This window comes from Nocardia sp. NPDC001965, assembly GCF_053594175.1.
In genome coordinates this window covers 1-112135 of the sequence record NZ_JBSFDZ010000016.1, presented here as the reverse complement: position 1 = coordinate 112135, position 112135 = coordinate 1, and the positions used below count along the sequence as shown (strand labels likewise).

At 67.5% G+C, this 112135-nt stretch carries 113 protein-coding genes and 1 pseudogene; 51 read left to right on the top strand and 63 right to left on the bottom strand.

Annotated elements, in window-relative coordinates:
- Positions 1-189: 189 nt before the first annotated feature.
- Positions 190-915, bottom strand: a pseudogene (locus ACWCPQ_RS22280) (AraC family transcriptional regulator); the annotation flags it as partial.
- A 139-nt stretch (positions 916-1054) separates the two neighbouring features.
- Between ACWCPQ_RS22280 and ACWCPQ_RS22275 the strand changes: the two are divergent.
- Together ACWCPQ_RS22275 and ACWCPQ_RS22270 are read left to right on the top strand one after the other, a co-directional pair.
- A complete protein-coding gene (locus ACWCPQ_RS22275; protein ID WP_449901908.1) occupies positions 1055-2176 on the top strand; it encodes an MFS transporter in 1122 nt (373 codons plus the stop codon).
- Positions 2177-2229: 53 nt separating this feature from the next.
- Positions 2230-3024, top strand: a complete 795-nt coding sequence (locus ACWCPQ_RS22270; protein WP_449901837.1) for an alpha/beta fold hydrolase — start codon at positions 2230-2232, stop codon at positions 3022-3024.
- A gap of 274 nt (positions 3025-3298) precedes the next feature.
- Here the strand turns inward: ACWCPQ_RS22270 and ACWCPQ_RS22265 are convergent, their stop codons facing one another.
- On the bottom strand, positions 3299-4255 hold the full coding sequence (locus ACWCPQ_RS22265) for an electron transfer flavoprotein subunit alpha/FixB family protein (RefSeq protein ID WP_449901835.1): 957 nt from the start codon (positions 4253-4255) through the stop codon (positions 3299-3301).
- A gap of 37 nt (positions 4256-4292) precedes the next feature.
- Positions 4293-5078 (bottom strand): electron transfer flavoprotein subunit beta/FixA family protein, encoded by a 786-nt coding sequence (locus ACWCPQ_RS22260; RefSeq protein WP_449901833.1) that lies wholly within the window; start codon positions 5076-5078, stop codon positions 4293-4295.
- A 194-nt stretch (positions 5079-5272) separates the two neighbouring features.
- Between ACWCPQ_RS22260 and ACWCPQ_RS22255 the strand changes: the two genes are divergently transcribed.
- The 3 genes from ACWCPQ_RS22255 to ACWCPQ_RS22245 are packed head-to-tail and all read left to right on the top strand — an operon-like array spanning position 5273 to position 8843.
- Entirely contained in the window at positions 5273-6058 is a 786-nt protein-coding gene (locus ACWCPQ_RS22255; protein ID WP_449901831.1) for a class I SAM-dependent methyltransferase, read from the top strand.
- Positions 6055-7593, top strand: a complete 1539-nt coding sequence (locus ACWCPQ_RS22250) for a 1,4-alpha-glucan branching protein domain-containing protein (RefSeq protein WP_449901829.1) — start codon at positions 6055-6057, stop codon at positions 7591-7593. Before ACWCPQ_RS22255 ends, ACWCPQ_RS22250 begins: the two co-directional genes overlap by 4 nt.
- Complete coding sequence (locus ACWCPQ_RS22245; protein ID WP_449901827.1) at positions 7590-8843, top strand: glycosyltransferase family 4 protein; 1254 nt, start codon at positions 7590-7592, stop codon at positions 8841-8843. The genes ACWCPQ_RS22250 and ACWCPQ_RS22245 overlap by 4 nt, the downstream gene beginning before the upstream one ends.
- A gap of 10 nt (positions 8844-8853) precedes the next feature.
- On the opposite strand, the gene ACWCPQ_RS22240 is transcribed toward ACWCPQ_RS22245, so the two are convergent.
- Positions 8854-10164 (bottom strand): outer membrane protein assembly factor BamB family protein, encoded by a 1311-nt coding sequence (locus ACWCPQ_RS22240; protein WP_449901826.1) that lies wholly within the window; start codon positions 10162-10164, stop codon positions 8854-8856.
- Positions 10165-10304: 140 nt separating this feature from the next.
- Between ACWCPQ_RS22240 and ACWCPQ_RS22235 the strand changes: the two genes are divergently transcribed.
- On the top strand, positions 10305-11054 hold the full coding sequence (locus ACWCPQ_RS22235) for an acyltransferase (RefSeq protein ID WP_449901824.1): 750 nt from the start codon (positions 10305-10307) through the stop codon (positions 11052-11054).
- Between the two features lie 9 nt (positions 11055-11063).
- Here the strand turns inward: ACWCPQ_RS22235 and ACWCPQ_RS22230 are convergent, their stop codons facing one another.
- Complete coding sequence (locus tag ACWCPQ_RS22230; protein ID WP_449901822.1) at positions 11064-11612, bottom strand: DUF1697 domain-containing protein; 549 nt, start codon at positions 11610-11612, stop codon at positions 11064-11066.
- A 176-nt stretch (positions 11613-11788) separates the two neighbouring features.
- On the opposite strand from ACWCPQ_RS22230, the gene ACWCPQ_RS22225 reads away from it, so the two are divergent.
- The 4 genes from ACWCPQ_RS22225 (at position 11789) to ACWCPQ_RS22210 (ending at position 15416) form a co-directional block, all read left to right on the top strand.
- Positions 11789-12007 carry a hypothetical protein gene (locus ACWCPQ_RS22225; protein WP_449901820.1) on the top strand — a complete coding sequence of 73 codons (219 nt, stop codon included), beginning with the start codon at positions 11789-11791 and terminating at the stop codon, positions 12005-12007.
- Between the two features lie 149 nt (positions 12008-12156).
- The gene (locus ACWCPQ_RS22220; RefSeq protein ID WP_449901818.1) at positions 12157-13176 is read left to right on the top strand and encodes a hypothetical protein; all 1020 of its coding nucleotides are present in this window, start codon (positions 12157-12159) and stop codon (positions 13174-13176) included.
- Positions 13155-13394, top strand: coding sequence for a hypothetical protein (locus ACWCPQ_RS22215; RefSeq protein ID WP_449901815.1), 240 nt, complete (start codon positions 13155-13157; stop codon positions 13392-13394). Before ACWCPQ_RS22220 ends, ACWCPQ_RS22215 begins: the two co-directional genes overlap by 22 nt.
- A gap of 336 nt (positions 13395-13730) precedes the next feature.
- A complete protein-coding gene (locus ACWCPQ_RS22210; RefSeq protein WP_449901813.1) occupies positions 13731-15416 on the top strand; it encodes a hypothetical protein in 1686 nt (561 codons plus the stop codon).
- Positions 15417-15601: 185 nt separating this feature from the next.
- Here the strand turns inward: ACWCPQ_RS22210 and ACWCPQ_RS22205 are convergent, their stop codons facing one another.
- From ACWCPQ_RS22205 to ctaD, 9 genes are all read right to left on the bottom strand, one after another.
- Positions 15602-16207 carry a GNAT family N-acetyltransferase gene (locus tag ACWCPQ_RS22205; protein ID WP_449901811.1) on the bottom strand — a complete coding sequence of 202 codons (606 nt, stop codon included), beginning with the start codon at positions 16205-16207 and terminating at the stop codon, positions 15602-15604.
- A 145-nt stretch (positions 16208-16352) separates the two neighbouring features.
- Positions 16353-17798, bottom strand: coding sequence for a THUMP-like domain-containing protein (locus ACWCPQ_RS22200; RefSeq protein WP_449901809.1), 1446 nt, complete (start codon positions 17796-17798; stop codon positions 16353-16355).
- Positions 17798-18778: a class I SAM-dependent methyltransferase gene (locus tag ACWCPQ_RS22195; RefSeq protein WP_449901806.1), complete on the bottom strand. Its 981-nt coding sequence runs from the start codon at positions 18776-18778 to the stop codon at positions 17798-17800. The genes ACWCPQ_RS22200 and ACWCPQ_RS22195 overlap by 1 nt, the downstream gene beginning before the upstream one ends.
- A gap of 141 nt (positions 18779-18919) precedes the next feature.
- Positions 18920-19708 carry an enoyl-CoA hydratase-related protein gene (locus tag ACWCPQ_RS22190; RefSeq protein ID WP_449901804.1) on the bottom strand — a complete coding sequence of 263 codons (789 nt, stop codon included), beginning with the start codon at positions 19706-19708 and terminating at the stop codon, positions 18920-18922.
- Between the two features lie 11 nt (positions 19709-19719).
- Positions 19720-20553, bottom strand: a complete 834-nt coding sequence (locus tag ACWCPQ_RS22185) for an NUDIX hydrolase (RefSeq protein WP_449901906.1) — start codon at positions 20551-20553, stop codon at positions 19720-19722.
- Positions 20554-21127: 574 nt separating this feature from the next.
- Positions 21128-21961, bottom strand: coding sequence for an ABC transporter ATP-binding protein (locus tag ACWCPQ_RS22180; RefSeq protein WP_449901803.1), 834 nt, complete (start codon positions 21959-21961; stop codon positions 21128-21130).
- Between the two features lie 98 nt (positions 21962-22059).
- Positions 22060-22821, bottom strand: a complete 762-nt coding sequence (locus tag ACWCPQ_RS22175) for an aminoacyl-tRNA hydrolase (protein ID WP_449901904.1) — start codon at positions 22819-22821, stop codon at positions 22060-22062.
- 229 nt (positions 22822-23050) lie between these two features.
- A complete protein-coding gene (gene serB, locus ACWCPQ_RS22170; protein ID WP_449901801.1) occupies positions 23051-24268 on the bottom strand; it encodes a phosphoserine phosphatase SerB in 1218 nt (405 codons plus the stop codon).
- Between the two features lie 541 nt (positions 24269-24809).
- Positions 24810-26549, bottom strand: a complete 1740-nt coding sequence (gene ctaD / locus ACWCPQ_RS22165; protein ID WP_449901799.1) for an aa3-type cytochrome oxidase subunit I — start codon at positions 26547-26549, stop codon at positions 24810-24812.
- A 325-nt stretch (positions 26550-26874) separates the two neighbouring features.
- On the opposite strand from ctaD, the gene ACWCPQ_RS22160 reads away from it, so the two are divergent.
- From ACWCPQ_RS22160 to nrdF, 4 genes are all read left to right on the top strand, one after another.
- Positions 26875-27957 carry an ABC transporter substrate-binding protein gene (locus tag ACWCPQ_RS22160; protein WP_449901796.1) on the top strand — a complete coding sequence of 361 codons (1083 nt, stop codon included), beginning with the start codon at positions 26875-26877 and terminating at the stop codon, positions 27955-27957.
- Between the two features lie 233 nt (positions 27958-28190).
- Positions 28191-29066, top strand: coding sequence for a dioxygenase family protein (locus ACWCPQ_RS22155; RefSeq protein ID WP_449901901.1), 876 nt, complete (start codon positions 28191-28193; stop codon positions 29064-29066).
- Positions 29067-29201: 135 nt separating this feature from the next.
- Positions 29202-29423: a hypothetical protein gene (locus ACWCPQ_RS22150; RefSeq protein WP_449901795.1), complete on the top strand. Its 222-nt coding sequence runs from the start codon at positions 29202-29204 to the stop codon at positions 29421-29423.
- A gap of 170 nt (positions 29424-29593) precedes the next feature.
- A complete protein-coding gene (nrdF, locus tag ACWCPQ_RS22145) occupies positions 29594-30556 on the top strand; it encodes a class 1b ribonucleoside-diphosphate reductase subunit beta (protein WP_449901791.1) in 963 nt (320 codons plus the stop codon).
- Positions 30557-30658: 102 nt separating this feature from the next.
- Here the strand turns inward: nrdF and ACWCPQ_RS22140 are convergent, their stop codons facing one another.
- A complete protein-coding gene (locus tag ACWCPQ_RS22140; RefSeq protein ID WP_449901790.1) occupies positions 30659-31639 on the bottom strand; it encodes a helix-turn-helix transcriptional regulator in 981 nt (326 codons plus the stop codon).
- 62 nt (positions 31640-31701) lie between these two features.
- Between ACWCPQ_RS22140 and ACWCPQ_RS22135 the strand changes: the two genes are divergently transcribed.
- Together ACWCPQ_RS22135 and ACWCPQ_RS22130 are read left to right on the top strand one after the other, a co-directional pair.
- Complete coding sequence (locus ACWCPQ_RS22135) at positions 31702-32289, top strand: TIGR03086 family metal-binding protein (protein WP_449901788.1); 588 nt, start codon at positions 31702-31704, stop codon at positions 32287-32289.
- 478 nt (positions 32290-32767) lie between these two features.
- Positions 32768-33589: a mycofactocin-coupled SDR family oxidoreductase gene (locus ACWCPQ_RS22130; protein ID WP_449901786.1), complete on the top strand. Its 822-nt coding sequence runs from the start codon at positions 32768-32770 to the stop codon at positions 33587-33589.
- Positions 33590-33690: 101 nt separating this feature from the next.
- Here the strand turns inward: ACWCPQ_RS22130 and ACWCPQ_RS22125 are convergent, their stop codons facing one another.
- Positions 33691-33855: a DUF397 domain-containing protein gene (locus tag ACWCPQ_RS22125; protein WP_449901783.1), complete on the bottom strand. Its 165-nt coding sequence runs from the start codon at positions 33853-33855 to the stop codon at positions 33691-33693.
- 26 nt (positions 33856-33881) lie between these two features.
- Positions 33882-34757, bottom strand: coding sequence for a helix-turn-helix domain-containing protein (locus ACWCPQ_RS22120; protein ID WP_449901781.1), 876 nt, complete (start codon positions 34755-34757; stop codon positions 33882-33884).
- 463 nt (positions 34758-35220) lie between these two features.
- On the opposite strand from ACWCPQ_RS22120, the gene ACWCPQ_RS22115 reads away from it, so the two are divergent.
- The gene (locus ACWCPQ_RS22115) at positions 35221-35352 is read left to right on the top strand and encodes a hypothetical protein (RefSeq protein WP_449901778.1); all 132 of its coding nucleotides are present in this window, start codon (positions 35221-35223) and stop codon (positions 35350-35352) included.
- Positions 35349-35945: a hypothetical protein gene (locus tag ACWCPQ_RS22110; RefSeq protein ID WP_449901776.1), complete on the top strand. Its 597-nt coding sequence runs from the start codon at positions 35349-35351 to the stop codon at positions 35943-35945. The genes ACWCPQ_RS22115 and ACWCPQ_RS22110 overlap by 4 nt, the downstream gene beginning before the upstream one ends.
- A gap of 50 nt (positions 35946-35995) precedes the next feature.
- Here the strand turns inward: ACWCPQ_RS22110 and ACWCPQ_RS22105 are convergent, their stop codons facing one another.
- From ACWCPQ_RS22105 to ACWCPQ_RS22065, 9 genes are all read right to left on the bottom strand, one after another.
- The gene (locus tag ACWCPQ_RS22105) at positions 35996-36772 is read right to left on the bottom strand and encodes an ESX secretion-associated protein EspG (protein WP_449901773.1); all 777 of its coding nucleotides are present in this window, start codon (positions 36770-36772) and stop codon (positions 35996-35998) included.
- Positions 36773-36898: 126 nt separating this feature from the next.
- Positions 36899-38020, bottom strand: coding sequence for a WXG100 family type VII secretion target (locus tag ACWCPQ_RS22100; RefSeq protein ID WP_449901771.1), 1122 nt, complete (start codon positions 38018-38020; stop codon positions 36899-36901).
- Between the two features lie 5 nt (positions 38021-38025).
- Positions 38026-38499, bottom strand: a complete 474-nt coding sequence (locus tag ACWCPQ_RS22095; protein ID WP_449901769.1) for a hypothetical protein — start codon at positions 38497-38499, stop codon at positions 38026-38028.
- Positions 38500-38536: 37 nt separating this feature from the next.
- Positions 38537-39088, bottom strand: coding sequence for a DUF3558 domain-containing protein (locus tag ACWCPQ_RS22090; RefSeq protein ID WP_449901767.1), 552 nt, complete (start codon positions 39086-39088; stop codon positions 38537-38539).
- Positions 39089-39435: 347 nt separating this feature from the next.
- Positions 39436-40437 carry an AraC family transcriptional regulator gene (locus ACWCPQ_RS22085; protein WP_449901764.1) on the bottom strand — a complete coding sequence of 334 codons (1002 nt, stop codon included), beginning with the start codon at positions 40435-40437 and terminating at the stop codon, positions 39436-39438.
- Between the two features lie 292 nt (positions 40438-40729).
- A complete protein-coding gene (locus tag ACWCPQ_RS22080; RefSeq protein ID WP_449901762.1) occupies positions 40730-41119 on the bottom strand; it encodes a hypothetical protein in 390 nt (129 codons plus the stop codon).
- Positions 41116-41496 (bottom strand): hypothetical protein, encoded by a 381-nt coding sequence (locus tag ACWCPQ_RS22075; RefSeq protein ID WP_449901760.1) that lies wholly within the window; start codon positions 41494-41496, stop codon positions 41116-41118. The genes ACWCPQ_RS22080 and ACWCPQ_RS22075 overlap by 4 nt, the downstream gene beginning before the upstream one ends.
- A 758-nt stretch (positions 41497-42254) precedes the next feature.
- Positions 42255-43619, bottom strand: coding sequence for a magnesium transporter (mgtE, locus tag ACWCPQ_RS22070; protein ID WP_449901757.1), 1365 nt, complete (start codon positions 43617-43619; stop codon positions 42255-42257).
- Positions 43620-44039: 420 nt separating this feature from the next.
- Complete coding sequence (locus ACWCPQ_RS22065; RefSeq protein WP_449901754.1) at positions 44040-44537, bottom strand: hypothetical protein; 498 nt, start codon at positions 44535-44537, stop codon at positions 44040-44042.
- A gap of 211 nt (positions 44538-44748) precedes the next feature.
- Here ACWCPQ_RS22065 and ACWCPQ_RS22060 point away from each other — a divergent pair, with 211 nt between their 5' ends.
- Positions 44749-45747 (top strand): LLM class F420-dependent oxidoreductase, encoded by a 999-nt coding sequence (locus ACWCPQ_RS22060; RefSeq protein WP_449901751.1) that lies wholly within the window; start codon positions 44749-44751, stop codon positions 45745-45747.
- Between the two features lie 181 nt (positions 45748-45928).
- Here ACWCPQ_RS22060 and ACWCPQ_RS22055 read toward each other — a convergent pair whose 3' ends face one another.
- The 5 genes from ACWCPQ_RS22055 to ACWCPQ_RS22035 form a co-directional block, all read right to left on the bottom strand.
- Positions 45929-46231 (bottom strand): type II toxin-antitoxin system VapC family toxin, encoded by a 303-nt coding sequence (locus ACWCPQ_RS22055; RefSeq protein WP_449901749.1) that lies wholly within the window; start codon positions 46229-46231, stop codon positions 45929-45931.
- Between the two features lie 364 nt (positions 46232-46595).
- Positions 46596-48755, bottom strand: a complete 2160-nt coding sequence (nrdE, locus tag ACWCPQ_RS22050; protein WP_449901746.1) for a class 1b ribonucleoside-diphosphate reductase subunit alpha — start codon at positions 48753-48755, stop codon at positions 46596-46598.
- Positions 48752-49204 carry a class Ib ribonucleoside-diphosphate reductase assembly flavoprotein NrdI gene (gene nrdI / locus ACWCPQ_RS22045; RefSeq protein WP_449901745.1) on the bottom strand — a complete coding sequence of 151 codons (453 nt, stop codon included), beginning with the start codon at positions 49202-49204 and terminating at the stop codon, positions 48752-48754. The genes nrdE and nrdI overlap by 4 nt, the downstream gene beginning before the upstream one ends.
- Positions 49205-49397: 193 nt before the next feature.
- Complete coding sequence (gene nrdH, locus ACWCPQ_RS22040; RefSeq protein ID WP_449901743.1) at positions 49398-49628, bottom strand: glutaredoxin-like protein NrdH; 231 nt, start codon at positions 49626-49628, stop codon at positions 49398-49400.
- A gap of 538 nt (positions 49629-50166) precedes the next feature.
- Entirely contained in the window at positions 50167-50736 is a 570-nt protein-coding gene (locus ACWCPQ_RS22035) for an NAD(P)H-dependent oxidoreductase (protein ID WP_449901740.1), read from the bottom strand.
- A 190-nt stretch (positions 50737-50926) separates the two neighbouring features.
- Here ACWCPQ_RS22035 and ACWCPQ_RS22030 point away from each other — a divergent pair, with 190 nt between their 5' ends.
- The 3 genes from ACWCPQ_RS22030 (at position 50927) to sigJ (ending at position 53594) form a co-directional block, all read left to right on the top strand.
- Positions 50927-51562: a TetR/AcrR family transcriptional regulator gene (locus tag ACWCPQ_RS22030; RefSeq protein ID WP_449901899.1), complete on the top strand. Its 636-nt coding sequence runs from the start codon at positions 50927-50929 to the stop codon at positions 51560-51562.
- A gap of 11 nt (positions 51563-51573) precedes the next feature.
- The gene (gene nadE, locus ACWCPQ_RS22025) at positions 51574-52398 is read left to right on the top strand and encodes an ammonia-dependent NAD(+) synthetase (RefSeq protein WP_449901738.1); all 825 of its coding nucleotides are present in this window, start codon (positions 51574-51576) and stop codon (positions 52396-52398) included.
- A 254-nt stretch (positions 52399-52652) separates the two neighbouring features.
- The gene (gene sigJ, locus ACWCPQ_RS22020) at positions 52653-53594 is read left to right on the top strand and encodes an RNA polymerase sigma factor SigJ (RefSeq protein ID WP_449901736.1); all 942 of its coding nucleotides are present in this window, start codon (positions 52653-52655) and stop codon (positions 53592-53594) included.
- Positions 53595-53681: 87 nt separating this feature from the next.
- On the opposite strand, the gene ACWCPQ_RS22015 is transcribed toward sigJ, so the two are convergent.
- The gene (locus ACWCPQ_RS22015) at positions 53682-53924 is read right to left on the bottom strand and encodes a MoaD/ThiS family protein (protein ID WP_449901734.1); all 243 of its coding nucleotides are present in this window, start codon (positions 53922-53924) and stop codon (positions 53682-53684) included.
- The gene (moaA, locus tag ACWCPQ_RS22010) at positions 53917-54975 is read right to left on the bottom strand and encodes a GTP 3',8-cyclase MoaA (RefSeq protein ID WP_449901732.1); all 1059 of its coding nucleotides are present in this window, start codon (positions 54973-54975) and stop codon (positions 53917-53919) included. The genes ACWCPQ_RS22015 and moaA overlap by 8 nt, the downstream gene beginning before the upstream one ends.
- 135 nt (positions 54976-55110) lie before the next feature.
- On the opposite strand from moaA, the gene ACWCPQ_RS22005 reads away from it, so the two are divergent.
- From ACWCPQ_RS22005 to ACWCPQ_RS21995, 3 genes are read left to right on the top strand one after another with little or no spacing between them, the layout of a single operon-like run.
- Positions 55111-56334: a molybdopterin molybdotransferase MoeA gene (locus ACWCPQ_RS22005; RefSeq protein ID WP_449901730.1), complete on the top strand. Its 1224-nt coding sequence runs from the start codon at positions 55111-55113 to the stop codon at positions 56332-56334.
- Positions 56331-57410 (top strand): bifunctional molybdenum cofactor biosynthesis protein MoaC/MoaB, encoded by a 1080-nt coding sequence (gene moaCB, locus ACWCPQ_RS22000; RefSeq protein ID WP_449901728.1) that lies wholly within the window; start codon positions 56331-56333, stop codon positions 57408-57410. Before ACWCPQ_RS22005 ends, moaCB begins: the two co-directional genes overlap by 4 nt.
- On the top strand, positions 57403-57873 hold the full coding sequence (locus ACWCPQ_RS21995; protein WP_449901725.1) for a molybdenum cofactor biosynthesis protein MoaE: 471 nt from the start codon (positions 57403-57405) through the stop codon (positions 57871-57873). Before moaCB ends, ACWCPQ_RS21995 begins: the two co-directional genes overlap by 8 nt.
- Here ACWCPQ_RS21995 and ACWCPQ_RS21990 read toward each other — a convergent pair.
- Positions 57825-58919: a CobW family GTP-binding protein gene (locus ACWCPQ_RS21990; protein WP_449901723.1), complete on the bottom strand. Its 1095-nt coding sequence runs from the start codon at positions 58917-58919 to the stop codon at positions 57825-57827. The two genes, ACWCPQ_RS21995 and ACWCPQ_RS21990, sit on opposite strands and share 49 nt — an antisense overlap.
- A 521-nt stretch (positions 58920-59440) precedes the next feature.
- Here ACWCPQ_RS21990 and ACWCPQ_RS21985 point away from each other — a divergent pair.
- The gene (locus ACWCPQ_RS21985) at positions 59441-59809 is read left to right on the top strand and encodes a hypothetical protein (protein WP_449901720.1); all 369 of its coding nucleotides are present in this window, start codon (positions 59441-59443) and stop codon (positions 59807-59809) included.
- A gap of 77 nt (positions 59810-59886) precedes the next feature.
- Here ACWCPQ_RS21985 and ACWCPQ_RS21980 read toward each other — a convergent pair whose 3' ends face one another.
- From ACWCPQ_RS21980 to ACWCPQ_RS21955, 6 genes are all read right to left on the bottom strand, one after another.
- Positions 59887-60348, bottom strand: coding sequence for a PaaI family thioesterase (locus tag ACWCPQ_RS21980; RefSeq protein WP_449901718.1), 462 nt, complete (start codon positions 60346-60348; stop codon positions 59887-59889).
- Positions 60349-60373: 25 nt separating this feature from the next.
- Positions 60374-61651, bottom strand: coding sequence for an MFS transporter (locus ACWCPQ_RS21975; RefSeq protein ID WP_449901897.1), 1278 nt, complete (start codon positions 61649-61651; stop codon positions 60374-60376).
- Between the two features lie 337 nt (positions 61652-61988).
- Positions 61989-63770, bottom strand: a complete 1782-nt coding sequence (locus tag ACWCPQ_RS21970; protein ID WP_449901716.1) for a GMC family oxidoreductase N-terminal domain-containing protein — start codon at positions 63768-63770, stop codon at positions 61989-61991.
- Positions 63771-63868: 98 nt separating this feature from the next.
- Positions 63869-65524 (bottom strand): alkaline phosphatase D family protein, encoded by a 1656-nt coding sequence (locus ACWCPQ_RS21965; RefSeq protein ID WP_449901714.1) that lies wholly within the window; start codon positions 65522-65524, stop codon positions 63869-63871.
- 86 nt (positions 65525-65610) lie between these two features.
- Positions 65611-66336: an LppU/SCO3897 family protein gene (locus ACWCPQ_RS21960; protein ID WP_449901712.1), complete on the bottom strand. Its 726-nt coding sequence runs from the start codon at positions 66334-66336 to the stop codon at positions 65611-65613.
- A complete protein-coding gene (locus ACWCPQ_RS21955; protein WP_449901710.1) occupies positions 66333-66941 on the bottom strand; it encodes a hypothetical protein in 609 nt (202 codons plus the stop codon). The genes ACWCPQ_RS21960 and ACWCPQ_RS21955 overlap by 4 nt, the downstream gene beginning before the upstream one ends.
- 488 nt (positions 66942-67429) lie before the next feature.
- On the opposite strand from ACWCPQ_RS21955, the gene ACWCPQ_RS21950 reads away from it, so the two are divergent.
- On the top strand, positions 67430-67837 hold the full coding sequence (locus ACWCPQ_RS21950) for a hypothetical protein (RefSeq protein ID WP_449901708.1): 408 nt from the start codon (positions 67430-67432) through the stop codon (positions 67835-67837).
- Positions 67838-67977: 140 nt separating this feature from the next.
- Positions 67978-68841, top strand: coding sequence for an SDR family oxidoreductase (locus ACWCPQ_RS21945; RefSeq protein WP_449901705.1), 864 nt, complete (start codon positions 67978-67980; stop codon positions 68839-68841).
- 32 nt (positions 68842-68873) lie between these two features.
- Here ACWCPQ_RS21945 and ACWCPQ_RS21940 read toward each other — a convergent pair whose 3' ends face one another.
- The 3 genes from ACWCPQ_RS21940 to ACWCPQ_RS21930 all read right to left on the bottom strand — a co-directional run bounded on the left by ACWCPQ_RS21940 (position 68874) and on the right by ACWCPQ_RS21930 (position 71797).
- Positions 68874-69596 (bottom strand): TetR/AcrR family transcriptional regulator, encoded by a 723-nt coding sequence (locus ACWCPQ_RS21940; RefSeq protein ID WP_449901702.1) that lies wholly within the window; start codon positions 69594-69596, stop codon positions 68874-68876.
- A gap of 76 nt (positions 69597-69672) precedes the next feature.
- Positions 69673-70449, bottom strand: a complete 777-nt coding sequence (locus ACWCPQ_RS21935; RefSeq protein ID WP_449901700.1) for a PaaI family thioesterase — start codon at positions 70447-70449, stop codon at positions 69673-69675.
- A 100-nt stretch (positions 70450-70549) separates the two neighbouring features.
- Positions 70550-71797 carry an acyl-CoA dehydrogenase family protein gene (locus tag ACWCPQ_RS21930; protein ID WP_449901895.1) on the bottom strand — a complete coding sequence of 416 codons (1248 nt, stop codon included), beginning with the start codon at positions 71795-71797 and terminating at the stop codon, positions 70550-70552.
- A 702-nt stretch (positions 71798-72499) separates the two neighbouring features.
- Here ACWCPQ_RS21930 and ACWCPQ_RS21925 point away from each other — a divergent pair.
- The 8 genes from ACWCPQ_RS21925 (at position 72500) to ACWCPQ_RS21890 (ending at position 81446) form a co-directional block, all read left to right on the top strand.
- Positions 72500-72856, top strand: coding sequence for a hypothetical protein (locus tag ACWCPQ_RS21925; RefSeq protein WP_449901697.1), 357 nt, complete (start codon positions 72500-72502; stop codon positions 72854-72856).
- 176 nt (positions 72857-73032) lie between these two features.
- Positions 73033-74559, top strand: a complete 1527-nt coding sequence (locus ACWCPQ_RS21920; RefSeq protein ID WP_449901694.1) for a hypothetical protein — start codon at positions 73033-73035, stop codon at positions 74557-74559.
- 230 nt (positions 74560-74789) lie between these two features.
- Entirely contained in the window at positions 74790-77234 is a 2445-nt protein-coding gene (locus tag ACWCPQ_RS21915; protein ID WP_449901692.1) for a sensor histidine kinase, read from the top strand.
- Positions 77212-77628 carry a roadblock/LC7 domain-containing protein gene (locus ACWCPQ_RS21910; RefSeq protein ID WP_449901689.1) on the top strand — a complete coding sequence of 139 codons (417 nt, stop codon included), beginning with the start codon at positions 77212-77214 and terminating at the stop codon, positions 77626-77628. Before ACWCPQ_RS21915 ends, ACWCPQ_RS21910 begins: the two co-directional genes overlap by 23 nt.
- Positions 77625-78014: a DUF742 domain-containing protein gene (locus tag ACWCPQ_RS21905; protein ID WP_449901687.1), complete on the top strand. Its 390-nt coding sequence runs from the start codon at positions 77625-77627 to the stop codon at positions 78012-78014. The genes ACWCPQ_RS21910 and ACWCPQ_RS21905 overlap by 4 nt, the downstream gene beginning before the upstream one ends.
- Before the next feature lie 336 nt (positions 78015-78350).
- Entirely contained in the window at positions 78351-80681 is a 2331-nt protein-coding gene (locus ACWCPQ_RS21900; RefSeq protein WP_449901684.1) for a nitrate- and nitrite sensing domain-containing protein, read from the top strand.
- Complete coding sequence (locus ACWCPQ_RS21895) at positions 80659-81075, top strand: roadblock/LC7 domain-containing protein (RefSeq protein ID WP_449901682.1); 417 nt, start codon at positions 80659-80661, stop codon at positions 81073-81075. Before ACWCPQ_RS21900 ends, ACWCPQ_RS21895 begins: the two co-directional genes overlap by 23 nt.
- Positions 81072-81446 (top strand): DUF742 domain-containing protein, encoded by a 375-nt coding sequence (locus ACWCPQ_RS21890; protein ID WP_449901679.1) that lies wholly within the window; start codon positions 81072-81074, stop codon positions 81444-81446. Before ACWCPQ_RS21895 ends, ACWCPQ_RS21890 begins: the two co-directional genes overlap by 4 nt.
- Before the next feature lie 12 nt (positions 81447-81458).
- Here the strand turns inward: ACWCPQ_RS21890 and ACWCPQ_RS21885 are convergent, their stop codons facing one another.
- The 4 genes from ACWCPQ_RS21885 to ACWCPQ_RS21870 all read right to left on the bottom strand — a co-directional run bounded on the left by ACWCPQ_RS21885 (position 81459) and on the right by ACWCPQ_RS21870 (position 85958).
- The gene (locus tag ACWCPQ_RS21885; protein WP_449901677.1) at positions 81459-83414 is read right to left on the bottom strand and encodes a GMC family oxidoreductase; all 1956 of its coding nucleotides are present in this window, start codon (positions 83412-83414) and stop codon (positions 81459-81461) included.
- Positions 83415-83558: 144 nt separating this feature from the next.
- Entirely contained in the window at positions 83559-84392 is an 834-nt protein-coding gene (locus ACWCPQ_RS21880) for a DUF72 domain-containing protein (protein WP_449901674.1), read from the bottom strand.
- The gene (locus ACWCPQ_RS21875) at positions 84389-85192 is read right to left on the bottom strand and encodes an SDR family oxidoreductase (protein WP_449901672.1); all 804 of its coding nucleotides are present in this window, start codon (positions 85190-85192) and stop codon (positions 84389-84391) included. Before ACWCPQ_RS21875 ends, ACWCPQ_RS21880 begins: the two co-directional genes overlap by 4 nt.
- A 190-nt stretch (positions 85193-85382) precedes the next feature.
- On the bottom strand, positions 85383-85958 hold the full coding sequence (locus tag ACWCPQ_RS21870; protein WP_449901669.1) for a hypothetical protein: 576 nt from the start codon (positions 85956-85958) through the stop codon (positions 85383-85385).
- Between the two features lie 292 nt (positions 85959-86250).
- Between ACWCPQ_RS21870 and ACWCPQ_RS21865 the strand changes: the two genes are divergently transcribed.
- Positions 86251-86904: an AIM24 family protein gene (locus ACWCPQ_RS21865; protein ID WP_449901667.1), complete on the top strand. Its 654-nt coding sequence runs from the start codon at positions 86251-86253 to the stop codon at positions 86902-86904.
- 9 nt (positions 86905-86913) lie between these two features.
- On the opposite strand, the gene ACWCPQ_RS21860 is transcribed toward ACWCPQ_RS21865, so the two are convergent.
- Positions 86914-87486 (bottom strand): hypothetical protein, encoded by a 573-nt coding sequence (locus ACWCPQ_RS21860; RefSeq protein WP_449901665.1) that lies wholly within the window; start codon positions 87484-87486, stop codon positions 86914-86916.
- Positions 87483-87869: a hypothetical protein gene (locus ACWCPQ_RS21855; RefSeq protein WP_449901920.1), complete on the bottom strand. Its 387-nt coding sequence runs from the start codon at positions 87867-87869 to the stop codon at positions 87483-87485. The genes ACWCPQ_RS21860 and ACWCPQ_RS21855 overlap by 4 nt, the downstream gene beginning before the upstream one ends.
- On the opposite strand from ACWCPQ_RS21855, the gene ACWCPQ_RS21850 reads away from it, so the two are divergent.
- The 7 genes from ACWCPQ_RS21850 (at position 87868) to ACWCPQ_RS21820 (ending at position 92989) form a co-directional block, all read left to right on the top strand.
- Positions 87868-88911 (top strand): helix-turn-helix domain-containing protein, encoded by a 1044-nt coding sequence (locus ACWCPQ_RS21850; RefSeq protein WP_449901893.1) that lies wholly within the window; start codon positions 87868-87870, stop codon positions 88909-88911. The genes ACWCPQ_RS21855 and ACWCPQ_RS21850 overlap by 2 nt on opposite strands.
- A complete protein-coding gene (locus tag ACWCPQ_RS21845; RefSeq protein ID WP_449901663.1) occupies positions 88908-89168 on the top strand; it encodes a DUF397 domain-containing protein in 261 nt (86 codons plus the stop codon). Before ACWCPQ_RS21850 ends, ACWCPQ_RS21845 begins: the two co-directional genes overlap by 4 nt.
- Positions 89169-89312: 144 nt before the next feature.
- A complete protein-coding gene (locus tag ACWCPQ_RS21840; RefSeq protein ID WP_449901661.1) occupies positions 89313-89894 on the top strand; it encodes a DUF3558 domain-containing protein in 582 nt (193 codons plus the stop codon).
- A 62-nt stretch (positions 89895-89956) separates the two neighbouring features.
- Positions 89957-90337 (top strand): hypothetical protein, encoded by a 381-nt coding sequence (locus ACWCPQ_RS21835; protein ID WP_449901660.1) that lies wholly within the window; start codon positions 89957-89959, stop codon positions 90335-90337.
- A 2-nt stretch (positions 90338-90339) separates the two neighbouring features.
- On the top strand, positions 90340-91605 hold the full coding sequence (locus ACWCPQ_RS21830) for a hypothetical protein (protein WP_449901658.1): 1266 nt from the start codon (positions 90340-90342) through the stop codon (positions 91603-91605).
- Positions 91602-92465 carry an ESX secretion-associated protein EspG gene (locus ACWCPQ_RS21825; RefSeq protein WP_449901655.1) on the top strand — a complete coding sequence of 288 codons (864 nt, stop codon included), beginning with the start codon at positions 91602-91604 and terminating at the stop codon, positions 92463-92465. Before ACWCPQ_RS21830 ends, ACWCPQ_RS21825 begins: the two co-directional genes overlap by 4 nt.
- Positions 92466-92569: 104 nt before the next feature.
- The gene (locus ACWCPQ_RS21820) at positions 92570-92989 is read left to right on the top strand and encodes a hypothetical protein (protein ID WP_449901653.1); all 420 of its coding nucleotides are present in this window, start codon (positions 92570-92572) and stop codon (positions 92987-92989) included.
- A gap of 6 nt (positions 92990-92995) precedes the next feature.
- On the opposite strand, the gene ACWCPQ_RS21815 is transcribed toward ACWCPQ_RS21820, so the two are convergent.
- A complete protein-coding gene (locus ACWCPQ_RS21815; protein WP_449901651.1) occupies positions 92996-94204 on the bottom strand; it encodes a cytochrome P450 in 1209 nt (402 codons plus the stop codon).
- A gap of 101 nt (positions 94205-94305) precedes the next feature.
- Complete coding sequence (locus ACWCPQ_RS21810; RefSeq protein ID WP_449901649.1) at positions 94306-94902, bottom strand: TetR family transcriptional regulator; 597 nt, start codon at positions 94900-94902, stop codon at positions 94306-94308.
- 144 nt (positions 94903-95046) lie between these two features.
- Here ACWCPQ_RS21810 and ACWCPQ_RS21805 point away from each other — a divergent pair, with 144 nt between their 5' ends.
- Positions 95047-95439: a VOC family protein gene (locus ACWCPQ_RS21805; protein ID WP_449901648.1), complete on the top strand. Its 393-nt coding sequence runs from the start codon at positions 95047-95049 to the stop codon at positions 95437-95439.
- Positions 95440-95491: 52 nt separating this feature from the next.
- Here ACWCPQ_RS21805 and ACWCPQ_RS21800 read toward each other — a convergent pair whose 3' ends face one another.
- Entirely contained in the window at positions 95492-96067 is a 576-nt protein-coding gene (locus ACWCPQ_RS21800; protein ID WP_449901646.1) for an NADAR family protein, read from the bottom strand.
- Between the two features lie 236 nt (positions 96068-96303).
- Positions 96304-96849 (bottom strand): Rv3235 family protein, encoded by a 546-nt coding sequence (locus ACWCPQ_RS21795; protein WP_449901644.1) that lies wholly within the window; start codon positions 96847-96849, stop codon positions 96304-96306.
- Between the two features lie 494 nt (positions 96850-97343).
- Here ACWCPQ_RS21795 and ACWCPQ_RS21790 point away from each other — a divergent pair, with 494 nt between their 5' ends.
- The 3 genes from ACWCPQ_RS21790 (at position 97344) to ACWCPQ_RS21780 (ending at position 99715) form a co-directional block, all read left to right on the top strand.
- A complete protein-coding gene (locus ACWCPQ_RS21790) occupies positions 97344-98048 on the top strand; it encodes a metal-dependent hydrolase (RefSeq protein ID WP_449901642.1) in 705 nt (234 codons plus the stop codon).
- Between the two features lie 65 nt (positions 98049-98113).
- The gene (locus ACWCPQ_RS21785) at positions 98114-98827 is read left to right on the top strand and encodes a VIT1/CCC1 transporter family protein (protein ID WP_449901639.1); all 714 of its coding nucleotides are present in this window, start codon (positions 98114-98116) and stop codon (positions 98825-98827) included.
- An 81-nt stretch (positions 98828-98908) separates the two neighbouring features.
- Positions 98909-99715 carry a hypothetical protein gene (locus tag ACWCPQ_RS21780; RefSeq protein WP_449901637.1) on the top strand — a complete coding sequence of 269 codons (807 nt, stop codon included), beginning with the start codon at positions 98909-98911 and terminating at the stop codon, positions 99713-99715.
- A gap of 45 nt (positions 99716-99760) precedes the next feature.
- Here the strand turns inward: ACWCPQ_RS21780 and ACWCPQ_RS21775 are convergent, their stop codons facing one another.
- From ACWCPQ_RS21775 to ACWCPQ_RS21735, 9 genes are all read right to left on the bottom strand, one after another.
- Positions 99761-100717: an MlaD family protein gene (locus tag ACWCPQ_RS21775; RefSeq protein WP_449901634.1), complete on the bottom strand. Its 957-nt coding sequence runs from the start codon at positions 100715-100717 to the stop codon at positions 99761-99763.
- The gene (locus ACWCPQ_RS21770) at positions 100714-101781 is read right to left on the bottom strand and encodes an MlaD family protein (RefSeq protein ID WP_449901633.1); all 1068 of its coding nucleotides are present in this window, start codon (positions 101779-101781) and stop codon (positions 100714-100716) included. The genes ACWCPQ_RS21775 and ACWCPQ_RS21770 overlap by 4 nt, the downstream gene beginning before the upstream one ends.
- Positions 101778-102878, bottom strand: coding sequence for an MlaD family protein (locus ACWCPQ_RS21765; RefSeq protein WP_449901631.1), 1101 nt, complete (start codon positions 102876-102878; stop codon positions 101778-101780). The genes ACWCPQ_RS21770 and ACWCPQ_RS21765 overlap by 4 nt, the downstream gene beginning before the upstream one ends.
- The gene (locus ACWCPQ_RS21760) at positions 102878-103933 is read right to left on the bottom strand and encodes an MCE family protein (RefSeq protein WP_449901629.1); all 1056 of its coding nucleotides are present in this window, start codon (positions 103931-103933) and stop codon (positions 102878-102880) included. The genes ACWCPQ_RS21765 and ACWCPQ_RS21760 overlap by 1 nt, the downstream gene beginning before the upstream one ends.
- A complete protein-coding gene (locus ACWCPQ_RS21755; RefSeq protein ID WP_449901627.1) occupies positions 103921-104925 on the bottom strand; it encodes an MlaD family protein in 1005 nt (334 codons plus the stop codon). The genes ACWCPQ_RS21760 and ACWCPQ_RS21755 overlap by 13 nt, the downstream gene beginning before the upstream one ends.
- Positions 104922-105926, bottom strand: a complete 1005-nt coding sequence (locus ACWCPQ_RS21750) for an MlaD family protein (protein WP_449901624.1) — start codon at positions 105924-105926, stop codon at positions 104922-104924. Before ACWCPQ_RS21750 ends, ACWCPQ_RS21755 begins: the two co-directional genes overlap by 4 nt.
- A gap of 6 nt (positions 105927-105932) precedes the next feature.
- On the bottom strand, positions 105933-106799 hold the full coding sequence (locus ACWCPQ_RS21745) for an MlaE family ABC transporter permease (RefSeq protein WP_449901622.1): 867 nt from the start codon (positions 106797-106799) through the stop codon (positions 105933-105935).
- Positions 106799-107680: an MlaE family ABC transporter permease gene (locus tag ACWCPQ_RS21740; protein ID WP_449901619.1), complete on the bottom strand. Its 882-nt coding sequence runs from the start codon at positions 107678-107680 to the stop codon at positions 106799-106801. Before ACWCPQ_RS21740 ends, ACWCPQ_RS21745 begins: the two co-directional genes overlap by 1 nt.
- A 274-nt stretch (positions 107681-107954) precedes the next feature.
- Positions 107955-108350, bottom strand: a complete 396-nt coding sequence (locus ACWCPQ_RS21735) for a nitroreductase/quinone reductase family protein (protein ID WP_449901617.1) — start codon at positions 108348-108350, stop codon at positions 107955-107957.
- A 106-nt stretch (positions 108351-108456) separates the two neighbouring features.
- Between ACWCPQ_RS21735 and ACWCPQ_RS21730 the strand changes: the two genes are divergently transcribed.
- From ACWCPQ_RS21730 to ACWCPQ_RS21720, 3 genes are all read left to right on the top strand, one after another.
- A complete protein-coding gene (locus ACWCPQ_RS21730; protein WP_449901614.1) occupies positions 108457-109137 on the top strand; it encodes a phosphate signaling complex PhoU family protein in 681 nt (226 codons plus the stop codon).
- Positions 109138-109714: 577 nt separating this feature from the next.
- A complete protein-coding gene (locus ACWCPQ_RS21725) occupies positions 109715-110500 on the top strand; it encodes an HNH endonuclease family protein (protein ID WP_449901611.1) in 786 nt (261 codons plus the stop codon).
- A gap of 35 nt (positions 110501-110535) precedes the next feature.
- Complete coding sequence (locus ACWCPQ_RS21720; protein ID WP_449901609.1) at positions 110536-110760, top strand: hypothetical protein; 225 nt, start codon at positions 110536-110538, stop codon at positions 110758-110760.
- A gap of 51 nt (positions 110761-110811) precedes the next feature.
- Here the strand turns inward: ACWCPQ_RS21720 and ACWCPQ_RS21715 are convergent, their stop codons facing one another.
- The gene (locus ACWCPQ_RS21715; protein ID WP_449901608.1) at positions 110812-112020 is read right to left on the bottom strand and encodes an FAD-dependent monooxygenase; all 1209 of its coding nucleotides are present in this window, start codon (positions 112018-112020) and stop codon (positions 110812-110814) included.
- Between the last annotated feature and the right edge of the window lie 115 nt (positions 112021-112135).

The window sequence follows — 112135 nt, the reverse complement described above, 5'->3', positions numbered from 1 at the left end:
AATTCCCACATCGGCAACACTGATTCACGAAATCGATCAGTAACCCGGAAAGAGTTCTGAGACAAGCTATTTGGAATAGACCGAATGAGAAGCGCCGGCGTTCACCCGGCCGGGCGCCGAAGAAATTCCGAAATGCGGCAATTCGGCCTCGCCGACGGGCCGGAATCCCGGAAACCGCCCCCGCCGCGAGCTACCGGGTGTGCACCCGAGCGCATGCCGATAGACATCGATGAAGGCACTGGGCGAGGCCCAGCCGCAACGACCGGCCACGGTGGTCACCGAATACCCCTCGGCGAGCATCCGCACCGCCCGGTGCAGCCGGAGATTGGTCCGCCACTGGGGATAGGTCATGGCGAATTCGGTACGGAACAACCGGGTGAGGGTCCGCTCTCCCGCACCGACCCGGCGGCCCAGTGCCGCCAGCGTCCAGGTGACCGCCAGATCGGCTTCGACGAGTGCGCACGCCGCACGGAGGCGTTCGTCGCGGGCGACCGGCAGCGGCAGGTGCTCGCGCGGCATCCGCTCGAGCTGGTCGAGCAGGACCCGTCGTAGCCGGCCGAGCTCGGCCGCCGGCAGCTCGTCCGGCGCGGAGCAGGTGATGATCAGTTCACGGACCAGCGCGGAGGTCGCGAGAACGGCCGGCTTCGCTCGATCGTCGGACTTTTCGAGGGGAAACGCGATGCAGTGGAATCGGGTCGGACCGAAGAAACGATGTTCGTGGTGGTGGCCGGCGGGGATCCAGATCGCCCGGTCCGGCGGCGCGATCCAGATCCCGGTGTCGGTGCGGACTTCCGCGGCCCCGCCGCTGCAGTAGATCAGCTGATGGTCAGGATGACGATGTGCATCGATACGCGACCCGCCCGGCAGATCGCGCACCCGGGTGGGAGTGGGGATCGCGTGGCGGGATATCGACATATCTCGGCATTTTATCGGAAGAAGTTACCCACCGGCGCCTCCTACGCTGATCGTCGAACGATGATCAGGAGGTTCGGCTGTGGACGCCCCGACAACTACCACCGTTCCCGCCACGAACCCGGTCACGGCGTGGAATCGCATGCGGCACTGGGTTTTCGCGCATGCGGTGGACGATTTCTACCAGGGCCTGATCCCCGCGAGCATCCCGTTCTTCGTCCTGGAACGCGACTACAGCTATGTCGAGGCGTCGGGCCTCGCGCTGGCGGCCGCACTCGGCAGTTCGCTACCCCAGCCACTGCTCGGCGTTCTCGTGGACCGCCGGCCACTGCTGTGGCTCGCACCGGCCGGACTGCTCATCGCGGGAACCGGAGCCGGACTGGCGGGGATGGCACCGGCCTACCCGATGGTGTGGCTGCTGATCCTGATCTCCGGAATCGGTATCGCCGCCTTCCATCCCGCGGCCGGCCGGGATGCCCGCCGGGTAGCCGGGAACAGCACGATCGCCATGAGTTTCTTCGCCGCCGGCGGCAGTATCGGCTTCTTTCTCGCACCCGCCCTGGCCACTCCCCTGCTCGCGTCGGCGGGTGTCGGTGCCACCGCGGTTTTCCTCCCGCCCGCCGTACTCATGTCGGTCCTGCTGTGGCGGCATCAGTCACGACGGCCCGAGCGGGGCAGCGCGGGCGGCACCGGCGACGGCCGGGACCGGTGGGGACCGTTCCTACTGCTCACAGCGGTCGCGGTCATCCGGTCGATCCTGTTTCTCGGTATGAACACGTTCCTCGCGCTGTACTGGATCGGTTACCTGGAGTCCGGCGCCGCCATGGGCGGAGTGGCGCTCACCGTGTTCCTGGTCGGTGGTGTGGTGGGCACCCTGGCCGGTGGGCGCATCGCGGATCGGATCGGTATGCGGGCCACCATCCGGCTCGGCGGTCTCGTCGCGATTCCGGCCCTGATCGCACTACGGCTGACCGAGGACCCCCGGTTGGCCCTCGTACTCGTGGTACTGGCCGGCGTGGCCACCAATATCCCCTTCGCAGTGCTGGTGAAGCTGGGACAGGACTACCTCCCGGCCCGCCCCGGCACCGCCGCGGGAGTCACCCTCGGTATCGCGGTGAGCGCCGGCGGCCTGTTCATGCCACTGTTGGGCCGGCTCGCCGACCACCACGGTCCCCAGGCCGCACTCACCGCACTGTGCGTCGTCCCGGCAGCGGCCGCCGCACTCGCCTTCCTCTTACCCCCACCGGACAGCGCGCGCCGCTGACCGGGACGAACGCTCGCAGGCGGCGCATCGGAGAAGATCAAACGGAGGTACCCGTGTTCACCTATTCCGGCCGGGACGGCCATCGACTGCATGCCGAAACCCGAGGCGACGGACCGCTGGTGGTGCTCATGCACGGCGGTGGGCCGGACCATCGCAGTCTGCTCCCGCTCGCCGACCGGCTCGCCGATTCCTACCGCATCGTGCTCCCGGATATCCGCGGGTACGGGCAGTCGCGATGTCCGGACCCGGCCGCCCATACCTGGTCCCGATACGTCGAGGACGTCACGGCCCTGTTGGATCATCTCGACGTGGACCGAGCGGTGCTCGCCGGGATGGGGCTCGGGTCGACGATCGCCGCCCGGGCGGCGATCGCGCACCCCGAACGCGTCGCCGCCGCTATCCTGATCAGTCTGGAGGACATCGAGGACGATGCGGCGAAACAAGCCGAAACCGCCTTCCTGGAAACCTTCGCCGAGACCGTACGGACCCGGGGAATCGAAGCCGCCTGGGCACCGGTCCTGCCGGGGCTGGCACCGGTGATCGGGACGCTGGTCCGGGACGCGATCACCCGCAGCGACCCCGCCAGTATCGCGGCCGCGGCCGCCATCGACCGAGATCGCGCCTTCCGCAACCCCGATGAACTCGCCGGACTGACCGCACCCACCCTGGTGCTCCCCGGTATCGACCACCGCCACCCCACCCGGTTCGCCGAGGAGATCGTCGCTGTCCTGCCGAACGGGATTCTGCACACCGGCGCCTTCACCGCACAGGTGGACACCATCGATGCCCTGACCGCGGCGCTGGCGCCCGCGATCCGGAGATTCCTCGACGAGACGGCCGGCAGCTGAGCACACGGCTGCGCGCGGAACATGCCGCGAATGGTCAGACGTCCGATGTCAGGCCACCTCCGCTTTTCGAATCCGGCCACGAACCGGAGCTCCAGGGCGTAGGCCAACGCTCCAGCATTCCGATGGTCGAGGTACCACCGATCGCGATCCGAAAGCGATTCAGCCGATCGGCCACCTCTGGCTGATCGACATACGCGGCGGAAACAACTGTGCCCCGGCCGAGGAACCCGGCCGGGGCACAGTTACGACTGTCCGCGGAACATACCGCGAAGGGTCAGCCCTTGTGCTTTTTGACCTCGTCGGTCAGCTGCGGGGCGACATTGAACAGGTCGCCCACGATGCCGTAGTCGGCGATCTCGAAGATCGGGGCTTCCTCGTCCTTGTTGACCGCGATGATGGTCTTGGACGTCTGCATACCGGCCCGGTGCTGGATGGCACCGGAGATACCCAGGGCGACGTACAGCTGCGGCGAGACCGTCTTACCGGTCTGACCCACCTGGAACTGGCCCGGGTAGTAACCCGAGTCGACCGCGGCGCGGGAGGCACCGACGGCCGCGCCGAGCGAATCGGCGAGGGCCTCGACCACGGAGAAGTTGTCGGCCGAGCCGACACCGCGGCCACCGGAGACGACGATATTCGCCTCGGTGAGTTCGGGACGGTCACCGGCCACGACGGGCTCGCGGCTGGTGACCTTGACGACGCCCTCTTCCTGTGCGGGGACCTCGACGGTGACCTTCTCACCGGCACCTGCCGCGGGCTTGGCCTCGATCGAACCCGGGCGGATCGAGATGACCGGGACATCACCGGTGGCCTTGGCGTCGACGGTGAACGCGCCACCGAAGATGCTGTGCACGGCCGTGCCGTCGGATTTCACGTCGATGACGTCGACCAGCAGGCCCGATCCGATCCGGGCGGCGAGCCGGCCGGAGACCTCTTTGCCCTCCGCGGTCGCGGCGACCAGCACGGCGGCCGGCGACGCGGATTCGACGAGACCGGCCAGGATATCGACCTTCGGGGTCACCAGGTAGCCGTCCACATCATCGGATTCGGCGATGTAGATCTTGGCGGCACCGGCCGCGGCCAGCGCATCGGCCAGTTTGTCGCCGGTGCCGGCCGGGCCGGTCACCACGGCGGCCGGCTCGCCCAGCGCGGTGGCGGCGGTCAGCAGTTCGGTGCTGACCTTCTTGACCGCACCGTCGGCGTGCTCGACGAGCACAAGTACTTCTGCCATTTGTCTCTTCTCCTAGAAGTTGCTGCGGGTGCGGGTCTCAGATGATCTTCTGGCCGACCAGGTACTGGGCGATCTTGGTGCCGCCGTCGCCCTCGTCGGTGATCTTCTCGCCCGCGGTGCGCGGCGGCTTCGGGGTGGACGCGGTGACGGTGCTGCCCGCGTTCGCGACACCCACGGTCGACGGGTCGATGCCCAGATCTTCCAGGGTGAAGGTCTGCACTTCCTTCTTCTTCGCGGCCATGATGCCCTTGAAGGAGGGGAAGCGCGGCTCGTTGATCTTCTCGGTGACGCTCACGATGGCCGGCAGCGTGGCCTCCAGCTTGAAGACACCGTCGTCGGTCTCCCGCTCGCCGGTGATCTTCTCGCCGTCGACGGTGAGCTTGCGCAGGTGCGTGAGCTGCGGGATGCCCAGGTATTCGGCAATGATGGCGGGCACGGCGCCGGAGCGTCCGTCGGTGGCCTCGTTACCGGCGATGACGAGTTCGACGCCCTCGACCTGTCCCAGCGCACCGGCCAGCACCCACGCGGTCTGCACGGTGTCGGAGCCGTGGATGGCCGGATCGTTGATGTGGATGGCCTTGTCGGCGCCCATGGACAGCGCTTTGCGGATGGCCTCGGTCGCCCGGTCCGGTCCGGCGGCCAGCACGGTGACCTCGCCACCCTGGGCCTCCTTGATCAGGAGGGCTTCCTCGACGGCGCGCTCGTTGATCTCGTCGAGCACCGCGTCGGCGGCTTCACGGTCGAGGGTGAAGTCACCGTCGGTCAGCTTGCGCTCGGACCAGGTATCGGGCACCTGCTTGATGAGTACGACGATATTCGGCATCGGTCTTCGTCGACCTCCTGTTCTGGTTACCTGTGTGGCGGTCGCACGATCTCCAGCGGCCGTACGTCCATGTGAGTAGCTCAGGCCGAGACATTACCCTACGTTAAGTTACTCGTGGGTAACTTAACTCGCAAGGCCCTCCGAGAGCCCACCGGGCGTCTCCCGTACCGGGCCGTACCAGTAACCTCGTCGCAATGAGCGAGGCTGTGATTCCCGCCGCACCGGCCACCGAGGACGCACTGGAGCCGCTGCCGTTGACCGGTGAGCGGACGGTGCCGGGTATCGCGGAGGAGAACTACTGGTTCCGCCGGCACGAGATCGTCTACGACCGGCTGCTGTCGCGCTGCGCGGAAAAGGTCGTCCTCGAAGCCGGGTCGGGCGAGGGGTACGGCGCGAATATGATCGCCGGAGTCGCGAAGGCGGTCGTCGGCCTGGACTACGACCGTGGTGCCGCGGTCCACGTGCGTACCCGATATCCGGCGGTCCATATGATCCGCGGCAATCTCGCCGCACTGCCCCTCCCGGAGGCCGCGGTGGACACCGTGGTCAATTTCCAAGTGATCGAACACCTTTGGGATCAGGCAGAGTTTCTGCGCGAATGCCTGCGCGTACTGCGCCCCGGCGGGGAACTGCTCGTCAGCACCCCGAACCGGATCACCTTCTCCCCCGGCCGCGATACTCCGCTCAACCCGTTCCACACCCGCGAACTCGACGCGGCCGAACTCACCGAACTCCTCGAAGAGGCCGGGTTCCGGGTCGATCTCATGACGGGCGTGCATCACGGACCGACACTGCGCGCCCTCGACAGCAAGCACGGCGGCTCGTTCATCGACGCCCAGATCGAACGCGCGCTGGCCGGTGAGCCCTGGCCCGCCGAACTCACCGCCGATGTCGCCGCCGTGACCGTCGACGATTTCGCGCTCGCTCCCGAAGCCATCGACGCCAGTCTCGATCTCGTGGCACTCGCGGTGAAACCTTGAGCGGCAAGCAGACTCACGAGGTACCCGGGCAGTTCACACTCGTACTGCACTCCCACCTGCCCTGGCTCGCCCATCACGGCCGGTGGCCGGTCGGCGAGGAATGGCTCTACCAGTCGTGGGCCGCGTCGTATCTACCGGTCGTCGAAGTACTGCGCACCCTGGCAGCCGAGGGGCGTTCCCATCTGCTGACGCTCGGGATCACCCCTGTCCTGGCTGCCCAGCTCGACGATCCGCATTGCCTCGCGGGAATGCACCACTGGCTGGGCAACTGGCAGTTGCGGGCCGATGAGGCGGCCAAATCCGGAAACCGCGCGCTCGGCGCGCACGAACACCGGCTGGCGGCCGCCGCGCTGGCCGAATTCGAGCAGAACTGGCGGCACGGTGCCGCACCGGTGTGGCGGCAACTACTCGACGGCGATGTCATCGAACTACTCGGCGGCCCGCTGGCCCATCCGTTCCAGCCGCTGCTCGACGACCGGCTGCGCGAGTTCCAGCTCCGTGAGGGGCTCACCGACGCCCGCCTGCGCTGGGGGCACACCCCGGGCGGGATCTGGGCCCCGGAATGCGGGTTCACGCCCGGAATGGAACAGGGTTACGCGGACGCCGGTGTGACGCATTTCATGGTCGACGGACCCGCGCTACGGGGCGATACGACTCTCGGCCGCCCGGTGCACGATTCGCCGGTACTGGCGTTCGGCCGTGATCTCACGGTCAGCTACCGGGTGTGGTCACCGAAATCGGGCTACCCGGGCAACGCCGCGTACCGGGACTTCCACCACTACGACCACGCTACCGGCCTCAAACCCGCCCGGGTCACCGGTAAGACCGTGGCCGGGCCGGACAAAGCCCCCTACGATCCCGGTCTCGCCGCGGCGCAGATCGGCCGCGACGTCGACGATTTCGTGCAGACGGTGCGGGAACGGCTGATCGGCGAATCCGAGCGGATCGGGCGCCCGGCGCTCGTGGTCGCCGCGTTCGACACCGAACTGTACGGACACTGGTGGCACGAGGGACCGCAGTGGCTGGCGCAGGTGCTACGGGCGCTGCCGGAAGCCGGGATCACCGTGGGCACTCTCGCCGACGCACGCGACCGCGGTTTCGTCGGCGCGCCCGTGCCGCTCGCCGATTCGTCGTGGGGTTCGGGTAAGGATTGGCGGGTCTGGGCCGGTGACCAGGTCAGCGATCTGGTGGACCTGAATTCCGAGATCGTCCGGCTGGCGCTGGACACCACCGCCAAGATGCGCGCCGGCGCACCGACCGGCCGCGATCCGGTGGCCGACCAACTGCTGCGTGAAGCGATCCTGGCGGTGTCGAGCGACTGGGCGTTCATGGTCAGCAAGGACTCCGCGGCCGGTTACGCCCGCGACCGCGCCCATCAGCACGCGCACGCGGTCCGCGAGATCGCCGGTGCCGTCGAAGCGGGCCAACTCGGCAGAGCACGCGATCTGGCGGCAGGATGGGCGGTGGCCGACGGAGTGTTCCCGGCCCTGGACGCGCGTAGGCTACGCGCCACCCCTGCAGAAGGACCGCGATGAAAATCTTGATGGTGTCGTGGGAGTACCCACCGGTGGTCGTAGGCGGGCTGGGCAGGCATGTCCACCACCTGGCGACATCACTGGCCGCGGCCGGTCACGAGGTGGTGGTACTGGCCCGGCGGCCCACCGGAACCAGTCCGGCCACCCATCCCACCCATTCGTTCGTGGCCGAGGGGGTCCTGGTGGTGGCGGTCGCCGAGGATCCACCGATCTTCGATTTCGGCGAGGATATGCTCGCTTGGACCCTGGCCATGGGGCATGCGATGGTGCGCGCCGGAATCGCCCTGGACAAACCGGGTATCGGAGAGGGCTGGACCCCCGATGTGGTGCACGCGCACGACTGGCTGGTCGCCCACCCCGCGATCGCGCTGGCCGAGTACTACGACGTACCCCTGGTGTCGACGATTCACGCCACCGAGGCCGGCCGGCACAGCGGCTGGGTCGCGGGCCGGGTCAACCGGCAGGTGCATTCGGTGGAATGGTGGCTGGCCAACGAATCGGATGCGCTGATCACCTGTTCCACTTCGATGAAGGACGAGGTCGAGCGGCTGTACCGGCCCGACCGGGTCCCCGTACACGTGATCCGGAACGGAATAGATGTGGGGGCGTGGACATTCCGCACCCGCTCGCCGCGCAGCGGCCCGCCGCGCCTGCTCTACGTCGGACGGCTGGAATACGAGAAGGGCGTACAGGACGCGATCGCGGCGCTGCCCCGTATCCGCCGGGCCCATCCCGGCACCGTGCTCACCGTGGCCGGGGTCGGGACCCAGTTCGAATGGCTGCGTGAACGTACCCGGACGCACCGGGTGGCACGGGCGGTGCATTTCGCGGGGCAACTCGACCATGCCGAACTGCTCGGCTGGCTGCACGGCGCCGACGCGATCGTACTGCCGAGCCGCTACGAACCGTTCGGGATCGTCGCACTCGAGGCTGCCGCGGCCGGAACACCACTGGTCACGTCGACAGCCGGCGGCCTGGGCGAAGCCGTGATCGACGGCGTCACCGGGGCCTCGTTCGAGCCCGCCGATGTGCACGGACTGGTGGACGCGGTGATCTCGGTGCTCGACGATCCCGCCGCGGCCCAGGACCGGGCGTTCGCCGCGCGGGAACGCCTGACCGCCGATTTCGCCTGGGACGTGGTGGCGGCCGAAACCGCGGGGATCTACTCGGATGCGAAACGGCGGGTCCGTAACCCGCTGGGCCGTCCGGTGATCGTAGAACGCCCGCTGCCGGAGCGGGACCCGAAGTAGTCCACTGCCGTCAGTCGTTCTCGGCGAAGGCGAAGATCTCGCCGATCCGGGTGGCGACCACGACCTCGCCCTCGGCCCCGACCGCGGTACCGGTGGTCGTGCCCTGCGCGCCGGGCAGTACATCGGAGTCGAGAGTGGCCCCGGTCTGTGTATCGAAGGTGACCAGGTTCAGTCCCGTACCGATGGCGGCGGTGACGTAACCCGTCCCGCCCGCTGTCTGCACCGGAAGTCCGCGCAGCGCGAGATCCTTACGCTCCCAGACCCTTTCGAAGCTGGTTCCGGTGTCCTGCAGGGCGACCAGGTAGCCGTCGTCACCCGCCGGGATGATCAGGCCGTCCGCGGAGACCGAGATACCGCGGCGCGGCTCCCAGTCCAACTGTGCCTCCCACTTCGGCGTGCCGTCGGCCGTGTTGACCGCGATCAGGCGTTTGCTGTTGTCGCCGACGTAGAGCGTCGAACCGTCGGCGGACAGCGCCGGATCGGTGGCACTGCCGTCGGAGAGGATCTCCCGGCTCCACTCCTGCTCGACCTTGCCGTCCGCGTACCGCAACGCCACCAGGGCCGCCTTGGTCTCGCCCGGTTTGCGGACCGTCGCATAGATCCGGCCGCTGTCGATATCCATCGCCGCCACGGTCGCGACCGCGCAGTCCGGGCCGCCGGTACGGCAGTCGTCGAGACCGGCGCCGGCCGGTGGCCAGTCCAGGTTCGGTGACTGCAGGAAATCGGGCTGCGGCAGCAACTGCTGGGTGGGGACCATTCGCCTGCCGGTCTGCCGTTCCAGCACATCGACCTGGCCGGACTGGGTGATCACCAGCAGATGACCGTCCCCGGTGAACTGCATACCGACCGGGACGCCCGCCACCGGCGTACGCCACCGCGGCTGCCCGAGAAAATTGTCCGATTCGATTCCGCTGTCGAGACCGACGTACACATTGTTCGCGCCGTCGAGCAGCGTGGGCGAGTAGATGGCGTTGGGGCCCAGCGGATTACAGAAGCGCTTCCGTCCGGTGCGCATCTGGTAGGCGAAGATATCGCATTCCGCGTCCGTGCGGCTGGTGACGAAGATCTGCCCCTCCGAGCCCACCGTCGGTGGCTGCACGATCGGCCCGCCCACCGGCCGTGACCACTGCAGACTCAGCGCCCGCGACCCGGTCACCGGGGTGGTGCCACTGTTGCGACTCTCGTGGCCGGGAGCCGGCCAGCCCAGTCCCCGGCCGACCGTGATGTCGTCGACATCGGTCCCGCACGCGGTGAGCACCCCCATCGCGGCCACCGCCGCCGCAAGCCAGGACACGGTCCGTACGCCGCCGCCGATACGCACCTGCTGGTCTCCTCTGTCGTCCTGTCTCCCCGGACCCACGTGTGTGTGAGATTAACGGAAGGGTATAGGCCGGGGTCCCCGAGCACGAAAGTAGGCTGTTCGGCAGTACTGGGCAGCACAGGATACGAGGAGACACGTTCGTGACGAGCATGTGGGGCGCACCGTTGCGCTCACGTTGGCAGGGCTCCCGGCGGCGCGACCGGCGGCAGGCCCGATTCCTCACCCTCGATTCGCTGCGCTGGGTGCTGGCCAATCGTGCCTACACCCCCTGGTACCTGGTCCGCTACTACCGGCTGCTCAAATTCCGGCTCGCCAATCCGCACGTGATCCTGCGCGGCATGGTCTTCCTGGGCCGGAATGTGGAGATCCACGCGACCCCCGAACTGGGCCGGCTCGAGATCGGGCGCTGGGTCCACATCGGGGACGGGAACGCCATCCGCTGCCACGAGGGCTCGCTGCGGATCGGTGACAAGGTGGTGTTCGGCAAGGACAATGTGGTCAACACCTACCTCGATATCGAGATCGGTGAATCCACCCTGGTCGCCGACTGGTGCTACATCACCGACTTCGACCACCGGATGGACGACATCACCCTGCCCATCAAGGATCAGGGCATCGTGAAGAGCCCGGTCCGCATCGGTCCGGACACCTGGATCGCGGCCAAGGTCACGGTTCTGCGCGAGACCCGGGTCGGTCGTGGTTGCGTACTCGGCGCGCACGCGGTGGTCAAGGGCGACATCCCGGATTACAGCATCGCTGTCGGCGCACCGGCCCGGGTGGTGAAGAACCGGAAATCGACCTGGGAGGCCGGGGCCGCCGAGCGCGCGGCCCGCGAGGCGGCGCTGGCCGATATCGCGCGGAAGAAGAACGGCGTCGCCCAGGAGGCCTGAGCGCGCCGCCTACTTCACCGCGTCGATCTTCTTCACGACTCGCTGCACCGTGAGCCAGGTGCGGGTCGTGATGTCCTTGCCGTAGGCACGCTCGAGCCAGGCCATGAAATTCGGGGTCTTCGGCGTGCTGTTGTCGATGACCGCGAGGAAGACCCGGGCCGGGTCGTCGTAACCGATGACCGTGGTGAGCGGGTCATCGTCGGCCGGCGCGACGGGCGGGGCCTCGCCGGTTCGCTTGAAGAAAGTCGCGGTGAGGTAGGTGTCGCGGCCGTGGGTGTAACCGGCGAAGGGGTCGCGATCGAGCAGTTCCCGCAGCTCGGATTCGCTACGGATGATCGTGCCGCCCGGTATACCGAGTTCGGCGTTCAGCGCCTCCTGGATACGATCCTCGAGTTCGGCGTTGCCGGTATCCGCGGCGGCGAAGACGATATTGCCGCTGGACAGCACCGAGGCCACCGAGTCGAATCCGAGCCCGGTGAACACGCCGCGCAGTTTCTCGTTGCTCATATTCGGATTGCTGGGCATGATCCCCCGCAGCAGCGCGGCGTACATGGTCATGGAGCGACCGTACCCCGGCGTTCCGACACCGGCGGCCGGGCCGCTCCCACTGCCAGGGGGTGCCCCGGGCGAGCCACCCGGAGAACCATGGGCAGGGTAGATCGGGGCTGTGCCGCGCACGCGAAGGTCGCTAACGTGGCTTCCGATCGGCACCGGCCGATCGGAAGGTAGTGATCATGCGTCATGTTCTCCGAGCAGGTCTGCTCGTCGCGGCCCTGCTGACCGTCCCCGCCGCCACCGCGGCCACCTCGTCGGCCCTCCCGCTCGAACCACGGCCCCAGCCGGCCGTCGAACAGCAGGCAACCGGTCCGGTCGGCCTCGTGTGCACCATGCAGTACCCCCCGAGTCCGCTCTGCTGGCTGTCGTCGTTGTCGGGTTCGATATCGGAGCGCTGACGATCCTCCCCGGGCCGGTGTCCCGTCCGGGATGGCTGTACCGATCGATATCTTCGACCGGTTCGCCCAGCTCAGGCCGGGGTGGCCGGGGCGTCCACGAGGTGCCGGAAATCGATATGCCGGATATCGATACCGATCCGGGAGGGGCGATGCCTGTCGAAGGCCCGAAATTACATGGGCTGGAATCGATCACCGGGGTGTTGATCGAGCAGTTGGTCCAGCGGCCCGAGGGCCGGAGCCGATCGTTGCCGGTCGTGGTGGCGGTGGGGCCGCCCGGCAGCGGGAAAACCGTTCTGCTGCAAGAGCTCGCACAGCGTTGCGCGAAACTGCCGCTCGCCGAGGTCGATCTGCGCCAGGGCGAGCGCGCGCCGCGGGAAGTGTTCGGCGAAATCGCGTTCGAGCTGGGCCGGTATCGGCGCCAGTTCGGCCGGATCGCCTTTCCCCAACTGTGGCTGTGTCTGGTCGCGGTCGGTAGCACGCTGCACATGCACGAGGACAATCGCCGGACGGCGCTGCGGAATCTGCGCCAGGTCGTCTCCAGCGCCCAGCCGCTGGAGGCGCGCAGTCAGGGCGTCGCCGATATCCTCGAAGCCGCCGGACAGGTTCCCGAAGGTTTGTCCCCGTGGGTGGCCATGACGGTGGAAACCCTGCTGCAGAGCCTGAACCGGCTCGATATCAGGCGGCGGATCAGCCAGGGCCCGCGGCTGACCGGCGATCAGATCCGGCGCGAGGACATGCTCATCGATCTCGCCAAATGGGCGCACGGCGACGACGAGTCCCGCGCCGAGGCCGACGCGATCTTCGGGATGGCCTTCCTGCACGATCTGCGCCAGGCCTACGCCGGCGTACGCGGTGCGCGGCGAACACTCAGTTCCGTACTGCTGCTGGACAACGCGCACACACCCGCGGGACGGCTGTTCCTGCAGACGCTACGCGAGGCGCGCCGGCGCAACGGTACCGAACCCGATCCGTCGTCCGGTCGCTCACCGGCGGGAACGCCGCCGGGACCGCCGATGTCATCGCCGCACTGCCGGATCACCCGGAACGGTTCAACCGGTTCTCCGTCGAACAGTTCTCACCCGACTGCACCGGGCCTGTCTGCTATCGCGCGCTCTCCGACGACACCATGGAGGATTTCGCCGCTGTCATGGAACACGACGCGGTGGTGACGGCAGTCCAGGCGATTCGGCAGGCAGCCGGAAGTGCCGGGGCCATCGTACGCTCCGAGCAGGTACTGCTGGCGATGAAAAGCCTGCACGGCGCTACCGCGGTCCGCGGGGCCGGCGGGGTGCTCTCCTTCGACGAGAACGGGCTGCCGACCGATAAGCCCATTCCGATCCTGGAAGCTCTGGACGGGAAGCCGCCCCGCTACATCGAACTTCCGTAACCTTTCGACCCGTGGGTCCGAGAACCCGGTCCCGCGCTCGTGCTGCCGGGGTACTTCGGCCATCGGTCGACCGAGTGCCGCAAGTGGCGGCCCGGCCCGGCATTGTCGATACTGCAATGCGGTAGCGACTCGGGAACCGCCCGCGGCGGGCCGGAGACAGGCGGAGCCGATCCCGGGATCTGCTGCGCCACTGCGGGAACGGGTGTTGCGGCATCTGCTGCAGGCCCCCGGCGCGCCCCGAGGAGGTCCGATGCTGGAGCCGGAGGCACCCGGCCGCGATACGGCGAACACGCGCGGTGGTGACCGGCAGGACGGGGCCGGCGGCCGGCGGATCCGATGAGTCAATTGGGACGTGAGCTGCTCCAGAGCATGCGCGACGCCATGGTCAGGGTGCTCACGCACCGGGCCGGCCCCCATCTGCGGCACACTCTCGGTGATCTGGCGGAAGAGGTGCGTGAGGCACGAAGGATCACCGGCGCCGATCACCGGGGCCGCGACCGGGTCGAAACCGGCACACCGCGATCGGGTCGGCCGATGGCCCACGATGGCCGAAACGGCAATCAAGACCGGCTTCCCGACAATATGGCAGGGCTGCTGACCAGGATCCATGCGAGCGGGGTCGACCCGGAGACCGCGGCTCGGGTCGAGCGGGCGTTGCTGGACAGGTATCAGCGGCGACTAGAGGTAGAGCATCGGATCGAGCGGCAGAATTTCTTGCGGAACAGGTCCCGTGATCTTCGCGGACGCGGCGAGACCGCGGATGCCGCCGAAACCACCGCCAGAAGTCAGGTGGACGAGTACATGCGCAGTGAGCGTGCCCAGCACATGATCGACCGCGCCGCCGGAACTCACACCACCGAATGGGCGGACAGAATCGACCTCACCCGCGCCTTGCGCGAGGTCGCGATATCGCCACGCGTCGTCGGCGTGCAGTCGGCCGACAGAGCGCTCCGGCGTCTCGCGGCTCGGCGTAGACCGAATCAGCTGCCCAAGAGGTTGAATCAGATCGTCACCCGGATCGAGACGAGCGGCGCTGATCCGAGGGCCATCAGTGACGCCATGAAACTGCTGCGCGAGAAACTCAATGGGTATCGACTGCAACCGATGGCCGATTTCTACCACGAGCGACTGCTCGAACAACGCGCCGAGTTCACCCGGGAGGGTTTTCCACCCCGCGTCGCCGACGCGCTCGCTCAGCAGGGAACAGAAGCGCTCACCGGGTCAGCGAAGGCACAACGCACCATCGACGGTGCCGCCGCGAACACAACCCACCAGTGGTTCACCCAGACGGCGAGAACGGCCGACCACGACGGTGTCGGCATCGTCGACCGGCTCGCCGAGATCTACCGGCGTCCCCCGTCGGAATCGGATCTCCGCGCGGCCGGTGAACGGATCACCGCCATGCGTGACAACCTCGATACCACCCAGCGCGACCTCGACAGGCTGCTCGAAAGGTCACCCGAACTGGCCGAGAAAGGTGCTGAGCGCTGGCAGGAGCGACTCGACGCCATCCGTGCTCGGGTCACCCGATTGGCCGATTCGGCCGAGACCGGGATGGTCGCGGACCGGCCCATCATCCGGCGCGATATCGACCACGGTGTGCTGCGGCAGGAGGAAGGAAAGATCCGCGGAAGCGTCGGCGAAATCCGGATGGCCGAGAAACTCGACGATATCCATGAGCTGGGACCGGTGGTCGATGCCGGCACTCCGACCGGTGCTCGTATCGCCAGCGAGATCGATATCGTCACCGACGGCGGCCGCGTATGGCACGAAGTCAAGAACAATGATCCGGCGATCCAGCACAAACGCGAAGAAGAACTCGAGGCACAGGCGCGCAAACAGCTCGCCATCTCCCATATGAACCGCGAGTACTGGGTGGACGGCAAACCACCGCAACTGAAGATCCATTTCATGGAAGGCGTGGACCCGGCCGTCAGATCCCGGATCGAAGCCGTCCGCATCCAAGACGAGAACGGGCGCATCCTCGACGATCACCGTGTCGAAGTCATCGATGAGTCGTGAGCAGGGTTCGCACCTCGCCCGCGCTGCCGACCGACAAGCCCGATCCCGGCGGCCTCGACGCGGAACTGCCTCGCTACATCGAACTTCCGGAGTCTGCGACAGAGCGCGCTGTACAGGCGCGGACGAGACGCGTCCGCGCTGCGGCGAGCCGTTGCGCGGCAGCGGTTACGCGGTCGGCGCGGACCTCACGGTTCGGTGACGCTCGCGCGTCGAGCGAGGCGTTCGACCAACCGGATTCGCGCCGCCGGCCACTCGTCGGCCAGGATCGCGTACACCACGGTATCCCGGCGGGTGCCGTCACGGCGGAGCGCATGCCGCCGCAGGACACCCTCCTCGACCGCCCCGAGCGCGGTGACCGCGCTGCGGGACAACATATTCTGATCATCGACGGTGAATTCCGCCCGAACCGCACCGAGAGTGCCGAAGATATGGTCCAGCAGCAACAGTTTGCTCTCGGGATTGCACACGGTCCCGCGCACACTGCGCGAATACCAGGTGAAGCCGATCGTCACCCGGGCATGCCGTTCGTCCATGTTGTAGAGCGAGGTCGTCCCGACTATCCGGCCGCTGCGCAGATCCACCGGTACCAGCACCTGGCGGCCCGAGGACAGGGCGTGTGCCACGGTCTCCGGCGACGGCGGCCGCGATTCGATGCCGTAGGGGAAGTAGCGCAGCGTATCCGGATCGTCGTGTGCCTCGGCCAGTTCCGCGGTATCTCCGGACTGCAGTGGACGCAGGAGCACGTGGCTGCCGCGCAGGGTGGGCGGTTGCCGCCAGTGCTCGCTTCCCACGGGAATCCTCCTCAACTCTCGCCGACCATCTGTAGTCGAACGGGCACGGTCGGCGCCGGTCGATTTCCGGCGGCAGCGAACCGTCCACCCGACCGACGGCCGAAGACCGCACCACTCGGCTGCGGTGCGCCGGGATCCGCCTCGTTCAGGGCCTCGACGACTCGCACAGGAACACGGTGGCCGCACTGCCTATCCGGGTGATGACGAGCGTATAGGGCCGGGTTCCGGTGAGCTTCAACCGTCGCCGCAGCACATCGGGATCGATATCCACCCCGCGGACCAGGATCTCCAACCGGCCGCAATCGCGGCGGCGCAGTTCGGCCCGCAATGTCTTCTCCCGCAGGACACAGCGGTCGAGAATGCGGAAACCCCGCACCCCGTCGGGCAGACGGTCACCGGTGAGGTAGGCGATACGCCGATCCAGCTGCCACAGACCGTGGCGGGCCGCGTAGTGCCGGACCAGTCCGGCCCGCACGACGGCGCCGTCGGGGTCGACGATCCACTCCCCCGGCTCCCGCTCCGGGATCTCGTCCGGATCGGCATCGGTCAACGTGGTCACGGCGCCCGCCGAAGTGAGGACGGTCGCCCGGCGGCCGACACCCGCCTCGCACAGTCCCGCCGACCACAGGCAGGCTTCCCGGACGCCGCCGTCCAGCGACACGACCTCGACCTCGCCGTCCCAGTCCAGCCGGTCGAAATCCAGTCCGGGAGCACATTTCACGACCAGATCACGACCCGCGTACACCGAGAGCAGATCCGGTAGCGGCGGCTGCAACGCCGCCGGATCGTGCGTGCGTCTCCCGTCGGCCCGGCGCCCGGGATCGGCGACGACGACGGTGCCGGAGGTACACGGGACCAGCGCGTCCGCACGCACGAGCAGTGTTGTCTGCGGCGCCTCCGGCGCCGGGGGGCGGGGCCCTATTGACCCCGGTTCTGTATCCATGGCGTCGCCTCCGGCGCCGCGGGGCCGGGGCCCTCGTGACCCCGGTTCTTCACTCCTGCGCTCCTCCGCTTCGCTCCCCCGCTCCGTCGCTCCAGAACCGGGGCGGGCCCCGCCTTCGTGGTGAGCCTTTACTTCGTGGTGGGCCGCGGATCCCGGGGTGGGCTCGTGGGGGGCCGTGCCCGCTGACGGTGGCGCCGGGAGGGCGGCGGACGGTTCCGGGATCGGATGGGCGAGGTTGTACCGGGCCATGGCGAGTCTGATCGGATCCAGATCGCTGCCGACCACTCGGGGACATACGCGGGCCAGTTCGGCGAGCTCGGCACCGATCGAACAGGTCACGTCGTGGATATCGCGGCCCGCCAGCCGCTGGGCGCGATGACGCGCGACCAGCGTCGGCGTGGCCTGCTGGACCGCGTCATCGGTGAGCAGCCAGCCCTGCGCGCCGAGCAGTTTCGCCGCTGCCCGGCGCCGTAGACGCACGGTCTCGATGAGCGCGGGCGCGCGCTCACCGTGCGCCCGGCGCACCACCGCCACATCACGGAGTTGCGATGCGGCGGTGAGTTCCAGCTCGGCGACCTCGGCCAGCGCGGCCACGCCGGCGGGCGAACCCAGGTAGCCGATATCGGCCCTGCTGAAGCCGTACCCCACTATTTCCCGGCGGCGGCCGGTTTCACTCCGGTGATCATCGCGTTGTAGAAGAACTGCCGCGGCACCACCCGGCGCATCACGTTCTCGTCCACCCAGCTCAACCCGAGCCACGCACGGTACATCGCCATGCGATAACCGAAGGTGAGCTTCTCGTCGGGGACCGCGGCCTCGAAGGTCCGCACGGGCCAGCCCCACAGAGCGGCGGCGAATTCCTCGGTCTGCGCCGCGACATTCACCGCACCCGCGGACCGGGCCATATCCTCGAGCTGAGTCGGATCGAAGGTGTGCAGATCGACCACGGCCTCCAGCGCGGCGGCCCGCGAAGATTCGTCGAGCTCTTCCTGGGGGCGGCGCCAGTCCCGCAGGAACGGGAGCTTGGTGATGGCGGTGGTCGCCTTCCAGGTGATGTTGCCGAGGTTGCGGGCATACAGGTTGCCGATGGTGGTGGGTTCCCCGGCGAAGACGAAACGGCCACCCGGCTTGAGTACCCGCAGGCATTCCCGGAGCGACTGCTCCACATCCGGGATGTGGTGCAGAACCGCGTGCCCGACGACCAGATCGAAGGTGTCGTCGTCGTAGGGGATGGTCTCGGCGTCCGCGACCCGGCCGTCGACGTCCAGGCCCAGGTTCTCCGCATTGCGCAGGGCGACCTTCACCATCCCGGGCGAGAGGTCGGTGACCGAACCGCTCTTCGCGATCCCGGACTGCATGAGATTCAGCAGGAAGAAACCGGTACCGCAGCCCAGCTCCAGTGCCCGCTCGTACGGCAGCTCCGCATCGGTGCCGACAGCGAGGTCGAACCGGCCACGCGCGTAGTCGATACAGCGTTCGTCATAGGAAATCGACCATTTGTCGTCGTAGGTCTCGGCTTCCCAGTCGTGATAGAGCACCTGGGCGAGCTTGGTGTCCTCGAATGCTGCTTCGACCTCCGCGGCGGTGGCGTGCGGATGAGGTGCGGGGTCGTCGGGGCGTACCGTCATGGTCGGAGAGCCTAATAGGTGCTACCGCGCGTAGCGCATCCGCAGTCCGGACCCGCCCGCAGCGGCAGCGGTGATACGGCCGGTGCGTCGCCGCGGAATCACCCGGCAACATTGGACGGGTCCGGTCGACCCGCACCGTGTTCAGTGCCCGGTGAAAACGGCGGACCCCGGCCCGTCACGCAGGTAGGAGCGGGTTCCGATGCGCTGATCCTCCGTATCGAACAATCGAGCCCATTCGGTGCGGGCACGTTCGTGACCGTGCGGTCCCGCCTCGAACACCGCCTTGGCCGCGGCCAGCGCCCGCGCCGGACCGTCGACGAAGCGGCGTGCCCAGCCGATCGCCGCCCCCAGCACATCATCGGGTGCGACGACCTGATCGACCAGACCCAGCCGCGCGGCCTCGTCCGGTTCCACGAAACGTCCGCTGTACACCAGATCCTTCGCCGCCCCGGGACCGATCAACAGCGACAGCCGCCGGATCCCCGCCAGCGGGATCAGACCCGCATCGATCTGCGGAAAACCGAGTTTCACATTGTCACCGATGATCCGCCGGTCCGCGCCCAGTGCCAGTTCCAGCCCGGCCCCCAGGGCGTATCCGCTGATCGCGGCGACCGTGGGCTGCGGAACAGCGGCCAGACAGCCCAGCGCGGCCTGGAGGTCGGCGGCCATGGCGGCGGCCTGCGGGGCCGGGAGTTCGGCGAGCTCGGCCAGATCGTCACCCGCGCAGAAGACCCGCTCGTCCCCGTAGACCACCAGCGCGGCGATCCGCGGATCGGCACCGCACGCGGTGGCCGTCTCGGCGATCTCACGGATCAGCTGGGTATCGAACAGGTTCATCGGCGGGCGGGCGATACGCAGCACCGCCACACCACGCTCGGACCCGCCGTCGTCGTCGGATCCGAGCCGGGACAGGGATACGAATTCCGCCATGACCGGTTACGCTACCGGCCGTCCGCGGCGCCGCCCGCATTCCCCGAACCGCCCAGCAACGACGGATCGGTATCGCGCATCCCCTTCGACCCGACCAGCCGGGACGGATCCGGCAGATCCGCGAAGTACTGGCCGTTGTCCGGGAACTGCAACAGTTTCTTACCGTCGACCTCCCCGAACACCGGCTGGATCGGGTCGATACGCGGTTCGGCCGCCAGAATCCGCGCGGTATCCGGATAACCGGCCAGCGAGGTCAGCTGCGACCAGGTCGGCGGCAGGAGCACATGCTCACCGGCCTTCCAGGTCGTCAGCGCGGCGGCCGGCGTGGACCACTGCACCTTGTCCGTCTCGGTCGTGGCGCCATCAGCGAGCTGCCCTTCGGGCAGTACGGCGACGAAGAAATTGGTGTCGTACCGGCGACGTTCCACGATCGGAGTGATCCACCGCGACCAGGGACGCAGCAGATCGGCACGCAACACCAGCCGCTGCTCGGACAGGAACTGCGCCAGCGTCAGATCCCGCCCCTCGATGCGCTCCCGTTCCCGCCGGTATCCGGCGGTATCGGCAACCACCGAATCGGCGGTCGGACCGGCCAGCAGCACCCCGCACTCCTCGAAGGTCTCCCGCACGGCCGCGCACACCAGCGCCTTGGCCCGCGCCTCGGAGACCCCGAACCGCTGCGCCCACCACTGCGGAGCAGGCCCGGCCCAGTCGATCGCCACCTCGGCATCGACCGGATCCACGCGCCCACCCGGAAACGCGGTCATCCCGGCGGCGAAATCCATGGCCCCGGCCCGCCGCTGCAGGAACACCTCGGGGCCCTCGGCACCGTCCCGCACCAACATCACGGTCGAGGCATCCTTGGCTTCGGGCACCTCGGCAACCGAATCCGGCACAGTCGTCTCACTCACCCTTCGCACACTAGCTGTGTTGGTCGGCGCCGCCTCCGGCGGCGCGGGGTTGAGGCCCCCTCGGTCTCGCCGTTCAGGCCTCGGAGACTCGCGCTGCGCGCATGCGACGTGCGGTCGGCCGTCCGCGGAATGTGACCGTTGAGCACCTCCGGTCAAGGGCGAGACGGGCCTCAACCCTTCGAGGTGTCTCGTAAAACTCGACTCCGGGGGTGCGTGGGCGATCGAGGTCTCGGTTGTGCGTGGCCCGTCCCGGAATCGACGTCTCGGGTGGGGGCGGAGTGTTCTGTGAGATGTGGATTTTCGGGCGGGCCTGCGCTTCCGGGCCGGCAGACAGCTGCTCCGGTCCGGCAGATGACGCCGGGTTCACGCCGGTGCCGTCCGCGGACGGGTGCGGCGGTTCCGGAACTATCCGGCCGCTGGTCGGCAAACGTCCTCGCGGTCGGGCCACGTCCGGAGTTCCCGTGTGCAGGCCCGGGCCGCGCAGAGCAACCAGGGGAAGCAGAACGCGCTACCGCGAGCGGTGCCGTCCCAGCCGCCGCGCCCGCCGCGCGAAATACCGGCCGTCGATCCGGTCCAGGGCGATGGACTGGCGGAACGCCTCGCTCAGGTTTTCGGCCGTCAGCACATCGTCGACCAGGCCCTGTTTGACGATCTCGCCCTCGCTGATCAGCATGCAGTGGGTGAATCCCGGCGGGATCTCCTCGACATGATGGGTGACCAGCACCAGGGCCGGGGCGTCGGGGTCGGCGGCCAGGTCGCCGAGGCTCTCCACCAGTTCCTCGCGGCCACCGAGATCCACACCGGCGGCCGGTTCGTCCAGCAGGAGCAGTTCCGGATCGGTCATGAGGGCGCGGGCGATCAGAACCCGCTTGCGTTCGCCCTCCGACAGCGTCCCGTAGGTGCGGTCCAGAAGGTGTTCGGCGCCCAGGCTTTCCAACATGTCGATCGCACGATCGGTATCGACATCGTCGTACTTCTCCCGCCAGCGCCCGAGTACCGCGTATCCGGCGGAGACCACCAGATCGGCGACCCGCTCGTCCGGCGGGATACGCGCCGCCAGCGCCGCCGAGGACAGCCCGATCCGGGGCCGCAGTTCGCTGACGGCCGTTTTACCGAGCCGTTCACCGAGGACGTAGGCGGTGCCGTAGGACGGGTGCGTCTCGGCCGCCGCGATCTGCAACAGCGAGGTCTTCCCGGCACCGTTGGGGCCCAGCACGACCCAACGTTCGTCGAGCTCGACCTGCCAGGTCACCGGGCCCACGAGGTTGTGCCCGTTGCGGCGGATGGAAACATTGGTGAAGTCGATGAGCAGATCTGGATCGGGGTGCGCCACGGGCTCCATCTTGTCTCGAGGCGAACACGATCGCGGCACCGGGCACCCGTGATCTTTCGGAGTGCCGGACCGCGGCCGTGTCTCCCACCTCGGATCGGACTATTCGGTCACCACTGGTCCGGCCGCGCGGGCCGGGTGGCGATCACGGTGGTGGAACCGGGTGCGACCTCGGTGAAACCGGCGTCACGCACCGCGGTCGCCGCACTACGGGTGACGGCGGCACGCAGCATCTGCCACTGATCCGGCCCCGCCTCGCGCACCGCGCAGGCGAAACCACGCTGCGCCCAGGTGCGGGCCTGTTCGACCGGCAGCGCACCGGCGAACAGCATGCTGGCGTGCCCGACCTGCGCCGCGGCCTTACCGACGGTCATACCGAGTTCGGCGTTCACCCAGAACACCGGGACATCCAGCGGCACCGGTCCGGGATCGTCGGATTCGAGGTCGGTGCCACCGATCTGGAGCCGCCGGATCCGGGCATCGACCGACCCCACGGGCCCCGGCACCAGAGCTCGCACCAGCGCGCCGCCGCTTTCGACGGTCACGCCGGGGACCTCGTTCGCGGCCGCCCATTGCGCACCGCGCGCCCGCCGGGCGACCTTCCGGATCCGCGACCGCTTCCAGACCTGATACCGCTGCTCCCATTCGCCGTCGAAACCGACGCGCGGATCCAGGCAGAGCGCGACCGCGGCGGCGGCCGCCGCCGCGAGCACATCGCTGCGCGCGGGTGGGTCGGTCTTGGGCAGATGCAGCACCATCTGCATCGCCTGCACCTCGGCGGGATCCTCGGGATCGCCCAGACCCCCGTACCCCGCGGCGAGTTCGGCGTGGCGCTCGGAAAATCCCGGCTCCGTGAAGAACTCGGGATCCATCCCGTCGTCCAGGTCCGGATCCGCATCAATGTCGTGACCGTTGGCAGCCACGTCCGTCACGCCGCTATCCGGCATTTCACCAACCCTCCCAGCACCCGAACAACACCGGACGACAGCCTACCCACGAACCCGCACCACGAACCCCGCGGTGCCACACTCGAACCCGTCATCGGTACCGAGTCCGGGGCGGCCCGCCCGGATCGCCGGCAGCGGCAGGAATCGACTCGGTTCACCCGAGCGGAACTCGGCGCAGCAGGCCGTCTTCGGCATCGGCGGCCTCCACCTCGTCCCGGGTCACGCCCAGGATGAACAGCACGGCATCCAGGTAGGGGTGCGAGAGCGCGGTATCGGCGACCTCACGCAGCGCCGGTTTGGCATTGAAGGCCACACCCAGCCCGGCCGCGTTCAACATATCGATATCGTTCGCACCGTCGCCCACCGCGACCGTCTGTTCCATCGGCACCCCGGACTCCGCCGCGAACGCCCGCAGCGCCGTCGCCTTGTAGGCACGGTCCACGACCTGCCCGACCACCCGGCCGGTGAGTTTCCCGTCGACCACTTCCAGCACATTGGCCTGCACGAAATCCAGATCCAGTTCGCGCGCGAGCGGGTCGATCACCTGCCGGAACCCACCGGACACCACACCGCACCGGAAGCCCAGCCGTTTGAGCGTACGGATCGTGGTCCGGGCGCCGGGGGTGAGCGCGATGGTGGCCGCCACTTCGGCGATCACCGATTCGTCCAGCCCGGCCAGGGTCGCGACCCGCTGTCGCAGCGATTCCCCGAAATCGATCTCCCCGCGCATCGCTGCCTCGGTGACCTGCCGGACCTGTTCCTCGACCCCGGCGTGAGCGGCCAGCATCTCGATCACCTCACCCTGGATCAGGGTGGAATCCACATCGAAAACGATCAGTCGCTTGGCCCGGCGGGCCAGTCCGGCCCGCTCGACCGCGATATCGACACGTTCGACGACCGCCACATCGGCCAGCGCGGTCCGCAACCGTGAATCGGTATCCCCGCCGTGGTCGGGAGCCGACACCATCAATTCCATACCTGTCACCGGGTAGTCGGCGATACCCCGGATCGTATCGATATTCGCTCCGAGCCCCGCCAGTTCCCGGGACACGGCACTGAACGCCCGAGCCGTCACCGGGGAACCGAGCACCACCACGGCATGCGTGGACACCGGAGCCCGCGCGACCTCCGGATCGATATCGATGTCCACCTGCATGCCGACGGTGTTCATCGCCTCCTCGAGCTCGTCCTGCAGCGACTCGGGATCGGTCGGACAGCTGATCAACACCCCCAGGGTGAGCCGGCCGCGGATCACCACCTGCTCGATATCGAGCAGACTCACCTGGTGCCGCGACATGGCCGTCAGCAGAACCGACGTCACACCGGGACGGTCCGGCCCGGTAACGGTGACCAGCACGGTGGTCTCGGCCACGAAAACTCCTGTAATTTCGGCGGCGCCTTCGGCGCCGCGGGGTCGGGGCCCGATTAGCCCCGGCTCTTCACTCCGCCGCTCAGTCGCTGCGCTCCTTCACTCCGCCGCTCCAGAACCGGGGCGGGCCCCGACCACTGATGCCGACCATCAGGAAGGAGCGCCACACTGCGCACAGTTACAGAACCCGCGGATCCTGCCCACAACAATGTAAGTACACGACCCACCCAGCCCGCGGACCACCCCCTGCACATCGCCCGGCCCGCGAACCACCGCACGCACACCACCCGGCCCGCGAACCACCGCCCGCACAACCCCCGGCCCCGAACACCCCACCTGCAACCCCAGACCATCAAATACCGACGTAACCAAGTGCGTCGAGTTCTACGAGACACCTCGAAGGGTTGAGGCCCGTCTCGAACCCGCGCGCGCCAGCGCGCCGAAAACACAGCACCTTCACAAGCAACCCCCGAAAACAGGCCCCGAAACATCTGTGCACCCGCCGACCGAGGTCGACGGGTGCACAGCGACGAGGCAGGTCCCGCTAGGACTTGACCAGGGTCTCCTCGTGATGATGCTTGGCACCACCGGTGAATCCGACGTGCGCTTCCTTGCGCATCCGCTCGACCATATGCGGATAGTGCAGTTCGAAGGCGGGACGTTCGGAGCGGATCCGCGGCAGTTCGTAGAAGTTGTGCCGCGGCGGCGGGCAGCTGGTGGCCCATTCCAGCGAGTTGCCGTAGCCCCACGGATCGTCCACCGTGACCACCTCGCCGTAGCGGTAGCTCTTGAAGACGTTCCACAGGAACGGCAGCATCGAGGCGCCGAGGATGAACGCACCGATGGTGGAGACGGTGTTCAGCGTGGTGAACCCGTCACCGGCCTGGTAGTCGGCGTAGCGGCGGGGCATACCTTCGGCGCCCAGCCAGTGCTGCACCAGGAAGGTGAGGTGGAAGCCGAGGAACGTGGTCCAGAAGTGCCATTTCGCGAGGCGTTCGTCCAGCATGCGCCCGGTCATCTTCGGGAACCAGAAGTAGATTCCGGCGTAGGTGGCGAACACGATGGTGCCGAAGAGCACGTAGTGGAAGTGCGCGACCACGAAGTAGGAGTCGGTGACGTGGAAGTCCAGCGGCGGGCTGGCCAGGATGACACCGGACAGTCCACCGAAGAGGAAGGTGACGAGGAAGCCCACCGAGAACAACATCGGTGATTCGAACGTCAATTGCCCCTTCCACATGGTGCCGATCCAGTTGAAGAACTTCACGCCGGTCGGGACCGCGATCAGGAAGGTCATGAACGAGAAGTACGGCAGCAGCACCGCGCCGGTGGCGTACATGTGGTGCGCCCACACCGCGATGGACAGGGCCGCGATACCCAGGGTCGCATAGACCAGAGTCGTGTAGCCGAAGATCGGTTTACGGCTGAAGACCGGGAAGATCTCGGAGACGATGCCGAAGAACGGCAGCGCGATGATGTAGACCTCGGGGTGTCCGAAGAACCAGAACAGGTGCTGGTAGAGCAGGATGCCACCGGTGCCCGGATCGTAGATGTGGCCGCCCAGGTGCCGGTCGTAGGCCAGGCCCATCAGGGCGGCGGTGAGCAGCGGGAAGGCCAGCAGGACGAGCACGCTGGTGACGGCGATGTTCCAGGTGAAGATCGGCATCCGGAACATGGTCATACCCGGAGCGCGCAGGCAGACCACGGTCGTCAGCATGTTCACACCACCGAGGATGGTGCCCAGACCGGAGACGGCCAGACCCATGATCCACAGGTCGGTGCCCACACCCGGTGAGTGCAGGATGTCGGTGAGCGGCACGTAGGCCGTCCAGCCGAAGTCCGCGGCACCGCCCGGGGTGATGAAACCGGCGGTCGCCATGGTGGCGCCGAACGCGTACAGCCAGTAGCTGAAGGCGTTGAGGCGCGGGAAGGCGACGTCGGGGGCGCCGATCTGCAGCGGCAGGATGATGTTGGCGAAGCCGAACACGATCGCGGTCGCGTAGAACAGCAGCATGATCGTGCCGTGCATGGTGAACAGCTGGTTGAACTGCTCGGGCGAGAGGAACTGCAGGCCCGGGCGAGCGAGTTCACCGCGCATCATCAGGGCCATCAGGCCACCGATGAGGAAGAACGCCATCGAGGTGGTCAAGTACATGACACCCAGGACCTTCGGGTCCGTGGTGGTCACCATCTTGTAGATGAACGACCCCTTCGGCCCCGTTCTCGCCGGGAATGGCCGAGTCGCTTCCACCCCCTGTGGGATTGGCTTGGGCTCTACGGCAGTCACTGATCCTCCTGAAGGTGCCTTTAGGGTCGCTCCGCAGGCTCCACTGTTTTGCCCGCCGCCCGGTGCACGGGCGGCCAACGGTTAGCTTGCGCTTCTCGAATCGTAAACCTTCCGCCCAGCCCGGGTCGCCCGGGTCCTACTCTGTGTCGTACTCAGGAGCTCCGGGCACCTTCCCGGCACGCGCAACCGTCTCGACTCCTACGAGTCGAGTCCTGCCGGGCACCCGAAGCGTCGACGTCTGTCCTGCTGTTCCGGCCGTGGAAGCGGGTGAACAGAAGGCTGCGCCGAATAACACGAATCACGGTGGGCATGTACCCTTCCCGGCATGCCGGTGAGCCCCGCTGTCCCCACCCCCGCCGCGCGTGACCCCCGGATCTCGGTGCGGACCGGCCGGCTCCTGGGGGCCGTACTCGCCTGCGCGGCGTTGACCGTGTCCGCGTGCGCGAATCATCCCGACGATTCGGCATCGATCATCCGCACCACCACCAATATCGCCGGTGCGGGTGTGGTGGGTATCGAACGCGACACCACCCAGGCCTGTTCGCTGCCCACCGCACCGGATCCGGCGGAGGGCCCCACCCGCGAGATCCGGCACGCCTCGGGAGAGACGCGGGTACCGGCCGATCCGCAACGGATCGTGGTGCTGGGCACGTCGGCTCTCGACGCGACCTGCGCGGTCGGCCTGTGGGAGCGGGTGGTGGGCGCGACGACCGTCGCGGGTCCCGTATCGCAGCCCGGTTATCTGGGTTACGGAGTGCGGGAGATCCCGGGGGTCGGTCCGGTCACCGACCCCGATCCGGCGGCGATCGCCGAATTGGACCCGGACCTGATCATCGGTGAGGTCCCCGCGGGCCGCGGCGATTACGCCGCCTTGAGCGCGATCGCCCCGACGGTGCTGATCGGCGCGGAACCGGACTGGGAGAAGCAGTTCTCCGCCTTCGCGGGCGCGATGGGACGCGCGGGCGCGGGCGCGGCAGCGCTGGATGCCTATCACACCGAGGCCACCGATACCGGTGCCACGCTCAATGCCGGGTTCGTCCAGGCCTCGATCGTCCGTTTCACGCCGGGCGGCACCGAGTTCGCGGGCAGTGAGACCTTCGCTGCGCAGATCCTGGCCGATACCGGGGCCCAGCGTCCGACGCTGCAGCGCGACACCTCCGCACCGATCGACGAATCCGATCCGGTGGCCGCCGAAGGCGATCTGATCTATGTACTGTTCGCGGGCCCGGACGGGCAGGAGCACGGCGAATCCGTGATGCGTTCGGATCCGTGGGAGAAGCTCGGCGCGGTGGGCGACAACCGCAGTTTCGTCGTCGACGACGCGCTCTGGCACACCACCGGTCTCACGTCGGCGCGGGCGATTCTCACCGATATCCGCGACACCCTCAACGCCTACGTCATGGACTGACGCTCCCCCCATCGCGAATCCACCCACACCGCGAATCCACCGCACGCGTGTCTTGCGCTGCAGCGACCGCCGGGCAGCCCACAGAGGACTCACAGCGCGGCTCCAGCGATCCGCCAGACAGCGCTCCTACTGTCGGACTCACCATCGGTCGAGAAGAGGTGCGCAACGTGCGGAAACGACAGGTAGTGACGCAGGAGGAGCGGCACGAACACGATCTCGGGCTCGCCCACGATATGTCGGTGATGCTGTCCCGGCGGCGGGCGTTGTGGATCATGAGCGCGGTGGGTTCGGCGTCGGTGGTGGCCGCGGCCTGCTCCTCCGGCACCGACGCCACCGCGACCTCGTCCGCGGACACCACCTCCACCGCGGTCGCCGCGGCCCCGCAGGAGACCGCCGGGCCCTATCCCGGTGACGGATCGAACGGACCGAACGTCCTGGTGGAATCCGGTGTCGTCCGTTCCGATATCACCGGCAGCTTCGGTCCGTACTCCGGTACCGCCGAAGGTGTTCCGGTGACCATCCGGCTCACCCTGCAGGATCTTGCGCGCGACGCCGCGCCGGGTACGGGGATGGCCCTCTACCTGTGGCATTGCGACCGCGACGGCGAGTACTCGCTGTACGGCGAGGGCGTCACCGAGCAGAATTATCTGCGCGGTGTGCAGGTCGCCGACGAGTCCGGGCAGGTGAGTTTCACCTCGATCTTCCCGGCCTGCTATTCCGGCCGCTGGCCGCATATCCATTTCGAGGTCTACGACGATCTCGCGACCGCGGTGGCCGGGGAGAACGCCCGGCTGACCTCACAGATCGCGCTGCCGCAGGAGGTGTGCGAACAGGTGTACAACGCCGATTCCGGATACTCCCGCAGCCTGAACAACCTCTCGGAGGTCACTTTGGCGAGCGATAACGTATTCGGCGACGGATGGGACGCCGAACTCGCGACCGTGACGGGCGACCCGCAGACCGGGATGGAGATCGCATTGACCATCGGGGTGGCCGAGAAGTCCGCGAACCGGAATCAGGACGGTGCGGGGCCGGGCGGCGGCGCCCCGCCCGGCGGCGGTATGCCGCCCGGGGGTCGGCCACCGTCGGGACCGCCCTCGGCCAACTGACGGCGCGGGATCCGGTGAACGGCATATCGGAACCCCGGCACCATTCGGCGCGAACACCGGTCCGCAACCGGATGGGGACCGTTCCGAGACCCTGTTTCCGCAGGTGAAAAGCCATTTCGCGCGTACCGTCGAAGTATGGGCGGCAACGCTGAGGGGGATCGCTCACTAGCGACCCGGCTGGCCATCGGGATCGTCATCGGACTGGCGATCGGGATACCGCTGGGTCTGGTCGTGCTGAGCAATCTGGCGCTCGGGGTCGGACTCGGTATCGGCTTCGGTCTGGCGTTCGGCCTCGCGATGGCCCCGTCGGACGACGACCGGCCCGATGGCCACCGCAAACCCCCGACGGACGACTGAAGTACGCTCGGCGCCTGCCGTCGAAACGCGCCGAAAACCCTCGCTCCCCTAGCGCATTCGACGCGCGAAACACAAGTTGTGGTGTCGCTCGGTGATTCAACCCCCAAGGGGTAGTGTTACGGCACGCGCAGGGCAGTCGTCGGATTCGTCGGGAAGGGTGTGGAAGCAGTATGAAGCTCATCGATCGGGTTTCGGCCATCAACTGGAATCGGGTACCCGACGAGAAGGACGCCGAGGTCTGGGATCGGCTCACCGGTAACTTCTGGCTGCCGGAGAAGGTCCCGGTGTCCAACGACATCCCCTCCTGGAACACCCTCACCCCCGACGAGAAACAGCTCACCATGCGGGTGTTCACCGGTCTCACCCTGCTGGACACCATCCAGGGCACCGTCGGCGCGGTCAGCCTGATCCCCGACGCGCTGACCCCGCACGAAGAAGCGGTACTGACCAATATCGCGTTCATGGAGTCGGTGCACGCCAAGAGCTACAGCTCCATCTTCTCCACCCTGTGCTCCACCCGCGAGATCGACGATGCCTTCCGCTGGTCGGAGGAGAACCGCAACCTCCAGCGCAAGGCCGAGATCGTCCTCGAGTACTACCGGGGCGAGGATCCGCTCAAGCGCAAGGTCGCCTCCACGCTGCTGGAGAGTTTCCTGTTCTACTCCGGTTTCTACCTGCCGATGCACTGGTCGTCGCGGGCCAAGCTCACCAATACCGCCGATATGATCCGCCTGATCATCCGGGACGAAGCGGTACACGGTTACTACATCGGCTACAAGTACCAGCGCGGCCTCGAGCAGGTCACCCAGGCCGAACGCGACGAGCTGAAGAACTACACCTTCGAGTTGCTCTTCGAGCTCTACGACAACGAGGTCGACTACACCCAGGACCTCTACGACGAGGTCGGCCTCACCGAGGATGTCAAGAAGTTCCTCCGCTACAACGCCAACAAGGCTCTGATGAACCTCGGTTACGAGGGTCTGTTCCCCAAGGACGAGACCGAGGTGAACCCGGCCATCCTCTCGGCGCTGTCCCCCAATGCCGACGAGAACCACGACTTCTTCTCCGGTTCGGGTTCCAGCTATGTCATCGGCAAGGCGGTCAACACCGAAGACGACGACTGGGACTTCTGACCCGGCCGAGAACGCGCACGCGACGGCCGCACCGCACACCCCGGATGGCGTACAACGAATCGTCGGGTCCACGGCCGAATCGTGCGACCGACTCGACAGTGGTCATCGACGTTCTGGACAGGACGGCGCGGTTCGATGGTGTACCGCCGCCGCGTCCGCGATCGCGATGATTCCGGTGCGCAATTCCGCCGGGGCCAGCACATCCACCTCGGCACCGAAGCCGACCAGCATAGCCGCGGCCGCATCCACACTTCGCACCCGCAGCCGGTGCACATCGGTCTGTCCGGCAACGGGTTCGGGGGCGCCGAGCGCGGTCACCGCCAGCGACCGCAGCACCAGTGGAAATCGTGACCGGTGCACGCGTAGCACGATCTCGGTAGCCGGTGCCCCGCGGAAATCGTCGCGCATCCGCCGCCAGACCTGTAGCAGGTCCAGATCCGGCGGCCGGCGGCTCGGCTCACCCAGCCGCCGCACTCCGGTGATCCGGGAGACCCGGTAGCTGCGCGGACGACCACGGTGGGCCGCCACCAGGTACCAGGTCCCCCCGACCTGGAGCAATCCCCACGGATCCACCGTCCGGTCGCCCGGTGTTCGCGCCTGCTTCGACTGGTACCGGATCCGGATCCGCTCGTCGTCCAGGACCGCGGCCTGCACATCGGCCAGGGCGTCCAGCGCCGCCGGTTCACGATGCCATCCGCCGCCGTCGAGGACGATCCGATCCTGGACGTGGGTGACCAGCCGGTGCTGTTCGTCGGGAAGCGCGGTGGACAGTTTGTGCAGCGCGCTGCGGAACGGGTCGCCCAGTCCGAGCGCGTCCGCGGTGCCCGGGCCACCGGCGACGAACAGCGCGCGAGCCTCCTCGGCGGTGAGTTGTTCGGCATCCGGCTCGAAACCGGGGACGAGCGCGAATCCTCCGCCGCGGCCGCGTTCGGCGTACACCGGGATACCGGCGGCGGAAAGCGCCTCCATATCGCGCAGCACCGTCCGTTTGGTGACCTCCAGGCGGCGGGCCAACTCGGCGGCACTCATCCGCCGCTGCCGCCGCAGCAATTGAACGATCAGGAGCAACCGATCCGCGCGCATTTCTCCAGATTCGCACGAAAAGGTGACACCAGATGTCACCTTGTCCGGCGGAGACTGCTCTCATGACTCAGATTCCGGACTTCCGATCAGATCTCGCCGCCGCTCAGGAATGGGTGGCCGGACTCATGGCCGCCGTCCGCCCCGATCAGTGGAGCGCACCCACCCCCTGCACAGAATTCGACGTCCGCGCACTGCTCGAACACCTCTCCTGTCATCCGGCCAAACTGGTGGCGACCGCCACCGGCGCGGACCCCCGCCGCCTCCCCTCACGTGCGGAGATCGACAACGAGCAGCCCGGCGAGGACTATCGGAAACGGTCCGGCGCGGCCCTCGACCACTGGAGCGACGACGCGTTGCTGACCCGCACCGTCACCGCGCCCTGGGGTGCGGCCCCCGGTGGGCTCGCGGTCGGCGGGTACCTGATGGAAACCGTCGCGCACGGCTGGGACCTGGCCGTGGCCACCGGACAGCCCGCCGAGGCCGATCCGGTCCTGGTGGCCAAGGCGCAGGCCATTGCCGACCGTGCCCTGACCGATGCCTTCCGGGGCCCCGAATCACCGTTCGGGGTCCGCGTCGAGCCGCGACCTGACGCCGGACCGACCGAGCGCCTGGCCGCGTTCCTCGGACGAACGTGGGACGAGGGCCGCTGACCCGGCGACCCGCCGCACCGGTATTTTCCGTGCGGCGGTCCGCCACCTACAGATCGAGAACCATTTCGAGTTCGGGCCGGTGATCACCGGACCGACGGGTCCCGCGCACACCCGTCCGGCGGAATCCGTGACGGGCGTAGAGACGTTCGGCCACCGTATTCGGCGACCACAACGCCACCCTGCACACCATCTATCGCTCGTTCGGCGATGTGCGCCCCACCTCGGAGGTACTCGGCATGATCGACGCCGCGGGATAGGACTGCCCGGGACGCCGAGCCCGCGCGATCCGACCTCGGCACCCGAGCGGGCACGGCACAATCCCGCCGCCCGCCCCGCGCACGACCGCGAAACGACGCGATACGAGCCGGCGAACCGGTGAGAGCCGTCCGCCGACACGGCGAAGGCACCGGCCCGAACTCACCCGCACCGCATACCCACAGTGTGAGGATGGGAACCTCGGTCCGACGAGGGAGGAATCATGGGGAAGCTGGACGGACAGGTCGCGGTCGTCACCGGCGGCGCGCGGGGACAGGGCCGATCACACGCGGTGGCGCTGGCCCGCGCGGGCGCCGATATCGTGGTCTGCGATATCGGCGCGTCGATCGCCAGCGTGCCCTACGCGCTGGGAACGCGGGACGACCTCGCCGAAACGTCGAACCTGGTCGCCGAAACCGGCCGCCGGTGCCTGACCGTCACCGCGGACGTCCGCGATCAGCGCCAGCTGAACGCCGTCGCCGAACAGGCGATCGCCGAGTTCGGACATATCGACATCCTGCTGGCCAACGCGGGTATCGCCTCCAACGCCTTCATCGCCGAAATGCCCGAACAGACCTGGCGGGACATGATCGACGTGAACCTGACCGGCGTCTACCACAGCTTCCGCGCGGTGGTCCCGCATATGCTCGAGCGCGGCCGCGGGCGGATCGTCGCCACGTCCTCCATCGTCGCCCGCATGGGCTCCCGCAAATCCGGCCACTACGCCGCCGCGAAATGGGGGGTGATCGGCCTGGTGAAATCACTGGCGGAAGAGGTCGGCGGCCAGGGCATAACGGTGAACGCGGTCCTGCCCGCCGGCGTACAGACCGATATGATCATGAACCCCGCCATCTACCGGGAACTCATGCCCGATGTGGAGAACCCGACACGCGAAGACGCGCTGGCGATGTTCGAGGCCGGGGGCGGGCTCATCCAGCCGGAAGAGGTCTCGGAAATGATCCTGCTGCTGGTCGGCGACGCCGCCGGCCGCTACAACGGCGAAGCGATCACCATCTCCAACGGCCTCAGCACCAGCACGATCTGAGACCACCGCCGGAGCAGAACCGGTCCACCCCGGCGGTGTACGCATCTCCAGTGGCTCCGCGGCTCACGATCGGCAAAGCCATCGGCACAACGATCAGCGCTTCAGATATGTCCGTCCCGAAGAGCATCGGTGAAAGCCACCCAGTCTTCCGAGGTGAACAGCAGAGCAGGACCGACCGGATTCTTGGAGTCGCGGACGCCGACTCGTCCGCCACCGAACCAAGCCACTTCGACGCAGTCGTCGTTGCCGCTGCGTGAAGACTTCATCCACTGCACGTCTGATGACCCGGTATTCACTGTTCGTATCTCCTTGCTATCTTCCTGATCCGGTCGCGGGAAACCGTCTCGTCCAGGGCCGCGCCTCGCAGTACGTCATACAGCGAACGGTAGCGACCCACATCCTCGGCATCATCGAAAGTGATCGAACCCAGCGCGGCTTCGGCGTACACCGACGATGGTTCACGATCGGGAAATCCGAGAACGATGAACGGCGTTATGACACCACCGGTGGGCACCCCCGCCGAGAACGGCAGCAACCGCACTCCCAGGTTTTCGCGAGTACTCGCGTCGGCGATGTAGCGGCACTGAGCAGCCATGATCCGCGCTGATCCGACCACCGTGTGCAGCACACTTTCATGTATCACGAATTCCACCTCGGTATTCCGGTGCTTCTGCGTCAGCCGCGCACATCGCCGCATTCGCAATTCCACCCTTTCCGCCACGGTCTCAGGTGCCGCATCCGGGGAGTGCGCGGTGAAGATCTGCGTCGCGTACTGGGCCGTTTGCAGTAATCCGGGTACGACCAGCGGTTGGAAGACCTCTATCTTCGAGGCGTACGACTCGAGCTCCAGATAGGTAGCGAAGCCACCACCGAGCAGGTGACGATAACTCTGCCACCAGACCGTTGTATTGGACTGTTCAGCAACAGCTTTAAGATATCCCGCACGATCTTCCGGCAATCCGTAATAGCGGCAGAGGTAGTCGACTTCGCGAACCTTGATTCGCTCGTACTGCCCCAGCTCGATACGACTCAGCGTCGCCCGGCTGAACTCGGTATCCCGAGCGACCTGGTCGAGCGTGGCCCCACATGCATGGCGAGCGTCGCGCAACGCTCTCCCCAGTTGCCGCCGCGGCAGTGTGGTGCCGCTGAGATCCGCCTTGCTCGGCATCGTGCCTCCCCGTGTTTCTCGACGAAATCGCTCGGCGTTTCTCAGTTCGAGAATCATCGTAAGCAGGCCCTGAGAAACGTGCTGGGTCGTTGCACAGATCCCTGAAGACCGTCTCGTCGAAACACACCGAGTCTCTGACCTGCAGCAACATACTCATATGTCCGAGAAACACGGAAGTTGGTGGCGCAAAAGCGAATCACGCCGCCGCGGCGGAGGCGCGCCACCGAACCACGCTCGCCACGAACCGGTCTCGCCCTTGCGCGTCGGCGATGACCCTCGTGAGCACACACATCGGGAAGCCCGGCCCGACGCGACATGGGCACCACATCGGGATCGGTTCTCGCATAAGCACTCACCCACCCGGCGGACCGAGACCGACGGCTGGGTCGCGGTGTGGCGACCCGGACACGGCTGTATCCGAATCCTGGCTGTGCACAGCTCATCCAGCTCTCGGGTGGTACCGATGGCCGTATCCCGCAACGGTATCGCGGATCTCGCGGAGATGCGTGAGCGGTGTCCGGAACTCACCCCGCTGTGGGATGCGATACGGCACGAGTTCTGGGCGAGTGTCCTTCCCGAGGGGCGGACCGGATGAGTGCGATCCGGTACCCCGACGATGAATCGGTCGCGGAGATCACGGCCCACTACCTACTCGCCATGCCGGTACCGCTGCTGCCTCTGTTGTACGGCTTCCGCTACGACGGCACGGTCGTTCACACCGATTGCGTCGGTGTCGACCTGGACCGCGACCGAGCGGCCGGCGAACCGAATCCATTGCATGTCCAGGCAGCGAACCTGCGAACCCTGCTGGGCCCGGGCATGTTCGGATTCGGCTTCGCCTTCCCGGTCTTCGCGGATCAACTGGATTCGCGCGCTCGTAACCGGCACATTCCGGAGCCGGTGCGTATCGCCGCCGGGCGCCTTCCCGGGAGCAACGATCTCATCGTGGCCGCCACCATCGATGCCACCGGCCGCCAGTGGTGGGCAGCGATCCCGCAGCATATGCCCGAACTGGCGCCGGTACTCCTGCGCGTCCCCGCTGTCGCCCCCGCGGACTGGCGGCTACCCGAATCCCTCGACGCCTCTCTCTGGACCGCCGCCCTCGCGCTCGACGACGCGAACCATACCCATCTCCTGAGGTTACGGAGTACGAGTCCGCAACCCGATGGCGACTCGACGACGATATGAAGCCGACGCCCCACCGCCGTTCCCGCCTCGTGGATATCCCGGGAATCCGGTCACCACGCGTCCGCGCGCTCTTCTTCCAGCCGCCGCCACGCATTGTCCAGCCACGTGCTGAAATGCCGGGTCAATTCGGCGGAAGTGGCCGGGCGAACGGTGACGTGAGTGCCGCGTTGTTCGGTGTAGCGGCCGTCGCCGGTGATGTCGTACCACCGCAACACCCGGGTCGGGTCGGCCGCCGCGTCGAAACGACCCATGAGCAGGACCGCGACACCGCTACCGTCCTTGTCCCGGCCGACCAGCTTCCGGTATTCCTCGCGGGCCCGGCTGCGCCGGCGGTCCTCGAAATGGGCATCCTGCCGCGATTCGAGATCCTCGGGATGGAAGGTAGCCGTTTCCGCGGTGCCCGGCGCGCAGGGTGCGAGGCCGGACACCAGACGGGCCGCGAGATTCTCCGGGCGGAACAGACGCACCTGGATCGGACCGTAGCCACCTTCGGAACCTGCCTGGCTCAAGGTGACCGCGTACGCCTCGGTACGTGCCCCGACGATCCGATACTGGCGCCGGTCGTCGCGTCCGGTGCTGCGTTTGTGCACACAGGTGGCGCCGAGGATCTCGATCCGCATCTCGGAGGTACCCAATGTGTCGAGCGCGACCTGGATACCGGCTCGTTCCTCCCGCGAATACCGGTCGCGGACTGCGAGGCGATGTGCGCGGGCTTCGTCGTTGAAAGCGAAACGGCTGGTGTAGCGCAGCGGAGTCGGGAACCGGTCGTAGGCGTCGCTGTACCACAGCGCCGCGAAATCATCGGGTTCCCAGGTCCACTCGGGCATCGATCATTCCCCTTGTTGTGTGCGATACGGCGGTTCCGGCAGGTGAGAGACAGCAGGGTGGGCCCACGCCGGAGCGGGCCCACCCGATGGCCGGCCGTCCACCGGCCGATGCGAAAGCCGAATCGGTCAATCGGGGTTGGTACCGATAACCCCACCCGGAATGGTTCGTGGCGCCTCACCCAGAAGCTCGTCGGTGTTCTCCTGATTGATCAGGTAGTCCGGCGTCGAGCGCTTGGATTCCTCGTCCTTGCCGCCACCCCGGCCCGCGGCGCCCATCGGCATACCGCCCATACCGCGGTTTCCGGCCGCCGCGGACGCGGCAGTGGAACCGGCCGGTGCGCCCTGAGTGGTGTTCGGAGCACCGGAGACCGTCCGGCCGGGAGCCGGTGTTTCCGGCGACCCCGCGGGACTTCCCGGCGAGCCCGGACCGGTCGACACCCCCGACGGTGTGGTGCTCGCCGGCACGGTGGGGGCGGTGGAGCCCGGCAGATCCGTACCCGCGGGTGTGGTGGTGGTGTCACCGGGGTCGGCGGTGGTCGGCTCGCCCGTCTGATCATCCTCGGAAGTCTCGGGCGGCGTCTCGCTCTCCGGATCACCCGAGGTCTCGCCGGCGGGGGTATCACCAGGCGTGGCGCCGGTGGAGTCGTCCGTTTCCGAGGTGGTGGGATCGGGCGTACCGGTATATCCCCCGGGTGGGGGCGCGGGAATATCGGTCGTACCGGTCGGGCCGGTGGGCACGGGGATCACCGGAATCTGGTGGTCCAACTGACCGAACGGGGTCACGTAATGGGTGGTCATGGCCACCCGAGCCTCCTGCGTTCGCCGCGAGATCTCGTCGTCGTGGACCAATGGATTCCACCAGCTGTCGAAGACCCCGTCGGTGTCCATCGGCTCGCCCACGTGGTTCTTGGTGTTCACGATCGCCCCGGCCGCGTTACGAACACCCGCGGACAGCATTTCGAGGGCAGGCGTCACCGGACGTGCCTGCTTATCGATGTAGTCCTGGATGGCCTGCTTGGCCTGTTCGGCGGCCGGACCGGACCACGCCTGCGCGAGCGAAGCCTGGACGGACCGGACGAAGGTCTCGATGCCCTGTTCCCACGACTGCCGCATCTGCCAATATTTGTCGGCCTGATCCACCGCGTCCCTGACGAGGAGCGGATCGAACGCGTTCTTGATCTTCTGGTGATCCCAGCTGTCGGGGTTCTCCCCACCGTTCGGGATGATCGGGTCTTCCCATCCCGGCACTTTACTCATCGTGCCGACCCGTCGGGCAGGATGTACGGACCGAGCGTCGGACCGACAGGCGGACGATCGGGAAGGCTGGTACTCAACGAATTGAACGCCGCCGCCCACTCACTGTCGGCCTGCATCATCTGGTCACGCATCACACGGAAGACGTTCTGGATATCTTCGACAATTTTGAAGTGCTGCTCCATGATCAGATGGACGCTGTTGCCGTCCTCCGCTCCCTTGGCTTTCACTTTGTAGCGTCCGACCATCGCGCGCGCGGAATACAAATCGTCGTTCGCTTCTCCGAGACCCCAGTGATCCTGGTCGCCGATCTCGTCAGCGAGACGCTGTATCTGCCGGATCGCGATCTTGAAGGTCTCACAGTCGCGCTCGAGGTAGATGAACTCCTCCGGTGACATCTGAACCGAGATCTGTCCGTCGTTCGCCGCAGCGAGCATATTGGCCATCGGCCGTGGCGCCGATTCGTCACTCATGACGTTCCCTCCCAGTGTGCGTAACGCGCTGGATAAGCTACATATCCGCGGGGATCGAAGGCACGACCTTATCCGCCAACGCCTTGCCCAGTTCGCAAGTATCCAGATGCCCGGTGTCAGGAGCGGATGACGGGTTGGTCAACCCGAACTGCAAGCTGCCGCCGGTCATCTCCACATTGACGTAGCAGGACTCTTCCGGATTGTCGCCGGGACGCCTCGTGGACAGCGCCCGGCGACCGCCGATGGTGGACTCTGCGGCATCGGGAAAATTCTGGCTCCGGACCGAATCCAACGTGAGATTCGTCGTCTGGATGCTGACCGCATACCCATCCGGCTGCGCCCAGATACACCCTTTCCACTTGGCTCCGCTCGACAAGTCCGTATCGTCCGGAATCGGCATCTTCAGACCCTCCGCACTCAACACACTCTGCGGAACATCTGTGCACGGGTTGTACCCCGCAGGTACATCCGCCGCCATGGTCGGGGTGGCCGCCACATCGGTCGCTCCCTCACCTGCGGGTTCACACCCGGTGAGCGCCAGAACCCCACCGGCCAGCGCAATCAGTAGCTTGATCTTCCCCGTGACCACGATTCCCGACCTCCACGCCGATGACACCACTGGTCCGGAATGGGGAGGACCGGCGTCTCCGCCCCCTGCTGCCGGCTCGCTCAGACGTTACCGGCGCTAAAAAGCCGACGCAACCGCCCGGCCACTTCCGCGAGCGCAGCTGCCGGTCGGTGGACGCCTGGGCACGGGCCGGCCGTTCCCGCAGGTCCCGACCTCTACCGGTCACTGCTCACCGACTGGAGAACATCGCGTCGCACGGCTCTTCCTGCGCACCGATCACGAAGTCGGCAGGCGGAGTCGGTTGCTGTCGCGGTCTCACATCGGCGGTGGGAGCACACCGACCCGAACTACGGTGCCGGAATCGGCGGCTACCTCCGCGGGGATCTCCGCAGAGTCTCGCTGGGCCGTTCGCCGTAGGCGATCCGGTAGGACCTGGCGAAATCGCCGAAATGGGTGAACCCCCATCGGAATGCGATCGCCGAGACCGTCGCCTCGCGGGAGCAGGCCTTCTCCAGTTCGGTGCGGACGTGTTCGAGCCGGATCCGCCGGAGATAGGCCGTGGGTGTCGTGTCCAGGTGCCTGCGGAAACCTTCCTGCAGGGTACGCACACCGACACCGGCGGCGGCCGCCATTCGGGTGACGGTCATGGGTTCCGCCGCGTGTACCCGCATGAAGTCCACCGCCCGTTCGACTGTCGAGGCCACCGGCGTCGAGCTGTCGCCGTGCAGCCGCCCGGAATAAGAGTGGCGGGCGCCCAGCAGGAGGCCGGTGATCATCAGGTCGTGTAGATGGCGCAGTGCGAGCGGGTGGGTGGCGATCCGCTGCCCGTGGTCGATTTCGCGGACCACCAGCCGCACCTGGTCCAGCCAGGACCGCATCGCAGGCGTGGTGAGGTCTTGCCCCAGGTCGAACCGGAGGCGGCCGCGTAATTCGTCGCCGATCATCTGTTGCAGGGTCGATTGCACATACGATGCGTCGAACCACACCAGCAGCATCGGACTCTCGGCCGGCCAGTCCAGCACGAACGGTTCGCGAGGTTGCGCTATCGCCGCCGACCCCCGGGTCACGGTCGCTCGCTCCTTGCCGCAGACCGCGCCGACGGTGCCGGCCAACTGGATGTGCACCAGATAGAGATTGTCGGTGTGGCGCGGGGTCACCACCACCTCCGCGCCGTCGCCGTAGTCGAGCGCTGCCAGCGCGACCCGCCCCAGCGACACGGCGTTCTGCCGAGCCTCGAACTTGTGTGCCCCACCGGTGATCCGTACGTCGTGGGGCGCACGCAGCACCTGGCCGATCACATCACGGGCTTCGTCGATATCGGGAGTCCGCAGCACACTGTGACCGGCCAGCGGCAGCGGCCGCCGGTTCATATCCCGCCCTCACTGCGCGAGCCCGATATGTCACCCGGAACCTGCACCCTCGCCCCTTTCCTCCGCACCGTCCGAATACCCCACGCACAGTGCACGTACACGGCGGAGTCACTGCCGGTGATACCGCGGAGTGCGCAGGATACAGCGATAGGCGGTGGCTCGGCTCCGCACCGCACCCATTCGCTGGACGTGCGGCGCGGAGCCATGGGCTTCCAGCTTGTCGCGGATTCTCGGGGGACGACAAGGTGGTTCGGGTAGCCACTCGACCCGGGTCGGGCCGAACTTCGTTGCCCTACAGCGCCTGCCTCGGTGAGCAGCTCCAGCCAGGGGGCTTCGCGGAGAAGGTCTCCTGGAAGAACTCACTCGATCGCGCGACGCAAGCGCTCACCCCGGTAACCCTCCCGGGTACGACCGCTGTCGCGTCGAGGCCGATCGGGAAGTGAGCGTCCGCCCACCCGTACTGTTGCCGGCCGTTTCGGTCGATATAGGTGTAGCTCGCCTGCCCGTGCAGCCCGAACGGCGTCCGCACGTGGACCACCTCCGAATCCGCACCCGATACGGTGACCACGACCCCTCGCCATTCGACAACGTGGTCCGCCGCTGCGGCCGGCCCGGCCGATACCACCATCGCCGCGCCCGCGAATACCATCGCTGCGCAGATCTTCACCGGTTTCCCGGTCACTTCTGCAGATCCTTCCAGGCCGAGCATTCGGCATTCGCCGCCTCGCTCTTGCAGATCATGAATCCGGTGATCCAGGTGTCCACCTTCACGCTGTGCTGCAACGCCGGGTCGTTCTTCACATGCGCGAACAAGTAGTGATATCCGGTGAACGACTGGTTGTGGGTGGTGTATTTGAGAACCGCGTCCCGGTCGGCGGGCGCCCACACGGACGCCTCGGTCCAGCGGTTGGGCCCGTCGGCGGCGCTGAAAACCCGGGCGACGGCGCCGTTCCATGGCAGGGCGTACTCCGCGGCCGCGGCAGGCCCGGCCGCGCAGACGAGGGCGGCTCCCGTCACTGTGAGTATGCCGGCGATTCCGGCAGACAATCGATCGGTCATATCGAACTCCTCTGCTCTCGGCCCGTACTTCGCGTCGGGCGGGAGACTTCGCCGCTGTCCGTCACCGTGTTCCCCATTTCTGCGAGCCGCGCTCCGCATGGCTGTCGCCCTCGGATCACGTTCTGCCTCTTTGTATTCCGATATCTGTGGCGGCACCCGGTATTCAGGTGCCGTCCGAGGAGAAGGATGCAACGGGCGACCACTCACATGCGATCGATCTGCGCGTTTCCGGTAGCCCGACCGCGTTTATCCGATATCCGGATACGACCGCTGTCCGAGTACTTCGACGGCACCGTCCCCGTGCCGATCGGGCGGGGCGAGCGCGTCGATGTCCGCCCCGAAGCAACATGCGAGAGACGAACACCCGGAGGCCACAACCAGCAGATCGTCTTCGATCTCACTGGTCTCGACTCCATCCTGGGTCAGCACGGCCGGACTCGCTTCGTCCTGGACGTCGTCGGCAGACTCCGTCAGGCGCCCCCGGGAGACGTCCTTGCCGGTGCGCCGCCTCGGCCAGTGGTGTGACGAACCGGGCCGCGTCGTATTCGAACGCCGCCGTTCCGCTGCCAGATGTGTCAGCGGTATCCGGACAGCATGCGGTGATAACAGGCTCTGTTCACCGCATATTCTGCGTCGAATAGAGCGTTTCCCCTGATCGGGGGGTCGTCGTAGCTCGAGGGCAAATCGTCGGCCACACGGCCACAGGCGGTTGCCACCCAGCGGCGTGCGATCGCGGCCCAGGGGGAGGCGATCGCCGATCAGAGTCCCAAAACGATTTTCGCTGTCGTGAAGTAGATGATCAGACCGGTCGCGTCGACCAGCGTCGTGACCATGGGCGCCGACACCACCGCCGGGTCGATGCGCAGCCGCTTGGCCAGCAACGGCATCGTGCCGCCGATCGTGGCGGCCCAGGCACAGATGAGCACCAGCGTTACCCCGACCACCACCGCGACCCGGGGGCCGACGAACAGCCCGCCGATGACGACCCCGACCACCGCGAGCATCGTCCCCAGCACCAGCCCGACCCGGCACTCCCGCCAGATGACCTTGAACAGATCACTGCCGCGCACCTCACCCACCGCGACCGCGCGCACGCACGCCGTCGCCGCCTGGGCACCCGCGTTACCGCCCGCGCCGATGAGCAGCGGAATGAACAACGCGAGCTGCGCGGCCTGCTCGAGGGTGGCCTCGAAGAAACCGGTCACGCTCACCGTCAGCGTCGCCGCGACGAGCAGCAGCATCAGCCACAGCGCCCGGTAGCGGGCGAGCTGGAACACCCCGGCCGCCATGTAGTGGCCTTCCCAGGGCGCCGAACCGGCCTGTTTGGCGACGTCCTCGCTGTCGGCGGCCTCGATGACCTCGACCGCGTCATCGATGGTGAGCAGCCCGACCAACCGGTCCTCGCTGTCCACGACGGGCAGGTTGATGTCGTTGGTCTCGCGCATGAGGCGCGCGGCCTTCTCGGCCGAATCGGTGGCGCGGACGAACGCCGGTTCGGTGACGACCAGGTCGGCGACCATGGTGTCGGGGCCGGTGAGGACCAGTTCCCGCAGTTCGACGATGCCCTGCAACCGGCGGCCGGCATCCACCACGGGCAGCGTGTACACGGTTTCGGCGTTACCGCCCTTGAGCCGGACCGTGCGCAGGGCGTCGGCGACGGTGAGGGTCCCCGGGATGGCGACCACCTCGGGTGACATGTACCGCCCGACCGAACCCTCGGGGTAGCCGAGCAGGGCGGCGGTCATCCGGCGCTCGCGCGGGCTCAGCCCGGCGAGGGCTTTCTTCGCCACCTTCGCGGGCGCCTCGCGCAGCATGCGCGCGCGATCGTCGGGGGCCATCCCTTCGACCAGTTCGCGGAAGCTCTGATCGCGCAGGCCCTGCAGGATCTGCTGTTGGTCGACCGGTTCGAGTTCCTCGAACACCGCCAGCGCCAGATCCTTGTCCAGCAATCGGAACGCGACGCCGGCCTCGACCGCGTCCATCCGGGCGAGTTCGTCGGCGATGACGTGCGGCGGGTGATTGTCCAACCAGTGCAGCGCGGCATCCACGCGGTGGCTCTCGGCCACGTTCTGGAGGGATTCCGACAGCGTCGTCGGCACTTCGATGAGATCGATCTGCGACATGAGAAGTCCTCGGCACAGCAGTGAATAGCGAGTGATTTCGAAGGAAAGTCACACCGCGAGGCGCCGAGCCGGGCCGCTCCGCCGGCAGTCGCTGCTAGCGGAAGCGCGGGCGGACGACGCCGCGCGGCCTTCGACTGGGAGGTTCGCTGCGCATTGCAACACCACCTCCTCATCAGGTCGCCGCCGCGCGCGTGGATTCACGCCCGATCGGAAAAACTGTCTGTGAATGCGAACGCATTCTTGATCAGAATACATCCTGATCATGGGAAGTCCGCATCGACACGTTCGTCACACGGCGTTTCACATTCCCGGGCGTGTCCGGATACCGATCCCGGGACGGTGACCGGGCGACCGGCACCGGGCCGCGGGCGTCGCCCGGGGCGCGGCGCTCTCGGCACCGGCCGCACCCAGCTGCCCGGCTCACCGGACGTGGATCGCGTCCTCCACGTCCGGCCAGGTCCGGGTGTGCCGCACCCATTCGGGGACCGGGCCGTGCTGCACACCGAAGAGGTAGAGACAGGGCACCAGACCGTGCAGCGCTTCGTGCACCCCGAGGCGGTCGTCGATCATATGGGTGATGCCGAGTTCGGCGCAGTGCAGTGCCTTGTCGGCACGTGCGCGGCAGAACCGGATATTGGTGCGCGCGATACCTGTCCGGCGGTAGAAATCATGGTGGTCGAGCCAGCGCACGGTGCGTTCCTGCACCCGGGGGCCACATTTGGAGATAACCCAGGCGCGGCCGCCGAACCGGGCCACCAGGCGGGGCAGTACCTCGAACGCATGGTCGGTGGGCGGGGTGTTCATGGCTTCTTCGGCTCCGCCGGAGAGAAAAACGGTATCCGCCGCGCCGCCTTCGAGCTCGGCCCCCTGGATCACCCGGCCGAAATCGACGCCGAGTGTCGGTTGTCCTGTGTTCATATCGCACCCCAGTGTGACCTGTGCACCCTGGCTCGGACCACCGGTTTTCGCCACACCGCACCGGGGCGCAGGACAGCGGAGCGGACCTGCCGAGGCGCCCGCACTTCCGCGCGGGCAGCGCGCAACCGTTGCCCGCATCGTGAGTCCTCGACAGAGTGGAGGTCGAGATATCTCGCGACGGCCCCCGGGCCCGACATCTGAGGAGAGTGCTGTGCGCTTCGGAATCTTCATCCCGCAGGGGTGGCGTCTCGACCTGGTAGGTCTCGAACCCGGCACCCACTGGGAGGTGATGCGGGGTCTGGCGGCCCGCGCCGACGCGAACCCGGTGTGGGAGTCGCTGTGGGTGTACGACCATTTCCACACCGTCCCGGAGCCCACCGAAGACGCCACGCATGAGGCCTGGAGTCTGATGTCGGCCTTCGCCGCCACCACGTCCCGGGTGCGATTGGGCCAGATGTGTACTGCGATCAGTTACCGCAACCCGGCCTACCTGGCCAAGGTCGCGGCGACGGTGGATCTCATCTCCGGGGGCCGCACCGAAATGGGTATCGGCGGGGGCTGGTACGAACACGAATGGCGCGCCTACGGATACGGCTTCCCCGGCGCCGGGGAACGGCTCGGCCGTTTGGACGAGGGCGTTCAGATCTTCCGCCAGGCCTGGCAGACCGGCACCGCCACCCTGGATGGCCGGTACTACCAGGTGGACGGCGCGATCGTGCGCCCGCTACCCGCGCAGGACGGCGGCCTGCCGCTGTGGATCGCCGGGGGTGGCGAGAAGAAAACCCTGCGTATCGCCGCGAAATACGCGAACTACACCAACTTCGCCGGAAACAGCCCCGACGAGTTCACCCACAAATCGGAGATTCTGCGCGCACACTGCGCCGATGTCGGCACCGATTTCGACGCCATCGTGCGCAGCGCCAATTTCAATGTCGCGATCGGTGCCACCGAGGCCGAGGTCGAACAGCGCAAGTCTGCGAATGTCGCCCGGATCGCCCCGGTACTGGGCGAGGACAAGGCCCGCGCCTACGTCGAGAACCTGAACAACGGCGGCGCGGCGGTCGGCACGCCGGAACAGATCGTGGAGAAACTGTCCGCTGTCCGCGACCGCGGTCTGGGCTACGCCATCTTCAACTTCCCGGAGGCGGCCTACGACACCAGCGGTATCGAACTCTTCGAACGCGAGGTGCTCCCCGCGCTCGCCGACTGAGTCGCACCCATACCTTCGCTCCGGCCGTCTCACGACACGACCTGACACTGCCGTTCCGTCCGGCCCGACCGCCGGGCGGCACATTCGGCCCGGCCGGACCGTCGTCTGCGCTGCGGAAGACGGGCCGGCCGCTGGGCCGACAGTCTGGATCGACGGTCGATCGAACTCCGTGCTGGAACCTTCAGAGCGCGACGACGGTCAGCAACGGCTCCAGACCTTTGAAGTCGTCTGCATTACGTGTGAACAGCGGCATATCGTTGGACGAGGCGATCGCGGCGATCATCAGATCCATCCGGCGTGGCTTGGGGCTCCGGCCGGCCGTCTGCACCAGCTTCGCCATCGAGGTGAACCGCCGCGCCGCGGTGGAGGAGAAAGGCAGTGCGTCGAAAGCGTGCTCGATCTCCAGAAGTCGTTCGGTACGAAGAGCGAGCGTTTCCGCATTCGATGCCACTGCCACGCCCGAGCCCAATTCCGCGAGCGTCACCGTGCTGATCTTCGGCTGGATCGGAAGATCTACCTCAGCGATGGTGGCCAGGTCGATGAGTACACAGGTAGTCCAATAGACCGACCGGGTAGCGGAACTTGCCCCCCGGTTCGGTCATCCAGTCTGTCCTCTTCGAATGCGACATCGATTTCCGCGCGCTCATCCGAAGCGTTTGCAGTGCTCGCGAACCTGACGAGCCGCTTTTTCGATTCGGCGGTCGTCAGATGGTGACCTGCGACGATCGGGCGCAGTTCGCCGACAGGTCGCCCGTTGCGGGTATGGGGAAGGGCGATCGGCACCCGCTCCGATGACGACGGAAGCGATGCCGATCGCCGGTTACCGCGTCAGATGTGCGGCCGGGACCTCACAGCATGCAGCTCACGCAACCCTCGACCTCGGTGCCCTCCAGCGCCATCTGCCGCAGGCGGATGTAGTAGAGGGTTTTGATGCCCTTGCGCCAGGCGTAGATCTGGGCTTTGTTCAGATCGCGGGTGGTGGCGGTGTCCTTGAAGAAAAGTGTCAGCGACAGACCCTGGTCCACGTGCTGGGTGGCCGCGGCGTAGGTGTCGATGATCTTCTCGTAGCCGATCTCGTACGCGTCCTGGTAGTAGTCCAGGTTCTCGTTCGTCATGTAGGGGGCCGGATAGTAGACGCGGCCGATCTTGCCTTCCTTGCGGATCTCGATCTTCGACGCCACCGGGTGGATGGAGCTGGTGGAGTGGTTGATGTAGGAGATCGAACCGGTCGGCGGGACGGCCTGCAGGTTCTGGTTGTAGAGGCCGTGTTCCATGACCGCGGCCTTCAGTTCCCGCCAATCGTCCTGGGTGGGGATGTGGATATCGGCGTCGGCGAACAAGCGCGCGACCCGTTCGGTCTGCGGCTCCCACACCCGATCGGTGTACTTGTCGAAGTATTCGCCGCTGGCGTACTTCGACTCGGGGAACCCACCGAAGGACGTACCGCGTTCGCGCGCCAGCGCGTTCGAGGCGCGCAGAGCGTGGAAGACGACCGTGTAGAAGTAGATATTGGTGAAGTCCAGGCCTTCTTCGGACCCGTAGTGGATGTGTTCGCGGGCCAGGTAGCCGTGCAGGTTCATCTGGCCCAGGCCGATGGCGTGCGAGGAGTTGTTGCCCTGTTCGATCGAGGGCACCGAATGGATATGGGTCTGGTCGGAGACGGCCGTCAGCGCTCGGATGGAGACCTCGATGGTGCGCGCGAAATCCGGGGAATCCATCGCCTTGGCGATGTTCAGCGACCCCAGGTTGCAGGAGATGTCCTTGCCCACCTGCGCGTAGGTGAGGTCGTCGTTGTAGATCGACGGGGTGGAGACCTGCAGGATCTCCGAGCACAGGTTCGAGTGGGTGATCTTGCCGGCGATCGGGTTTGCCCGGTTCACCGTGTCCTCGAACATGATGTAGGGGTAACCGGATTCGAACTGCAGCTCGGCGATGGTCTGGAAGAACTCGCGCGCCTTGATCTTGGACTTGCGGATCCGCTTGTCGTCGACCATCTCGTAGTACTTCTCGGTGACGTCGACATCGGCGAACGGCTTGCCGTAGATACGTTCCACGTCGTACGGCGAGAACAGGTACATGTCCTCGTTCTTCTTGGCCAGTTCGAAGGTGATGTCGGGGATCACCACACCCAGCGACAGCGTTTTGATGCGGATCTTCTCGTCCGCGTTCTCCCGCTTGGTGTCGAGGAAACGGTAGATATCGGGGTGGTGGGCGTGCAGATACACCGCGCCCGCGCCCTGGCGCGCACCGAGCTGGTTGGCGTAGGAGAACGAATCCTCGAGCAGCTTCATGATCGGGATGACGCCGGAGGACTGGTTCTCGATCTTCTTGATCGGGGCGCCGTGCTCACGGATATTGCTGAGCAGCAGCGCGACCCCGCCGCCACGCTTGGACAACTGCAGCGCGGAGTTGATGGAGCGCCCGATGGACTCCATATTGTCCTCGATACGGAGCAGGAAGCAGGACACCGGTTCACCGCGCTGCTTCTTACCGGAATTGAGGAAGGTCGGGGTGGCCGGCTGGAACCGGCCGTCGATGATCTCCTCGACGAGCATGCCCGCGAGTACCTCGTCACCGGCGGCGAGGGTGAGCGCGACCATGCAGACCCGGTCCTCGAAACGCTCCAGGTAGCGCTTCCCGTCGAAAGTCTTGAGGGTGTAGGAGGTGTAGTACTTGAACGCGCCCAGGAAGGTGGGGAACCGGAACTTCTTGGCGTAGGCCTGCTGGAACAGCTTCTTCACGAAGGCCCGGCTGTACCGGTCGAGCACCTCGGGCTCGTAGTAGTTCTCCTCGACGAGGTAGTCGAGCTTCTCGTCCAGATTGTGGAAGAAGACGGTGTTCTGGTTGACGTGCTGCAAGAAGTACTGGTTGGCGGCTTCGCGATCCTTGTCGAACTGGATCTCGCCGTCCGGACCGTACAAGTTCAGCATCGCGTTGAGGGCGTGGTAGTCCAAGACCTCGCCGGATTCGCCGGTGCGCTGCGGGGGCTGCTCCAGCCGGGCGGTCATACCTGCTGGTGCTGTCGTTGTTGCTGCCAAAACAATCCCAATCCCTCACGGACGCGGGCGACGTCCTCGGCGGTTCCCATGAGTTCGAAGCGATACAGGTAGGGCACCCCGCATTTGCGGGAGATGACATCACCTGCGAAGCAGAAGGTGTCGCCGAAGTTCGTGTTCCCGGCCGCGATCACCCCGCGCAGCAGTGCGCGGTTGTGCGGATCGTTGAGGAACTTGGCGACCTGGCGCGGTACGAATTCCTTGTCCGGGCGGGCCGCTGAACCCAGGACGTGGCGACCGCCCCCGTAGGTGGGGACGATCAGCACGTAGGGTTCGTCGACGCGCAGGGACTCGGTGGTGTGCAGGGGTATCCGGAGCGCCGGGATATCCAGCTTCTCGACGAATCGGTGTGTGTTCTGCGAAGCGCTGGAGAAGTAGACCAGCGAATGCGATTCCGACATCTCACCTCCCCTGCTCCCGGAGCGGTTCGGGCCCGATATTCGCTCAGGCTGTGCTTATTGCGCCCGAGCTCGGGCCCTTCGTGGTGACACTGCGTTGCCGCCTCCGGGCCTGACGCGCTCAGGCTGTGCTTATTGCGCCCGAGCTCGGGCCCTTCGTGGTGACACTGCGTTGCCGCCTCCGGGCCTGACGCGCTCAGGCGGCGACGGTGGCCAGTGCCTTGATGCGATCCGGCCGGAAGCCCGACCAGTGCTCGTCGCCGGAGACGACGACCGGAGCCTGCAGGTAGCCGAGGGCCATCACGAAGTCGCGGGCATCGGCGTTCTCGGAGATATCGACGACCTCGTATTCCACCCCGGCCTTGTCGAGGGCCTTGTAGGTGGCGTTGCACTGGACGCACGCGGGCTTGGTGTACACGGTGATCATTCGAGTCCCTCTCTCCTGTGCCTATGTGCGGTGTTCGCGGTCCTTCGTGGTGACGGTCCGCCGCCCTCAGGTCCGAGCTCACCGCATGACTGATCCAGCCGGTGACCCGTCTGTGTTGTGCGGTGTATCGGCACGATCGGATGATCTGCGCAAACTCCGAGGACCGACCCTGAAACGCCACGTCCGGGCCGGTTCCACCCGGTGCCGGCGGGCCGATTGCACCGCCGTCTCCAGGCATCGATGACACTACACCTAGTGGCCGACAGAAAGAAACAACACGAGATGTTGCGAGTCACAACCATGTGATTTCACCGCTGTAAGCCGCAGGACAGCAACTCGACACGCCGGATTCACCGTGGTCCAGATCACAAATTTGCCGGGCCAGTTCTCTTTCAGCAAACGCAGGAGATTACGCCTGTCACACCAGTCGCTCCGCACCCCAGCAGGCCCTGGAGTCCCGTACGAAACCGACCGATCGGAAACGCGAGGGCCGCCCCGTCCGGTCGGACGGGGCGGCCCTCGCGTACCACTGTGGAGATCAGGCGGAGACGAGCTCCCCGCTGGCAGCGGTGACCAGAACCCGCACGGATTCGGTCAGCTCGCGCTGAGTGTCGGCATCCTCGCGCGGATGGCCGGCGGCGAAGCGCTCACCCCAGCCGGCGTAGTGCAGATGCGCCTCCTCGACGATCTTCCCGCCGGCGATACCGACGGACTTCACCGCGTCGGCATGCGCCCACTTGGCCGCATTGGGACTGATCGAACCGCTGAGCACGGCCACCGGCAGACCGCTGATCGCGCCCGCGCCGTAGGGCCGGGACAGCCAATCGATGGCGTTCTTCAGTACCGCGGGCAGGGTGCCGTTATATTCCGGGGTGACCAACAGCAGCCCGTCGCTCGCCGCGACCGCGTCGCGCAGCGCCTGGGCGGCAGCCGGAACCGAACCCGCGACGTCGATATCCTCGTTGTAGAACGGGATATCACCGATACCTTCGTAGATGGAGACCTCGGCGCCCGCGGGCGCGGTGGAGGCCGCCGCCTCGGCGATCTGCCGGCTGATCGAGGCGCCCCGAAGGCTGCCTACGAGGGCGACGATACGGGTCTGACTCATGTTCACTCCTGCGGTACTAGTTGTGTGACGATCCCACTGCCCAGACTAACCGGACCACGGTCCGCTACATTCCTCCGGAGGGACGCACAGCGCCGTGAACTACGACACACTCAGTCCGGATTCCACCGACTCCGGACCCCCGGCCGAACCGCGCCATACGCCCGAACCCGAACCGGCCTCGGCACAACCCCTGGCACTCCAGGTGCAACCGCCGCAGCGGGTGGGCCCCGCACTACCCGGTGCCGGCGAACCGGCCGAACGCGCCGACGCGGCCCGCAACCGGCGCCGACTGCTCGACGCCGCGCAGGAACTCGTCCGCGAACACGGAGTCGACGCGCTCACCATGGACGCACTCGCGAAGCGGGCCGGCGTCGGAAAGGGCACCGTATTCCGGCGGTTCGGCAATCGCACCGGTCTCATGTACGCCCTGCTGGACCATTCCGAAACACTGGCCCAGGAAGCGTTCATCTTCGGACCGCCGCCGCTGGGGCCCGGGGCTCCACCGGTGGAGCGACTCGTCGCCTTCGGCCGGGCGCGACTGCTCGATATCGAAGTGGAGGGCGAACTGCATCGGGCCGCCGAACTCGGCTCGTCCGAAAACCATTACAGCAGTCGGCCCTACCTGGTTCTGAAAACCCATGTGACGATGCTGCTGCGGGACGCGGGAGCCGCCGGCGATCCGGCACTGCTGGCCGACGCGCTGCTCGCCGCACTCGGCGCGGCCCTGGTCCTGCATCAGATCCGGACACTCGGCCACAGCCGCGAGCAGATCGGCGACAACTGGGAAGCCCTTGTTCGCCGCGTAGCCGATCCGGCCGCGCAGTAGAGTGATCCGGCATGGGAAACCTGCGTGAACAGATCATCTCCGAGTTGGGTGTGCTGCCGAACATCGAACCGAAGGACGAGGTTCGGCGCCGCGTCGATTTCCTGAAGGACTATCTGCGCGCTACACCGGCAAAGGGTTTCGTGCTCGGCATCAGTGGCGGCCAGGACAGCGCCCTCGCCGGGCGGCTCTGCCAGCTGGCCGCCGAGGAGTTACGCGCCGAAGGCCACGAGGCCCGGTTCGTCGCGGTACGACTGCCCTACGGTGTCCAGGCCGACGAGGCCGATGCCCGGATCTCCATGACATTCGTCGCGCCCGACGAATCGGTGGTGGTGAACGTCCGGCCCGGAGCCAATGCCGTGGCGGCCGAGGTGGCCTCGGCGCTCAAGGTCGGCAAACTACGAGATTTCGTGCGCGGCAATATCAAAGCCCGCGAACGGATGGTGATCCAGTACGCGCTGGCCGGCCAGGAGAACCTGCTGGTGGTCGGCACCGATCACGCCGCCGAGGCGGTGACCGGTTTCTTCACCAAATTCGGTGACGGCGGGGTGGACGTGACCCCGCTGACGGGTCTGTCGAAACGACAGGGTGCGGCACTGCTGGCAGAACTCGGCGCACCCGCGCGACTGTCGTCCAAAGTGCCCACCGCCGATCTGGAGGACGATCGCCCCGCTCTTCCCGACGAGGAAGCACTCGGCCTGCGATACAGCGAGATCGACGACTACCTCGAGGGCAAGGACGTCACCGACGAGGTGGCGAAGCGCATCGAAACGATCTTCCGCAACACCCGGCACAAGCGGGCCGTTCCGGTCACTCCGCTCGACGACTGGTGGCGCTGAACGAAGCCGGGCCACGGCGTGCGCCGACTCGGCTGAATCGAGGCGCGGCCGGCCGCACAGCCAACCGAGACCACCGACCCGATCGGTGTCGAGCGGGTGCGGCCACGTCGGCGCACCCGCCGATGGGCTGCCGTCTCGCCTCTGTCACTCACGCCTCGTAACGCACTCCGAACGGGCCGCATCGTCGGGTGAATTCCCAGGGTGTGCCAGGTGAGGAGTGGACGTGCCCGGTATCGGTGACCGACGATATCCGCATGTTGCTCACGCACGAGGCCGACCTGTTCGAAGGCTCCCGGGCCCGCCTGGAGGCGATCGCCTATCGTCTGCTGGGCTCGGCCGGCGATGCCGAGGACGCGGTGCAGGAGACCTACCTGCGCTGGCAAGACGCCGACCGTGCGCACATCGAGACGCCCGAGGCGTGGCTGACCAAGGTGCTCACCAACCTCTGCCTCAATCAGCTCACCTCCGCCCGCGCCCGCCGGGAGACCTACGTGGGGCAGTGGCTTCCGGAACCGGTGCTGGCCGGCGGCGCGATGCTGGGCCCGGCCGACACCGTGGAGCAGCGGGAATCGGTATCGATCGCCATGCTCACACTCATGGAGCGGCTCACCGCCAACGAGCGCGTCGTCTACGTGCTGCGCGAGGCCTTCGGCTACCCGCACCACGAGATCGCCGAACTGCTCGACATCACCGAAGCCAACTGCCAGCAGATCTACCGCCGCGCCAAACAACATCTCGCGACCGAACGTGCGCGCATCGAGGTCGACGAAGCCGCCGCCCGACGGATCGTGGAGGAATTCCTGGCCGCGGCGGTCAGCGGGCGGACCGAAACGCTGGTGACACTGCTCACCGATGATGCCTCCATCATCGGTGACGGCGGCGAATTCGTCGCGACGCTGAACCGGCCGCTCATCGGCGCGGAGCGCATCGCGCGGTTCGTGCGTCTGGCGATCAAGCCCTCGAACGGCACCTGGAACAAACTCGGCGGCAGGCCCCAGATGTTCTCGGCAATCGTCAACGGCATGCCCGCGCTGGTGCTGGTGTCCGAGGATCGGATCGTCGGCATCCTGGTCCTGCAGGTCACCATCGACGGTATCGCCGCTCTGCACGGCCTCGTCAACCCCGACAAGCTGGTCTATGCCAACCACCAGTGGACCACGTACGCGCACGGAGCACCCCTGGCCCAGCCGGCGTGACCCACGTCACCGCACGGAGCTGTCAGTGGCGCCGAGCCGGCGCCGTACCGCGTCGACGCGCGCCCGGCCCGCCGCCGCCGGGTCGGATCAGCCGCCGGCGAAGGGGGGCATGACGTCGACGCGCGGGGCCAGTGTCGCCGTAGTGTCCCGGGTCAGTTCGTCGCCCATCAGATACGCGCAGACGGCGAGCATCTTGTCCAGGCCGGGGCCGTAGGTCTCGGTGAGCCGGGAGCGGAGGTCGGCGATCGTGGCACCGGCCGGTAGGTCCAGGGTTTCGGTGTCCCGGCCGACCGCGTCGGCCACGGCGGCGAAGTAACGGACCTCAACCACCTATTGCTCCCATCGTGCGTTCGGGCGGGACGAAACCCTCGGCGTCGATCCCGTGGCCCGCCCATTTCTGCCACATGGCACCGCGCCACAGCTGCGCCAACTCCTCGTCGCTCGCCCCGGCGCGCAGACTCGCCCGCAGGTCGAACTCCTGATCGCTGAACAGGCAGGAGCGCAACATCCCGTCGGCGGTCAACCGGGTCCGGTCGCAGGTATCGCAGAATTTGCGGGTCACCGAGGCGATGATGCCGACGGTCTCGGGACCGTCGTCCACCAGCCAGGTCTCGGCGGGGGCGGACGGATCTTCGCGACCGGCCGCGGTGAGCCGGAAGCGGGTGCCGAGCACCTCGAGCAGTTCGGCGGCGGTCACCATATTCGCCCGCGCCCATTCGTGGTCGGCGTCCAGCGGCATCTCCTCGATGAACCGCAGTTCGCATCCTTCGTCCAGACACCAGCGCAGCAGGTCCGCGGCACCGTCCAGGGTCTGCCGCATGAGTACCGCGTTCACCTTCACCGGAGCCAGCCCGGCCGCCGCGGCGGCCCGGATACCCGACATCGCCGAATCCAGCCGGTCGCGCCTGGTCAGCCGGGCGAAACCGGCGCGATCCACGGTGTCCAGCGAGATATTGACCCGGCTCAGCCCGGCCGCCGCCAGATCGGCGGCGCGATGGCGCAGACCGATCCCGTTGGAGGTCATGGCCAGCGGTATCTGTGGCACGGCCGCATGACAGCCGGCCACGATCTCCTCGAGATCTCGGCGCATCAGCGGTTCCCCGCCGGTGAACCGCACCTCACCGATCCCCAGTTCGCGGACGGCGAGGGCGACCAGGCGGACGATCTCCGCCGCCGTGAGCAGTTCGTCGGCCGGGATCGCGGGCAGGCCTTCCTCGGGCATGCAGTAGGTGCAGCGCAGCGAGCACTTCTCCGTAATGGACACCCGCAGGTCCCGCGCGATCCGGCCGAACCGATCCACCAGCAGCGGCGTTTCCGGACGCCCATCGAGTGAGGGGCGCCCGGACCGCACGGTGGGGATCCCCATTTCGACCAGCGTCACGCCTCCATTATGTACGCCGGGTCCGCCGCCGTAGCGACGCTCGGCGGTATCGGCCGGTACAGAGGCCGCCCGCCCGCGCGTCGCCGCCGGTACCGAGGGCGGCGATCGACCAGTGCTCGCTACTAGTCTGGGCCTATGATCTCTCGGCCCGCCAGTCGTCCGGTCCGGTCGGCGGACGACTATCGCGACACCATCGAACAGCTGTTACGACCGCTGGCCGCCCGGCCGGTGGAGTACATCCCGGTGGCCGAGGCTCTCGGCCGGCAGCTGGCCGAGGATCAGCACGCGCCGATCGATCTGCCGGTCTTCCGCAACTCCGCCATGGACGGTTACGCCGTCCGGTCACAGGATGTCGCGGTCACCCCGGTGACCCTGCCGCTGACCGGGGTGGTCGCCGCGGGTGATCCCGGCCGCGAAGCGCTGGCCCCCGGTACCGCCCGCAAGGTGATGACCGGTGCGCCGCTGCCCGCGGGATCGGATTGTGTGGTGCCGGTGGAGGACACGACCGCCGATTCGAACTCGGTGCGGATCGAACGCGGCCGCTCGGCCGGTGAATTCGTCCGGGAGCCGGGCAGCGATATCCGGGCGGGTGCCGGACTGGTCACCGCCGCGACCATGCTCGCGCCACGCCATATCGCCGCACTGGCGGCGGCCGGGGTGGCCCGGGTCCCGGTCTTCGCACCGGTGCGCGCGGTCGTCATCAGTACCGGCAGCGAACTGGTGACGGCGGGCACCCTGCTGCGGCCGGGGCAGATCTACAACTCCAACGGGATCGCGCTGGCCGCGGCACTCACAGCCAACGGTGTCGAAGTCGCCGGCGTCGAGCACTGCGGTGACGAACCGGCGGATTTCCGGGGGCTGCTGGATGCCGCGACCGCCGCCGCCGATCTGGTGATCACCACCGGCGGGGTGTCCAAGGGCGATTTCGAGGTCGTGCGGGAGGTCCTGATCCCGCTCGGCGGCGAATTCGGTTCGGTGGCCATGCAACCGGGCGGGCCCCAGGGACTCACCGTCGTGGACGGGGTCCCGGTCCTCAGCTTCCCGGGCAACCCGGTGAGCGCGGTGGTGTCCTTCGAGGTCCTGGCCCGCCCGATCCTGCGCCACCTCTCCGGGCTGGCGCCCGTACCCGAATACGAACTGCCGCTGCTGGGCGCGGTGCGCCGGTCGCCGGAAGGCCGCCGCCAGTTCCTGCGCGGCCGGCTGGTCTGGAACGGTTCGCGCCCGCACGCGGTGGAGGTGGTGTCGGGTCCCGGTTCCCATCTCGTGGCGAGTATGGCGGCAGCCGACGTCCTCATCGATATTCCGGCGGCGATCACCGAACTCCCGCCCGGCGCGACTGTGCGAGTGTGGACACTATGAGCGAGTTGTCCCATGTGGATGCCGAAGGTCGCGCCCGCATGGTGGATGTGAGTGCCAAAGCCGATACCGCGCGGATCGCCGTCGCGGGCGGGGAACTGCGCACCACCGCCGAAGTGCTGGCGCTGGTGCGCGCCGACGATATGCCGAAGGCCGATGTACTCGCCACCGCCCGGCTCGCCGGGATCGCCGGTGCGAAGAAGACCTCCGAACTGATCCCGCTGTGCCATCAGCTCGCGCTGTCCTCGGTGAAAGTGGAGTTCGGTTTCACCGAATCCGGCATCACCATCGAGGCCACGGCAAAGACGACCGGTCCCACCGGCGTGGAGATGGAAGCGCTGACCGCGGTGGCCGTGGCCGGGCTCACCTTGCACGACATGGTGAAAGCGGTGGATCCGGCCGCGGAACTGACCGGGGTGCGCCTGCTCAGCAAAGAAGGCGGTAAACGCGGCCATTGGACTCGCGCGGAGCAGACCGCCGAGACCGGTGATACCACATCCGAGCATTCCGGACCCGGACCGCACGCGCTCTCACCCCGCAGCGATGTCGCCGGGACCGCGGTGGTGGTCGTGGCCTCCACCGGGGCGGCGGCCGGAACCCGGACCGATACCACCGGGCCGCGTCTGGTGTCGTGGCTGCGCGATCTCGGCTACACGGTGCGCGGGCCCCTCGTCTACGCCGACGCCGATATCGCCGACGGACTGACCGACGCGTTGCATACGAACCCCGATCTGGTGGTGACCACCGGCGGTACCGGAGCCTCCCCCACCGACCGCACGCCGGAGGCCACCGCCGCCCTCCTGGACCGGGAACTGCCCGGAGTGGCCGAGGCGATCCGGCAGCGCGGCACCGCGAAGTTCCCGTTGGCCGCGCTCAGTCGCGGCATCGCCGGACTCGCCGGTCGCTCGGTGGTGGTGAACCTGCCCGGTTCCCCGGGCGGGGTGAAAGACGGTATCGCGGTGCTGGAACCGCTGCTGGCGCACCTGCTCGCCCAGGTGGCGGGCCGCGGCGCGCACGAGAACGACCGCCCGGGACACCCGCCGGGTAGGAATGCCGGAAACGAGAGCGCACATGCCTGACCTGTCCACCGGAACACCCGGCGGCGAGCCCGTCCTCGCCGCGGCCGATGTCCGGCTCGCCGAGATCAGCGAACTCCCCTTGGACCCGGCGGCGGTCGACGCCGCCGTCCGCGGCACCCGCTACGGAGCGGTGGTGCTGTTCAGCGGTGTGGTCCGCGACCACGACGGTGGGCAGGCGGTATCGGCACTCGAATACTCCGCGCATCCGGCGGCCGCCCGGTTCCTGCGCGAATGCTGCGCCTCGGTCGCCGAATCCAGCGGTCTGCCCGTGGCGGCCGTGCACCGGATCGGCAACCTGGTGGTGGGTGATCTGGCGATCGTCGCGGCGGTGGCCGCACCGCATCGCGCCGAAGCCTTCGCGGCCTGCTCCACGCTGGTCGACCGGATCAAGCACGAGGTGCCGATCTGGAAACGTCAGCTGTTCGCCGACGGACTCTCCGAATGGGTCAACGCCTGCGGCTGACCGTCGTCGGCCCCTCCGATATCGGGCACGTAGCGCCAGACCGCCAGCATCTCCTGATCGTCGAGGACTCCTGGCCCGGTATGGACTGTCTCGCGCAACCGGTGCAGAACCGCGTCGATATCCAGGCCGGTACCGATGAGCACCAGCTCCGTACCCGCGCCCCGGGACCGGGGTGCCGGTTCCAGCGTGATCGCGCGGCCCACCAGATGCAGCAGGAACCGGCCTTGCCCGGGCACAGCGAAGGACACGAACCCCTTGGCCCGGAACAGTCCGGCGGGCGGGTCCTCCAGGAAATCGATCAGGCGGCGCGGATGCAGATCTGTGCTCTCGGCGAACACCGCACTCGTGTAATCGTCGTGCAGATGCCGGTGATCGTCGCCCGGCTCGGCGGGACAGGAATCGTCCAGCAGTTCGTCGAAACTCAACTGTTCGCCGATACGCGGTTCGCCGCGTCGCCGCGGATCGAACAGCAGGCCCGGATCGATACGCCCGCGCGTGGTCGCGTACACCGGTGCGCCCCCGGTCAGTTCGGTGATCTCGGCCCGCAACCCGGCCAGTCGCACCGGATCCACCCGATCGGCCTTGTTCACCACCACCAGATCCGCCAAGCGGAGATGGCTCGCCAGCTCCGGATGCCGCTCGCGGCTGGCCGCGAACTCGCCCGCGTCGACCACCTCGAGCAGCCCGCCGTACCGGATCCGGGTATTCTCGCTGCCCACCACCATCCGCACCAGATTGCGCGGTTCGGCCAGCCCGCTGGCCTCCACCACGATCACATCGATACCGGCACGCGGTTCGGTCAGCCGGGTGAACAGGTCGTCGAGTTCGGAGACATCCACCGCACAGCACACACATCCGTTGCCCAGCGACACCATCGCGTCGACCTGCCCGGCCACCAGCATGGCGTCTATGTTCACGGCCCCGAAATCGTTGACCACCACCCCGATCCTGGTGCCCCGGTTGTTGCGCAGCAGATCGTTGAGCAGGGTGGTCTTCCCGGCACCCAGGAACCCGGCCACGATCACCACAGGAATCCGCTCAGCCACCGGACGATAGTATCGGCGCCGCCTGCGGCGGCGCGGGTTGCGGGCCTCGTAAGCATCTCGGCGCAGGGGGCAGGCTCCGGAGGCATGGCCGGATGCGAGGTTTCGTGGTTCCGGGTTGTCGGTCGCGATTCCGGACTGTCGGTCGCGGTGCGGTTTCGTGCTCGTCCGGCACCACGCCGCTGCTGTGCGCGGGCTGTCATGGTGCGCCGTGGCCGGTGGATCACCGATGGGCCGCGTCGACCTGCCCGAAGTCGCGATATTCCGGTAGCGGCGTCTACGCGCATTACACAGAATCGACTACATTTCAGAATTGGAAATGCTTCAAAATTCATCGGCGCGGGCCCTCGAATTATGACCGGCTCGGGCAACCGGAATACTCACATCGATAGCCGATGATTTTCCGCATTTCTCCGGAATGATCGTGATTCTCCGAAATCGGTAGCGAGACTCTGGTAAACGTGCCGGGGAGATCGTGGGGGATCTCGTCGTAACGAGAACAGAGAAATACCGAGGAGAATCGAATGCGTGCAGGCACGTTCCTGATCGCCGGTGCGATGTTGTCGGTGGCGACCGTGCTGGGCAGCGGTATCGCGGCGGCCGAGCCCGCGGATGCCATACCGCACGACGGCGTCTACCGGGTCGGGGTCGATATCCGGCCCGGGACCTGGGAATCACCCGGACCCGCGGATCCCGCCGGAAACTGCGACTGGCGGCGACTCCGGCTGATCGAGGGCGACAACACGAATATGAGCTACATCATCGAGAACAACTACACGAAACTGGGCCCGATCCGGGTCACGATCAAACCGACCGACGCGGGCTTCAAAACCGAGAACTGCGGCCCCTGGCGGATGGTGCCGCCGACGCCCACCGGTTCGGCCGGACTCTGATTCCGGGCACACCGCGGCCCGGCCGCCCCGCGTGGGGGTAGCCGGGCCGTTCGTGCCGGAGCGGCGCTGCGCTCGATCTACCGGTGGGCGCGGAGCTGATAGAGCCCTTCGGTTTCGGCGACCACCACGCCGTCGGTATCGCTGAGTACCGCGCGCAGCGTGAAATCCGCTTTCCCGTTGGCTGCGGCTTCCGCGGCGATCCGGTCGATCTCGGCCTCGTCCAGAGTGGCCTGGGCGCGTACCGCTGTGGTCGCCGGTTTTCGGAATACGATCCGCAGATCTTTCACCAGCGGATAGAAGCGTGCGGTATCGAAACTCGCCACCGCGATGGCACCGCCGAGGATCTCCCCGACGGTGAACAGCACTCCCGCGTACATGACCCCGAAATGATTGCCGTTGCCCGCCACCGGAACTGTGGCGGCGGCATACCCCCGCCGCACCTCCTCGGCGTGCACACCCATCCGGTGCGCCACCGGAATGGTCTGCTCCAGGGCCGAGTTCACGACCTCGGCGATGGGCGGGTTACGGACATCACTCATAACAGGGTCGGCCCTTCCGGATGGGTCACGCTACGGATTGTTTCTCGGTGGAAGGCGGTTCGGGTTCGGCGTCGGCGTCGGGTACCTCGGTACCGCGCAACGACGTTCCCGCGGTCTCCCGAAGGAAATACCACGCAACCAGCCCGATCAGGGCGGCAATGGTCATATAGATGGCCGGGAACAGGGTCCAGTCGGTGCCCTCGATCACCGCCTCGTTCACCAGTGGGGCGGTACCGCCGAACGCGGCGGTGGACACGTTGTAGGCCAGCGCGAACCCGGCGTAGCGGACGTGGGTCGGGAAGATCGCGGGGAAGGTCGCGCTGATGGTGGACAACTGCGGCACGTAGAGCAGGCCCAGCACCACGAAGCCCACGATCGCCCAGCCGGTACCGACACCCATCAGCCAGTACATCGGCACGGACAGCACCGCGAGTCCGACCAGCGAGAAGAGCCACAGCGGCCGCCGTCCGGCCCGGTCGGACAACCGGCCGAAGAACGGGACGCAGGCCATCATGATCACCTGTCCGATGAGCATCATGGCGGTGGTCGTGGACTCGCCCAGACCGATCGTCTTCTGCAGGTAGGTCGGCTGGTAGGTGAGCAGCGTGTAGTTCGCCACGTTCAGGGCGATGACCAGACCACCGAGCACCAGCAATTCGCGGCGGTACTCGGTGAGCAGCACGCGGAGCCCGCCCTGGGGGTGCTCCTGTTCGTTGACCTCGGTGAACACCGGCGATTCGTCGAGCTTGGTCCGGAGATACCAGCCGATGGCGCCCAGCGGGACGGCGATCAGGAACGGGATACGCCAGCCCCAATCGTGCATGGCGTCCGTACCCAGGATCAGCTGGCACAGCAGCACTACCGCCGACCCGCCGACGAACCCGCCCAGCGTGCCGAATTCCAGGAAACTGCCGAAGAAACCGCGTTTGCGGTCGGTCGCGCATTCGGCGAGATAGGTGGCCGCGCCGCCGTATTCACCACCGGTCGAGAATCCCTGCACCACCCGGAGCAGGATCAGCAGGATGGGCGCGAGCACCCCGACCTGGCTGTGCGTCGGTAGCACGCCGATCAGGCCGGTGGCGGCCGCCATGAGCAGAATGGTGGTGGCCAGTACCACTTTGCGGCCCACCCGGTCGCCCAGCGGACCCCAGACCATGCCGCCGACCGGCCGCAGGACGAAGGAGATGGCGAAGCCGAGCATCGTGCCCAGGGTGCCGAGTTCCCCGGGGAAGAAGGCGTCGGTCAGATAGGTCGCGGTAGCGGCGTAGACACCGTAGTCGAACCATTCGGTGGCGTTGCCCATTGCCGAGGCCGCCACCGACCTCTTCAGTTGCGGTGCTTCGACCTGCGGTGGTTCCGGCTGCTGCTGGTCCGTCACGGTCAGTCCTCTCCGGCGCGTGCGTCCGTGTCGGCCCGGCCGACCCATGACGTCGCGCTCGCCGGCGACCGGGTTCCGGCGAGTATCGACCTTGAACCCGTACCCGGGATTTTCCCTGGGTAAACGCCGACACCTCCCCGGCCGGGTGGTCGCATACCTCTCATCAGCTACTTACCAGCGTATGTGAAGGCGGTCACACCTGCGGGAAAATGCCCTGTCCGGGTGCCCACGGCGCCCGGACAGGACCGGCGATCGCGACCGCTCAGCGCGGCTCCTCGCCGCCGACGGCGGCCGGCCGATGGTTCACTTCGATCAGCGGGAGCCGCAGCGCGGCGGGCGCGGATGCCGGGACCACCGGAGCCACCGGGGCGACCGGGACGACCCGCCGATAGGGCGACCCCAGCGGCGGCCGCGGATCGGCCTCGCCCTTGTTCGGCCACATGGCGACCGCGCGTTCGGACTGCGCGGTGATGGTGAGCGAGGGATTGACGCCCAGGTTGGCCGAAATGGTCGATCCGTCGATGACGTGCAGCCCCGGATAGCCGTAGAGCCGCTGGTAGGGGTCCACCACACCGGTGTCGGGACTCGTGCCGATCACGCAGCCGCCGATGAAATGACCGGTCATCGGGATATTGAACACGCTGCTGGTGGCGCCGCCGGCGATACCGTCGATCTTGTCGGCGACCCGGCGGCCCACCTCGTGCCCGGCCGGGATCCAGGTCGGATTGGGTGCGCCCTCGCCCTGCCGGGTGGTCATCGTGCGGCCGAACAACCCGCGTTTGGTGTAGGTGGTGATCGAATTGTCCACCGACTGCATCACCAGTAGGCCGATCATCTGTTCCGACCAGCCGCGGGGATTGTGCAGATGGGGCAGATCGCGGCGATTGCGCCAGATCTCGCGCAGCCACAATCGGCGTTTGGACACACCGGGTTCCTCGTCGACCATGACGCTGCCCATCAGCGAGATGACATTGCTGCCCTTGCCGTAACGCACCGGTTCGATATGGGTGTCGTGGTCGGGGTGGATCGAGGAGGTGATGGCCACCCCTTTGGTGAAATCGCTGTTCTTGTCCCGGCTGCGGATCGCGAGCAATTCCTCTGAGTTGGTCCGGGACAGGAAACCGAGGCGGCCGGAGATCTCGGGCAGCGAGCCGGAATCACGCAGTTTGTGCAGGAGGCGCTGGGTGCCCAGCGAGGCAGCGGAGAAGATCACCTGTTCGGCGGTGAACACGGCACGCTTCTTACGCAGCCAGCGCCCGGTCGTCACCGTCTGCACGGTGTAGCCGCCGCCGGGTAGCGGTTTCACATCGGTGACCGTACGCAGCGCGTGTACCGTCGCCCCGGCCTGCTCGGCCAGATAGAGATAGTTCTTCACCAGGGTGTTCTTGGCGTTGTGGCGGCAACCGGTCATACATTCGCCACAGTGGGTACAGGTGCGGCGCGCCGGCCCGACACCGCCGAAGTACGGGTCGGGCACATCCTCGCCGGGCCGGCTCCCGGGACCGCCGAAGAAGACCCCGACCGGGGTGCGCTGGTAGGAATCGGCCACCCCCAGTTCCTCGGCGACCTCCAGGAACACCCGGTCGGTCGGCGTGGTCGCCGGATTCGTCGCGACCCCCAGCATGCGCTTGGCCTGGTCGTAGTAGGGGGTGAGTTCGTCTTTCCAGTCCGTGATGCCCGCCCACTGCCCGTCCCGGAAGAATTTCTCCGGCGGTTCGTAGAGCGTGTTCGCATAGACCAGGGAACCACCGCCGACACCCGCACCGGCCATGATGAGGGTGTTCTTCAGCAGCGCGAGCCGCTGGATACCGAAGCAGCCGAGATACGGCGCCCACAGATACTGCCTGGCACGCCAGGAGGTCTTCGCGAATTCGTCGTCGGCGAAGCGGCGGCCGGCCTCGAGGACGCCGACCCGGTATCCCTTCTCGGTCAGCCGCAGGGCGCTGACGCTGCCCCCGAATCCGGAGCCGATGACGAGTACGTCGTAGTCGAAGGTCTGGCCGGGCTCGGCGCCGGTGCCGGTGCGCATTGCGGAACTGGACATCTTTCCGAGGCTATGGCCTGGATCACCTACAGGGGAACATACCCGCGGACACGAAATCGGTACTTTCGGCCAATCCGGTCATCACCCGGTCCCACCACTCATCGGCCGGCCCCCGCCACCGGATCCGAAACGGGGGCCGGGCCACCCGGATCGGCGCCGGAGCCGGGATCCCATGCCGCCTGCGCGCCCGGTCTGCCGTGCTCCACCACATAGGCGGCGCGGGTACCGATCGGCGCGCCCGGGCGTCCGACATAGGGCACCACCCGATAGTCGCTGCGCCACAATCGCTCGTCCACCTCGACCCGGACATAACCCCGCTGCCCGTTGAAGAACTTCATATCGGGATTGGCGGCCAGCAGTGTCCGGCCGCGCGCCGGCAGATCGGCGCCGTCACGTCCGGTCGTGATCGAAGTCCCGGTGAACTCGGTGGCCACGACCGGCGACTCCGGGTCACGATAGTCGCCGCGCAGATCGACCACGTAGTTCTCGTGCCGGTCGCCGGTGAGCACCACCAGATTCCCGCGCCCGCGCGCCGCGGCGGCGGCCAGCACCGCGTCCCGGTCGGCGACGTACCCGTCCCAGGCGTCGGTACCCACGGCGACCGCGGGCCCGGGATCGTAATCGGATTGCGCCATCGCGACCTGATTACCGAGGATCTGCCAGCGGGCCCGGGACCCGGTGAGCCCGTCGATCAGCCAGTCACGCTGCGGCGCACCCAGAATCGTGCGATCGGCGGCGAAACGGTCCGGGCAGTCGACCACGAGATTGCCACCGTCACCGCATACCAGCGGCGATCGGTACTGCCGGGTGTCGAGCATGGTGAGATCGGCCAGACCGCCGAAGGAATAGCGGCGGTGCATGCGGATATCGGGCCCGGCCGGAAGCTGATCGATCCGCAACGGCAGATGTTCGTACATGGCCCGGAAGGCGGCCGTCCGGCGCCGCCGGAACAGCGCGGGCAGCAGATGGATATCGATCCCGGCGCCCGGATCTGCACCGGCCCAGTTGTTGTCGATCTCGTGATCGTCGAAGGTGCAGATCCACGGGAACGCGGCATGCGCCGCTTGTAGTTCGGGCTCGGCCTTGTACTGCGCGTATCGCAGCCGATACCCGGTGAGATCGGTCGCCTCGGCGCGCAGCGTCGCCGGAACGGCTACGCCGGAACGGCCGCGCGCCCATTCCTTCTCGTAGATGTAATCGCCCAGGTGCACGACGAAATCGAGGTCCTCGTCGCACAGATGCCGGTAGGCGGTGTAGTAGCCGGAACTCCAGTGCTGGCAGGAGGCGAACGCGAAACGCAACCGGTTCACCGCGGCATCCGGGGCGGGCGCGGTGCGGGTACGGCCCACCGGGGAGACCGCCGCACCGGCGCGGAAACGGTAGTAGTACCAGCGATCCGGGGCCAGTCCCCGGATCTCGGGATGCACACTGTGCGCGAGTTCCCGGGTGGCCACCGCGCTACCGCGCGCGGCAACCCGGTCGAAGTGTTCGTCCTCGGCCACCTCGTACTCGACCGTGACCGGTGCCCGGGTGGCACCGCCGAGCGCATCCGGGGCGAAGGGGTCCGGAGCCAGCCTGGTCCACAGCACCACACCGTCGGGCAGCGGATCTCCGGATGCCACCCCCAGCGTGAACGGGTCTCCGAGCCATCGCGGCGCGCGATACGGCGCGCTGCTCACGAGGCCGGCCCCGGCCAGCAACGCGGCCGCACCGGCGGTGCCGGCCTGCAGCAACCGACGTCGGGACAGAGCCATGAATCAGCTTAACCCGGGCGATATGCCCGGTTCCGCGGGGCGCGGTCCGGTCACCCGGCCGGGCGCCCGGGCAACCGGACTCCGGTCTAGTGATCGCCGATACAGACCACGAACCGGCGCTGGTCGTAAACGAAACCGCGGTCGGCCGAAGGGCACCTGTTCACATCCACGGTGTCCGGCAGGATGCTGATCACCTGCACGCCGCCGGGGCCGCATTCGGTGCGCTGCGGTTGATCGCCCGAGACATCGACACAGCTCCCGACGACCCAGTCGATATCCAGACACATGGTCGTCTCACCGACGGTGTGACTGGAATCGGAATCGGCGGGACAGGCGGTACCCGCCGGGCCGGTACTGGCCACCTTATAACGGGACTCCGAACTGCCGCAGGATGCCTTGGTGACGTCCTTGTCACCCAGTGCGCTCAGGCATTCCCCCGCCGCGACCTCGACCTTCGGTGGCGCCTGCTTGGCTTCCTTGTTGGCCGAGCCCGCGATTCCGACCGCGGAGGAGGTGGTACTCGGTGGCACGGTCGTCGGTACCAGGACCGACGGCGGCGCCACGGGCGCGGGTGAGGTGGCGGTCGCGCCGGTGGACGCGGTCGTCTCGACAGCGGGCGGCGCGGCGAGATCGTCGATCTTCTCGTCGCTGCCCGCGGTGGCCAGCAGCGCCGCCACCCCGATGCCCAGCACGATCGAGGTCACGACGGCCGCGATAGCGATCGCGGCCGCGGTGGCGCCGACCCGGGCACGTTTGTCCTGCTGCGAGAGCGGCGCCCGACCGCCGTCCTCGTCGGGGGCCGGATCGGTCACGGTTCGCCGCGCAGAACGGCCATCACGGAGTCGAGGAACGGTTGTCCACCGGTGATGTAACCACCCGCCACCGCGCCCACGACCAGACCGATCGGGCCGGTGATGATGCTGAGGAAGCCGAGACCGACCAGCGCGCCGAGCAGACCACCCAGCACCGCGCCGACCGCGACGCCCGCGACGTTCTCCTGCAGTTCGGTGGTGAGCCGGGCCATCGAGCTGACCGGCCGCATCTCGCCGATGTTCTCGGCGGTGACGGTCGGGGTCAGTTCGAGAGTCGTACCGTCGGCACTGATCTCGTGGGCCACGGCCATCTCGCTACCGGAGATCTCGTACTGCAGCGGCACTTCGGCCACCACGGCACCGCTGACGGCCTTGAGCACGGCCTTGGCGCCGTCCGGCGTCAGTTCGAACCGCCCGTCCTGGACCTCGGTGGTGATCTTCTGGGTCTTCTGGTCGACGCTGGTCTCGTAGGCGACGCCCTGGTCGACGCCCTCGCTCTTGATCTCCGGAGCCGGAGCCGCGGGTTCGGCGTGCACCACGCCGGCGGAAATCCCTACTGCGGCAACGGACAGAAGTGCGGTAGCGGCGAAAGTGCCGAACTTCATTACGCTCAATTCCTTCTCACGTGAACCGGCCCGAGGGCCGGGCGAGCTGCGATTTCACTTCGCGCACAGGACCATACCGATAATTCGAGCGGGGTTGCATATCAAGAATTAAACGGAGAATTCATCATTTAAATTGCTGTTCAATAACTCCGCTGTTCGCGGGGAATTCCCCGATACTCGTCCCGTTCAACGGTTATACGACTCTGCGATATCACCGCGGCGCCATCGGCGATACCGGCAGCATTCGCCTGGCAATCGCCTCGGCCCATAACATTTATGCACCGTTATTCCCCGAACGGCACCCAGGTGTTACACAACCGCCGAAATGTGCCAGTCCCAGGAGGTCCGGCCGGGACCACGCCGGGGCCGGTCGCCAACCGGAACTACTTCGTGACCCACGGTGACTGTGCCGCGCGACCCGGGGGTGCTGGACTACCTACTACGACAATCCATCGGTACCCGCCGCCGAGACGACCGGAGCCCGAGCCATGACCACCGCACGCTCGCGTATCGCGCTCACCGCCGCCGCCCTGACCGCCGCGACCGTATTCGGCCCCGCATCGGGCGCCTCGGCCGCAGTGTCGAGTGTGAGTGTCTCCGGTGGTTTCGGCCTCGGTTTCGTGCAGTACGGGACGAGTTGTACCTACACCGTCACGGTGCTCGGCGACGGGGTGGGTGCGCTGGAGGACCGGGTGAACGGGCAGCCGGGCGGCGGGACGTTCGGTCCGATCGAGCAGGTGGGGCCGGGGAAGTTCACCGCGGACTGGGCGCCCTCGGTATCCGGACGGCACCAGGTGTCGGCCGACGGGGTGGTCGCGGAGGTGAACGTGCAGAAGGGTTACGACTTCGGCATCGTCTGTTTCACCCTGCCCGAATACCTGCGCCTGCCGGACTGACTCGTCCGGGAACAGGACCTGCCCGTACCGCCTCGGCGAAACCGGCACGACCGCCCGATCGCTTGACAGACTCCGTACTTTTGACAGACTCCGACGAAATGCCGGGGCCGGTGGTCCCGGGTCGGAAGAAGGGATTTCGGATGGGTGTCTACGCGGTCACCGGGGCGGCGTCGGGGATGGGCAGGGCGGTCGCCGACAAGCTGACCGCCGAGGGCCACCGGGTGATCGGGGTGGATATCCAGGAGACCGATATCGTCGCCGACCTCGCCACCGCCGCAGGCCGGCGGTCCGCGATCGAAGCGGTACTGACCGCCGCCGACGGCCGCCTCGACGGTGCCGTGCTCGCGGCGGGACTGGGGCCGGCCCCGGATCCCGCGCGGCTGCGGGTCGTCGCGGCCGTGAACTATCTCGGCACGGTCGAACTGCTGGAGGGGTGGCGGCCGGCGCTCGCGGCGAGCGGTACCGCACGGGTGGTCGCCTTCGGCAGCAACTCCGCCACCACAGTGCCCGCGGTCCCCCGCCGGACAATCGCAGCCCTGTCGGCCGGCGATACCGAACGCGCCGTGCGGACGGTGAAGATCTTCGGCAAACAGGCCGGGCCGTTCGTGTACGCGGCCTCGAAGATCGCGGTCGCGCGCTGGGTGCGCCGACACGCGGTCCGGCCGGAATGGGCCGGAGCGGGTATCCGGCTCAATGTGATCGCCCCCGGCGCGATCCTGACCCCGTTGCTGGAGCGTCAACTCGACTCGCCACTGGAAGCCAAGGCGATCAAGGCCTTCCCAGTGCCCACCGGCGGTTTCGGCAAACCGGAGCACATCGCCGACTGGGTGAGCATGATGCTGTCCCCGTCCGCCGAATTCCTCTGCGGCAGCGTTATTTTCGTGGACGGCGGCACCGACGCCTATTTCCGGCCCGACGATTGGCCGCGCCCGGTACCACTGCGCCGTATCGGCGGCTACCTGCGCAGATTCCGGGGTTTCTCCGCGACCCGGCGCGCGGAGTGAGCACCGAACGGCGCCGCAGCGTTCACGTGCCGCTAGGTGACCTCGTCCGGCTCGCCGGGTAGTTGCAGAGCGTTGCACCAGATCCAGTCGAGGGTTTCGAGCAGCGTGTCGAATTCGATCTCCTCCCCCTCCACGAACACCAGATAGGCCACCTTGCTCACCATGCTCGACAACGCCAGGGCCGTCACCCGGGCATCCAACCGGGCCGTCACCAGTCCACGTTCCTGTAGATCCCGGATCAACGCGGCATTGCGGTCGATGAAAGCCGAGGCCCGCTCGGCGCGCAGCGCCGCGAACTGCTGGTCGATTCGCGAGACCTGCTCGAGTACCGCCATCAGCCGGGCATTACGGCGATAGGACCGCAGATACTCCCGGTTCGCCGCGGCGATCCAGTCACGCGGATCGTCACTGCCGCCACGAGCACGGACGTGTGGGTGCAGCATCTCCTCCCGGACCTGCGCGACGACCTCGGCGAAGATCTCTTCCTTGCTGTCGAAATGGGTGTAGAACGACCCCGACGCCACCCCCGCGGTCCGGGTGATATCGCTGATCCGGGCATCCACGAACCCGTCCGCTTCGAAGACTTCGCGGGCCGCCACGAGCAGGGCGGCGCGAGTGCGGATACCGCGCCGGCTCTTCGGGGCGGGCCGGGGCGAACGGCCGGGCACCACGGCGCCCGGCGGCGCTCCGACTGCCGCGGCCATGCCCGGAGAAGTGCTGTCTTCCTGGGCGTTCACCGGTGCTCTCGCTGTCATCGAAGGTTGCCTGGGATGCGGTGGATGGTAACAGCGGCCGCGAAACCGCTGTCCGGGACCGAGGCGCCGACGGCTCTCACGCGGGGAACAGGCGGCCGGTCGCCAACGTGGTGATCCGGTCCTGGTTCCCGGCATCGCGCAATACCGCCCGGCCGACATCGGCACGCAGCGTGGCATCGGCGATCACGGGCCCCACCCGGGCCGGTTGCAGATAGCGCAGCCCGAGCGTGCTCAGGGTGGCGCCGGGAGCCAGCGACAACACGGCTTCCTCGGCGGCCAGCGCGATCAGGCCGCCGTTCACGGTACGTGAGGCGTTCAGGCCGTCGTCGGTGCGCGGTAGCACGGCGGTGCCCGGCGCGCGCCGCACACACCCGGCCCGTTCGGCGAGCGGCACCTCGAGCAACCGGTCCGAAACCGGCATATCGATACTCATCTCCGCCGGGAGCCGCAGTTCCTCGTTCGGCGACACCATGAACGATCCACCGCCGAACGCGAACGGTTCACCGTCGACGGTCCATTCGACCTCCGCGACGAACACCGACCGCCCGGCCTTGATCTTGCGCCCGACCGCCCGGACCACACCGGATCCCGGGGCCGGGCGGTACAGATGCACGTCGAGTTCGAGGGTGACCGGCACCCGCGGCCCCAAGGTGAGCGCGGCCAGCAGCCCGGTCACCGTATCCGTCCAGGTGGCCAGCACCGAGGTACGCAACCGCTCGGTGCCCGGTACGTGCAACTGCGGGGTGATCGTCGCGGATCCGTGCAGTTCGTCACCGGCCAGCGTGGTCGCGAAACCCAACTCCAGCAGGATGTGCCGCCGCCGGCGCGGCGCGGTACCGGTCTCGAGCGTCATGGGTTGCCTCCTCGTGCCCGCCCCGGGCCGCACCGGATGGACTCCCCGGGCGCCGACCGGACATATCCAACGTATCCGGCGCCGGGCCGGAATGCCCGGGCTACGCCCCCGGGATCGACCGGTGGGCGGCCGCAGCCTCGGCCACGGCCCGGACCTTACCGAGCTCGGCCCGGGCGATCGTCAGTTTGTGCACTTCGTCGGGCCCGTCGGCGATCCGCAGCGTACGCAGATGGGCGTACATGCTCGCGAGCGGGAAATCCTCGGTCACCCCCGCCGCGCCGTACACCTGGATGGCGCGATCCACGATCCGCAGCGCCATCACCGGCGCCGCGATCTTGATCGCGGCGATTTCGGTCCGCGCTTCCTTGTTCCCGACCGTATCCATCATCCAGGCGGTTTTCAGCGTGAGCAGCCGCGCCTGTTCGATATCGATCCGGGCCTCCGCGATCCAGTCCCGGATGTTGGCCCGCTCGCTGACCTTGCGACCGAAAGTGGTCCGGGAATCGGCTCGGGCGCACATCAGTTCCAGGGCGCGTTCGGCCATCCCGATCGCCCGCATGGCGTGATGGATCCGGCCCGGCCCCAGCCGCGCCTGGCTGATCGCGAACCCCTCCCCCTCCCCCTTGAGCACATCGGTCACCGGTACCCGCACATCGGTGAACTCGATCTCGGCATGCCCCTCCCGATCGACATAACCGAACACCGGCAGATTGCGCACGACCGTGACACCGGGCGCGTCGATCGGCACCACCATCATCGACTGCTGCCGGTGCTTAGGGGCATCCGGATCGGTTTTGCCCATGACGATCAGCACCCGGCAATTGGCGTGCATGGCGTTGGAGGCGAACCACTTACGGCCGTTGAGCACATAATCGTCGCCGTCACGTTCCATCCGCATCTCCACATTGGTGGCATCGGAACTGGCGACCCCGGGCTCGGTCATCGCGAACGCGGACCGGATGGTGCCGTCGAGCAGCGGTTCGAGCCAGCGCTGCTTGTGCTCCTCGGTACCGAAAAGGGTGAAGACCTCCATATTGCCGGTATCGGGCGCCGAACAGTTACACGCCTCGGGCGCCAGCGCCGGGCTCCGGCCCATGATCTCGGCCAGCGGCGCGTACTCCAGATTGGACAGACCCGGACCCCACTCCGGATGCGGATGGAACAGATTCCACAGACCGCGCTGCTTGGCCTCGGCCTTGAGGTCCTCGAGGATCTGCGGATGATGATGCGGGTTGCCCGCCGCGGCCATCTGCTCGGCATATACGGGCTCGGCCGGATACACGCATTCGTCCATGAACGCGAGCAGGGTGCGCCGGTACTCCCGGGCCCGCTCGGTCGAGGTGAACAGCTCCACGAGAACTCCGATCTTCGAGGCGCGGCTCGACGCGCCGACGGCCCTTCGATGCCCCGACGGTAAACGAACTTGAATCCGGATTCAAGTACTGTATCTATGGCGTCGCCTCCGGCGCCGCGGGGTCGGGGCCCTCGTGACCCCGGTTCTTCACTCCTGCGCTCCTCCGCTTCGCTCCCCCGCTCCGTCGCTCCAGAACCGGGGCGGGCCCCGACCACGGATGCGGACCGTTCGGAGAGGGTGGGGGCCGGGGCGGACCTGCATCCGGGGCTGGGCTGGGCCGGTGTGTCCGGAGCTGGGCTGCGGGCGGATCGGCAGGTCGACGGCTCGATAGGTCGACGGCTCGATAGTGCCACAGCCGTCGATCGGCGGCGGAGCGGTGATTCGGGAGCAGTTGGGCGCAGTGCCCCTCACCTGAGTTCTCAGCTCCGGCGGACGGAACCGGAGTGAGCCTCGACCACGAGTGCGGTGATCCGGCGGAAGATGTGTCAGCCGCTGGGCCGTCCATCCGGCTGTGCCGAGCGCCCGGCGGTGACCGAGCTCGGGGCCGTATGTCGAGCGGGCCGGCCCCTCTCCGCACGCCGCCATCGGGCCGCCGAACTGCCCGCATCCGGGTCCGGTCACGGCCCCCCCGACAGGTTCGACCTGGCGTGTTTGTCGAGCCGCAGCCGGGAAATACCGCGGCCAGGAGGCCGAACCATGACCAACGATGCGGAGAAACGCTGGCCCGACGACGGGAGCTTCCGCCGCGCGGTGCGCTATGTACTGGCCGTGCTGGGGGTCGCGGCGCTGGTCTGCGCGATCGCCGCGGTCTGGGCGGCGACGGGGCGGTGCCGCGACGCCGACGCGCTGCTGTGCGATACGGGGGCCCGGATCGCGGTCCTGTTCGGGCCCGGCATCGTCCTGCTGGCGGGCGGCGTCGGGGCCTTCGTGGAGACGATCCGGGTCTGGCGGCGGGAGGGGCCCTGGCCCATCTGGCAGGGGGCAGGCTGGTTCCTGTTCTTGATCATGCTCTTCTACCTCGGAATGGGCGCGAGCACAGTACCCGTGGACTGACCGGTGTGCCCCGCCGGGCCGGGCGCCCCCGTGCTGGTGAGGGCAACCGCCCGGTAGCCCTGCTAACTCACCGACACCTGTGGCAGACTCTCGAGGAATGCTCGGACTACGGCCGCTCGACTTGTTGGGGTCGGCGGGGACCGTGCGCGGAAGGTGATGCGGGAATTGAGATCGCGATGGATCTGATCGCCATCGAGGGCCGGGTGGCCGCAGACCGGATCGCGGCGCGTGACCGGACGCCCGAGGCGGAACTCCAGCTGGCCAGCACTCTGTGTGAGCTCGCCTCCGCCTATCTGGCCACCCAGACCGACGGTTCGGTGCGCAACCGGGTCGCCGGCGCCCTGGAGCCCGCACAGGAAGCGGTGATGATCCGGCTGCGGTGGTTCACTTCCGGCCATGTGTCGGCGATATTCGCCAACCAGGTCCAGGACACGCTGCGGCTGCTGGAGCAGGCCGCCCGCGCCATCGGTCATCGCGAACTCGCCACGGCCACCATCCGCGACGCCTGCAACGCGTATACCCGGGTGGCACACGATCATCCCAACGCGGCGGGCGTCTGCGCGGACGGTCTGTCGAAATGCGGTGTGTGGCTGTGCCGGTTGGATCCGGGCGCGGCCGTGGTGGCCACCGATGAAGCGGTCCGGATCCGGGCCGGATTGTTCGAGGCCGATGCCGAACAGTCGCGGAAATACCTCGCCACCCTGAACACCCTGCTGCGCACTCTCATGGTGGGCCGGCAGCGGAAGCAGGCGGTGGCCATGTATCGCGAACGCTATACCGCGCTCACCACTGCGGCCATGGCGTCACAGCTGCGGAATCTGAAGATCGAGGAGATCGGCTTCACGAACAAGACGCAATCGGCGCTGCGCAAGCTGGAATGCCGGACCCTCGAACGGGCCGGTTATCTTACCCAGCAACAGATTCTGTACCAGAGCGCGGGCGATCTGGCCACCATCGAGGAGATCAACTGGCAGCTCGCGCTGGTCGGCCTGAAACCGCTGGCCGCCGGCGCGATGCCGGACCAACCGGCCAAGCCGGTGGAGATCGGATCCTCGTTCGGCGCGCTGAATGTGCTCTGCTCGTCTCCCGACGCGCTGGAACAGGTGCGCGAGGCCATCGTCGCCGCGTACTCCGCGGCCGGTGCCGAGCCGGTGGACATCAACACCGCCTACGGGGTGGACAAGGCGCACTGGGGCACCCGGGACCCGCAGCTCAACGCCGCCACCGAACTCGGTGAGGACATCGTCCTCGTCGAGCGGATGTCGGGTAGCTGGATCGCGGTGAAGAGCCTCAAATGGGAGCTCACGCCGGTCGCGAAGAATCCACTGGCGCTGGCCCTTTCGCAACAGTGGCCGGTGTTGAGCGTGACGAGCACCGAGAACCTGGCCTACGAGTTGTGCTGGTACGAGCAGGGCGCGGCCACCCAGTACGCCGCACTCGGCCGCCCCGCCGAACCGGTGGCGCTGGATACGCCGCTGGCGCCGTTGGATTTCGGCAAGCTCGCGGACTACGGCGCGGATTACGCCTCGGAGACACAGATCCGCTCCGCGTTCGGTAATGCCGTCATGTTCGCCAAGCTCACCGAACTCCCGGCCAGCGGTATCCGGCAGGCCGCCGAGGCCGGGCCGCTGGCCGGATACGGCGAGCGGGTGCTGTGTTTCCGGTTGGCGGCCGCCAACCGCCCGGCGGTTACGCGCGGGTAGCAACCCGTCTCGCGCGGTCCGGCGAATAAACCGTAACGACCCGGCTTCTGATCCCGAAAAGAATGCCTGGTGAGAGTAGTAGTTTTCGAGACTGAAACGTATTGCTTTCGCTAATGTCTGGGACCGAAGCACGATGCATTGCCGGGAGACCCGCAGTGCCGGGATAGTTGGGCGGTGAGCGGGACCGATGATGGCGTTCGCGCGCATCCCCGGGAACGAGTTGATCTACTGTGTCCAAGCGGCTGCCACTCCCCGAATTCGTTCGGACCTCCCGTTCCAGACCGAGCCGAACACGCGGCCGAGTCGGTATCCGGACGCGTCTGCTCGCCATCGTTCTCATCACCAGCGTCGCCCTCCTGGCGATCGGGGTCGGCGCGGCGGCTTATCTGGTGAATTCCGGTCGCAAGGCCCAGGAATGGGCCGATCTGGCCAATAGCACCACCACGCCCGCCATCCTCATGGTGCAGGGGCTGGAAGAGGAACGGCGGCTGTCGCTGCTGTATCTGGCGGGCGATCCCGACGCGCCGGCCGCACTTCTGGACGCGCGGAAACGCTCCGATATCGCCCTCGCCGAGGTCACCGCCAAGGGCGATGCGGCCCAGCGGCTCGATCCCGACGGGTCGGCGGGACAGATCGAGGGCTATCGCAAACTCTTCGAGGCAGTACCGAATCTGCGCGCGGCCATCGACGCTCGCGCGATCCCGCGCGAGGACGCGTTCGGATTCTTCAGTTCGGTCATCGAAACCATCATCGGAGCGTCGGTCCTGGCGGCTCGGGTCGCGCCGGACGCCGGTGTCGGTATCGCGCTCAACTACGGTGTCGAACCGTTGCGGGCGGCCGAGTCGCTGTCCAAGGCCGATACCCTGGGCGCTGTCGCATTGACGCTGGGTGAGCTGACCGATGTGCAACTGCTCGAATTCAACCGCCAGGTCGGTGAATTCCGGGGCGAGGTGGCATATTCGGCCACGGTGCTGAAGGGCGACCGGCTCGCCCAGTTGCAGGCGCTCACCGCGTCGCCGGCCTGGCACCAGCTGATCGCCATGCAGGACGCCGTCATGTTGCGCGGCCCGATAGCGGCCGACGATACGGAGTCCGGCGCCGGCCCGAGTCGAGGCGCCGGCACCCGCACCGGTTCCGGCTACGGCACCGACGACGAATCCACGGATTCCGATCTGCCCGCCCTGCCCCTGACCGTCGCCGACTGGCAGCGGGCCTCCGGTGACGTGGTGGCGGCCCTGCTGAAGCTCTGGGAGGACCAGAGCGCCGACGCCCACGCCATCGGTCGCGCCCAGGGCGCCGATACCGCGAACCGATCGCTGGCCGGTGGCGCCGCGGTACTGCTCATCACCGGTTTGGCCTTCCTCGCCGCCCTGCTGCTGGCGAACCGCTTCATCGCCCGTATGCGCCATCTGCGCGACGACACCCTGGAACTCGCCGACCAGCGGTTGCCCGACATCATGGCGCGCCTCGACCGGGGCGAGCAGGTCGATTCGGCCGCCGAAGTGGCGCGGCTGGACTTCGGTACCGATGAACTCGGCGAGGTGGCCGACGCGTTCAACCGTGCCCAGGTGGCCGCCGTCTCCGCGGCGGTCGCCGAAGCGCAGACGCGGGCCGGTTTCCACACCGTCTTCCTCAATATCGCCCATCGCAACCAGCTGGCCGTGCACCGCCAGCTCTCGCTGCTGGACAAGGCCGAACGGCAGGAGGAGAACGCCGACCAGCTCGAACTCCTCTTCCAGCTCGACCATCTCGCCACCCGCGCGCGGCGCCACGCCGAGAACCTGATCGTGCTCGGCGGCGAACAATCGGGCCGCCGCTGGCGCAATCCGGTCCCGCTGTGGGAACTCATCCGCGGTGCCGTCGCGGAAAGCCTGGACTACACCAGAATCCACACCGGACGCGTTCCCGATGTCCTGATCGCGGGCAAGGCGGTAGCCGACCTGATCCATCTGCTCGCGGAACTGATGGACAATGCCACCGCGTTCTCGCCCCCCGAATCCCAGGTCGAGGTCTCGGCGACCGTTGTCGGCAAGGGCGTGGCGGTCGAGGTCGCGGATCAGGGCCTGGGGATGTCGGAGGAGGAGATCGCCGAGCGCAATACGCTGCTGGCCGAACCACCGGATTTCGGGGTCGCCGCGCTCACCGGCGACACCCGGCTCGGACTGTTCGTGGTCGCCACCCTGGCCGCCCGCCACGGTGTCACGGTGCGGCTGACCGATTCGGTGTACGGCGGGATCAAAGCCATCGCGCTGATCCCGACCGCGCTCACCGAATCCGGCGGACCCGACCGGTCCGCGCGGCCGGCGCTCGAACCGGCCGCGGCGCCGGCACCGGCAGCAGTGGGCCCCGGCGGCGCCACCGACCGATCCGACCTCGCCCCCGACAACGCTGCGCACGGATCCGCGGGCACCCATCCGGTGACCGTGATCTCGAAACCGCGACCGGACGAGGGGCCCCGACCGGCCTTGCCGCGCCGCCGGCGGCAGTCCGCCGACGCGGATACCGGGGTGATCCCGATCGTCGATCTGCCACCCACTCGCACGCCGGAACAGGCCCGGAATCTGATGTCGGCCATCGAAGGCGGCACCCGCAACGGTCGCCGGCCCCACAACGGCTCTCCCACAACCGATCGCACTCGAGAAGAAGGCACCGATGACGACTCCTCCGCGTACTGATCTGAGCTGGCTGCTGGAAGAACTGGTGAGCGGATTGCCGGACGCCGAATCGGCGGTCCTGCTCTCCACCGACGGACTGTTGATGGGGCATTCGGCGCGGCTGGACCGGACCGAGGCCGAACGGTTCGCCGCCATGGCCTCGGCGTTCCACAGTCTGGCCCGCAGCGCGGGCAGCCAGTTCGAGGCGGGCGGAGTCTGCCAGACCGTCGTCGAACTCGATCGCGCCGTCCTGTTCATCACCGCCGCCGGCGGGAACGCCTGTCTGGCGCTGCTGGCCGGTGAATCCGCGAATATGGGCATGGTGGCCTATGAAATGAACCGAACCGTGCAGCGGGTCGGCAGCCATCTGGCCGTCGACTCGCGCCCGCAGCGCAGCGGTGCGAGACAGCCGTGACCGGACCGCGCGAACCCTGGGCGGAAGAGGAAGCGGGTCCGGTCGCCCGGCTCTATGCGATGACCGGCGGCCGGGGGCGCACCGCGCGAACCGAACTCACGCTGGACACCATGGTGGTCGACGTGGGGGTCGGCTTCGCGCCGCGCCGTACCGAACCCGAGTACCTCGATATCATCCGGTTCTGCCGGGTACCGCAATCGGTGGCGGAGGTATCGGCACAGTGCCGGATTCCGCTCGCGATGACCAAGGTCCTCGTCGGCGATCTCATCGACGACGGCCGGCTGGCCGTCCGCGCTCCGGTCGAGACCACCGATGTCACATCCGATCTCGGTTTGTTGCAGACCATCGCGAACAGCCTGCGGGGCGGCCGCGACCGGGTCACTTGATCGAACCAGCCCTGGTTACCGGCACGTTTCGCGCGATCCGCGCCGACCACCCGGGCCGGTTTCCGGGTCGTTTGTAGCAACAGTCACACCCATACCCCCCAGTCCACACGGTGAGACCGGTCTCCGGTTTGTGCCCAACTTTCGCTATGGTCTGGACGAAAGCTGATGCATTGCCGGGCAATGGCAATGCCGAGAACATTGGGTGATGCGCCGGTCACCAGATGTCGTACTGGCGTATGCCCGGGAACGGGTTGATCTATCGTGGCTGTTCGGCGGCTTCTGCCCGAATCACTGGTCAGGGCATTCCGGTCCGGCGCAGACGCGACTCGCGGTCGGATGGGCATCCGCGCCCGGCTGCTCTCCATCGTGCTGATCACCAGTGTCACCCTTGTGATCGTGGGCGTCGGGGCCGCCGGGTATCTGGTCCAGGCCAGTGTGACCTCCACGGTGTGGGCCAATCTGATCAGCGGCACCACCACACCGGTGATCTCGATGGTGCAGTCCTTCGAGGAGGAGCGCCGGCTGTCGCTGCTGTATCTGGCAGGCGATCCCGATGCGGCCGACAGCCTGGTGGATGCCCGGAAACGGTCCGATATCGCCCTCGCCGCCGTGATCGCCAAAGGTGAAGCGGCCCAGCGTCTGAACCCCGACGGCTCGGCCGCCGAGCTGGAAACCTTCCGCCCCCTCTACAACCGGGTCCCCGGTGTGCGCACCGCGATCGACGCGCGGGCCATGCCCCATACCGAGGCGTTCGATTTCTTCAGCACCGTGGTCGGCACCATCTTCAAGGCGTCGATGGTGGCGGCCCGGGTGGCGCCCGACGCCGGACTCGGTATCGCGCTCGGTTACGGCGTCGAACCATTGCGGGCCGCCGAAGCGCTGTCCCAGGCCGATACCCTCGGCGCTGTCGCCCTCACCCGCGGTGAGCTGACCCACGAGCAGCTCTTCGAATTCACCCGCTACACCGGCGAAGTCCGGTCGCAGGTGGCCTATTCGGCGACGGTGCTCACCGGACCGCGGCTCGCCCAGCTCCAGGCCATCACGGATTCAGCGGACTGGCACCAGGTGATCGCCATGCAGGACGCGGTGGTGCTGCGCGGGCCCGTGATCGCCACGGCGACCGACGGCAGCACCGGAACCGGCGCCGAGGACGAGCAGTCCGCGGAAGCGGAGGCGCCACCGTTGCCGATGACCGTACCGGCTTGGCAGGAGGCCTCCGTCCGGGTCACCGGGGCCCTGCTGAGCCTGTGGGAGAGCCAGAGCCGCGATGCGCACGCCATCGCGCGCGCGGAGGGCACCGATACCGCCGGGATATCGCTGGTCGGTGGCATCGTGGTGCTGATCGTCACGGCGGTCGCGCTGCTGGCCGCGCTCATCGGCGCGAACCGATTCATCGCGCGGATGCGCCGGCTCCGCGACGACACGCTGGAGCTGGCCGATCATCGGCTCCCCGATCTCATGCGGCGTCTAGACAGCGGCGCCGAGATCGATACCACCGCCGAGGTGGCGCACCTGGACTTCGGCACCGACGAACTCGGCGAGGTGGCCGACGCGTTCAACCGCGCCCAGGTCGCCGCGGTCTCGGCGGCGGTGGCCGAGGCCAAGACCCGGGCCGGGTTCCGGACGGTGTTCCTCAATATCGCCCATCGCAACCAGCTCGCCGTGCACCGCCAGCTCGCCCTGCTGGACCGGGCCGAGCGCCGCGAGGAGAACGCCGACCAGCTCGAACTCCTCTTCGAACTCGACCATCTGGCCACCCGCGCCCGGCGTCACGCCGAGAATCTCATCGTCCTCGGCGGTGAACAGCCGGGCCGGCGCTGGCGCAAACCGGTTCCGCTGTGGGATCTCATCCGGGGCGCGGGGGCGGAGAGCCAGGATTACACCCGGATCCACACCGGCCAGATCCCGGATCTGAGTATCGCCGGTGCGGCCACCGCCGACCTGATCCATCTGCTCGCCGAGCTGATGGAGAACGCCACGGCCTTCTCGCCGCCGGAGGCCCATGTCGAGGTTTCGGCCGCCGTCGTGGGCCGCGGGGTGGCGGTCGAGGTCGCCGACCGCGGACTGGGTATGACCGCGGACGAGATCACCGACCGCAACGAACTGCTCGCCCAGCCACCGGATTTCGGTGTCGCGGCCCTGACCGGGGAGACCAGGCTGGGCCTGTTCGTGGTCGCTACGCTGGCTGCCCGCCACGGTGTCTCGGTGCGGTTGGCGGAATCGGTCTACGGCGGGATCAAGGCGGTCGTGCTGATCCCCGCGACGCTCATCGAATCCCCGAACACGATCGAGCCGCCCGCCGCGCCCGCGTACGCGGCGGTGGTGAGTCCCGCACCGGCCGACCCCACCGCCTCACCGGCCGACGACGGCACCGCGGCGGCACGGTCCGCGCCGGGATCCACCACCCAGCAGGCCACCAGCACAGCGGCATCCGGCACGGGGACCCGTCCCGCGCTACCGCGCCGGCAGCGACAGCAGGCCGATCCCCGGCCCGCGGAGACCCCGGTCGCCGAGGAAACCCCTCCCGCGCGCACACCGGAGCAGGCTCGCAATCTGATGGCCGCCATCGAAGGCGGCACCCGGTCGGGGCGCAACCCCCGCCCCGACCCGGCCACGACTGATCGAACCCGACAGGAAGGCGACGATGACAACTCCTCCGCGCACTGATCTGAGCTGGCTGCTGGAAGAACTGGTGAGCGGATTGCCGGACGCCGAATCCGCGGTCCTGCTCTCCACCGACGGCCTCCTCATGGGGCATTCGGCCGGGCTGGAGCGGACCGAAGCCGAACGATTCGCCGCCATGGCCTCGGCGTTCCACAGTCTGGCCCGCAGCGCCGGAAGCCATTTCGACGCGGGCGGGGTCTGCCAGACCGTGGTCGAACTCGATCGCGCCGTCCTGTTCATCACCGCCGCCGGCGGGAACACCTGTCTGGCGCTGCTGGCCGCCGAATCCGCCAACATGGGCATGGTGGCGTTCGAGATGAACCGAACCGTGCAGCGGGTCGGCAGCCATCTGGCCGTCGACTCGCGCCCGCAGCACAGCGGCGCGCCGCAGCCATGAGCGGGCCGCACGACGACGACTGGGACGAGGAGGACGCCGGTCCCGTCGTACGTCTCTACGCACTGACCCGGGGCCGCGGCCGGGCCTCGCGGACCGACCTCACCCTCGACACCATGGTGGTCGACGCGTCGCCGGGTCTGGCTTCCCGGCGGCCCGAACCCGAATATGTCGATATCGTGCGCCTGTGCCGGGTGCCGCAGTCGGTCGCCGAGGTATCGGCGCAACTGCGGATTCCGCTCACGCTGACCAAGATCCTCGTCGGTGATCTGGTCGACGACGGCCGGATCCTGGTGCGCGCGCCCGCCGAGACCGGCGATACCGCCGATCTCGGCCTGCTGCGGACCATCGCGAACAGTTTGCGCGGCGGCTGATCCCGGCCCGACTCAGGTCAGCCGGGCCACCAGCCGCTTGGCGTTCATATGGGCGATCGCCTCGATCGACACCATCGGATTGACTCCCGAGGAGGTCGGAAAACACGACGCGTCGGCCACGACGACGTTCTTCACATCCCAGGTCGCGCCGTCGGGATCGGTCGCGGAGAGTTCCGGCGAACCGCCCATCCGGGCCGAACCCATGATGTGCAGGGCGCCGAGCGAGCATCGTCCCGGCCCGTAGCCCGCGGCGCGGGCGGCGGCGGAGAACTCCTCGTGTGATCCCCGCACCCCCGGTTCGTAGGAGATCCCGGCCTGGTGACCGGAGAAGATACGCCGCGCCCCCGCGGCCTCGAGAATGCTCGCCGCGCCCTCGATCCCGGTGTGCAGATGCGCGGCGTCGTAATCGGAGATCCGGTATTCGACGGTGGGGTGTCCGTCCCGATCCACCTTCACGATGCCGGGATCGCGGTCGCGGGTGATGATGCCGATCGCGTTCGAGCGACCGAAATCCAGCATGTTCGCCCGATGGTTGTCCGCGCCGCGCCAGCTCATGAACCCGGTGGACAGGCCCGGATGCAGCGGCCCGGTCTCGTAGATGACGCCGTAGCCGTTGCCGTCGAGATCGGCGTGGCGGCGGCAGATACGCGTCTGCAGGCCGCCTTCCCAAGGCCGGATCTCCTCGTCGAATACGCCGAACACCGCCGCTGCCGGATGCAGCCGCAGGTACCGCCCGATGTTCTCGTTACCCAGCCCGGATCGCTTCAGCAGCGCCGGGGTCTGGATCGCGCCTGCCGCCACCACGACCGCGCGTGCCCGGATATCGAACTCGATCCCCGTGGTGGTGCGCACCGATACCGATTCGGCCTTGCCGCCGCGCACCTCGATCCGGCGCACGTCGGCGTCCACGATCAACCGCGCACCCCGCGCGGCGGCATCGGCCAGCCAGGTCTTGGTGACCGATTGTTTCGCTCCTACCCGGCAGCCGTTTCCGCATCGACCGCATTCCACCCCGGCGTCGCAGGCATCGGTCACATTGCGCGGCAACGGGTCCACCGCCCAGCCCAGGGCGGTGGCGCCGCGTTCCAGGACTCCGTCGCGGGCCGAGAGGATCGAGCGGCGATCGTTCACCCCGAGCCGGCTCGTCACCGCGTCGAGCGATTCGGTGAACTCGGCTTCCCCGAACTGCCTGGCGCCCACCGCAGCCCATTCCTCGCGTACGCCGTCCGGAGTCGGCAGCGAGGTACTCCAGTTGACCACCGTGCCCCCACCCAGGCAGGTTCCCGCGACCAGCGTGATCTGTCCCTCGGCCGACGCCGACGGTCCCGGCGCGTACAGCTGCTGCAGGCCCGCGAGTTCGCCGGCGCCGAAATCCTGGTCGTCGTAATAGCCGCCGCGCTCGACGACGATCACATCGAGCCCGGCCTCGGCGAGTACCGCCGCGGCCGTCCCGCCACCGGCCCCCGAACCCACGATCACGACATCGCAGGTGAGCGTGTCCGGTTCGGTGATCCGCTGCGGCGACAGCGCGGGCTGCGGGGCGGTCGGCAACGGCCCGGGCGGCCCCGGGTAGCCGATCTCCTTCCACAGCGGATGGAAGCCGGTGGGTCCCGGAGTGACGTTGTAGGCCAGCAGTGATGCGCCTTTGAGCGCCTGGAAAACCGCCCGCACCGCACCGATCCGGGAGTCGCCCAGACGCAGCAGGGCCCGCTCGCGGTCGGCCTGGGAGAGTCCGGAGAACCGGCGCGGACCCCGGCCGGTGAGCAGCCCGGTCAGTCGGGAATCCCAGATATCGAGCAGCATCGCCAGCTGCTCGGCCTCGGCCGCCCGGGGGTTGCGCCCCAGGAGTTCGAATACGGTTTCCACGGCACCGATTTCGGTCGCCGACGGCAATGTGCGACCGTCCCCCGGCACGAACGTATCGCAGATCGTGCCGAGCGCGGCACGCTGCTTGGCAGTCGCCTTCATACCCATCCGCCTTTCAGATTGCCGAAGTTCTATCACGTTCGGTGAATCTGCGCTTACAAATAGGCGTCAAAGCAGGTGATTGTTCGAAATCGTCAAAAGAACCGCTATTTACTTCATGGTCGGCGGGTAGAGCTGCGGCGCTGATCAGAAGAGAGTCATCGGCTCGGCTTCGGCCGGGTCCGGGAGAGGTTCGACATCCGGAACGAGAGTGCGTACCTCGTCGTGGAAACGGCGCGCGAGATCCCGCGACGACGCATTGTCCGGTGTGTGCAGGAACACCGTCGGCGACCGGCCCTCGCGTAGCCAATCGGCCGTCTGCTCCACCCACGGCCGCCATCCCGCCACCGTGACCTCGCTGTCGTCGCGGCCGTGGTAGCGGACGACAGGGGCGCCGGTCAGGGCTTTCATCCGGCGCGGTAGCCGGGGCTTCTTGGACCGGGCCTCGAATTCGGCCGGGCTCGCGGCGGGCGCCGCGAACAAGACGGTGGTATCGAAGGGCACCCATTCGGCGCCGACCCGCCCCAGCAGCCGTTCGAGTTGCGCCGCGGCGCCCTCGTCGGTGAAGAACTCCGGATGCCGCACCTCCACCGCCGTCCGCAACCCCGGCGGAAGCTTCCGGAAGAACATCGCCAGCGCGCCCAGATCCGACGGCCCGAACGAGGACGGCAATTGCACCCACAGCGTGTGCAGCCGCGACCCGAGCGGTTCCATGGTGTCCAGGAACTGCCGTAGTTCCGTGTCCACCCCGGACAGCCGGCGTTCGTGTGTGACGGTCTTGGGCAGTTTGATCACGAACCGGAAGTCCGGGTCGGTCTGATTCGCCCAGTTCTCCACGGTCCGCCGGGCCGGGACGGCGTAGAAGGTGGTATTCCCTTCCACCGCATTGCACCACTGTGCGTACCCGCGCAGTTTGTCGCCGGTGACCGGCCACGCGGTATGGGTCCACATGGCACAGCCGACGTGGAGCCGCGGGCTCACCGTTTCAACCCGTGCATCCTCGCCACGACCTTCTCTATCACCGACGCCGGCAACAGCCGCCGCAGCAGGAAGACGATGGGCGCCCGGCTGCCCCGGGCGTAGAGCGGTTTCGGCTGCCGGGCCTCGATCGCCCGCAGAATGGTTTCGGCCACCTGTTCGGGCGAGATTCCCGATTTCTCGTTGCTGTCCAGCCGCGCGATCATGGTCCGGAAATCGGCCGCGTACACCGAATCCTCGGCGATGTACTTGGTGCGCCGTTCACCGATTCCGGTCGCGATGGATCCTGGTTCCACGGTGCTGATCCACACCCCGAACGGCGCCGTCTCCAGCCGTGCGGCGTCCGCGAATCCCTTGATCGCCGCTTTCGTCGCCACATACGACGACCGGTAGGCCAGCGGGAAACTCGCGAGCATCGAGCCGACCATGATGATCCGCCCGTATCCGCGTTCCCGCATCCCGGGCAGCACCAGCTGGGCCAGCCGGACCGCCCCGAACACGTTCAACTGGAACAGCCGCTCGATCGCTTCGATCGGCAACTCCTCGATCGGCCCCGACTGGCTTTCACCCGCATTGTCGACCAGTACGTCCACCGGCCCGAGATCGGCTCCGAACTGTTCGATACCCGCCCGGTCGGTGAGGTCGAGAGCGCGGTACTCCACCCCGGCGACCCTGGCCGATTCGGCGATCGCCGCGGGGTCGCGGCTGGTACCGATCACCCGATATCCCCGCTGCACCAGCAGCGCGGCCGTCGCCCGGCCGATCCCCGAGGATGCTCCCGTCACCAGTGCGGTCTTGGTCATGAAGACACCTATCCTCGACGATCCGTGGTCAACCGGGTGGTGCGGCCACCCGGTTCGCCAATCTAACGGATCCGCCATCGGGGCGAGGGCACCGCCGCAGCCGACCGCATACGCCCGAGGCGGAGCGGAGCCGTGCACCGGCGAGACCACGGTGCCGAGGAGCGCGGGCCCGGACGTCCGGCTCCGGCGGCTACCCCCGAGCGGGATTCCCGGGGGCCGGGCCTCGGTCCTGTTCCGTATCCGGCGGACTGTGGTATTCGATTTCCACGTGGCCGACAGCGAGCCCCTGCCGTGCCAGGCCCGCCACGACCTGCCGAGTGAACCGCCGCGCGGGCAGGTAATGGGTGCTGTGATCGGAGATCAGTACGACCCGGCCGCCCACCGCGCCGATCTCCCCGGCGCCCGCCACCGCCGCCCCGGCGAGCAGGCTGGAATGGTGGAATTCGCCGAGCAGGTGGTACGGCGAAGCGTAGAACTGCCCCTTGTCGTCCATCACGAAAATGGCGCGGCCGCCCTGCGGAGTCCACAGTGTGCGCGTATGCGTCGTATCCAGCGGGCGATGCCGACCCGTGTAGAGCAGACCGTTGTCGGCGAACAAACGGAACGGGTCGCGTTCCGCGGGGCTCAGGTACCGCACGGCCCGGCCACCCCATTGCCGGTTACCCGCCAGGTGCTCCCCGCGGAACTCCGGACGCAGCGGAGTGGTTTCGAAAGCCCAGGGGCCACCACCCGGCCCGTCCGGGGCGGTGAACGATATCCCCGGCACCGGGTGGCGGCCACCGTTTCGCCGGCCGACCATCGAGTGACGCACAGTCCCACCCCCAGTCTCGACAACAGGTCTCATCACCTGTATCCGACGCCACCGATCACCGTCCGGTTCCCTCGATCCGGAAGACTTCCGGAACTCACGAACGAGGCAGGCCGGCGAGAACGTCCAATATGCTGGCCGGTGTCGCCGGCCGGATCCGGGTGGGCGGTCACGAACGGAACACCGGGGGCGCCGATGGCGAACAGCGATCCGGCAGCGGATCCGGCGTCCGCCACGAAAGGAACGATCCATGCAGAGTGACCTGTTCGCCGCGGAGAACACAGCCCGGCCCGCGACAGCGCCGGGCCTGACCGCGCAGAGCGCGAAATCCCTGAAATACGCCGTCAACGGTGAATGCCTGGCCCGGCAGGGTTCCATGGTCGCCTTCCGCGGCGACCTGCGGTTCGAGAAGAAGGGGCAGGGCGTCGGGAAGTTCCTGCAACGCGCGCTCACCGGCGAAGGGGTACCGCTGATGACCGTGCGCGGTCAGGGCGAAGCGTGGTTCGCGCATTTCGACCGCAACTGTTTCATCGTCGACCTCGTCCAGGGCGACGCGCTCACCCTCAACGGCAGCAACGTCCTGGTGTTCGATTCGACCCTGCACTACGACATCCGCATGGTGCAGGGCGTCGGTATGGCCGGGGGCGGGCTGTTCAACTGTGTCTTCACCGGGCAGGGGCGGCTGGGACTGGTCTGCGCGGGTACGCCGATCATCATTCCGGTGCATCCGCAGGCACCGGTTTTCGTCGACACGGACGCCGTGGTCGGCTGGAGCGCGAACCTGCAGACCTCGCTGAACCGGTCGCAATCGTTCGGTTCCATGGTGCGCGGCGGTTCGGGTGAGGTGTTCCAGCTCCGGCTCGACGGTGAGGGTTTCGTCATCGTCCAGCCCAGCGAGGCCTGATCCGCCGGATCACGGCTCCGATACCGTCCGCAGCCGCACGAGATGCGGATGGTTGGCCTCGTCGAGCGCGAGCGCCGCGGTCCACAGCGAGGCATCCAGCGCCACACCGATACGCCATTGCTCCGGTGGCGTCGCGGGGAGATGGATACGTACCGGGTCCAGTTCGGTCAGATACCGTCCGACCACGGCCCACCACTGCCGGCCGGTCGCGTCCATGATCGCGGCCACGATCAGATCGTCGCTGCCGGGCAGCTGTCCGGCAGCCACGCGCACCTGAGCGGGGATGTGCCGGTTCTCCGGCCGGTCGGCCAGCTGATCGGCGAACACCACGAAAACCAATCCGAAACCGAACATCCCCGGCCCGAGCAGCTCCCGCAGCTGCGCCGCGCGCACATGGATCGGATTGGATTCGCTTTCCCCGCGATCGCCGGTGAGGTCGACGGCCGCACAATCGGCGTCGATGACCCGGCCGTCGAAACGGAACCCGTACAGCATCGGCATCAGCGGCGTGGGCAGCGACAGCAGATAGCGGGCGGTGATCTCATCGATGGACTCGTCGTCGGGATAACGGATCTCGGTCATCTGCGACCGGCCACGACGGAGAGCGAGGCCCACAGATCGTGCCGGACCGCGTCCCACAGCGGCGCCAGATCCGGGCAGAGCTCCCGCATCTCCGCCAGATCGGGCGCCCCCACCGGCGATATCCGGCTCCCCCGCTCATCACGCACCTCGATGATCCGGACGCAGTACCGGTCGAGCCGCCACACCGCCAGGCAGCCCGCGGCCTCGGTACGGCACACAGCCCGCGACCCGTCACGCCGCGCCGAACGGCCGTCGGTCCCGGCCCACGGCCCAGGAACCACCCGCGCCCACCCGGCCCGCGCCCCGGCGTCTTCCGCGCCGGATCTCCGATCGGGATTCTGTCGTATCGCCCTGGTCAGCGGGCTTCCGTGTTGCTCGGCCATGTGGTTATGTTGCTGCCCGCACGCCGCATCCGTACGGCCCGGCGGGACAGCACAATTCAGCTCGCCCGTACACGCAGACCACAGTCCGGTCGACCGCGCGGCGTCGTCCGGAACGGACTTTCAGCTGGGCCGTTGCGGACCGACCAGGGGAAGGGGAATTGTGACTGGAAGCGATCGGCCCGGTTCGACACTGCCGCGGCGGCAGCTCGGCCGCGCCCTGCGCGAAGCACGGGAGGGGGTGGGGTTCACCCTCGAACAAGCGGCCCGGGAGATGGAGATGAGCAAAACCGCGCTCATCCGGCTGGAGAAGGGACAGAACGAGAAGGTCAAACTCCGGGATGTGGAGGGGTTCGGGAGGCTGTACGAACTCTCCGAAAAGCGCATTGAGGAGTTGAAAGCTCTAGCGCAGCAGTCGGCCACGAGATCGTGGTGGCAGGCCTCACGGCATTTGTTGCTCTCCGGGTACAACACGTATCTCGGGCTCGAATCGGGTGCCGCCGAATTGCGCTCGTATCAGCCGCTGATCATCCCGGGCCTACTGCAGGTGGCGGGCTATGCCAATGCTGTCGAGAGACCCGTACTACCCGGCGATACGCCCGAAGACCTCGACCGACGAGTGGCAGTCCGAATGCGGAGAGCGGCGATCCTTACGCGGCAGCGCAAGCCCATCGCAGCCGAGTTCATAGTCCACGAGAGTGTTTTGCACACGGTCGTCGGTTCGCACCGGGTGATGGCCTGCCAACTCCGCCACATCGCCGATATGAGTACGCGGCCGAATGTCACCGTGCGCCTGTTGCCGTCGGCCGCAGGGTTTCCAGGTTCCGCTGTTCCGGTACTGCCGTATATCGTCATCGACTTTCCACCGGACAGTGCAGAACCAGCGGTCGTGTACTGCGAGAACCCGATCGGTTCCATGTTCTTCGAGGAGGAAGCCGATGTGAGGCGGCATCGCGAGATCCACGAATCCCTTCGCTCCGCCACACTGGAGGAGCAACCCTCGAGGGACTTGCTCAGGCGGATGGCAAGGAGATACGAGCAGTGACCAACGGCTTACCGGAAGCACAGTGGTTCAAATCGTCGTACAGCGGACCGGCGAACGAGTGCGTCGAGGTGGCCTGGCTGGATGAAAATCGAGTGGGCGTGCGGGATTCGAAGAGCTCAGACGGGTCGGCATTGATATTCGGTTCGCACGCGTGGTCGGCCTTCACGACTGATGTACGCACCGGGCAACTTGACGTTCTGTCCGCGCGACGAGTACGCACTGCACCCGGCTCTACTTGCCGAGTGGAGGTCGAATAGAGCACGACCATGCAGTGGACCGAGGTCACAAGCAGAAGTAGCTGGTTGTTCACCGAATGCAGATGGCGTACTGAGCCAGGAAGCTACCCGGTATCGTGAGATCGGATTCTGTGTGGAAGGTTCACACGTCGTAGCAGGAGGGGCATGCGTACCGCGAAGAAAGCGCATCCGGGGATCCAGGGCAAACCGGTCCTCGCAGTCATGGCATTCGTCCTGCTCACGGGGTGCGGCACCACGCTTGGTGGTGAATCGGCTGCAGGGGAAGCGAACACCGCAACAGGCGGACAACAGGTCGAATGGAATCCGTGCTCGGACCTGCCCGTCGAGGCGCTCACAGCCACCGGCGCAGACCCAGCCAGCAAGGATACGGACTTCGACGCACCCGGCGACAGAGCAGCCTGGAAGATGTGCGCCTGGGATGCGGTCGAGGACCCGTACTACATAGGCGTCGGCGCCACTACCTACAACTTGGACCAGATCCGGGCGAACACCTCGGTCACCGGATTCAGCCCGGTGCAGGTGAACGGCCGATCCGGCCTCCAGTTTCATCCTGGCGATGGGGAACAGCCGATACGTCGCTGCTATGTCAGCCTCCCGATGGCCACAGGTGCGCTCACCGTTTATACGGACTGGCGTTACAGCGAGCGCAGTTCACTGCCGGAGTCTCCGCCGTGCGGACTGGCCATGCGCCACGCGCAGGCGCTCGAGCCATACCTCCCGGAGTGATGCGCTGGAAATGAAGCCGCCTCGTTCACGCGGCGAACCGGAGAATTTCGGAAGGGGGGACTGTGAGCCAGGAACAGGCCGCCATGCTCCAGCAATGGCAAACCTTGAAGACTCAGGCCGAGAGCGGTGAACTGCGAATGGACGCAGAAATCGGCGGCAAACTGATGCAGCGCTGCGACACATTCCTGAATCAACTCGACGACATGCTGAGACAGACCGACAGCCTCAAATTTGTAGACGGCTTCGGTGGGCTGAAGTCTGCGACCGCACTCCGCGACAAGTTCGCGGGTAAGGCTGCGAAGGATTCGGATTCTGCTGCAAACCGCCTCAAGGCCGCGATCGACATCGTCACGCTGATGAAGCAGACCTTCGAGTTGTCCACGCGGCAGGTCGCGGACATTGACCAATCCACTTCCACAGCGCTGGGCAACGCGGGAGCATAGCCATGTCCACCTTCTCTCAATGGCTCAATCCGATTCTTGACGGTTCTAATCAAGCATCCAAGAACAAGAGCGACGACACCTCGCGCGCCGAGAACGAAAATGCCACCTGGAACCAGGACCGCGCCGCCTTCGGTGGGGAATGGGCCGGGCTGGTCGGCGAGTTCGGCGGGCAGTTCGCACCCGCGGCCATCCTGGAAAAAGACGGTTTTGCGGCCATGACGCACCAGCAGATCTGGGATGCGCTGAAGGACGTCAACTCCGGCCTCATCAACGACAAAGCAACCGCCTGGCGGAACCTGACCGACAAGGCCCGGACCGCGAACAAGGAGTTCCTCGACGGCGTCAATGCCGACCTGGAGGCCGGTTGGAACGGCCAGTCCGGCACCGCCGCAGTGAACGGCGTCCGCGAGTTCTGTGCCTCCTTCACCTCCCTGGCCGCGAGTTTCCAGATGGTCGCTCACGGCCTCGATCTGATGGAGGGCCATCTCGCCCAGGCCAAAGCGTCTGTCGGCGAACCCGACTCGGTAACCCTCGGCGACAAGGTCATCAACAACCTGCCGTTCGGCGATACCTTCAAGAGCCCGCAGTACCGGGCCGACGAGGCCCAGGAGACCGCCCGCTGGGTGATGACCACCTACTACGAGCCCGGCGCCACCGACGTGGACAGCCGAACCCCCGTGCTCCCCGAGCCGAAGAAGGCCGTCGACGACGGCAGTGCCCCACCTCAGCAGCCGGTGCAGCCGGGACCGTCGATACCGTCCGGCCCGGCCACCCAACCGGAGCCCACCGATACCGGTGACGACCCGCCCACCGGGGACGGAACCGAGGATCAGGGCGGGACCGAACAAGAGGATCCGCAGGCCACCGAGCCGCAGAGTACGACGCCGCAGTCGACCACGCCGGAAACGCCGACCTCCCCCGCACTCACCACCGGCACCCCGACCACCACCTCACCGGGCAACCCGTCGGGCACACCGTCCGGAAACCCTTCCGGCACACCGCAGACCACCGCCCCCTTCGTGCCCGGTCAGACCGTGCAGGGTGCGCCGAAGTCCACCACCGGGGTCCCGGCGGGTGCTTCGACGAGCGCGGCGAACCGGGCCGGGCGCACCGGTATGCCGGGCATGATGTCGCCGGGGGCGCGCGGTAAGAAGGGCGACGAGGACGACGAGCACGAGATTCCCGACTATCTGGTGTACGACCGGGGTAGTGAACTGCTCGGCACCCAGCCGCCGGCACTGCCGCCGGGCGGAGTGATCGGCGGGTGAACGATCCACAGTGGCGCCTGGACGGGGAGATGTTCGCCCAGGCGGTCCGGGCGTTCGGCCGGGACCGACTGCCCTACCCGATCCGGGTGTTGCCGCTCGGGCCCACCGAGACACCGCCGACGTTCGACGAGTACGAGCGGGTCCGGCTGGCGGCGGCGCGGCGGCTGGCGGAGCTGGCCGACGAGCGGTTGTTCCGCACGCTGGAGACGCTGCTCGAACCCCAGGTGCGCGTCGAAGTGCACGGGATGTACGACCGCGGCTTCGAACGGGTGGTGCGGATGCATGCGGGCGTGCACGGGAAATCCGCCACCCTCGCTGTGCAGGCGCCGGGGCCGACGAAGGACTACGGCGGGGATGTCGTGCTGCAATCGCTACCGGCTCAGCAGTTGGCGGCACAGATCGTCACATATCTGCCGCGCTGCGCGACCGGCGGCTACCCCACCGTCCACGGTGTGCGCGCCGATATCGGGAAGATCGAATACTCCCGCCACCCCACCCGGATCTCCCGCACCGAGGAGATCAACCGGATCATCCGGCGCCCCCGGTCCGGTATCGGCGAGATCGGCGTGTTCGCCGGGCCGGCGATCGACGCGCGGCCCACCGGTAACCCGCACGGCTTCCACTGGATGGACTACCTCCCGCAGGACGGCCGCTACCTGCTGATCAACCATACGAACGAGGAATTCACCCTCACCCCCGGTTCCGCGGAGACGATCACGCGGCGGCTGCGGCAGGCGATGGTGAACGTGCGCCCGGCCGCGAACTCCCGGCCCGGCACCCACCGTGACCTCCCCCGGGACGATTTCGACGCCGCCGACGATTACCACCGGGAACGCGGCACGCGCGGCCGGCCGACCTGACCCGGCTCATCGCCGAAACATCGGAACTTCACATCGGTCGCGCGCAACGATCGGTGGGGACATACTTCACCCTGTCACGACATGATCATGAAAGGTGTCACGACATGGGTGCACCCACCGCGCTGGTGTTGTTCGCCGCCGGCCTGCTCTTCACGACAGCGCTCGGCCTGGGAGTCTGGAAATGGCAGGCCATGGTCGGTTCGCCCGAGGGTGTGGCGCATCCCTACGTGGACATCGCCCATCGATCCGCCCTGCTCTATTCGTTCGCGACCGCCATGATCGCGGTCTTCGTCGAATACTCCGCGTGGCCGGCGGCGGTCGACGCGACCGCCGCCGGGCTGCTGGTGCTGATGTTCGTGATCACCATCGCGAACTACATCCGGCACGGCGTCCTGCGCGACACCACGAACCAGATGCACAACCCACCGCCGTCGTTCCGCTTCGTGCTGGTCGCGTTGATCGTCGGCGAGATCGGCGGTTTCGCGGTGCTGCTCGCGGGCTTCGCCGCCGGACAGTTGTTCTGAGCTCGCTCACCACTGCACGAGAAGCTGTTTCGGGCCGCGCACCAGCAGGCCCGACTTCCACGGGATCTCGTCGAGCGGTGTCGCCAGACGCAGCGCCGGAAACCGTTCCAGCAGGGCCTCCAACGCGACCTGGAGTTCGACGCGCGCCAATTGCGCCCCCAGGCAGTGGTGCGCGCCGTAGCCGAAGGCCACATGCGGGTTGCGCTGCCGGGTGAGGTCGAGAGATTCGGGATCCTGGAATACGGCCTCGTCGCGATTGGCGGCCTGGGTGTTCACGAACACCGCGTCTCCGGCCCGCACGGTGACACCGCTGAGTACCACGTCCTCGGTGGCCACCCGGGGCTGTCCGGCACCGGCGCCGAGCTGCACGAAACGCAACAGTTCCTCGACCGCGCCCGGGATCAGCTCCGGCTCCGCACGCAGCATTTCCCAGTACTCGCGCTGGGTGAGCAGCGAATAGGTGAAGTTGGCGATCTGATTGGCGGTCGTCTCGTGGCCCGCGATGAGCAGTCCGACACCGAGATTCACCAGTTCGGGTTCGCTGAGACGGTCTTCCTCGTCGCGGGCGGCGACCAGCGCGCCGAGCAGATCGTCGGTGTCGGCGGGCCGCTGCCGGCGCTCGGCGACCACCTCGGCGAGATAGGTCTCCAGGCAATCGCGGGCGCTCTCGATCTGCTCCCGGGTGTAGGCGGTGGTCGACAGGATCGCGTCGGAGAAATCGCGGAAGCGGTGCTGATCACGCGGCGGCACACCGAGCATCTCGCAGATCACGGTGACCGGCAGCGGCAGCGCGAAACCTTCCACCAGATCGGCGGGCGCACCGGCATGTTCGAGCGCGGTGAGTTTCTCGTCGACGATCTCCCGCGTGCGCGGACGCAATTCGGCCACCCGGCGGCTGGTGAACGCCTTCGCCGCCAGCTTTCGCAGCCGGCTGTGCTCCGGCGGGTCCATGCTCAGCAGCGAGTCCGGGCGGGGCGGTGCGGGAGTGGCGCGGGGCAGGTCCTCTCGGCCCACGGTCGCCGCCCGGCTGAACCGGGGGTCGGCGAGGACCAGTTTGACGTCTTCGTAGCGGGTGACCAGCCATCCTTCGCCGCCGTAGGGTAGCTCGACCCGGCAGACGGGCTCTTCCCGGCGCAATGTCGTGAAGAGCGGATCCATATCGAGGCGAACCGGTTCGCCGAAGGGGTACTGGCGTACCTCGGTGTTCACGGTCATAGGTCTCCCTTTCCCGACGCCCGGCGGCTCCGATGTGTAAGCGATTGCTTACTTAGGCAGGGTAAGGGTCTCGCGGAGGTGGCGTCAACGACGTAGCAGCGTTACACCGGAGGGAATTTCGCGTCGTTGTGTTCCAGCAGCACCCCCGCGGCCCGCAGCACATACCCGGCGACCTCCCCCGGATCCGCACTGTGCAGCGGCTCCCGATGCAGCACCGACCGCACCAGCCCGATCCCCAGCAGCCAGGCCAGCAACAGGTCCGCGCGCAACTCCCCGTCGCCGTCGTCGGTGAGCGTCGACAGCGCCCGGATGTACTCCTCCCCCAGTTCCCGCCGGATCACCGACGCGCCTTCTTCGTGCCCGCTGGATCGCAGCGCGGCCTGTAGCCAATTACCCGGCGAAACAGCCTCGTTCGGCTCCAGCGCTCGCTCCAGCAACCGGGACAGCAATGCGTCCACCGGCCCGGCATCGAGCACCGAACGGCCGCGATCGGTCATCGTCGCGCGGAACAGTTCGTCCTTGTTACCGAAATACCGGAACAGCAGCGCCTGGTTCACTCCGGCCCGCGTGGCGATATCACGCACGGTGGCGCGCTCGTACCCGCGTTCAGCGAACAATTCCTGCGCCGCCGCCAGAATCGCGGCCCGCGTGGCCGAAGCATCCCGCCGACGACCCACCGGCTCGTTCCCGCTGACCATGCATCCTCCGCTCACCGCCATTTGGAAGAGCAGCGTAAGGCACACCGGATCGGACAAAGCGGGCGCCCAGCAACGCCCCCGCACACCGGCCCGACAGAACACACCCTGGACGCGAGCCGGGCCGGGCTCTACGCTCGGGTCACCATGCCGGAACTCCTCGGGATCAACCATCTGACGCTGGCCACGACGGACCTGGACCAGCTCGTGGCGTACTACACCGGAGTGCTCGGGGCACGATTGGCCTTCGAGCGGCCCGCATCCGCCACCGATCCGCGCATCGCGGTCCTGGACGTCGGCGGTGCCGACCACCTGGCGATCGTCGAGACCACGACCGGACCGTCCACCGAGCTCGACCCCCTCGGACGAGCGGGATGGGGCCTGCGCCTGGCGACCTACGCCCAGCTGTGCGAGGTACGCGAACGGATCATGGGTGCCGGGCTCCCGGCCGGACCGATCGAGACACTCCCCACCCAGTGGACCATGACCGCCAACGACCCGGACGGACGTCCGGTCGATATCCGGGCCCACCGCCCCTGAACCGCCCCGACCGGTCGGCGGTACCGGGCATGGTGCCGTAACTGCGGCGCCGTCACCCGGCCACCTGCCCGTTCACCGATCCACGCAGCACCGCCCGGGCCTCCATCAGCGCGAACCCGAGCAGGTTCGATCCCCGCCACTGCGCGGGATCGGCCGCCCGCGGATCGTCGGCCGCCAGCCCGATCCCCCAGATCCGGTCCATCGGACTGGCCTCCACGAGCACCCGGTCCCCCGTGTTCACCAGAAAGCGCCGAAGTTCCGCGTGCTGGCCGAACTTCGCGATACTTCCCGCGACCACGATCCCGAACCGGTGCATCTCCCACAGCGCGTCGTCGAATCCGGCGATCCGGCGCCCGAGCGCCTTGGCCGCTCCCGGACTGTCGGCCGCCAGCACCTGTGCGGCGATCCCGGTGTCGTCGAACAGATTCGCCTTCCGCCACATCATGTAATGCTCGGCCGTCGGAAAGACCGACCCGTCGACCGTGAATTCCGCGGGCCACCACTGGCTCAGGCAGCCCGCGCCGATCGTTCCGTCCGGGCGGGGGCGGTGGCCCCAGAACGGCAGATATTTCACTGGATCACCGTCTGCCACCACGGCTAGCAACTCACCGACACTCCGGACCGTCATCCGGTCGACTCTGCCCGAGATATCCGCGGAACGCACCCGGTTTCACCGCGATCGGCCGACGGCGACCCGAGATCGAGTGGACGCTCTCCGCAGTTCCGCCCTCGCGGGCGCCCGGCCTGCGCGAGATCCTGCTCTCGCGATCGCCCGGTGGCCGATCCGCATCCGATACCCAGGCCGTCGAATCGACCGGATACTCGGCCCGATACACAGGTCACGGTGGGTGCGGCCGGTGTGGTTCACATAACGCGCAGCGCGGTCATCCTCCAGGGTGCCGCGGGGCCGCGTTCGATACGTCCCGCGACCACGAGCCGCCGCGAGCCCCGCTGGTAGGTGGCCACCAGTTCCGCTCCCCACTCCTCGACCTGGAACAACCGCACGGGACCGGGCACGGCCGAACCGAGCGCCCGGCCGGGAACGTGATCGCCCGCCACCAGGGAGCCGACCGCGCACACCAGGGCGGGTGTACACAGGGCGTTCAACTGCGCGACCGGACGGCGGCGATCCAGCACTTCGAGCAGGATCCGGACCGCTGTCGTGGCGAAGGCGCGGGCACCCGCGGGCTCCGGACGGCGGGCCGCGGTGCGCCCCGCGCGCTGGGCCCGCCGGAGCCCGGCCGGGGCACTGTGGTTGCGCCGGAGCGCTTTCCGGTCCGGGCGGACGGCGCAGGCCGTTGCCAGGGTGGATCCGGCCCGGTGCGGACCGCTGTGCGCCGGATCGGGGGTGTGGACCGGATCTCCCCTTTCCGGCTCGACGGTTTCGCCGGCTTCCACCTGCACCGCCACGCCACCCTCAGCCGGGGTGCGGGAAGGATCCGGCAGTGCCGGTTGCTCGCTCCGCGCCGCCGCGTGAACCGGTTTCCCGGGATCCGGAGGCGGCAGGGCCGCCGCCGCGGCGCCGGTATCGGATCGCGCACGGCCGTCGCGGTGCCCGCGCGTACCCGGCGACACCGCGCAGCCTCGCGCGCACGTCCGGAGCACCCGTGGCTCGTACGCCGGTGCTCGATGCAGAACAGGCCGGAAATCAACCATTTTCGAAGCCCCCCTCGAAGAAGCGGACCGCCCCCACGACAATCCGACCGGGTCAGCATCGCACCTCGGCGCACGGCAGTACAGACGACGTTCGGATCTCACACCGGAACGCCGGTCGGCACGGCGTGTCCCAGCAGGAGAGCGCAGTCGGCGAGTCGTGGCCGCGACCGACGAGATCGGGCCTGTCGGGATCGATTGCTAACTTTGACCGTTACCGTTCGTCCGCTTTTCAGATATCGGGAGAGTCAGTGCTCGGCCATTCCCACGCCACCAGTGGTGCCCTTGCGTTCGTCACCGCTGCCACCATCGTCCCGCCGACCGTGCTGGAGTTCATCCAGGGTCCCGTGCAGATCAGTGCGCTGGAACTCGTGCTGGGGGCGTTCATCACGGCGGGGGCCGCGCTGCTTCCCGATATCGACCATCCCAACAGCACGATCGCGCAATCACTGGGGCCGGTGAGCAATACACTCGCGAAAGGGGTCTCGGCCGTATCCGGCGGGCACCGTAAGGGAACGCACGGCCTGCTGTTCGTCCTACTCGCCGGCTGGGCGACCTGGGCCGGGGTGCACTATCTGGGCCGGTACTTCACGCTGGGCGTGGTCTTCGTGATGCTCGCCTTCGGGTTGCGGGCACTGCACCTGACGCCGAAAGGCGATTCGCTCCGGGCCTACGGTCTGTGCATCCTGCTGGCCGGCGCGGGAACCGTCCTGATGGACCGCTGGCTACCGGATTCGCCCTACTGGCTACCGTTCGCGATCGGGCTGGGCGCACTCATCCATATCGTCGGCGACTGCCTGACCGACCGGGGCTGCCCGCTGCTGTGGCCGCTGAAGCCCAAGCTGACGCTGCCGATCATCTCCCGGACGGGGAACAAGGTGGAGACCTGGGTGCTGACCCCGCTGATGGGCCTGGTCACCATCGGCCTGCTGTACGTCTACGCGGTTCCCAACTAGATCATGTGGGAACACACGAGCAGGAAGCCTGTCCGCACCTGCGATTGTTCACATAGGGTGCGGCTATGACCGAGGCAGCGGAGGAAAAGTACCTCCCGCAGACCGGGTTGGCGGCGAAGCTCAATTGGCTGCGGGCCGGGGTGCTGGGCGCCAACGACGGGATCGTCTCCACCGCGGGACTCGTCGTCGGGGTCGCGGCCGCGGCGTCGGATACCGACGTGATCCTCACCGCGGGGATCGCGGGGATCAGCGCGGGCGCCATCTCCATGGCGGTCGGCGAATACGTCTCGGTCAGCACCCAGCGGGATACCGAACGAGCGCTGCTCGAGCAGGAGAGCCGGGAGCTCGAGCAGGACCCGGACGACGAACTGAACGAACTCACCGCGATCTATCACGCCAAGGGTCTGTCGGCCGAAACCGCGCTCAAGGTGGCCGAGGAGCTCACGGCCTACGACGCGTTCGCTGCGCACGCCGAGGCCGAACTGGGCCTGAACCCCGACGAACTGACCAATCCCTGGCATGCCGCGCTGTCCTCGGCGATCTCCTTCACCGTCGGCGCGCTGCTGCCGCTGCTCGCGATCCTGCTGCCGCCGACATCGGCACGGATCCCGGTGACCATGATCGCGGTCCTGCTCGCTCTGGCACTCACCGGTTCGATCAGTGCCGGGCTCGGTGGCAGCAGCAGGCCGCGGGCGATGGCCCGGGTGGTGATCGGCGGTGCCCTGGCAATGGCCGTCACGTATGGGATCGGTCAGTTCGCGGACGTCGCCGGAATCTGATCTGTCACGAATTCTGTTGCCGGAGCAACATTCTTATGAAGTGAACCAGCGCCGAGTCGCATATTTTGCTGTACTTGGCGGGTGAGTTCTCTTTTCGCCGTAATGCCCGCGGCCGGGATCGAATCGGCCGCACAGGCATACGAGCGTTACCAGTCCCTGGCCGGTGCACCCGAACCGACTCCGCCCGCGCAGCCGGTGGGAGTCGTGTGCACACTGATCCACCGCTCCGGGACCGGATTGCGGGTGTACCGGCGCCCCGACGCGCGCGGGGCACTGCTGGAGGCCACCGTCGACGATCGGTTCGACTGCCTGCGCGCGCTGCTGGCCCTCACCGCGGACCGCGACTTGGCCGTGCTGGACGTCGCCACCCGCCGCCTGTACAACCCGCGGGGAGCCGCCCGGGTTCCGGTGACCACGGGAGATTTCCGGCTCCCTTATCTCACCGAGAGCATTCTCGACGAAATCCTGGAAACTCCCCCGGACCCGCGCGACCCGGCGCTGAAGGTGATCCGCGCCCCCATGTGCCATATCCGCGCGCGCCGGCTACCGGAGGAGATATTCGAAATGGAGCATCGCGATCTCGACGCGTTCTTCCAGCTCTACACCGACGATTCGACCCTGGTGCGCAAAACGATCTGGGCCTGGGCCACCGGTGATCCGTGGTGGCAGCAGGCCATCGCCTGGCAGCCGGTCGACGCACCGGACCCGAGACGGCGCCCGGCGGCCGAGGACGATATCGACGCGGTACTCGCCGAACTGCGACAGATGGCCGAGGAAACACCGTTCGAATTGGGTGCGCTGGACCTGATCTCGGCCCTCGGCGATATCGACAGCCAGGCCCAGGCCATCCTCGACCGCGCGGATACCGACCGGCCCGAACAGTCCTGAACACGACGAATCGTCGATCGGGCGGCCACGGAGGTCGACCCTTACCTATTTCACGCCCACCCGCAGCCGGACCGAATCGTCGGTGGTGCTCTGCAACGCCTGGCCGATGAGGCTGCCGATATCGAGTTGCTGCGCGGAACCGCTCAGCGCGTCGGTGAGCGGCACGAGCCCCGGTTGCAGTGCGGCCAGTTCCGGCCCGGCCTCGTCGAGGAACTCCCGCAGCCGCTGGAGCAGCGGTACCAGGCCGCCGTCGTTCAGGTACATTTCCGGCGACCCCTCGGCGCCGGTGAACCTGCCGACCGCCTCGACGAAATCGTCGAGTACTTCGGCGAAGCGGGTGAATTCGGTGGCCGCGGCCGAGGTGGCCGGGCCCGACCAGTCGCTGTCGGCGGCGGCGGTCTCGAAATTGTCGAGCAGTTCGGCGATCCGCGGTTCCCGGGACATGATCGTCGCGGCGAGCAGATCGGCGGCGCGGGTGAGTTCGGGGAGGGCGGCGTCGGTGCCGTGCAGGGCGTCGCGCAATGTCCGTACCAGCGATCCCATGGTGGCCGGGTCGAGCTGGTTCATGGTCCGGGTGACCATTCGCGCCGCTTCCGGAATGGACAGCGGACTGTGGATGTCCTCGGATTCCAGCCGCTGGCCGTCGCGGATATAGGGGCCGGCCCCGGTCTTGGGGACGAACTGCACATACGGCTCACCCAGCGCGGACAGATGTTCGACGGTGACGACGCTGTCGGTGGGCAGCGGATGCGAATCACCTACCCGGAAGCCGACTTCCACGCCGTCGGCGACGCGGTCCACCGAGGTCACCCGGCCCACCTCGATACCGGTGAGCAGCACCGGCGAACCCACGCCGAGACCGCCGGAGTCGTCGAGCACCAGGGAAGCGTTCAGGTAGTCCGCGAAGGGGTCGGCCCGCACCACACCGAAGGTCAGATAGCTCGCGCCGAGCACGGTGATGGCCGCGATACCGCCCAGCGATGCCAGTGGACCGATCTTCATCGCACGGCTCCGATCATGCGCAGGGTCTCGATGATCCGGTTCACCTGATCGTCGGTGGACAGTGGGTCGCCGGCGTGTACGGAGCGAACGTTCACCCGGGGTCCGTTCTCCACGAACGGCACGATCTTGTCCCGCAACAGCGCTACCAGCAGGTTCAGATTCGACGGTTGCCGAAGATCGAGCGGTCCCCCGGTCACCAGCGGGATCAGCGCGGCCGCGGCGGCTCCACCGGACCGGGCGACGGGCGCGAGCCAGGACAGCGATCCACCGACCGGCCCCAGTCCGCCGAAGATCTCGGTCACCCCGGCGATGGATTCGGTGGCGGCGTTCATCTGCTGAACGGATTCGGGTCGCAGGATATTGTCCAGCTCGTCCTGGATTCCGTGCATCACCTCGGCGTTCGACGCGACTCCGTTCAGCAGGAGGTCGACCTGGTCCAGATGCGCCGCCAGATCGACGGTATCGGTCGCCAGGACCTGCGCGATCCGCTTCGTCTCGGCCGGATCCTGGGGTAGCACCGAATTGACGCGATTCACGATGTCCTGCAGCTGCCCCACCGATCCGCTGTTCACGAACAACGCGATCGCGGCCATGGTGTCCTCGAGTTGCACCGGCGGCCGGGTGCGGTCCCGGGTGATGGTGTCGCCCGGATGCAGCAGCGTGTCGTAGCCGTCGGGCGGGGTGGTCAACGCGATGTGGATATCGCCGAGGACGGTGTTCTGCCGGAGTTCGGCGACGGTGGTCGCGGGTAGTTCGACCGAATCCTGGACTTCGATATCCACGACCACATACCCCGGACCCGCGGCGTCGCCGGGAACGACCTCGACCTGGTCCACATTGCCGACCTGGGCGCCGTTGGCGATCACCTTCGCGCGGGCCGGGAGGTTCAGCACATCGGTGAACTCGATCCGCAACCGGTAACTGTCCCCGGCGACAGTCGCGCCCGGTACCGGAATGTCGGACGGGTCGAACGCGCATCCGGAGATGCCCAGCGCCGCGACCAGTCCGCAGGCGGCCAGCCCGCGCCGCAACCGGCCGAGGTCCACGGTGATCCGCGCGGTCATCGAGTACCCACCGATCCCAGCACCAGCTGCGTCAGATCCAGATCGATCATGCCGTTCGCCGCACCGGCGCAGCGGCCGGGCGATACCGTGTTCACCGCCGCGCACACCTGTTCGGCGTCGGCCTGCGGGATCGCCAGCCGGGGTGGCGCGTAGGTGAGCCCGGGCGCGCCGGACGCCGGATCGGTAACCGTCCGGAACGCCGAGACCAGCACCGGGGTGGTACGCACGATATCGGTCAGCGATCCCACGTTCGCGCGCAGCAGTTTCACCATGGGCACCAGGTTGTCCAAGGTCCCCATCAGCGGATCGGACAGGATGACGGTGAGATCGTTGAGCACCGGCAGGATCTCGCGCAGGCCGTCGAACAACGCGATACCCGGGGTGAGCAGTTCGCTGTGCGCCTGGTTCAGCGTCGGCGCGAGCCGGGTCAGCATCAGTTTCAGGTCGCCCCAGTGCTCGGCCACCTTGTTGGACACCGAGGCATAGGCGTCGAAGATCCCGGCCAGATGGGCGATATCGGCATCCGGTGATTCCAGGACCCGGCCGAGTTGGTCGATCAGGTGATTGATCTGCGGCCCGGTACCGGAGGAGGCCGCGTCGAGCGCGTCGAGTCCACCCGCGAGCGCGTTCGGCCGGTCCGGGGTACCGCCGATCTGATCGGACAACTCCGCCAGCGCGGTGACAGTCTGGGTCAGGCTCTTGGGCGTCAGGGTTTTGGTCACGCACTGCCCCGGATCCCATTCCGCCGTGGACTTCCCACTGGACAGCACCGCGAGTTCCCGGTCGGCGACCACCGTGTTGCTCACCGTGGTGGCACCCGAATCGGCGTAGAGCGGATGGTCGGCGTCGACCTCGAAATCCACGCGCACCTTCGCGCCCTCGGGGGCGATACCGGTCACCGTTCCCACGGCGATACCCCGCATCGACACCTGATTGCCCTGATAGAGACCGATACTGTCCGGCATGATCGCGCAATACGCGCGCGTCTGCTTCAGCGGTTCGAACGCGATCACATACGCCGCGGTCACGGCGAGGACCAGTACCACCGCTGCGGCGATCGACATGAGTCCCGGCGAGCCGAGAATCTTCTTCAGCATCAGCACGCCTTCCCGGGCAGCGGAACACAGACGGCGCCGGGAGCGGTCACCGTGGTCCCCGACCGGTCGATCCGCACCCCACCGTCCGGACCCACCAGTTCGCGTAGTTTCGTGCTCAGGCTCTGCGCCGACACGATCATCGGCTCCAGCCCGTCCCCGTATTCCTGCAGTCGCGGCAGCGCGTCGGCGAGTTGCCGGACCTGCGGGCGCAGGGTGTCGTCCCAGGCCGGAGCGAGCGCGGCGACCCGCTGCACCACCGAACTCAACAGCGCCAGGGCCTGCTTCAGTTCGGCGCGTTTGTCCAGCAGCACCGTCTCCATCAGGTTGACGTTGTCCATCAACCGGCCCAGATCGGTTTTCGCGCCGTCGTACATCGTGACGTACTCGTCGGCGGTGGCGATGGCATCGGAGACCTGGGTGCGCTGGCGTTCGATCGCGTCCAGATAACTGCCGACCGTATCCAGCACGCTGCGCAGCGATTCCGGCGCGGCATCGATGGAGGTGTCGAGTGCGGCGAGATTGCGCCGCAGGGTGTCGCCGTCGGTTTCCCGCAGTGGGGTGGTGGCGTCCTGGAAGGTTTCCATCAGGCTGTAGGGCAGTCGCACCCGGTCGGCGGGGATCGGCGTATCACCCAGTTCTTCGCTGCCCGCCGGGAACAGCGCCACATAGTGGCCGCCGACCAGCGTCAGCATCCGGATATCGAGGGAGCTGCGGTCCCCGACGAAAACATCGCGATCGACGGTGAACCGCATGGTCACCCGGTCCGGTTCCAGCTCGAGGGATTTCACTTCACCGACCGGCACACCGGCCAGCCGGATATCGTCACCGGGTTTCACCGACTGCGCCTCGCTGAGTTCGGCGGTATAGGTCCGCTTCCCCAGCGGCACCACGTACAGCGCGCCGACCGCGACGGCCAGCGCCGCCACCGCGCAGACGCCGATGATCCCCAGCCGCAACTGTTTGCGCTGTTTCGTCGGTTCGTCGGTGATCGGCTGGTCGCGGTCGAACCAGCGGCCCAGCGCCGCCGTCCATTTCGCGGAGGTCATCCGTTGCATATCGCCACCCGCTGTCCGCCGATCAGTACCCGCACCGGGGCGGGGACCTCGGCCGTGCCCTTACTGCACTCCGGCCGGAATCCCGCCACGGTCCGCGGGAACGAGGTGTCGACGGCCGCGAGCAGCCCGGGCAACCGGCCGAACACCTCGACAGCCTGTTGCGGGTCGGGGAAGAGATTCCGGATCATGGCGTCGATATCGGGGCCCGCTTCCGGGTTCAGCCCCGCCGCGGCCAGCAGGCGATCCACCGGTTCCAGGACCGACGGGGCGCTCATCGCGAAATCGGCGAGCCCGCCGACATTGCGCTGCAGCGCCTGGAAGATATCGGTGAGCCGGGCCAGCAACGGCACCAGATGGTACAGCCGCCCGCCCACTCGCTCGGACAGGTCGGACATGTTCCGGACCAGCGTGCCGATCACCTGCTGCCGGTCGCCCACGTATTCGCTGAGCGTGCCGATGGCGTCCAGGGCGGGCCCGATTCCGGCGCCGTCGCCCTCGATCACCGCGAGCAGGCTCTCGGTCAGCTGATTGACGGCCGCCGGCGACAATGTCGCGAGGACCGGCTGCAGACCGTTGAACAGACTGGTCACATCGAACGACGGGACGGTCTGCTCCGGGCCTACCGTCGCGCCGCCGGCCAGCCGGGCACCGGGATTCGGCTGCTGCTGGAGATCGATATAGCGCTGGCCGGTGAGGTTCTGGTAGCGGATGGCCAGGGTGCTGTTGTCGTAGACCGGGGTATCGGTGGTGACGGTGAGCCGGACGTTCGCCTTGTCCCCCGCCAGCGTCACGGCCTCGACCTTGCCGACCTGAACGCCGAACATCCGCACGTCGTCACCGGCCTTGAGTCCGTTGGCATCGGTGAACAACGCGTGGTGGGTCTCGGTTTCGCCGTCGACGGGTCGTTCGATGGCGCCGATCACCAGGGCGAGCACCAGTGCCATCACGCCCGCGAACAGGGCCAGTCGCCAGGCGGCACGCCGCGCGGTCATCGCCCCCCTCCCGCGGTGCCACCCAGCTCGACATCCATATCGAGGACCGGGCCGTCGGGGCCTTCCTTGAATGCCAGTCCGAGCCGGGTGAGCAGGGTGCGCAGGTCGGCGGCGGACTGCTGCGGATCGGGCACCGCCAGTGCCAGCAGGTTCAAGGTGGGTGCGAGCGAATCGGTGTACCCGGACAACTGGCCGGCGCTGTGGGCGGTGGCGGCCAGGGACGGCAGGATATCGCCGGTGAGCGCCTTCACGCCCGCGTCGTAGTCGGCGCGGTCGTTGCGCAGGACATCGATATCCACGATCTGGTCGAGCACCTCGATGGTGGCACCGGCGAACTGACCGCCGCCTTCGAAGGCCGGACCCAGCCGCCCGACCAATTCGTTCGCGGGCATCGACTGGTGGTCGGCGATGACCCGGCCGGCGGTGATCAGCGCCTCCGCCAGCGGCGTGAACGCCTTCACATCGGCGGCCGCCTGCGAGATGACCATGGCCATATCGGGAGTGAAGACCGTATCGCCGGTCTGCGAGAGGCTGCGCAGCAGCGCGCCCATGGTCGCGTCGTACACATCGGCGGCCCGGCGCCCGGTCAGATCGACCACCGCACCCGATTCCAGCGGCGCGCCACCTGCTCCGGGTCGCAGCTCGATCTCGCTGATCCCGAACAGATTGGCCGGCGCGTAGTCCACCAGCATGCTGTCGTCGATCCCGTGCAACCGGCGCGGGTCCAGCGCGAGCGCGATCTCCTGGGTGCCCCGCCCGGCGGGCGCGATATCGGTGACCGAGCCGACCTGGACGCCGTCGATACGCACCAGGGTGCCGGCCACGACACCGTCACCGATCTGCTCGGTCCGCAGCGCGATCCGCAATCCGTCGTCCGAGGTGAGCTCCCGGTACCCGTAACCGGCCAGGGTGAGCACTGCCAGTGCCGCGACCACGAGTACCCCGATCCGGCGCGCACTGCGCGGATCGGCGGCGACCCCGGGCATTCCGTACTTCGGCATCTTTCCCTATCCCGTGAAGCTGATCGCCGAGTCGAAACCCCACAGCACGAGGGTCAGCACCATGTCGATGGCGATGATGGCGACGAAACTGGCCCGGACAGCGCGACCCGAGGCGATTCCGACGCCCTCGGGTCCGCCGGTGGCGAAGAAGCCGTAGTAGCTGTGCACGCAGATCACCACGGTGCCGAAGACCGCGACCTTGACTGTGGCCGCGACGATGTCGAATCCCGCGATGAACTGGAAGAAGTAGTGGTCGTAGACCCCGGCGGACTGGCCGTGCACCAGGGTGATCAATCCGCGGCAGGCGAAATACGAACCGATGAGCGCGATCAGGAAGGTCGGCACGATGGCGATCGCCCCGGCGATGACGCGGGTGGTCACCACGAAGGGCACCGACCGCAGGCCCAGCGCCTCGATCGCGTCGATCTCCTCGGAGATCCGCATGGAACCGATCTCCGCGGTGATCCGGCAGCCCGCCTGCGCGGCGAACCCCACCGCGGCCGCGATGGGCGCCAATTCGCGTGTGGTCGCGAACGCGGAGACGATACCGGTGACCGGGCCCATCCCCAGCATGTCCAGCGTGGCGAACGATTCCACGCCGATCGAGGCGCCGATCACCAGCCCCAGCACGATCATCATGGGCACGGTCCCGCCGCCGACGATGACCGAACCCCGGCCCCAGGTCATATCGGTGATGATCCGCAGGGTCTCGGCTCGATACCGCCGCAACGCCAGCGGTATCGAGGACAGCACCTGCCAGCAGAAGACCACCACGAAACCCAGCGAATCCACTGCGCCGACGATGCGACTTCCGCGCCGGAAGTAGCGCGCGAGGAAACCGAGCCCCTTCGGGGCGTAGGAGGTCGCCGCCATCACGCCAGCCTGGTGGGCAGGAACATCGCGGTCACCTGGGTCATCGCCAGATTGACGATCACGATCGACACCACCGAGAGCACCACCGCGGCGTTCACCGCGTCGGCGACACCGCGCGGACCGCCTTTGGCCTCCAGGCCGCGCTGGCAGGCGATGATCACCACCAGGAAGCCGAAGATGAGTGCTTTGAGCAGCGATACCCAGACATCGGCGGCGGTGGTGAAGGAACCGAAGGTCGCCCAGTAGGACCCGGGTGTGACGCCTTGCCCGCCGATCGCGACGAGGTATCCGGCGATGACCCCGACGAAGATCACCAGGATATTGAGGAGCGGCGCGACCAGCAGCATCGCCACCATCCGGGGGATCACCAGCCGGTGCACCGGGCTGATGCCCATGGTGTGCAGGGCGTCGATCTCCTCACGGATGGTGCGAGCGCCGAGGTCGGCGGCGATCGCGGCCGCTCCCGCCCCGCCGAGCAGGAAGCCGGTGGCCATGGGCGCGCCCTGTTTGATGACACCGAGGCCGCCGGTGGCGCCGAGTAGCGAGTCGGCTCCGAGATTGTGGATGAGATTGCCGACCTGCACCGAGACGATCACCCCGAACGGAATCGCCATCAGAATCGCGGGAAAGGCGGTGACGGTGACCAGCCGCCAGGCCTGGACCAGCATCTCCTGCCACTGGAACCGGCCGCGCACCAGATCCGATGCCGTGCCGCCGACCGACTCCCGGGCCATCCCGACCGCGCGGCCGAATGTGCGCAGCGAGGATACGACGGTCCCCGAGAAATTCTGACCGACGATTTCTCGGGCGGACGGATTTCGCGGTATCCGGTCGGAATTCGCCACGGAATCGATCGCCGCGGGACGGCGCTCGGAGTTCATGGCCGAGATCCAGGTACCGCTCTCGCGGGACGGATTGTTGCGAAATTCATGCGTGTGATCTCTCCGGTCCGGCATCGATGCCAACGGAGAGGAAGCTAATCGTTACGCACGGTGACGGACAAATCCGCGACGGTGTGACAGTGGCCACGAAATATGGCGACCGCGCATCAATTTCCGGAAATCGTGCGAGGCGTCACCGGCATAACCCTCAAAGAATTGGAACATGTTTCATCGAATTATCCGGTGCGGTCCACACGAATTCCCCCGGACGATCTCACGCGTCCAGATCGACACGAATCGTCAGCAGATCGGTACCCATCACACGCACCACCGCGCTGTTGCCACGCGGTAGCGAAGCCAGCCTGGCCACCGCGTCGTCATCGGGCAACAAGTACGCGGTCCCGGGATGCCATTCGCCGCGCAATCGCACCCGGACCCGGCCGTCCGCGCGAATATTGCGCACATAGTCCGAACGGTCACCGAACTCGGAGACGAACCAGAACTCGTTCCCGGCCAGCCGGCCACCGACCGGTACGACGCGGGGCACTCCGCTGACCCGCCCCGTGGTCTCCAACAGCTGCTGCGCCGGACGTTTCCGATTCAGCGGATTGACCACATGCCGCTGGAAAGTGGTGACAATGCGATGTTTCATACGCCGCATATCTCTCATGTGGCGACGGTAACACCGACCTGCTCCGGCATGCCCGTAATACGACCGGCCGAACGGATCTTCGGATCATTCGACCGGAGCGCGGGCGATGGGTGACAATTTCCCCGTGCGAACTCAGTTCACCAACGAGCTCGTCGCGCTGACCGCGGATCTGACGCAGATGTGCCGCATCACCCACGAAGCGGCCGAACGTGTGACCGATGCCGTCGTCGGGGCCGACCTCACCGCGACCTACGAGGTCTTCGCTCTCGACGAGCGCCTGCAGACGATGTTCGGCGCCTGCGAGGCGCGCACCGTCGTCCTGCTCGCGCTACAGGCGCCGGTCGCCCGCGATCTACGGCATGTGGTGACCGCGATCCAGATCGCCGGTGAGCTGTCCCGGATCGGCCGGCTGTTCAGCCGGGTGGCAGATCAGGTGTACCGAACCCATCCCGACCCGATCGCCCCGCCGCCCGTACTCGAGGTGCTGGCACAGATGGCCGGCCTCACCGCCGAATGCACTTTCCGTGCCCAGCACGCCGTCACCCGTGGTCGGCACACCCCCGCCGAGGACACCGGCGCGGCGGAGATGCGGGCCCTGGACCGGAGACTGCACAACGCGCTGTCGGCGACCGCGGGGACCGATACCGAAACCGCGATAACCCTCGCCCTGATCGGCCACAAGTTGTCGCGCACCCTGGACCACACCGATCGGATCGAGCGATTGATCCATTTCCTGGACACCGGGGTCCCGCCCACCGCCCAGGCGCTCTCCGACGACGAGGCGGCCGCCGAGATCGCGGAATGAAGCCCGACCGAGCCCACGGCGCCTCCGCCGGGCCGGTTCGCTCCCAATCATGGGAATTCCCTATGCTTTTCACCTGAAGGCGGATCGGCGTACACCCCGAGTCGGGATACAGGCCACCTGCCGGACACCCATCCACATCTTCATACCGACAGACCGGCCGGATCCGCTCCGGCCCCAGTACGTCACAGCGAGCGCACCCGGTGCGGAAACGACCACGGGTCTCCCCCTCATCAAGCCCCGCGGTGCGTCGCGGTCACCGGTCCGGACAACCGGCCCGCGACTCGCGCCGGGGATACACCGCCCTCGTTCGTGACAAGCCCACCCCCGAGTCGGCGCCGGCACGGCGACTCGGGGGTGGCGCCCTTCCGGAACAGGAGTACCCCGCGCGCTCACCGGGTACTCCGGGTCAGGTATGCCGAATCTCACACCGGACAGTAGCTTTCGGTTAGCTGACCGGCCGGTAGCTTGACGCTCGGCACATCCCGGTACCTCGGCAAGGAATTTCGTTGAAGCGCACAGAAAATCAATACGCACCGGGCGTCGAGCCCATCGCCCATCGATCAGCGGAGGTCCGGCGATGAACTCGCTGCTGTCTGCCCTGCCCACCCCGGCACGTAAGTTCGCCGCCCTCGTCGTCCCCGTTCTGATCGCCATCACCTTGGCCGCGGGCTTTCTCCTGCAAGGTTGCAGCACCGCGACCGATCCCGCCGCCGGCGCCGCGAAATCCGTCGCCGGCACTGCCGCCGAAATACAGTCCGCCCTAGACCATCTCCCGGTGAAATCCGAGGTCGGGATGGCCGGGTACAGCCGGGAGAAGTTCCCGCACTGGGACAACAACGAGCCCGAACACGGTTTCGGTCCGGAATTCGCCCAATACAGCAAATGCACCACCCGCGAGGTGATGATGCTGCGCGATGCCACCGGCGACGTCACCCTCGACCCCAAGACCTGCGATCTGAAGATCGGCAAAGGCGGCGGCTGGCAGGACGCCTACGGCGTCATGGACAGCAAGACCGGAAAGCTGAAGCCGTACAAGTTCATCGTCGAGGCCAAGAGCGTCGACGCCGAGCACATCGTTCCGCTCGCCGAGGCCTGGCGGTCGGGCGCGAAAGATCTCGATACCGATACGCGGCGCCGGATCGCCAACGACGCGCTCAACCTCATCGCCTCCGATCCCTCGGCCAACCGGTCCAAGGGTGATCAGGATGCCGCGCACTACCTGCCGCCCGGCAGTTTCCGGTGTGGCTATATCTCGCATTATGTGCAGGTCAAGATAAAGTACGGCCTGAGTGTGGATCAGGAGGAGCTGACCGCGCTGCGCACTGCGGTGGACGACTGCGTGAAACGAGGTGAGTTCAAATAGCCGAAGTCATCGAGTTACCCGAAGCGGCAGCGGTGATGACCCGGGAAGCCGGGACCATCTCCGGCGATCTCGACATCACTCTCGATCCAGAGGGATTCGGTCTCGTTCGCTATCGGGAGACCGAGGACTGGTACACCATCGGCAATCTGGACGACGACGAGCCGCGCACCTGGAAGAACGGTGCGGAGCTGGCCGAAGCGATAACGAAAGGGATCGGCGCGCGCGACGCCGCCGGCAATACGGTCCCCTTCGAATGCTGAACCGACGGCCCGGCGGCGAGGAACACCCTCGCCACCGGGCCGTCCGGGTACCTACCGGACCGTCGCCACGACGTTGCGGACCGGCTCGTCCCAGTCGATCCGGTACCGCTGCTCGTCGGCCAGCGTCTTCTCCGGTTTCATCACCGTGCGGGCCAGGACGGGCATCAACCACTGCATGATCTTGCGCGCCACGGGCCCGGGGGTTTTGCTGTGGTTGATCTTCGCGGCACGCGCGGCCACACCTTCCACCCGGCCCCGGCGCAGCGCTTCGTAAGCAGCGAAGGCCGAGGTGGGGTCCGGAATATCACGCAGGCACCGAGCCAGTTCGATCGCACTCTCGACAGCGAGGGACGCGCCCTGGCCGGAACTGTTCGACGGAGCGTGCACCGAATCACCCACCAGCACCATCCGCCCCCGGTACCACTGCGGGACCGGGGGCATGATGTGCAGCGCACCCACGGTTTCCAGTTGCTCCGCGGTGGTCGCGCGGGCCAGCTGCCCGCCCGGGGTGTCGTCACCGTAGGTCTCGCGCAGGATCTCGAGCCAGTGCTCGGCCGGCACCCGGCGTGCCTCGGTGAGCGAGAGATACTCCGTGCTGGGCAGATTCACACCCCAGCCGATCCGGCCCGGACCGACCGGCCAGTACAGGTAGTAGGCCCGCCGGCCATAAGCGAAGACGATCGTCTCCGGTTCGATATCGATCGGGCAGTCGACAGTGGCGCCGAAGCCGAGCATTCCGGTGAATTCCGGGCCCGGCGCCGCCGGATCGATCAACTGCCGCACCGTCGACCGGATGCCGTCCGCACCGATGAGCACATCGGCGGTGGCGGTACTACCGTCGGTGAACCTCGCGATCACACCGTCGGGGGTCTGCTCGGCGGATTCGAGCCGCTTACCGAATTCGACCGGCACACCGGCGGCCAGTGCCCGGTCGTGCAGCACCTGGTGCAGCTCTCCGCGGTCGACCAGTTGCAGCGGCGGCTGATCCCCCAGCGTGGGCATGGACAACAGCTTGCCGCCGACCGACAGCGCCATCCGCGGCACGGAGACCGCGATATCGCGTACAGCGTCCCCGGCGCCGATCACGTCCAGGGCGGCGACACCGTTCGGGGCCAGTGCCAGACCGCTACCGATCGTGTACGCGGGATTCGGATAGGCCTCGTACACGCGGGCGTCGATTCCCGCTTTGCGCAGCGCGGTGGCCGCCACCGGCCCCGCGATTCCACCGCCGATCACCAGGGCGGTTTCGATTCCGGGCATGGAAGTACTCCTCGGGAGTTACCAGCCGCCAGTCCTTGTGGGCGTGGGTGCCGTTCAGCACCAGCAGCACCCGGGCCCCCTCGGCGCTCAGCCGGCGCACGGTATCCAGTTCCGC

Coding starts and splice junctions, on each gene's coding strand:
- ACWCPQ_RS22275 (WP_449901908.1), top strand. CDS start 1,055: ATGCGGCACTGGGTTTTCGCGCATGCGGTGGACGATTTCTACCAGGGC.
- ACWCPQ_RS22265 (WP_449901835.1), bottom strand. CDS start 4,255: ATGGCAGAAGTACTTGTGCTCGTCGAGCACGCCGACGGTGCGGTCAAG.
- ACWCPQ_RS22260 (WP_449901833.1), bottom strand. CDS start 5,078: ATGCCGAATATCGTCGTACTCATCAAGCAGGTGCCCGATACCTGGTCC.
- ACWCPQ_RS22255 (WP_449901831.1), top strand. CDS start 5,273: ATGAGCGAGGCTGTGATTCCCGCCGCACCGGCCACCGAGGACGCACTG.
- ACWCPQ_RS22245 (WP_449901827.1), top strand. CDS start 7,590: ATGAAAATCTTGATGGTGTCGTGGGAGTACCCACCGGTGGTCGTAGGC.
- ACWCPQ_RS22230 (WP_449901822.1), bottom strand. CDS start 11,612: ATGACCATGTACGCCGCGCTGCTGCGGGGGATCATGCCCAGCAATCCG.
- ACWCPQ_RS22225 (WP_449901820.1), top strand. CDS start 11,789: ATGCGTCATGTTCTCCGAGCAGGTCTGCTCGTCGCGGCCCTGCTGACC.
- ACWCPQ_RS22220 (WP_449901818.1), top strand. CDS start 12,157: ATGCCTGTCGAAGGCCCGAAATTACATGGGCTGGAATCGATCACCGGG.
- ACWCPQ_RS22215 (WP_449901815.1), top strand. CDS start 13,155: ATGGAACACGACGCGGTGGTGACGGCAGTCCAGGCGATTCGGCAGGCA.
- ACWCPQ_RS22210 (WP_449901813.1), top strand. CDS start 13,731: ATGAGTCAATTGGGACGTGAGCTGCTCCAGAGCATGCGCGACGCCATG.
- ACWCPQ_RS22195 (WP_449901806.1), bottom strand. CDS start 18,778: ATGACGGTACGCCCCGACGACCCCGCACCTCATCCGCACGCCACCGCC.
- ACWCPQ_RS22190 (WP_449901804.1), bottom strand. CDS start 19,708: ATGGCGGAATTCGTATCCCTGTCCCGGCTCGGATCCGACGACGACGGC.
- ACWCPQ_RS22185 (WP_449901906.1), bottom strand. CDS start 20,553: ATGTTGGTGCGGGACGGTGCCGAGGGCCCCGAGGTGTTCCTGCAGCGG.
- ACWCPQ_RS22180 (WP_449901803.1), bottom strand. CDS start 21,961: ATGGAGCCCGTGGCGCACCCCGATCCAGATCTGCTCATCGACTTCACC.
- ACWCPQ_RS22175 (WP_449901904.1), bottom strand. CDS start 22,821: ATGGATCCCGAGTTCTTCACGGAGCCGGGATTTTCCGAGCGCCACGCC.
- ACWCPQ_RS22160 (WP_449901796.1), top strand. CDS start 26,875: ATGCCGGTGAGCCCCGCTGTCCCCACCCCCGCCGCGCGTGACCCCCGG.
- ACWCPQ_RS22155 (WP_449901901.1), top strand. CDS start 28,191: ATGTCGGTGATGCTGTCCCGGCGGCGGGCGTTGTGGATCATGAGCGCG.
- ACWCPQ_RS22150 (WP_449901795.1), top strand. CDS start 29,202: ATGGGCGGCAACGCTGAGGGGGATCGCTCACTAGCGACCCGGCTGGCC.
- nrdF (WP_449901791.1), top strand. CDS start 29,594: ATGAAGCTCATCGATCGGGTTTCGGCCATCAACTGGAATCGGGTACCC.
- ACWCPQ_RS22140 (WP_449901790.1), bottom strand. CDS start 31,639: ATGCGCGCGGATCGGTTGCTCCTGATCGTTCAATTGCTGCGGCGGCAG.
- ACWCPQ_RS22135 (WP_449901788.1), top strand. CDS start 31,702: ATGACTCAGATTCCGGACTTCCGATCAGATCTCGCCGCCGCTCAGGAA.
- ACWCPQ_RS22130 (WP_449901786.1), top strand. CDS start 32,768: ATGGGGAAGCTGGACGGACAGGTCGCGGTCGTCACCGGCGGCGCGCGG.
- ACWCPQ_RS22125 (WP_449901783.1), bottom strand. CDS start 33,855: ATGAAGTCTTCACGCAGCGGCAACGACGACTGCGTCGAAGTGGCTTGG.
- ACWCPQ_RS22120 (WP_449901781.1), bottom strand. CDS start 34,757: ATGCCGAGCAAGGCGGATCTCAGCGGCACCACACTGCCGCGGCGGCAA.
- ACWCPQ_RS22115 (WP_449901778.1), top strand. CDS start 35,221: ATGGCCGTATCCCGCAACGGTATCGCGGATCTCGCGGAGATGCGTGAG.
- ACWCPQ_RS22110 (WP_449901776.1), top strand. CDS start 35,349: ATGAGTGCGATCCGGTACCCCGACGATGAATCGGTCGCGGAGATCACG.
- ACWCPQ_RS22105 (WP_449901773.1), bottom strand. CDS start 36,772: ATGCCCGAGTGGACCTGGGAACCCGATGATTTCGCGGCGCTGTGGTAC.
- ACWCPQ_RS22095 (WP_449901769.1), bottom strand. CDS start 38,499: ATGAGTGACGAATCGGCGCCACGGCCGATGGCCAATATGCTCGCTGCG.
- ACWCPQ_RS22085 (WP_449901764.1), bottom strand. CDS start 40,437: ATGAACCGGCGGCCGCTGCCGCTGGCCGGTCACAGTGTGCTGCGGACT.
- ACWCPQ_RS22075 (WP_449901760.1), bottom strand. CDS start 41,496: ATGACCGATCGATTGTCTGCCGGAATCGCCGGCATACTCACAGTGACG.
- mgtE (WP_449901757.1), bottom strand. CDS start 43,619: ATGTCGCAGATCGATCTCATCGAAGTGCCGACGACGCTGTCGGAATCC.
- ACWCPQ_RS22065 (WP_449901754.1), bottom strand. CDS start 44,537: ATGAACACAGGACAACCGACACTCGGCGTCGATTTCGGCCGGGTGATC.
- nrdE (WP_449901746.1), bottom strand. CDS start 48,755: ATGACCGCCCGGCTGGAGCAGCCCCCGCAGCGCACCGGCGAATCCGGC.
- nrdI (WP_449901745.1), bottom strand. CDS start 49,204: ATGTCGGAATCGCATTCGCTGGTCTACTTCTCCAGCGCTTCGCAGAAC.
- nrdH (WP_449901743.1), bottom strand. CDS start 49,628: ATGATCACCGTGTACACCAAGCCCGCGTGCGTCCAGTGCAACGCCACC.
- ACWCPQ_RS22035 (WP_449901740.1), bottom strand. CDS start 50,736: ATGAGTCAGACCCGTATCGTCGCCCTCGTAGGCAGCCTTCGGGGCGCC.
- nadE (WP_449901738.1), top strand. CDS start 51,574: ATGGGAAACCTGCGTGAACAGATCATCTCCGAGTTGGGTGTGCTGCCG.
- sigJ (WP_449901736.1), top strand. CDS start 52,653: ATGTTGCTCACGCACGAGGCCGACCTGTTCGAAGGCTCCCGGGCCCGC.
- ACWCPQ_RS22005 (WP_449901730.1), top strand. CDS start 55,111: ATGATCTCTCGGCCCGCCAGTCGTCCGGTCCGGTCGGCGGACGACTAT.
- moaCB (WP_449901728.1), top strand. CDS start 56,331: ATGAGCGAGTTGTCCCATGTGGATGCCGAAGGTCGCGCCCGCATGGTG.
- ACWCPQ_RS21995 (WP_449901725.1), top strand. CDS start 57,403: ATGCCTGACCTGTCCACCGGAACACCCGGCGGCGAGCCCGTCCTCGCC.
- ACWCPQ_RS21985 (WP_449901720.1), top strand. CDS start 59,441: ATGCGTGCAGGCACGTTCCTGATCGCCGGTGCGATGTTGTCGGTGGCG.
- ACWCPQ_RS21980 (WP_449901718.1), bottom strand. CDS start 60,348: ATGAGTGATGTCCGTAACCCGCCCATCGCCGAGGTCGTGAACTCGGCC.
- ACWCPQ_RS21975 (WP_449901897.1), bottom strand. CDS start 61,651: ATGGGCAACGCCACCGAATGGTTCGACTACGGTGTCTACGCCGCTACC.
- ACWCPQ_RS21970 (WP_449901716.1), bottom strand. CDS start 63,770: ATGTCCAGTTCCGCAATGCGCACCGGCACCGGCGCCGAGCCCGGCCAG.
- ACWCPQ_RS21965 (WP_449901714.1), bottom strand. CDS start 65,524: ATGGCTCTGTCCCGACGTCGGTTGCTGCAGGCCGGCACCGCCGGTGCG.
- ACWCPQ_RS21955 (WP_449901710.1), bottom strand. CDS start 66,941: ATGAAGTTCGGCACTTTCGCCGCTACCGCACTTCTGTCCGTTGCCGCA.
- ACWCPQ_RS21950 (WP_449901708.1), top strand. CDS start 67,430: ATGACCACCGCACGCTCGCGTATCGCGCTCACCGCCGCCGCCCTGACC.
- ACWCPQ_RS21945 (WP_449901705.1), top strand. CDS start 67,978: ATGGGTGTCTACGCGGTCACCGGGGCGGCGTCGGGGATGGGCAGGGCG.
- ACWCPQ_RS21940 (WP_449901702.1), bottom strand. CDS start 69,596: ATGACAGCGAGAGCACCGGTGAACGCCCAGGAAGACAGCACTTCTCCG.
- ACWCPQ_RS21935 (WP_449901700.1), bottom strand. CDS start 70,449: ATGACGCTCGAGACCGGTACCGCGCCGCGCCGGCGGCGGCACATCCTG.
- ACWCPQ_RS21925 (WP_449901697.1), top strand. CDS start 72,500: ATGACCAACGATGCGGAGAAACGCTGGCCCGACGACGGGAGCTTCCGC.
- ACWCPQ_RS21920 (WP_449901694.1), top strand. CDS start 73,033: ATGGATCTGATCGCCATCGAGGGCCGGGTGGCCGCAGACCGGATCGCG.
- ACWCPQ_RS21910 (WP_449901689.1), top strand. CDS start 77,212: ATGACGACTCCTCCGCGTACTGATCTGAGCTGGCTGCTGGAAGAACTG.
- ACWCPQ_RS21900 (WP_449901684.1), top strand. CDS start 78,351: ATGGGCATCCGCGCCCGGCTGCTCTCCATCGTGCTGATCACCAGTGTC.
- ACWCPQ_RS21895 (WP_449901682.1), top strand. CDS start 80,659: ATGACAACTCCTCCGCGCACTGATCTGAGCTGGCTGCTGGAAGAACTG.
- ACWCPQ_RS21890 (WP_449901679.1), top strand. CDS start 81,072: ATGAGCGGGCCGCACGACGACGACTGGGACGAGGAGGACGCCGGTCCC.
- ACWCPQ_RS21885 (WP_449901677.1), bottom strand. CDS start 83,414: ATGAAGGCGACTGCCAAGCAGCGTGCCGCGCTCGGCACGATCTGCGAT.
- ACWCPQ_RS21875 (WP_449901672.1), bottom strand. CDS start 85,192: ATGACCAAGACCGCACTGGTGACGGGAGCATCCTCGGGGATCGGCCGG.
- ACWCPQ_RS21865 (WP_449901667.1), top strand. CDS start 86,251: ATGCAGAGTGACCTGTTCGCCGCGGAGAACACAGCCCGGCCCGCGACA.
- ACWCPQ_RS21860 (WP_449901665.1), bottom strand. CDS start 87,486: ATGACCGAGATCCGTTATCCCGACGACGAGTCCATCGATGAGATCACC.
- ACWCPQ_RS21850 (WP_449901893.1), top strand. CDS start 87,868: ATGTGGTTATGTTGCTGCCCGCACGCCGCATCCGTACGGCCCGGCGGG.
- ACWCPQ_RS21855 (WP_449901920.1), bottom strand. CDS start 87,869: ATGGCCGAGCAACACGGAAGCCCGCTGACCAGGGCGATACGACAGAAT.
- ACWCPQ_RS21840 (WP_449901661.1), top strand. CDS start 89,313: ATGCGTACCGCGAAGAAAGCGCATCCGGGGATCCAGGGCAAACCGGTC.
- ACWCPQ_RS21830 (WP_449901658.1), top strand. CDS start 90,340: ATGTCCACCTTCTCTCAATGGCTCAATCCGATTCTTGACGGTTCTAAT.
- ACWCPQ_RS21820 (WP_449901653.1), top strand. CDS start 92,570: ATGGGTGCACCCACCGCGCTGGTGTTGTTCGCCGCCGGCCTGCTCTTC.
- ACWCPQ_RS21815 (WP_449901651.1), bottom strand. CDS start 94,204: ATGACCGTGAACACCGAGGTACGCCAGTACCCCTTCGGCGAACCGGTT.
- ACWCPQ_RS21810 (WP_449901649.1), bottom strand. CDS start 94,902: ATGGTCAGCGGGAACGAGCCGGTGGGTCGTCGGCGGGATGCTTCGGCC.
- ACWCPQ_RS21805 (WP_449901648.1), top strand. CDS start 95,047: ATGCCGGAACTCCTCGGGATCAACCATCTGACGCTGGCCACGACGGAC.
- ACWCPQ_RS21800 (WP_449901646.1), bottom strand. CDS start 96,067: ATGACGGTCCGGAGTGTCGGTGAGTTGCTAGCCGTGGTGGCAGACGGT.
- ACWCPQ_RS21785 (WP_449901639.1), top strand. CDS start 98,114: ATGACCGAGGCAGCGGAGGAAAAGTACCTCCCGCAGACCGGGTTGGCG.
- ACWCPQ_RS21775 (WP_449901634.1), bottom strand. CDS start 100,717: ATGAAGATCGGTCCACTGGCATCGCTGGGCGGTATCGCGGCCATCACC.
- ACWCPQ_RS21770 (WP_449901633.1), bottom strand. CDS start 101,781: ATGACCGCGCGGATCACCGTGGACCTCGGCCGGTTGCGGCGCGGGCTG.
- ACWCPQ_RS21765 (WP_449901631.1), bottom strand. CDS start 102,878: ATGCTGAAGAAGATTCTCGGCTCGCCGGGACTCATGTCGATCGCCGCA.
- ACWCPQ_RS21760 (WP_449901629.1), bottom strand. CDS start 103,933: ATGCAACGGATGACCTCCGCGAAATGGACGGCGGCGCTGGGCCGCTGG.
- ACWCPQ_RS21755 (WP_449901627.1), bottom strand. CDS start 104,925: ATGACCGCGCGGCGTGCCGCCTGGCGACTGGCCCTGTTCGCGGGCGTG.
- ACWCPQ_RS21750 (WP_449901624.1), bottom strand. CDS start 105,926: ATGCCGAAGTACGGAATGCCCGGGGTCGCCGCCGATCCGCGCAGTGCG.
- ACWCPQ_RS21745 (WP_449901622.1), bottom strand. CDS start 106,799: ATGGCGGCGACCTCCTACGCCCCGAAGGGGCTCGGTTTCCTCGCGCGC.
- ACWCPQ_RS21740 (WP_449901619.1), bottom strand. CDS start 107,680: ATGAACTCCGAGCGCCGTCCCGCGGCGATCGATTCCGTGGCGAATTCC.
- ACWCPQ_RS21735 (WP_449901617.1), bottom strand. CDS start 108,350: ATGAGAGATATGCGGCGTATGAAACATCGCATTGTCACCACTTTCCAG.
- ACWCPQ_RS21725 (WP_449901611.1), top strand. CDS start 109,715: ATGAACTCGCTGCTGTCTGCCCTGCCCACCCCGGCACGTAAGTTCGCC.
- ACWCPQ_RS21720 (WP_449901609.1), top strand. CDS start 110,536: ATGACCCGGGAAGCCGGGACCATCTCCGGCGATCTCGACATCACTCTC.
- ACWCPQ_RS21715 (WP_449901608.1), bottom strand. CDS start 112,020: ATGCCCGGAATCGAAACCGCCCTGGTGATCGGCGGTGGAATCGCGGGG.